At 65.4% G+C, this 107,884-nt stretch carries 97 protein-coding genes and 2 pseudogenes; 50 read left to right on the top strand and 49 right to left on the bottom strand.

Annotated elements, in window-relative coordinates; all coding sequences use genetic code 11:
• The 4 genes from AC1DDG_RS12750 to AC1DDG_RS12735 form a co-directional block, all read right to left on the bottom strand.
• On the bottom strand, positions 1-350 hold a 350-nt coding region (locus AC1DDG_RS12750; RefSeq protein WP_476876330.1), incomplete at its 3' end, for an amino acid permease.
• A 117-nt stretch (positions 351-467) separates the two neighbouring features.
• Complete coding sequence (locus AC1DDG_RS12745) at positions 468-1,412, bottom strand: glutaminase (RefSeq protein ID WP_476876329.1); 945 nt, start codon at positions 1,410-1,412, stop codon at positions 468-470.
• Positions 1,409-3,007 (bottom strand): PucR family transcriptional regulator, encoded by a 1,599-nt coding sequence (locus tag AC1DDG_RS12740; protein ID WP_476876328.1) that lies wholly within the window; start codon positions 3,005-3,007, stop codon positions 1,409-1,411. The genes AC1DDG_RS12745 and AC1DDG_RS12740 overlap by 4 nt, the downstream gene beginning before the upstream one ends.
• Before the next feature lie 198 nt (positions 3,008-3,205).
• Positions 3,206-4,018 carry a DeoR/GlpR family DNA-binding transcription regulator gene (locus AC1DDG_RS12735; protein WP_476876327.1) on the bottom strand — a complete coding sequence of 271 codons (813 nt, stop codon included), beginning with the start codon at positions 4,016-4,018 and terminating at the stop codon, positions 3,206-3,208.
• Positions 4,019-4,109: 91 nt separating this feature from the next.
• Between AC1DDG_RS12735 and AC1DDG_RS12730 the strand changes: the two genes are divergently transcribed.
• The 3 genes and pseudogenes from AC1DDG_RS12730 to AC1DDG_RS12720 all read left to right on the top strand — a co-directional run bounded on the left by AC1DDG_RS12730 (position 4,110) and on the right by AC1DDG_RS12720 (position 6,763).
• Complete coding sequence (locus AC1DDG_RS12730; protein WP_476876326.1) at positions 4,110-4,757, top strand: bifunctional 4-hydroxy-2-oxoglutarate aldolase/2-dehydro-3-deoxy-phosphogluconate aldolase; 648 nt, start codon at positions 4,110-4,112, stop codon at positions 4,755-4,757.
• Positions 4,758-4,835: 78 nt separating this feature from the next.
• A pseudogene (locus AC1DDG_RS12725) lies at positions 4,836-6,130 on the top strand (MFS transporter).
• Positions 6,131-6,175: 45 nt separating this feature from the next.
• A complete protein-coding gene (locus AC1DDG_RS12720) occupies positions 6,176-6,763 on the top strand; it encodes a P-loop nucleotide/nucleoside kinase family protein (RefSeq protein WP_476876325.1) in 588 nt (195 codons plus the stop codon).
• 171 nt (positions 6,764-6,934) lie between these two features.
• Here AC1DDG_RS12720 and AC1DDG_RS12715 read toward each other — a convergent pair whose 3' ends face one another.
• Entirely contained in the window at positions 6,935-7,693 is a 759-nt protein-coding gene (locus AC1DDG_RS12715; RefSeq protein WP_230118522.1) for a FadR/GntR family transcriptional regulator, read from the bottom strand.
• A 214-nt stretch (positions 7,694-7,907) separates the two neighbouring features.
• Here AC1DDG_RS12715 and AC1DDG_RS12710 point away from each other — a divergent pair, with 214 nt between their 5' ends.
• The 8 genes from AC1DDG_RS12710 (at position 7,908) to AC1DDG_RS12675 (ending at position 15,070) form a co-directional block, all read left to right on the top strand.
• On the top strand, positions 7,908-9,272 hold the full coding sequence (locus AC1DDG_RS12710; RefSeq protein WP_476876324.1) for an MFS transporter: 1,365 nt from the start codon (positions 7,908-7,910) through the stop codon (positions 9,270-9,272).
• Between the two features lie 105 nt (positions 9,273-9,377).
• Positions 9,378-11,147, top strand: coding sequence for a dihydroxyacetone kinase family protein (locus AC1DDG_RS12705; RefSeq protein ID WP_476876323.1), 1,770 nt, complete (start codon positions 9,378-9,380; stop codon positions 11,145-11,147).
• A complete protein-coding gene (locus tag AC1DDG_RS12700) occupies positions 11,144-11,614 on the top strand; it encodes a ribose-5-phosphate isomerase (protein ID WP_028270688.1) in 471 nt (156 codons plus the stop codon). Before AC1DDG_RS12705 ends, AC1DDG_RS12700 begins: the two co-directional genes overlap by 4 nt.
• Positions 11,598-12,431 (top strand): triose-phosphate isomerase family protein, encoded by an 834-nt coding sequence (locus tag AC1DDG_RS12695; RefSeq protein ID WP_476876322.1) that lies wholly within the window; start codon positions 11,598-11,600, stop codon positions 12,429-12,431. Before AC1DDG_RS12700 ends, AC1DDG_RS12695 begins: the two co-directional genes overlap by 17 nt.
• A complete protein-coding gene (locus tag AC1DDG_RS12690; protein WP_230118529.1) occupies positions 12,428-13,243 on the top strand; it encodes a sugar phosphate isomerase/epimerase family protein in 816 nt (271 codons plus the stop codon). The genes AC1DDG_RS12695 and AC1DDG_RS12690 overlap by 4 nt, the downstream gene beginning before the upstream one ends.
• Before the next feature lies 1 nt (position 13,244).
• Positions 13,245-14,105, top strand: a complete 861-nt coding sequence (locus AC1DDG_RS12685; protein ID WP_230118531.1) for a phosphogluconate dehydrogenase C-terminal domain-containing protein — start codon at positions 13,245-13,247, stop codon at positions 14,103-14,105.
• Positions 14,106-14,226: 121 nt separating this feature from the next.
• A complete protein-coding gene (locus AC1DDG_RS12680; RefSeq protein WP_476876321.1) occupies positions 14,227-14,559 on the top strand; it encodes an ArsR/SmtB family transcription factor in 333 nt (110 codons plus the stop codon).
• A 13-nt stretch (positions 14,560-14,572) separates the two neighbouring features.
• Positions 14,573-15,070, top strand: a complete 498-nt coding sequence (locus AC1DDG_RS12675; RefSeq protein WP_476876320.1) for an SRPBCC family protein — start codon at positions 14,573-14,575, stop codon at positions 15,068-15,070.
• A gap of 115 nt (positions 15,071-15,185) precedes the next feature.
• Here AC1DDG_RS12675 and AC1DDG_RS12670 read toward each other — a convergent pair whose 3' ends face one another.
• The 3 genes from AC1DDG_RS12670 to AC1DDG_RS12660 form a co-directional block, all read right to left on the bottom strand.
• Positions 15,186-15,383: a hypothetical protein gene (locus tag AC1DDG_RS12670; RefSeq protein WP_230118537.1), complete on the bottom strand. Its 198-nt coding sequence runs from the start codon at positions 15,381-15,383 to the stop codon at positions 15,186-15,188.
• A 470-nt stretch (positions 15,384-15,853) separates the two neighbouring features.
• Positions 15,854-16,165, bottom strand: a complete 312-nt coding sequence (locus AC1DDG_RS12665; protein ID WP_230118539.1) for a putative quinol monooxygenase — start codon at positions 16,163-16,165, stop codon at positions 15,854-15,856.
• 10 nt (positions 16,166-16,175) lie between these two features.
• The gene (locus tag AC1DDG_RS12660) at positions 16,176-17,210 is read right to left on the bottom strand and encodes a LacI family DNA-binding transcriptional regulator (protein WP_230118541.1); all 1,035 of its coding nucleotides are present in this window, start codon (positions 17,208-17,210) and stop codon (positions 16,176-16,178) included.
• A 246-nt stretch (positions 17,211-17,456) separates the two neighbouring features.
• On the opposite strand from AC1DDG_RS12660, the gene AC1DDG_RS12655 reads away from it, so the two are divergent.
• The 6 genes from AC1DDG_RS12655 to AC1DDG_RS12630 all read left to right on the top strand — a co-directional run bounded on the left by AC1DDG_RS12655 (position 17,457) and on the right by AC1DDG_RS12630 (position 25,230).
• Positions 17,457-18,809 (top strand): NAD(P)H-dependent oxidoreductase, encoded by a 1,353-nt coding sequence (locus AC1DDG_RS12655; RefSeq protein WP_476876319.1) that lies wholly within the window; start codon positions 17,457-17,459, stop codon positions 18,807-18,809.
• Between the two features lie 93 nt (positions 18,810-18,902).
• Positions 18,903-19,925, top strand: coding sequence for a DctP family TRAP transporter solute-binding subunit (locus AC1DDG_RS12650; protein WP_476876318.1), 1,023 nt, complete (start codon positions 18,903-18,905; stop codon positions 19,923-19,925).
• An 83-nt stretch (positions 19,926-20,008) separates the two neighbouring features.
• Positions 20,009-21,928, top strand: coding sequence for a TRAP transporter large permease (locus tag AC1DDG_RS12645; protein WP_476876317.1), 1,920 nt, complete (start codon positions 20,009-20,011; stop codon positions 21,926-21,928).
• Between the two features lie 5 nt (positions 21,929-21,933).
• Entirely contained in the window at positions 21,934-22,857 is a 924-nt protein-coding gene (locus tag AC1DDG_RS12640) for an NAD(P)-dependent oxidoreductase (protein WP_476876316.1), read from the top strand.
• A gap of 198 nt (positions 22,858-23,055) precedes the next feature.
• Positions 23,056-24,579 carry an acetaldehyde dehydrogenase ExaC gene (gene exaC / locus AC1DDG_RS12635; RefSeq protein ID WP_476876315.1) on the top strand — a complete coding sequence of 508 codons (1,524 nt, stop codon included), beginning with the start codon at positions 23,056-23,058 and terminating at the stop codon, positions 24,577-24,579.
• 63 nt (positions 24,580-24,642) lie between these two features.
• Entirely contained in the window at positions 24,643-25,230 is a 588-nt protein-coding gene (locus tag AC1DDG_RS12630; RefSeq protein ID WP_230118614.1) for an adenylate kinase, read from the top strand.
• 65 nt (positions 25,231-25,295) lie between these two features.
• On the opposite strand, the gene AC1DDG_RS12625 is transcribed toward AC1DDG_RS12630, so the two are convergent.
• Positions 25,296-25,979: an NADPH-dependent F420 reductase gene (locus tag AC1DDG_RS12625; RefSeq protein WP_290369750.1), complete on the bottom strand. Its 684-nt coding sequence runs from the start codon at positions 25,977-25,979 to the stop codon at positions 25,296-25,298.
• Positions 25,980-26,491: 512 nt separating this feature from the next.
• Here AC1DDG_RS12625 and AC1DDG_RS12620 point away from each other — a divergent pair.
• Positions 26,492-26,716 (top strand): hypothetical protein, encoded by a 225-nt coding sequence (locus AC1DDG_RS12620; RefSeq protein ID WP_230118555.1) that lies wholly within the window; start codon positions 26,492-26,494, stop codon positions 26,714-26,716.
• Positions 26,717-26,786: 70 nt separating this feature from the next.
• Here the strand turns inward: AC1DDG_RS12620 and AC1DDG_RS12615 are convergent, their stop codons facing one another.
• Both AC1DDG_RS12615 and AC1DDG_RS12610 read right to left on the bottom strand, forming a co-directional pair.
• Positions 26,787-32,324 carry a peroxidase family protein gene (locus AC1DDG_RS12615; RefSeq protein WP_476876314.1) on the bottom strand — a complete coding sequence of 1,846 codons (5,538 nt, stop codon included), beginning with the start codon at positions 32,322-32,324 and terminating at the stop codon, positions 26,787-26,789.
• A gap of 355 nt (positions 32,325-32,679) precedes the next feature.
• Complete coding sequence (locus tag AC1DDG_RS12610; RefSeq protein WP_476876313.1) at positions 32,680-33,699, bottom strand: matrixin family metalloprotease; 1,020 nt, start codon at positions 33,697-33,699, stop codon at positions 32,680-32,682.
• A 379-nt stretch (positions 33,700-34,078) separates the two neighbouring features.
• Between AC1DDG_RS12610 and AC1DDG_RS12605 the strand changes: the two genes are divergently transcribed.
• Positions 34,079-34,273, top strand: coding sequence for a hypothetical protein (locus AC1DDG_RS12605; RefSeq protein ID WP_230118561.1), 195 nt, complete (start codon positions 34,079-34,081; stop codon positions 34,271-34,273).
• A gap of 95 nt (positions 34,274-34,368) precedes the next feature.
• Here the strand turns inward: AC1DDG_RS12605 and AC1DDG_RS12600 are convergent, their stop codons facing one another.
• The gene (locus AC1DDG_RS12600; RefSeq protein WP_476876312.1) at positions 34,369-35,010 is read right to left on the bottom strand and encodes an NADPH-dependent F420 reductase; all 642 of its coding nucleotides are present in this window, start codon (positions 35,008-35,010) and stop codon (positions 34,369-34,371) included.
• Between the two features lie 195 nt (positions 35,011-35,205).
• Between AC1DDG_RS12600 and AC1DDG_RS12595 the strand changes: the two genes are divergently transcribed.
• Positions 35,206-35,808 (top strand): DnaJ family domain-containing protein, encoded by a 603-nt coding sequence (locus AC1DDG_RS12595; protein ID WP_476876311.1) that lies wholly within the window; start codon positions 35,206-35,208, stop codon positions 35,806-35,808.
• On the opposite strand, the gene AC1DDG_RS12590 is transcribed toward AC1DDG_RS12595, so the two are convergent.
• The 3 genes from AC1DDG_RS12590 to AC1DDG_RS12580 are packed head-to-tail and all read right to left on the bottom strand — an operon-like array spanning position 35,805 to position 38,915.
• Complete coding sequence (locus tag AC1DDG_RS12590) at positions 35,805-36,134, bottom strand: DUF6221 family protein (protein ID WP_230118567.1); 330 nt, start codon at positions 36,132-36,134, stop codon at positions 35,805-35,807. The genes AC1DDG_RS12595 and AC1DDG_RS12590 overlap by 4 nt on opposite strands.
• Positions 36,135-36,174: 40 nt before the next feature.
• Positions 36,175-37,098, bottom strand: coding sequence for an NUDIX hydrolase (locus AC1DDG_RS12585; protein WP_230118568.1), 924 nt, complete (start codon positions 37,096-37,098; stop codon positions 36,175-36,177).
• Positions 37,095-38,915: an ABC transporter ATP-binding protein gene (locus tag AC1DDG_RS12580; RefSeq protein ID WP_230118570.1), complete on the bottom strand. Its 1,821-nt coding sequence runs from the start codon at positions 38,913-38,915 to the stop codon at positions 37,095-37,097. The genes AC1DDG_RS12585 and AC1DDG_RS12580 overlap by 4 nt, the downstream gene beginning before the upstream one ends.
• A gap of 335 nt (positions 38,916-39,250) precedes the next feature.
• Here AC1DDG_RS12580 and AC1DDG_RS12575 point away from each other — a divergent pair, with 335 nt between their 5' ends.
• Both AC1DDG_RS12575 and AC1DDG_RS12570 read left to right on the top strand, forming a co-directional pair.
• Positions 39,251-39,607 carry a hypothetical protein gene (locus tag AC1DDG_RS12575; RefSeq protein WP_230118571.1) on the top strand — a complete coding sequence of 119 codons (357 nt, stop codon included), beginning with the start codon at positions 39,251-39,253 and terminating at the stop codon, positions 39,605-39,607.
• A 121-nt stretch (positions 39,608-39,728) separates the two neighbouring features.
• Complete coding sequence (locus tag AC1DDG_RS12570; RefSeq protein ID WP_230118573.1) at positions 39,729-40,655, top strand: cation diffusion facilitator family transporter; 927 nt, start codon at positions 39,729-39,731, stop codon at positions 40,653-40,655.
• A 64-nt stretch (positions 40,656-40,719) separates the two neighbouring features.
• Here AC1DDG_RS12570 and AC1DDG_RS12565 read toward each other — a convergent pair whose 3' ends face one another.
• The 3 genes from AC1DDG_RS12565 to AC1DDG_RS12555 all read right to left on the bottom strand — a co-directional run bounded on the left by AC1DDG_RS12565 (position 40,720) and on the right by AC1DDG_RS12555 (position 43,273).
• On the bottom strand, positions 40,720-40,944 hold the full coding sequence (locus tag AC1DDG_RS12565; protein WP_230118575.1) for a hypothetical protein: 225 nt from the start codon (positions 40,942-40,944) through the stop codon (positions 40,720-40,722).
• A 206-nt stretch (positions 40,945-41,150) separates the two neighbouring features.
• Positions 41,151-43,016, bottom strand: coding sequence for a Na+/H+ antiporter (locus AC1DDG_RS12560; protein ID WP_476876310.1), 1,866 nt, complete (start codon positions 43,014-43,016; stop codon positions 41,151-41,153).
• Between the two features lie 107 nt (positions 43,017-43,123).
• Complete coding sequence (locus AC1DDG_RS12555; protein WP_230118577.1) at positions 43,124-43,273, bottom strand: hypothetical protein; 150 nt, start codon at positions 43,271-43,273, stop codon at positions 43,124-43,126.
• 241 nt (positions 43,274-43,514) lie between these two features.
• Here AC1DDG_RS12555 and AC1DDG_RS12550 point away from each other — a divergent pair, with 241 nt between their 5' ends.
• Positions 43,515-44,126, top strand: coding sequence for an NADPH-dependent FMN reductase (locus AC1DDG_RS12550; protein WP_230118578.1), 612 nt, complete (start codon positions 43,515-43,517; stop codon positions 44,124-44,126).
• Here AC1DDG_RS12550 and AC1DDG_RS12545 read toward each other — a convergent pair.
• On the bottom strand, positions 44,118-44,912 hold the full coding sequence (locus AC1DDG_RS12545) for an IclR family transcriptional regulator domain-containing protein (RefSeq protein WP_230118579.1): 795 nt from the start codon (positions 44,910-44,912) through the stop codon (positions 44,118-44,120). The genes AC1DDG_RS12550 and AC1DDG_RS12545 overlap by 9 nt on opposite strands.
• 209 nt (positions 44,913-45,121) lie before the next feature.
• On the opposite strand from AC1DDG_RS12545, the gene AC1DDG_RS12540 reads away from it, so the two are divergent.
• Positions 45,122-46,450 (top strand): MFS transporter, encoded by a 1,329-nt coding sequence (locus AC1DDG_RS12540; protein ID WP_230118580.1) that lies wholly within the window; start codon positions 45,122-45,124, stop codon positions 46,448-46,450.
• A gap of 181 nt (positions 46,451-46,631) precedes the next feature.
• On the top strand, positions 46,632-47,564 hold the full coding sequence (locus AC1DDG_RS12535; protein ID WP_230118581.1) for a threonine/serine dehydratase: 933 nt from the start codon (positions 46,632-46,634) through the stop codon (positions 47,562-47,564).
• Positions 47,565-47,675: 111 nt separating this feature from the next.
• Here the strand turns inward: AC1DDG_RS12535 and AC1DDG_RS12530 are convergent, their stop codons facing one another.
• The 3 genes from AC1DDG_RS12530 to AC1DDG_RS12520 are packed head-to-tail and all read right to left on the bottom strand — an operon-like array spanning position 47,676 to position 51,918.
• Positions 47,676-49,208, bottom strand: a complete 1,533-nt coding sequence (locus AC1DDG_RS12530; protein WP_230118582.1) for an acetyl-CoA carboxylase carboxyltransferase subunit alpha/beta — start codon at positions 49,206-49,208, stop codon at positions 47,676-47,678.
• Positions 49,209-49,210: 2 nt separating this feature from the next.
• The gene (locus tag AC1DDG_RS12525) at positions 49,211-50,449 is read right to left on the bottom strand and encodes a CaiB/BaiF CoA transferase family protein (protein WP_230118583.1); all 1,239 of its coding nucleotides are present in this window, start codon (positions 50,447-50,449) and stop codon (positions 49,211-49,213) included.
• 59 nt (positions 50,450-50,508) lie between these two features.
• Complete coding sequence (locus AC1DDG_RS12520) at positions 50,509-51,918, bottom strand: SLC13 family permease (RefSeq protein ID WP_230118584.1); 1,410 nt, start codon at positions 51,916-51,918, stop codon at positions 50,509-50,511.
• A gap of 134 nt (positions 51,919-52,052) precedes the next feature.
• Here AC1DDG_RS12520 and AC1DDG_RS12515 point away from each other — a divergent pair, with 134 nt between their 5' ends.
• Both AC1DDG_RS12515 and AC1DDG_RS12510 read left to right on the top strand, forming a co-directional pair.
• A complete protein-coding gene (locus tag AC1DDG_RS12515; protein ID WP_230118585.1) occupies positions 52,053-52,754 on the top strand; it encodes a FadR/GntR family transcriptional regulator in 702 nt (233 codons plus the stop codon).
• A gap of 2 nt (positions 52,755-52,756) precedes the next feature.
• Positions 52,757-53,488, top strand: coding sequence for a glutamine amidotransferase (locus AC1DDG_RS12510; protein ID WP_476876309.1), 732 nt, complete (start codon positions 52,757-52,759; stop codon positions 53,486-53,488).
• A 202-nt stretch (positions 53,489-53,690) separates the two neighbouring features.
• Here AC1DDG_RS12510 and AC1DDG_RS12505 read toward each other — a convergent pair whose 3' ends face one another.
• The 3 genes from AC1DDG_RS12505 to AC1DDG_RS12495 all read right to left on the bottom strand — a co-directional run bounded on the left by AC1DDG_RS12505 (position 53,691) and on the right by AC1DDG_RS12495 (position 57,684).
• Entirely contained in the window at positions 53,691-54,770 is a 1,080-nt protein-coding gene (locus AC1DDG_RS12505; RefSeq protein WP_476876308.1) for a cyclase family protein, read from the bottom strand.
• A 5-nt stretch (positions 54,771-54,775) separates the two neighbouring features.
• A complete protein-coding gene (locus AC1DDG_RS12500) occupies positions 54,776-56,401 on the bottom strand; it encodes a purine-cytosine permease family protein (RefSeq protein ID WP_476876307.1) in 1,626 nt (541 codons plus the stop codon).
• Between the two features lie 263 nt (positions 56,402-56,664).
• Complete coding sequence (locus AC1DDG_RS12495) at positions 56,665-57,684, bottom strand: DUF6454 family protein (protein WP_476876306.1); 1,020 nt, start codon at positions 57,682-57,684, stop codon at positions 56,665-56,667.
• 326 nt (positions 57,685-58,010) lie between these two features.
• Between AC1DDG_RS12495 and AC1DDG_RS12490 the strand changes: the two genes are divergently transcribed.
• Positions 58,011-58,409 (top strand): cupin domain-containing protein, encoded by a 399-nt coding sequence (locus AC1DDG_RS12490; protein ID WP_230118590.1) that lies wholly within the window; start codon positions 58,011-58,013, stop codon positions 58,407-58,409.
• A gap of 24 nt (positions 58,410-58,433) precedes the next feature.
• Here AC1DDG_RS12490 and AC1DDG_RS12485 read toward each other — a convergent pair whose 3' ends face one another.
• Together AC1DDG_RS12485 and AC1DDG_RS12480 are read right to left on the bottom strand one after the other, a co-directional pair.
• Entirely contained in the window at positions 58,434-60,410 is a 1,977-nt protein-coding gene (locus AC1DDG_RS12485) for an APC family permease (RefSeq protein ID WP_230118591.1), read from the bottom strand.
• Positions 60,397-61,023, bottom strand: coding sequence for a hypothetical protein (locus AC1DDG_RS12480; RefSeq protein ID WP_476876305.1), 627 nt, complete (start codon positions 61,021-61,023; stop codon positions 60,397-60,399). Before AC1DDG_RS12480 ends, AC1DDG_RS12485 begins: the two co-directional genes overlap by 14 nt.
• Before the next feature lie 223 nt (positions 61,024-61,246).
• Between AC1DDG_RS12480 and AC1DDG_RS12475 the strand changes: the two genes are divergently transcribed.
• Positions 61,247-62,263 carry a magnesium and cobalt transport protein CorA gene (locus tag AC1DDG_RS12475; RefSeq protein WP_230118593.1) on the top strand — a complete coding sequence of 339 codons (1,017 nt, stop codon included), beginning with the start codon at positions 61,247-61,249 and terminating at the stop codon, positions 62,261-62,263.
• A gap of 298 nt (positions 62,264-62,561) precedes the next feature.
• On the opposite strand, the gene AC1DDG_RS12470 is transcribed toward AC1DDG_RS12475, so the two are convergent.
• From AC1DDG_RS12470 to AC1DDG_RS12460, 3 genes are all read right to left on the bottom strand, one after another.
• Positions 62,562-62,774, bottom strand: coding sequence for a hypothetical protein (locus AC1DDG_RS12470; RefSeq protein WP_230118594.1), 213 nt, complete (start codon positions 62,772-62,774; stop codon positions 62,562-62,564).
• Between the two features lie 18 nt (positions 62,775-62,792).
• Positions 62,793-64,784 carry a glycosyl hydrolase 53 family protein gene (locus AC1DDG_RS12465; RefSeq protein ID WP_476876304.1) on the bottom strand — a complete coding sequence of 664 codons (1,992 nt, stop codon included), beginning with the start codon at positions 64,782-64,784 and terminating at the stop codon, positions 62,793-62,795.
• A gap of 69 nt (positions 64,785-64,853) precedes the next feature.
• Positions 64,854-66,899, bottom strand: coding sequence for a beta-galactosidase (locus tag AC1DDG_RS12460; protein WP_476876303.1), 2,046 nt, complete (start codon positions 66,897-66,899; stop codon positions 64,854-64,856).
• 194 nt (positions 66,900-67,093) lie between these two features.
• Between AC1DDG_RS12460 and AC1DDG_RS12455 the strand changes: the two genes are divergently transcribed.
• From AC1DDG_RS12455 to AC1DDG_RS12435, 5 genes are all read left to right on the top strand, one after another.
• The gene (locus AC1DDG_RS12455; RefSeq protein WP_230118597.1) at positions 67,094-68,422 is read left to right on the top strand and encodes an ABC transporter substrate-binding protein; all 1,329 of its coding nucleotides are present in this window, start codon (positions 67,094-67,096) and stop codon (positions 68,420-68,422) included.
• An 82-nt stretch (positions 68,423-68,504) separates the two neighbouring features.
• Positions 68,505-69,473, top strand: a complete 969-nt coding sequence (locus AC1DDG_RS12450; RefSeq protein WP_230118615.1) for a carbohydrate ABC transporter permease — start codon at positions 68,505-68,507, stop codon at positions 69,471-69,473.
• Between the two features lie 26 nt (positions 69,474-69,499).
• Complete coding sequence (locus AC1DDG_RS12445; protein WP_230118616.1) at positions 69,500-70,369, top strand: carbohydrate ABC transporter permease; 870 nt, start codon at positions 69,500-69,502, stop codon at positions 70,367-70,369.
• 19 nt (positions 70,370-70,388) lie between these two features.
• Positions 70,389-71,405 (top strand): LacI family DNA-binding transcriptional regulator, encoded by a 1,017-nt coding sequence (locus AC1DDG_RS12440; protein WP_230118598.1) that lies wholly within the window; start codon positions 70,389-70,391, stop codon positions 71,403-71,405.
• 249 nt (positions 71,406-71,654) lie between these two features.
• The gene (locus AC1DDG_RS12435) at positions 71,655-73,424 is read left to right on the top strand and encodes a S8 family serine peptidase (RefSeq protein WP_476876302.1); all 1,770 of its coding nucleotides are present in this window, start codon (positions 71,655-71,657) and stop codon (positions 73,422-73,424) included.
• A gap of 116 nt (positions 73,425-73,540) precedes the next feature.
• Here the strand turns inward: AC1DDG_RS12435 and AC1DDG_RS12430 are convergent, their stop codons facing one another.
• Together AC1DDG_RS12430 and AC1DDG_RS12425 are read right to left on the bottom strand one after the other, a co-directional pair.
• Entirely contained in the window at positions 73,541-74,080 is a 540-nt protein-coding gene (locus AC1DDG_RS12430; protein ID WP_230118600.1) for a hypothetical protein, read from the bottom strand.
• A 324-nt stretch (positions 74,081-74,404) separates the two neighbouring features.
• On the bottom strand, positions 74,405-75,241 hold the full coding sequence (locus AC1DDG_RS12425; RefSeq protein WP_230118601.1) for an alpha/beta fold hydrolase: 837 nt from the start codon (positions 75,239-75,241) through the stop codon (positions 74,405-74,407).
• A 142-nt stretch (positions 75,242-75,383) separates the two neighbouring features.
• Between AC1DDG_RS12425 and AC1DDG_RS12420 the strand changes: the two genes are divergently transcribed.
• A complete protein-coding gene (locus AC1DDG_RS12420; RefSeq protein WP_230118602.1) occupies positions 75,384-76,457 on the top strand; it encodes an LLM class flavin-dependent oxidoreductase in 1,074 nt (357 codons plus the stop codon).
• Here the strand turns inward: AC1DDG_RS12420 and AC1DDG_RS12415 are convergent.
• A complete protein-coding gene (locus tag AC1DDG_RS12415) occupies positions 76,441-78,465 on the bottom strand; it encodes a DUF6541 family protein (RefSeq protein WP_476876301.1) in 2,025 nt (674 codons plus the stop codon). The two genes, AC1DDG_RS12420 and AC1DDG_RS12415, sit on opposite strands and share 17 nt — an antisense overlap.
• A 6-nt stretch (positions 78,466-78,471) precedes the next feature.
• Complete coding sequence (locus tag AC1DDG_RS12410) at positions 78,472-79,677, bottom strand: polysaccharide pyruvyl transferase family protein (RefSeq protein ID WP_476876300.1); 1,206 nt, start codon at positions 79,675-79,677, stop codon at positions 78,472-78,474.
• A gap of 164 nt (positions 79,678-79,841) precedes the next feature.
• On the opposite strand from AC1DDG_RS12410, the gene AC1DDG_RS12405 reads away from it, so the two are divergent.
• A complete protein-coding gene (locus AC1DDG_RS12405) occupies positions 79,842-80,621 on the top strand; it encodes a DUF4386 domain-containing protein (protein ID WP_230118605.1) in 780 nt (259 codons plus the stop codon).
• A 99-nt stretch (positions 80,622-80,720) separates the two neighbouring features.
• Entirely contained in the window at positions 80,721-80,966 is a 246-nt protein-coding gene (locus tag AC1DDG_RS12400) for a hypothetical protein (protein WP_230118606.1), read from the top strand.
• 24 nt (positions 80,967-80,990) lie between these two features.
• Here AC1DDG_RS12400 and AC1DDG_RS12395 read toward each other — a convergent pair whose 3' ends face one another.
• The 3 genes from AC1DDG_RS12395 to AC1DDG_RS12385 all read right to left on the bottom strand — a co-directional run bounded on the left by AC1DDG_RS12395 (position 80,991) and on the right by AC1DDG_RS12385 (position 82,596).
• A complete protein-coding gene (locus AC1DDG_RS12395; protein ID WP_230118607.1) occupies positions 80,991-81,656 on the bottom strand; it encodes a nucleoside/nucleotide kinase family protein in 666 nt (221 codons plus the stop codon).
• A 62-nt stretch (positions 81,657-81,718) separates the two neighbouring features.
• Positions 81,719-82,168, bottom strand: coding sequence for a sensor histidine kinase (locus AC1DDG_RS12390; RefSeq protein WP_476876299.1), 450 nt, complete (start codon positions 82,166-82,168; stop codon positions 81,719-81,721).
• 188 nt (positions 82,169-82,356) lie between these two features.
• On the bottom strand, positions 82,357-82,596 hold the full coding sequence (locus AC1DDG_RS12385) for a hypothetical protein (protein WP_230118609.1): 240 nt from the start codon (positions 82,594-82,596) through the stop codon (positions 82,357-82,359).
• A gap of 146 nt (positions 82,597-82,742) precedes the next feature.
• Between AC1DDG_RS12385 and AC1DDG_RS12380 the strand changes: the two genes are divergently transcribed.
• The gene (locus AC1DDG_RS12380; protein ID WP_230118610.1) at positions 82,743-83,357 is read left to right on the top strand and encodes a TetR/AcrR family transcriptional regulator; all 615 of its coding nucleotides are present in this window, start codon (positions 82,743-82,745) and stop codon (positions 83,355-83,357) included.
• 64 nt (positions 83,358-83,421) lie between these two features.
• Here the strand turns inward: AC1DDG_RS12380 and AC1DDG_RS12375 are convergent, their stop codons facing one another.
• From AC1DDG_RS12375 to AC1DDG_RS12365, 3 genes are all read right to left on the bottom strand, one after another.
• The gene (locus AC1DDG_RS12375; RefSeq protein WP_230118611.1) at positions 83,422-84,003 is read right to left on the bottom strand and encodes a mucin-associated surface protein; all 582 of its coding nucleotides are present in this window, start codon (positions 84,001-84,003) and stop codon (positions 83,422-83,424) included.
• 93 nt (positions 84,004-84,096) lie between these two features.
• A complete protein-coding gene (locus AC1DDG_RS12370; protein ID WP_476876298.1) occupies positions 84,097-84,420 on the bottom strand; it encodes a hypothetical protein in 324 nt (107 codons plus the stop codon).
• Positions 84,410-84,907, bottom strand: coding sequence for a hypothetical protein (locus AC1DDG_RS12365; protein ID WP_476876297.1), 498 nt, complete (start codon positions 84,905-84,907; stop codon positions 84,410-84,412). Before AC1DDG_RS12365 ends, AC1DDG_RS12370 begins: the two co-directional genes overlap by 11 nt.
• 460 nt (positions 84,908-85,367) lie before the next feature.
• On the opposite strand from AC1DDG_RS12365, the gene AC1DDG_RS12360 reads away from it, so the two are divergent.
• Positions 85,368-86,240 (top strand): NAD-dependent epimerase/dehydratase family protein, encoded by an 873-nt coding sequence (locus AC1DDG_RS12360; RefSeq protein WP_230121367.1) that lies wholly within the window; start codon positions 85,368-85,370, stop codon positions 86,238-86,240.
• Between the two features lie 36 nt (positions 86,241-86,276).
• Positions 86,277-87,308: an aldo/keto reductase gene (locus AC1DDG_RS12355; RefSeq protein WP_230121368.1), complete on the top strand. Its 1,032-nt coding sequence runs from the start codon at positions 86,277-86,279 to the stop codon at positions 87,306-87,308.
• A 70-nt stretch (positions 87,309-87,378) separates the two neighbouring features.
• Here the strand turns inward: AC1DDG_RS12355 and AC1DDG_RS12350 are convergent, their stop codons facing one another.
• Genes AC1DDG_RS12350 through AC1DDG_RS12325 form a run of 6 tightly spaced genes read right to left on the bottom strand, consistent with a single transcriptional unit; the run spans position 87,379 to position 93,607 of the window.
• Positions 87,379-88,569 (bottom strand): Gfo/Idh/MocA family protein, encoded by a 1,191-nt coding sequence (locus AC1DDG_RS12350; RefSeq protein ID WP_476876296.1) that lies wholly within the window; start codon positions 88,567-88,569, stop codon positions 87,379-87,381.
• A complete protein-coding gene (locus tag AC1DDG_RS12345; protein ID WP_476876295.1) occupies positions 88,554-89,252 on the bottom strand; it encodes a ThuA domain-containing protein in 699 nt (232 codons plus the stop codon). Before AC1DDG_RS12345 ends, AC1DDG_RS12350 begins: the two co-directional genes overlap by 16 nt.
• Positions 89,253-89,263: 11 nt before the next feature.
• On the bottom strand, positions 89,264-90,448 hold the full coding sequence (locus AC1DDG_RS12340) for a Gfo/Idh/MocA family protein (RefSeq protein WP_476876294.1): 1,185 nt from the start codon (positions 90,446-90,448) through the stop codon (positions 89,264-89,266).
• Positions 90,449-90,475: 27 nt separating this feature from the next.
• Positions 90,476-91,381, bottom strand: coding sequence for a carbohydrate ABC transporter permease (locus AC1DDG_RS12335; protein ID WP_476876293.1), 906 nt, complete (start codon positions 91,379-91,381; stop codon positions 90,476-90,478).
• Positions 91,381-92,283, bottom strand: coding sequence for a carbohydrate ABC transporter permease (locus AC1DDG_RS12330; protein WP_230121373.1), 903 nt, complete (start codon positions 92,281-92,283; stop codon positions 91,381-91,383). Before AC1DDG_RS12330 ends, AC1DDG_RS12335 begins: the two co-directional genes overlap by 1 nt.
• Before the next feature lie 4 nt (positions 92,284-92,287).
• Positions 92,288-93,607 (bottom strand): extracellular solute-binding protein, encoded by a 1,320-nt coding sequence (locus AC1DDG_RS12325; protein WP_476876292.1) that lies wholly within the window; start codon positions 93,605-93,607, stop codon positions 92,288-92,290.
• A 303-nt stretch (positions 93,608-93,910) separates the two neighbouring features.
• On the opposite strand from AC1DDG_RS12325, the gene AC1DDG_RS12320 reads away from it, so the two are divergent.
• The gene (locus AC1DDG_RS12320; RefSeq protein ID WP_476876291.1) at positions 93,911-94,948 is read left to right on the top strand and encodes a LacI family DNA-binding transcriptional regulator; all 1,038 of its coding nucleotides are present in this window, start codon (positions 93,911-93,913) and stop codon (positions 94,946-94,948) included.
• A gap of 45 nt (positions 94,949-94,993) precedes the next feature.
• On the opposite strand, the gene AC1DDG_RS12315 is transcribed toward AC1DDG_RS12320, so the two are convergent.
• Both AC1DDG_RS12315 and AC1DDG_RS12310 read right to left on the bottom strand, forming a co-directional pair.
• Entirely contained in the window at positions 94,994-96,295 is a 1,302-nt protein-coding gene (locus tag AC1DDG_RS12315) for an ROK family protein (protein ID WP_476876290.1), read from the bottom strand.
• Positions 96,296-96,305: 10 nt separating this feature from the next.
• Positions 96,306-97,574, bottom strand: a complete 1,269-nt coding sequence (locus AC1DDG_RS12310; protein ID WP_476876289.1) for an FAD-binding protein — start codon at positions 97,572-97,574, stop codon at positions 96,306-96,308.
• Between the two features lie 245 nt (positions 97,575-97,819).
• Between AC1DDG_RS12310 and xylA the strand changes: the two genes are divergently transcribed.
• On the top strand, positions 97,820-99,010 hold the full coding sequence (gene xylA, locus AC1DDG_RS12305) for a xylose isomerase (protein ID WP_476876288.1): 1,191 nt from the start codon (positions 97,820-97,822) through the stop codon (positions 99,008-99,010).
• A 4-nt stretch (positions 99,011-99,014) separates the two neighbouring features.
• On the top strand, positions 99,015-100,535 hold the full coding sequence (locus AC1DDG_RS12300; protein ID WP_476876287.1) for a xylulokinase: 1,521 nt from the start codon (positions 99,015-99,017) through the stop codon (positions 100,533-100,535).
• 60 nt (positions 100,536-100,595) lie between these two features.
• Here the strand turns inward: AC1DDG_RS12300 and AC1DDG_RS12295 are convergent, their stop codons facing one another.
• Entirely contained in the window at positions 100,596-101,426 is an 831-nt protein-coding gene (locus AC1DDG_RS12295) for a FadR/GntR family transcriptional regulator (RefSeq protein ID WP_476876286.1), read from the bottom strand.
• Positions 101,427-101,559: 133 nt separating this feature from the next.
• Between AC1DDG_RS12295 and AC1DDG_RS12290 the strand changes: the two genes are divergently transcribed.
• The 7 genes and pseudogenes from AC1DDG_RS12290 to AC1DDG_RS12260 form a co-directional block, all read left to right on the top strand.
• Positions 101,560-102,840 (top strand): ABC transporter substrate-binding protein, encoded by a 1,281-nt coding sequence (locus AC1DDG_RS12290; RefSeq protein WP_476876285.1) that lies wholly within the window; start codon positions 101,560-101,562, stop codon positions 102,838-102,840.
• Between the two features lie 90 nt (positions 102,841-102,930).
• Positions 102,931-103,869 (top strand): carbohydrate ABC transporter permease, encoded by a 939-nt coding sequence (locus tag AC1DDG_RS12285; RefSeq protein ID WP_476876284.1) that lies wholly within the window; start codon positions 102,931-102,933, stop codon positions 103,867-103,869.
• Positions 103,866-104,747, top strand: a complete 882-nt coding sequence (locus AC1DDG_RS12280) for a carbohydrate ABC transporter permease (RefSeq protein ID WP_476876283.1) — start codon at positions 103,866-103,868, stop codon at positions 104,745-104,747. Before AC1DDG_RS12285 ends, AC1DDG_RS12280 begins: the two co-directional genes overlap by 4 nt.
• A gap of 9 nt (positions 104,748-104,756) precedes the next feature.
• Positions 104,757-105,905: a galactonate dehydratase gene (gene dgoD / locus AC1DDG_RS12275; RefSeq protein ID WP_476876282.1), complete on the top strand. Its 1,149-nt coding sequence runs from the start codon at positions 104,757-104,759 to the stop codon at positions 105,903-105,905.
• 22 nt (positions 105,906-105,927) lie between these two features.
• Positions 105,928-106,629, top strand: coding sequence for a bifunctional 4-hydroxy-2-oxoglutarate aldolase/2-dehydro-3-deoxy-phosphogluconate aldolase (locus AC1DDG_RS12270; protein ID WP_476876281.1), 702 nt, complete (start codon positions 105,928-105,930; stop codon positions 106,627-106,629).
• Entirely contained in the window at positions 106,626-107,600 is a 975-nt protein-coding gene (locus AC1DDG_RS12265; protein WP_476876280.1) for a sugar kinase, read from the top strand. The genes AC1DDG_RS12270 and AC1DDG_RS12265 overlap by 4 nt, the downstream gene beginning before the upstream one ends.
• A 74-nt stretch (positions 107,601-107,674) precedes the next feature.
• A pseudogene (locus AC1DDG_RS12260) lies at positions 107,675-107,884 on the top strand (bifunctional D-altronate/D-mannonate dehydratase); the annotation flags it as partial.

Genomic DNA, 107,884 nt, shown 5'->3' with positions numbered 1-107,884 from the left:
GAGATGAACGCGGCTTTCTCGCCGAAGAATTCGCGGGCGTAGGAGACGAAGGAGCCCGAGGACGGGCGGTGCAGGACCAGTTCGCCGAGGGCGCGGAGGATCAGGAAGGCGAAGAAGCCGCAGACGGCGTAGGCGATGACGAGCGAGGGGCCGGCGGCGTTGAGCCGGCCGCCGGCGCCGAGGAACAGGCCGGTGCCGATCGCGCCGCCGATCGCGATCATCTGGATCTGCCGGGGCTTCAGGCTCTTGTGGTAGCCCTTGTCCTCCGCGTGGAGAAGCTTCTCGGTGGCGTGCGCGTGGCCGCCGTCGGCCTCGTGCAGACCAGCCGGGGCAGTGGGATTGTTGGACATTTGGTTCCTTTCGAGCTGTCGAGAATGGAAGGAAGGTTCCGGCGGGTAGGCGCGAAGAAGCCCACAGGCCTTAGCGGAAGAGATAAAATCAGGATCGAGACCGGAAATCAGGCCGGATCAGAAAACAGACCACCCGGTGCGGTCGGACAGGTCGGCGAGGGCAGCCGTTCCGGCCAGGGAATTGCCCTTGGAGTCCAGCCTGGGACTCCAGACGCAGATGCAGCACTCTCCGGGGACGATCGCCAGAATCCCGCCGCCCACGCCGCTTTTCCCCGGAAGGCCCACACGGTAGGCAAACTCGCCGGCGGCGTCATACATGCCGCAGGTCAGCATGACGGAGCCGATGCGCTTCGCCTCGCTCCGGGAGACCACAGCTCCAAACGCTCCGCGTCCGCCCTGTGCGAGGAAGAGGCCGGCCTTCGCCATCTCCACGCAGGTCATCATGATGGAGCACTGTCTGACGTAGTTCGCTACAACTGCCTCGGCGGGCCGGCGCAGGTTTCCGAAATCCTTCAGAAAATGGGCGAGGGCCAGGTTGCGGCTGCTGTTGGAGAGCTCACTCCTGGCGGCGACCTCGTCGATGAAAGGACCCTGTCTTCCGCTCTGGTGACCCACCTGATCGGTGAGGAAGCGGAGGACCTCGCCTGCGGCGTCGGGAAACCGCCCCATCAGGTGGTCGGTCACCACGAGCGCGCCGGAGTTGATGAACGGGTTCCGGGGTATCCCGTGCTCCACCTCAAGCTGGACCAGAGAGTTGAACGACGTCCCCGACGGCTCGCGGAGGACCCGGGACCATAGCGCCGCGGGGTCACCGGCGCTCAGCGCCATGGCCAGCGTGAAGACCTTCGAGATGCTCTGGATCGAGAAGGGAAGATCGGCGTCGCCGGCACTGAACACGTCCCCGGACACGGTGGCGACGGCAATCCCGAAACGGTCAAACGGCAGCGACGACAGGTGGGGGATATTTGCGGGAAGTGACCCTGCTTCACTGCGGGGCCGGTGGCGGCGGACAATGTCATCCAGTACCAGGCCAAGAGGCGGCGAATCGAGTGCTGTCATCATGGCTTGGCCACGTGCTCCTTATGTGTGCCGGCCCACTCCTGAATATGAAGGAGAGCGACCAATGAATGGCGGGGATCGCTGAAGTTCAGGCCGGTGACACGGCTGACTTTGCTGATTCTGTAATAGACGGTGTTCTTGTGGAGCTTCATCCGCTGTGCGCATTCGGCAACATCCAGCGACGCCTCGAAGTACGACCGAAGGGTTTCGGCGAGCTCGTGATCGCCGCGCAGGAGGGCCCAGAGACTGCGGTGGCGGAAGTCCGAGGCTGTGAAGTTTTCCACTGCTTCGCGGAAAAGGACCTCCACCTCATATTCATCCAGGGTGGCCACCGGGGCGTTCCCCGACCACCGCATGCAGCTGAGCAATGCCTCCGTTTTGCGGGTCACGGAGTGAATCGACAGAAGATCGGGCGCGATCGGTCCCACTGCCGCGTACGGACTGATGCCCAGGTGCTTCCCGGCGTCCCTGACGATGGCCTCGGCAAGGCTCCGGAGCCCGGCTTCGGCGTTGCCGGACTGAAGTGCCGGGATGATCACCGCGGTGTCGCCGTTGAACTGTCCCACGATCGCTGACGGTTTATAGGCAGCCGCATGGATGGACGCGAGGTTGGCCAGCTCCCCGTGCTTGAGCGCTGCATCGTCTGCCTGTGCTTCAGCGGCTGACATTCCTATCAGGATCAGGGCGGTTGGGTGGTCAGCGGGAATTTTCGCGCTGTGAGCGGTTGCCGCCGCTTCTGCGGGCCCCGAGAGGACGCGGGCAATCCGGTCCTCGCGCATGTGCACGGACTGCTGGTTGCGGTAGCGGATCAGCTCGGCTGACGCCCGGGCGGCTGATCCGGTCAGGACATAGTCAACGTCCGCTCCGAATCCTTCGCCGGTTTCCTGGAGCCAGATGTACCCCATAATGCGGTCGCCTGCGAACAGGCTGATGGCGACGCGCTCCCGCAGGCCGTCCTGGGGCCTGGCCGGGACCCTGACAGGAAGGCGAGTCCGATGCAGTTCCCGGTAGGCGCCAAGATCTTTGAGGAGGAGTTCGTATTTGCGCGGACCGCGGCGGGCCAGAATCGACGCCTTGCGCAGCTCGTCGATGTCGTTGGACACCGTCGAGTACGCCAGGACTTTGTTGGCGGCGTCCTCGATGACCACGTGGCTCGAGGTCAGGCGGGCCGTCGTCTGGGCGATGGCGAAGAGGTCTTCCTCCAGCAGGGTCAGCACTTCGCTCTGGTAGCTGGGTGGCTGGATCCGGTCCTTCGCGATGGACAGGAGCCGGTCCCAGTCCGCAGCCGGGTCCACCAGAAGGAGCCCTGTTCCTGCCGCCCGGAGCAGTTCTTCAGCTTCGCCCAGGTCCTCGGGGCTGCCCTTGACGGCCAGCACGAGCGGAGGATTTTTCAGCAGGCGCCGCAGCGCCGGCAAAGCAGAGCGCCCGCGAACCCCGATCAGCAGGACGAACGCGCCCCTGCCTTCGGCTTTTTCGTCGTCGGCGTCGACGATGAGAAAGCGTTCGATGGGTGAATCGGCGCGGGAGGGCCGAAGAATGAGGCTAGCGAAACCCAGAGGGAGATCCGACAGGATGTCGTCCACTGTAGCTGCGGCCATGTGCTTCTTTCTGACATTGGCGTCCGTCCGGACGGCTCTGTCCGGACACCCAATGCTATCCAGAGCAATCCCCGGATAATATGGAAGCCAGCCTAAATCCAGCAGCACCTTATTGGTCGGCGTACCAACCCGGGCCAGACGGCGGCAGTGCGCACCGCCGTCGTCCTCTCCTTTAGCGGGTCCGCCGTAGGCTCCGTTCTAGGCTGTCGCCTCCTGGCGCAGCGCCGCCACGTGCACGGAAACCCCCAGGTCGCGGATGTTCTCCTGCATCTCCCCTGGGAGCTGGTCGTCCGTGACCACGGCATCCAGCTTCTCAATGGGGGCCACGTTGAACTTAGACACGGTGCCGAACTTGGAGCTGTCGGCCAGCAGAAAGCACGACGACGACGCCTCCAGCGCGGCGAGCTTCACCTCCACCTTGTCCATGGACGGCGTGGTGACACCGCGGGACATGTTCCAGGTGCCGGTGCTGAGGAAGAACAGGTCAATGTTGATGGACTTGATGGCCTCAGCCGCGATGCGGCCACAGCTGGACGCGCTGGACGGATCCACCACGCCGCCGGTGTGGATCGTCTCGATGTTCGGATAGGCGAACAGGCTCGTCACCACGTAGAAGTCATTGGTGACCACCGTGACGTTCTTCCGCCCGCCAATGTACGGAACAACGGACTGGCATGTGGTGCCCGCATCCAGGAACACCACCATGTCGTCCTCCACGAACTGCGCGGCGAGTTCTGCGATTGCCTGCTTGCGCGGGAGTTCCAGCTGTGCCCTGAATTCGCGCTCCCGGGGCGGCTCCTGGCTGGTCCATTCCGCCAGGCGCACGCCGCCCTGAACGGAGACCACCTGCCCCAGATCCTCCAAGGCGGTGATGTCCCGCCGGACCGTCATGTGGGAGACGTTCATGTAGTCCGTGAGGCTGCGGATGCTCAGGACACCTTCGCGCCGGAGCAGACGGAGGATCTCCTGGTAGCGCTGCTCGGGGATCAGTGGCCGTGCTGTGGGACTCACGCGGAACTCCTTCGGGACGTCGTTGAAACTATCTTAACAAGTTTTCACATGCTGTTCCGATTTGTGAATATTTGGGGTAATCTCTTAATTGATGTTAAACAAATTTGAAGTCCTAGAGACCATTGTCCGAACCGGCGCCCTGTTGATCGCCAGGCTGGATTCGGCCGACGAGGCCTACCGGGTTGCCGAGGCCGCCATCGACGGCGGCATCCGCGCCGTCGAGATCCCGCTGACCGTTCCCGGTGCGCTTGGCGTCATAGAACGCCTCGCCGACAAGTACGGCCACCAGGGAATTGTTGTGGGAGCCGGCACCGTGCTCGACGCCGAAGCAGCCTATGCTTCGGTTTCGGCAGGGGCGCGGCTGCTCGTCAGCCCGCAGCTGAATCCCAACATGATCGCCACTGCCAACCGGTACCAGGCGGTCACCGCCAGCGGCGCGTTCACCCCCACCGAGGTGCTCAACACGCTCGAGGCCGGGGCCGACATCGTCAAGCTGTTCCCCGCCGAACTCGGCGGCCCGGCCTACGTGAAAACCATCCTGGCGCCCCTCCCGCAGGCTCCAATCATGCCGTCCGGAGGGGTGACGCCGGAGAATGTCGGCGCGTGGTTCGCGGCGGGCGTGACCGCTGTCGGCGTCGGAAGCTTTGTCACCAAAGCAGCCCAGAACGACGGCGACTACGGGCTTGTCGCCCGCGCTGCGCGGACGTTCCTCACAGCAATCAGTGACGCCCGGGGCTAACGCCGGGCAACCATCCCCAAAACCGACAGAAACTGCCGCCCGGCACCCTGTCAACCAGAACACAAAGGAGTGAGCTGCATGAGCCAAGCTTCAGCAGAAACCGAATCGCCCGAGGCGAAGCCGCTGAAGAGCGTGAAGATCAGGTGGTACCTGATCGCGCTGCTCGTCGTCGGCGGGATAATCAACTACCTGGACCGCAACAACCTCAGCATCGCCAACACCACCATCGCCAAGGAATTCGGGCTCAACACCCTGCAGATGGGTCTGTTGCTGTCCGCGTTCTCCTGGCCGTACGCCATCGCGAACCTTCCCGCCGGCTACCTGGTGGACAAGTTTGGGCCCAAGCGGATGTTCGCCTGGGCAGCAGGGCTTTGGTCCATTGTGTCCATGCTGTCGTCGCTGGCTAACTCCTTCGGCTTCCTCTACGCTGCACGCGTCGCACTGGGCATTTCCGAATCCCCGTTCTTCACCTCGGGCTCAAGGTGGCCGACAAATGGTTCAACAAGACCGAACGCGCGCTTCCCGTATCAATCGTTAACACCGGCTCACAGATTGCCAACGCGATTGCGCCGCCGCTGCTGACCTTCCTGATGCTCACCATGAGCTGGCGGGGCATGTTTGTTGTCATCGGGTCCCTCGGCGTCGTCATTGCGCTCGTCTGGCTCCGGATCTACCGCGACCCCACGATGAAGGAACAGTTCATCATCAAGGGTCAGGAGTTCGAGGATGAGCAGAAGCCCAAGGAGAAGCAGGCCGGCTGGGGTGAACTCCTCAAGCAGAAGAACACCTGGTTCATGGTCCTGGGCGCGTTCGGCATCTTCTACACGGTATGGGTCTACCTCACCTGGCTGCCGAGCTACCTCCAGACGGCTCGCGGCTTCAGTTTGAGCCAGATCGGGTGGCTTGCCGGTCTGCCCTTCCTCTGCGGCATCATCGGTGTCCTGGCCGGCGGCATTCTCTCCGGAAAGCTGATCAAACGCGGCATCCCCGCCATCACGGCCCGGAAGATTCCTATTGTGGGAGGCGCGCTGCTGGCGGCTGCGGCCGTCCTGCCGGTGGCCTATGTGGAGAACACGGCTCTGGCGATTGTGCTGCTCTCCGTGGGCTACTTCGCGGCCCAGGTTCCCATTGGCGTGCTGTGGACTCTGGCTGCGGACATCGCTGAATCCAACCAGGTGGCCTCGCTGGGCGCGATCCAAAACTTCGGTGGATTCCTCGGTGCAGCTGTGGCACCGATCGTCACGGGTTACATCCTGAACGAGACCGGCGGCAACTACACACTGGTGTTCCTCATCGGTGGCGCGCTGCTGATCGTCGGAGCACTGTCCTACGGCATATTCGTCAAAGACCGCCGCGCCGTCGCCCGGGTCTAGCCCCGGCAACGATCACGGTTCCCAGGTTCAAGGAAGAACAGGCAGTTGAAAACCACCACCCCCAAAGTGTTCTTTGTGATCGGCCCGGCTGGCTCCGGAAAGTCCAGTGTCAGCCGGCTCATTGCCCAGCGGTACGGGGCGGCGTACATAGACAAGGACACTGCCACCATCCGGTTCACCGAGTTGCTGCTGACACTCAACAACTCGGACCCCAACGAACGGGACAATAACGAGTTCTACCAGAACGTCATCATGCTCCTTGAGTATGAGTCCATCCTGGACCTTACGCGGGACAACCTCATGGCCGGCAACTCGGTGGTACTGGACGCGCCCTTTGGGAAGTTCTTTGCAGACAAGGACTACCTGTCCAAGGTCCGCGTACGCCACAACTGGCCCGCGGCGGACCTGGTGGTGGTAAATGTCAGGCTCGCCGGTGAAGCACTCCGCCAGCGGCTGATAAACCGGGGCTACCCGAGGGACGAATGGAAGCTGGCCAACTGGGAAACCTTCTGGGCCGGGGCGCAGGCCAACTCCTGCCAGTGGCAGGATGCCCGCCAGGTTGACTTCGACAACAGCGCCGCCGCTGCCGACATCACCGCCTTCGCTGCGGCAGTGTCTTCAGGCCAGAGCTAGGGGCGCTCGCGGCTTACCTCGCTGGCGGCGCCTTGCCGCGGATGGCGCACTACGGACGACGGCGGGACTTGCCCGCCGTCGTCTGTGTTGCTCGATCACTTGATGAGGCTCCTGCGAGCTCAGGCGTCAGTTGGACGCCCCGCCGTCGCCCGCTTTGCCTCTAGGGGTGAGCTACTCTCCGGTCTCAGCCCGGTCGGCGTCGTAGCCGGCCAAAAGACGTTTGGCCGCGGTATCCATGTGGGAGCGCATGGTTGCCGTGACGGCGGCCTCATCCCGGGACTGCAGCGCGCGGAAGATCGCGGTGTGCTCGGCCAAAGCTGCGGCCGCGTGCCCTTCGTCAGTCAGGGCGCGGTCCACCCAGATGCGCAGCAGCGAACGGATGCTTTGGAGCAGCTCCTCCAGGACCTGGTTGCCCGAGCTGGTCGCAATCTCGCGGTGGAAGGCGGCGTCCGCTTCAACAAAAGCCCGCAGGTCCTCCAGGTTGTGCTCCATAGTGTCCAGATTGGCCTGCATGCGGTCCAGTGCTTCATCGGTGATCCGCTGTGACGCGAGCTGAACGGCCTGAACTTCGAGTCCACTGCGAAGCTCCACCAGTTCGCGCGTCCGTGGAGCGCCCAGCATCAGACCCCAGCTGAGGGTGCGGGGGAGCAGCTCGGAGACGCCGTCGCGGAGGTAGGTTCCGGAACCTGGCCGGACAATGACGATTCCCAGGATCTCGAGAGCCGCAAGGGCCTCGCGGACTGCAGAGCGGCCCACGCCGAGAGAAGCTGCCAGGGTCCGTTCTGCCGGGAGCCGCGTACCGGGGGCGATCTCACCGCTGGTGAAATGTGCCAGCAGGCGTTCAGCGACCTCGGACACTACCGAGCCCTGCTCCATGGAACCTAGCGCGGCACTGATTTTTGCCGTCGAGGCGGCGGAGTTTGCGGACACAGTCAAAGCGTAGCAACCAGGCGCGGCCGCAATGGCCAGCAACAAGCGAAAATCGCAAACACGTCAACCGGTTGACCAATTCTCAAAATGGCTCTATGGTTTTAATCACTCGCCTAGTCGGATACCGGCCAGCTTCCCGCAACTAGGCATTGAGACACATCCCAACGGCATCCAGTGCAGGAAGCTGCCGGGAGACCAACATCTAGGAGTCAATGTGGACACCACCCAATCAGTGGTCGAAAGATCTGCAATCAGAAAAGTGGCGATCCGGCTGGTGCCGTTTGTCGCCCTCATGTTCTTCATCAACTATTTGGACCGCACGGCCATCTCCTTCGCCGGTCCCAACGGCATGAACACGGATCTGGCCCTTTCAGCCGCGCAGTTCGGTTTCGCCTCCGGCGTCTTCTTCATCGGCTACATCCTGCTGGAGATCCCCAGCAACCTGGCCCTTCACAAGTTCGGTGCCCGCCGCTGGCTCGCCCGCATCATGGTCAGCTGGGGCATCGTCTCCCTGCTCTTCACCTGGGTGGGCGGCGTGGAGCACCTCTACATCCTCCGCTTCATTCTTGGCGTTGCCGAGGCCGGGTTCTTCCCCGGCGCCATCCTCTTCCTCAGTCTCTGGGTTCCCTCCCGGCACCGCAGCAAGATTCTGGCCCTCTTCTACCTGGCCCAGCCGCTGACCACGGTCATCGGCGCCCCGCTTGCCGGCCTCCTTATCCAGCAGCACGGCCTCTTCGGCCTCGCCGGCTGGCGCGTCATGTTCTTTGGTGTCGCCATCCCCGCCATCATCATCGGCGTCATCGCCTGGTTCTACCTGGCCGATTCCCCGGCCAAGGCCAAGTGGCTGACCCAGGACGAGAAGACCTGGCTCACCGGCGCCCTGGAGAAGGAAAAGAAGGAAACCGCCGCCAGCAACAAGCACGTCAGCGTCCGCACTGTCTTCGGCAACGGCCGGGTCTGGATGCTCGCCGCCATCTACTTCGGCTTCATCTACGGCCTGTACGCCCTCGGTTTCTTCCTGCCCACCATCATCGCCGGCTTCGAAGGCCTCTACGGCACCAAGTTCGACGTGCTCCAGAAGGGCCTCATCACCGCGATCCCGTACCTGCCGGCCGCGGCTGCCCTCTACTTCTGGTCCAAGGACGCCACCAAGCGCGGCGTCAGGACCTGGCACATCGCGCTTCCCGCCCTTGTCGGCGGGCTGAGCATCCCGCTGGCGCTGTTCGCCGGTTCACCCGCCGCCACCATCGCCGTCATCACCATCACGGCGATGTCCATCTTCGCGGCACTGCCCAACTTCTGGACCGTGCCCACCCAGTTCCTGACCGGCGCCGCAGCCGCGGCAGGCATCGCCCTCATCAACACCGTGGGCAACCTGGCGGGCTTCAGTGCCGGCTACATCACGGGCTGGCTCAAGGACTGGACCGGCGGCTACACGGTACCGATGTTCGTGGTGGGCGGCTTTATGCTCCTCTCCGCGATCCTGATGTTGGTGCTGAGCCGCTCCGGCAAGGTCAGCGACGGAATCCCGGCCGAGGCCCTGGACCCTGCGGGAGCCGGACACCACGCCGAGCCGTAAGCACGCCGTAATCGCAATCATTCAACCAACCGGTGGTCGAGCCTGTCGAGACCGATTTTCGACAGGCTCAATCACCGGGGCGAGCAATCACTCCAGGAGCTTTCCATGACCCGCCTGTTCAATGAACCCGCAGCGTTCGCTGATGAGATGATCGAAGGCTTTGTCGCCTCCCACGGCCGCTGGGTGAAGCGCGTCTCCGGCGGCGTGGTCCGCAACACGAAGAGCACCCCGGACACCGTGGCGCTGGTGATCGGCGGCGGCTCCGGCCACTACCCGGCCTTCGCCGGGCTCGTCGGCCAAGGTCTGGCCCACGGCGCAGCCATGGGCAACCTGTTCGCTTCGCCCTCCGCGCAGCAGGTCTATAACGTGGCCAAGGCCGCGGACAACGGCGCAGGCGTGCTGCTGGGCTACGGCAACTACGCCGGCGACGTCCTCCATTTCACCCAGGCCCAGGCACGCCTCCGCAAGGAGGGCATCGACTGCCGCAGCATCGCGGTCACCGACGACATCTCCTCCGCCCCGCCGGCCGAACGCGCCAAGCGCCGCGGCATCGCCGGGGACCTGACCGTGTTCAAGGTGGCCGCCGCGGCCGCCGAGGCCGGCTACACCATGGACCGGATCATGGAAATCGCCGAGCGCGCCAACGACCACACCCGTTCCTTTGGGGTGGCCTTCACCGGCTGCACCCTGCCCGGCGCCGACCACCCGCTGTTCTCCGTCCCCGAGGGCCGCATGGCCGTCGGCATGGGCATCCACGGCGAGCCGGGCATCGGCGAAACGGACATCCCGACGGCGGATGACCTCGCCGAACTGCTGGTCGCCAAGCTCCTCACCGAAATCCCCGACGGCGCCACCGACGCAGCCACTGCAGACACCGCGTCCGGTAAGCGCCGCGTGGTCCCCATCCTCAACGGCCTGGGCAGCGTCAAGTACGAAGAGCTGTTCGTCGTCTACCGCCGCGTCGCCCAGCTTCTGGTCGAAGCGGGCCTGGAAGCCGTGGACCCGCAGGTGGGCGAACTGGTCACCAGCTTCGACATGGCCGGCACCTCCCTGACCCTGTTCTGGCTCGACGATGAACTCGAGTCACTCTGGAACGCCCCGGCCGACGCCCCGGCCTTCCGCCGCGGCGCGGTCACGGCCGAAGTCTTGGAGGCGTCCGACGGCGGCGAGCTGGCCGACGTCAAACTCTCCATCCCTGACGCAACCGCGGAGTCCCGCGCCGGCGCCGTGCGGATCCTCGCCGCGCTCGGCGCCGCGAAGGACGTGGTGGACGCCAACGCCGATGAACTGGGCCGGATCGACGCCATCGCCGGCGACGGCGACCACGGCATCGGCATGGAACGCGGCGTCCGCGCCGCTGTTGACGGAGCCCGCGACGCCGTCGCCCGCGGTGCCGGGGCAGCCACCACGCTGCACTTCGCGGCGGACGCCTGGGCCGACAAAGCCGGCGGCACCTCGGGAGCCCTCTGGGGCATGGCCCTGCAGGCCGTCGGTGACGCGATCGGAGACAGCAACGCGCCCGACGCCGGAGCTGTCGCCGCCGGAGTCGCCGGCGCCGCGGCCGCGATCATGGACTTCGGCAAGGCCAAGCCCGGGGACAAGACCCTGGTGGATGTCCTTGTCCCGTTCCGCGACGCACTGGCGGCCGGCGTAAATGCCGGGCAGTCACTGACCGACGCCTGGGGCGCCGCCGCCACCGTTGCGCAGCAGGCCGCAGAAGACACCGCCCGGCTGCTGCCCCTCATGGGCCGAGCCCGCCCGCACGCCGAGAAGAGCCTTGGCACGCCGGACGCCGGAGCGGTGTCCATGGCACTGATCGTCCGGGCAATACACAACACCCTCATCGAACAGACAACCATTAAGGAGAACGCATGAGCGCCAAACTGCGCCTGGTCATCGGAGCCGACGACGCTGGATTCGAATACAAGGAAGCCCTAAAGGCTGACCTGGAGGCCTCCGAGCTGGTCGAATCCGTGACCGACGTCGGGGTGGATGCCACCAGCCACACCCCCTACCCGTCCGTGGCCATCGCCGCCGCCGAACTCATCGCGGCCGGCAAGGCCGACCGTGCCCTGCTCGTCTGCGGCACGGGCCTTGGCGTGGCCATCGCGGCGAACAAGGTCCCCGGTGTCCGCGCCGTCACCGCGCACGACAGCTTCTCGGTGGAACGCTCCGTCCTGAGCAACAACGCCCAGGTCCTCACCTTCGGCCAGCGCGTCGTCGGACTGGAACTCGCCCGCCGGCTCGCCCGCGAATGGCTCACCTACACCTTTGACGAGACCTCCGCCTCGGCCGAAAAGGTCACCCTGATTAAGGACTACGAAGGTGTCACTTCCTGCTAAGAATCCTTCGGCCAGCGCCGTAGGAACAGCACCTCCCAAAGCCATCATCGGCGTCAGCCTGAAAATGTACTTCGGCTACGAACGCACCCTCGAATACTGCCGCGAGGTGGCCACCATCGCGTTCGCGCACCCGGCGGTCCAGAGCGGCGACATCGAGCTGTTCGTGCTGCCCACGCTGCCGGTACTGCCCGAAGCGGCCCGGATCCTCGGGACCGCCGGAGCAGCCGCAGGCGCCCAGGACATCTTCTGGGAAGATGAAGGGCCCTACACCGGCGAGGTCGGCGGCAAGACCGTTGCTGAACTCGGCGGCCGGTACGCAGAGGTGGGCCATGCCGAACGCCGCAGGATCTTCGGCGAGGACGACACGGTCATCGGGCTCAAGGCCGCGGCGGCCTACCGCAACCGCCTCACCCCCGTGCTGTGCGTCGGCGAGCTGCAGCAGGGCTCCGTGGAGGAAGCCGTCACCCGCTGCAGCGCAGAGATCGACGCCGCCCTGAACCGGGCGCAGTCCCTCGGTCCCGCCGGCCGGACCATCGTGGCGTACGAGCCGCAATGGGCCATCGGCGCCCCGGAACCTGCCACCCCGCAGTACATCAGCGCCGTAATAGGCGGGCTGGACGCCCACCTGCGTTCCCTGTCCGGACAGGCCGACAGCCGGGTCATCTACGGCGGCAGCGCCGGGCCCGGCCTGATCGGCCAGCTGGACTCCGCGGTCGCTGGCCTCTTCCTGGGCCGCTTCGCCCACGACCCGAAAGCGCTCAAGACCATCCTGGATGAGGCCGCGGCACGGCTCACCGCGAAGAAGGTGGCGGCATGAGCCGCATAGGCCCGGGCTCAACAATAGGCCTGAGCAGCTACGCCTTCTTCTGGCAGCTCTCGGACAAGGTCTCTGAGCCGCTCAGTATCCACCAGGCGCTCGAGCGGACCGCGGCCCTGGGCGTGGAACTGTTCCAGATCTGCGACTACGCCCCGCTGGAATCCATGACGGACCCGGAACTCAAGGACGTGCGTGCCACCGCGGACCGCCTTGGCGTCGCGCTGGAACTGGGCACCAAGGGCATCCGACCGGAGCACCTGCGCAAGTTCCTGCACATCGCCGGAATCCTCGGGTCGCCGCTGCTGCGGACCATGTTCAACGTCCCGGGCCACACCCCGACGGCGGACGAGGCGGCAGCAATCTTCACCGAGGTCCTGCCGGAATTCGAGGCAGCCGGGGTGAAGATCGCCGTGGAAACCTACGAGCAGGTACCCACCTCCCGCATCCTGGACGTGATCCGCCGCGTGGACAGTCCGTACCTGGGCATCTGCAGCGACCCGGCCAACACAGTCGCGGCGCTGGAGCTGCCGCGTGAGGTGATTGACGCCGTCGCGCCTTACGTCCTCAACATGCACATCAAAGACTTTGCGTTCAGCCGCAAGGAGGGCTGGGTCGGCTTCACGTACTCCGGCGCGGCCCTCGGCGAAGGCCTTCTCGACTATGACTACATGGCCGGGAAGTTTCAGCCCAAAGAAAGAAACATCAACCAGATCGTCGAACACTGGCTGCCGTGGCAGGACTCCGAGGCGGAAACCATCCGCCTCGAAAACCAGTGGACCCAGCAAAGCATCGATTTTCTAAGGAGCAAGTGAAATGTCAGCAGAACAATTGACCGTCGCCGTCATCGGAGCCGGTGGCAAAATGGGGATGCGCGTTTCCCGGAACCTCCAGAAGAGCGCCCACACCGTCTTCTACAGCGAGAACTCCCCTGCGGGCCAGGACCGCGTCCGCGCCGAAGGCCGTGACATCACCTCCACCGACGACGCCGTCCAGGGCGCCGACGTGGTCATCCTCGCCGTCCCGGACACCGTTCTGGGCATCGTGTCCGAAGGCGTGGTGCCCCAGATGAAGGCCGGCGCGATCCTGCTCACCCTGGACCCGGCCGCCGCCTACGCCGGGCTGCTGGCCAAGCGCGACGACGTGGTCCAGGCGGTCGCGCACCCGTGCCACCCGTCCGTGTTCCTGGAGCGCACCACCAAGGAAGAATGGGCCGACACCTTCGGCGGCGAGGGCGCCCCGCAGAACGTGGTTGCCGCGATCGACGAGGACACGCCGGCCGCGACCCGCGATTCGGCCGAGGCCGTCATCCGTACGATCTACGCCCCCGTCATCGACGTGCACTGGGTCACCGTGAAGCAGCTCGCCATCCTCGAGCCCACCCTCGTGGAGACCGTGGCCTGCATGATCGGCACGCTGCTCAACGAGGCGCTGCACGAGACCGTGCACACGGCCGGGGTTCCGGAGGAAGCCGCCAAGGCCATGCTGTTCGGCCACGTGCAGATCGCCCTGACCAACGCCCTCCGCGGCTCCAACCCGTTCTCCGAGGCGTGCGAAATCGCCATCCAGTACGGCAAGGACACCATCATCAAGGACGACTGGAAGAAGATCTTCGACGACTCCGAGCTGGACGGCGTCATCGCCAAGATGCTGAAGCTGGACGCCGTCAAGCGTTAAGGCGGCACGCCGGTCAAAGAAAACGCATGAGGACGACGGCGGGAATCTCCGCCGTCGCCCTCATACGTTAACAGGGCCTGCCCATTGACACCCCTCCACCGCGGGCATATTCTACAACCAAATGGTTGTAGATCAGATGAGTGAGGCCGGACTCGACCGCCTTTTCCAGGCGTTCGCGGATGGCACCCGCCGGGACATCATGCGCCGTGTAGCGGTGGGGGAGTATTCGGTGTCCGGCCTGGCGGGCCTCTACGCCATGAGTTTCGCCGCCGTTCAAAAGCATGTGGCCGTGTTGGAGCGCGCGTCCCTGGTCACCAAGGAGAAGCGCGGAAGGCAGCAGATCGTGCGGGGCAATCACGAAGGCCTGCAGAGAGCCCGGCGGCTGCTTGATGAGTACGAGGCGATCTGGCGGCAGCGCGCCGGGCGGATCGCGGACATTCTCGCTGAAGATTAGGAAGGGTTCCGCAATGACGGTTATCAGTTCCACCAAGAGTCCCGAGACGCTCAGCTTTATCCTCGTTGCCGAGTTCGACGCCGGCGTCGAACGCGTCTGGCAGATATGGGAAGACCCGCGGCAGCTCGAGCGCTGGTGGGGTCCGCCCACCTGGCCGGCCACATTCGAGAAGCACGAGTTCTCTCCCGGCGGAGAAGCGGCGTACTACATGACCGGGCTCGACGGCGAGAAGGCCCGCGGCTGGTGGCGCATCACCGCCATCGAGGCACCCCACCGCCTCGAATTCGACGACGGCTTTGCCGACGACAACGGCGCGCCCGTCGAAGCCATGGGGACCACCCATGCGGCCGTCACGCTCGAGGACATCGGCGGGCGTACCCGCATGACCGTGAAGTCCAGGTTCGAGTCCGAGGAGCAGATGGACAAGATGGTCGAGATGGGCATGGAAGAAGGCATGAAGGAGGCCGCCGGCCAGATCGACGGCATTCTCGCCGAGCAGTCCCACGCCTGACCGCCGCTGGGCTCAAACCGGTAAAGCAAACGCCAGCAACCGGAAGTAACGCAAACGCCAGAGGACGGCGGCGGGGGTCCCGCCGCCGTCCTCTGGCGTTTGGTCGCGGAGCTTCCTAGAGAGCGGCGCCCTGGGCCGCGTTGCGGTTCAGGCTGACCGTGAAGGTGTTGGGTCCGCTGCAGGTGACCGCGATGCTGTGCTTGGGGGCGTTGGCCCTTGCCGACAGGTCGTGCACGGCCTTTTCAAGGGTGTGGTCCAGTGCTGACCGGTCCCAGATCTTCAGAGTTACAGAGTCAGTGGTTTCGAACGTCATTATTCGGTGCCTTCATTCATAAATTCGGTCGGGCTTTCGCATCAGCGCGAAACCCGGAACGGGTCAATCCATGAACGCTCAGAGACCTTGTTCAGCTCGGCGAGCTCACTGGTTTGGCCTCGTTGCGTCCACCAGATTGGGTTTAATTTTGCTTCTAAGCCACTGCATCCTCTTCCCGTAGGAGCGAGGGTCAGGGCTATGCAGGCTGGGAAATCGTGCTCTCAGCCCTTCCTTTTCATCATGCACGGCGGAGCGCTGACGTCTCAAGCGGATCGCTGGTGAGGTTCACCACAGCAGCGGCTGGCACGGTGCAAGGGAGGGCATCACTTCCCTGCAGCGAAGCAAAAGGCCAGAGGACGACGGCGGGAATTCCCGCCGTCGTCCTCTGGCCATTTGTTTCCGGTGACTTTTTCTTACGGACAGTTCTTTCCTGCGCCCGAGACTCCCATGACAACGCTGACGGGGCTCACTTAGAGGGCCCCTTGGTGCTCGGTTCCGGCCGCGATCGGTGCCAGGCGCGTCACTTCGACCGGCTCCTTCAGGAGCCCCTCGAGCGAAGCGTTGAGGCGCTTGACGGCATCCCCTTCGCCGTGGGCGTCGAGCAGCTCCGCGGTTTCCCATTTTTCAATCATGAGGATCTGGCCGTTCGGGTCCTCATGGATGGCGTACAGCAGGCAGCCTGGTTCGTCGTGCACCTCGGCGATGGCGGGGGAGAGGGCCGCGACGACGTGGTCGAACGCGCCTTCGTTCGGCGTGAACACAGCAGTAACAATGACGGGCATGGGGGTTTCCTTAACTTGCGACGGACCGGATGAGTGGGGCACAGCTGTTGCGCGGCACGAAGTCCGCCTTGACCTCGATGGTTCGGGCGCCGGCCGGGAGCCGGCCCTGCATCCGTCCGAGGACGAGTTCGAGGGAATGCACCGCGAGCATGTCGATGGGCTGCCGGATCGCGCTCAGCGGTGGGTTCGTCAGTTCGGTCCACGGATTGTCGTCGAAGACGATGACCGACAGGTCATCGGGTATCCGCACGCCGACCTGAACGAGGCGCCGGACCGAGCTTTGCACCTGGGCGGTGTTCGCCACGATGAGTCCAGTGGGACTGTCCGGAAGCGCCAGGAGGGACCCTACGGCGTCGCCACCTCCGTCCCCGCGGAACGGCACGTCCCGGACCAGCATGGGATCGACCGTGATCGAGGCGTTTTCGTGGGCTGTCCGGTAGCCGTGGATCCGCGCGCGGCCGGTCGACGTGCTGGCGGGGCCGGTTATGAGGCCGATGCGCGTATGGCCGAGGGCGATGAGGTGCTCGGTGGCGCGGCGGGCTGAGTCGGAGTTCTCGATGCTGACGACGTCCACATCCTCAAGTTCCGCGATGGTGCGGTCGACGAAAACGACGTTTACGCCCAGGTCCCGCAGCCGTTCCCACTTCTCGATGTTCCCTCCAGTCGGGGTGGCGATGACGCCGCCCACGGAGCGGTCCAGCAGTGTGTCCAAGGATTCGGCCTCAAGGTGGGGGTCTTCCTGGGTGGTCATAACCACTACCTGCACCCCATGGCTGCGGGCTTCCCACACGACGCGGTCGGCAAGTTGAGCGAAGAAGGGGTTGGCGAGATCCGCAACCACAAGCCCAACGGTGAGGGCGTGGCCGGCACTGAGCTCACGTGCAGCGGCCCGCGGCCGATAGCCAAGATCCCCGATCACGCGCAACACTTGTTCGCGCTTCGCCGGCGCAACTGGCCCAGATTCGGGATTCAGCACCCGGGACACCACGGAGACCGATACTCCCGCCGCCGCCGCGACATCGCGAATAGTTGGGGCCTTCTTCACTTCTCCTCCTTGAGGTCCTCTAGCGGCTGTAGGTCACTAAGGGTTGTTCATCCGCCCCGTGATCCTTGCCGGAGGAACCTTCGACTGCGTTCCGTTGTGACTGTTGACACAGCCTAACACTGACTGGTACAAAAGTGGTACCGGTTCCACTCGGTCCCGAAAACAGCTCAATCTGCGACGAAGAAGTTGCTCCACCTGAGGTGGAGAGCTCCTCTCCGGCGCGAAACGTCAACCAGAGAGATCCCCATGAACCTCCACAAACTTCTTAGCGACCGTGAGCAGCAGGGCCGCCCGGTTCGAGTCGGACTCATCGGAGCTGGCCGCTACGGCACCATGTACCTGGCCCAGGCAAACAACATCCCGGGCATCCACGTCGTCGCGATCGCCGACATCAATGTGAAGCGCGCTGAAGGCGCATTTGAGCTGGTCGGGTGGCCCCAGGACCAGATCGCCCCTGACATCGCCACGGCACTGAAGAACCGCTCGACCACGATCGTTGCCAATGCGGATGAATTGTTTGAAGTCGACATCGACGTCATCGTCGAGGCAACGGGAAACCCCATCGTCGGGGTGAAGCACGCACTGCGCGCCATTGAAACGAAGAAGCACATCATCATGGTCACCGTTGAGGCAGACGCCCTGGCCGGTCCGGCCCTGGCCAAGCGCGCAGAAGAAGCCGGTGTGGTCTACTCGATGGCCTACGGTGACCAGCCGGCCCTCATCATGGAACTCGTCGACTGGGCACGGACCAGTGGCTTCGACGTCGTGTGTGCAGGCAAGGGAGCAAAGTACCTTGAGCACTATCACGAGATGAACCCGGACAACGTCTGGGAGAACTGGGAGTTCTCCAAGGAGCTCACCGACTCCGGGCAGCTGAATCCCTACATGCACACCTCGTTCCGCGACGGCACCAAGGCCTCCATCGAGATGGCTGCCGTCGCCAACGGCGCCGGCCTCACCCCGTCTGACAACGGGCTGTCGTTCACACCGGGTGACGTGGAGGAAATCGCCACGATCTGCCGCCCGGCCGACGTCGGCGGAGCCCTGGCCCACGAGGGAAGCGTTGACGTCATGTCCAGCGTCAACCGCGACGGCAGCTGGATCAGCCACAACACCCAGGAGGGCGTGTTCGTCGTCGTCAAGGCCACCAACGGGTACGTTTCCGGCTGCTTCAATGAATACCCGTGGCACCCGGACCCGACCGGCCAGTACGCAGCGCTGTACCGCCCGTACCACTACGTGGGCCTCGAACTGAATATGTCCATCGCCAACGCGGCCCTTCGCGGCATCGCGACGGGTTCCCCGGTCGGGTTCTTCGGCGACGTCGTTGCGACCGCCAAGAAGGATCTCAAGGCAGGCGAGTTCCTCGACGGCGAAGGCGGCTTCACGGTGTGGGGCAAGCTTGTCTCCGCTAAACACTCCGTAGCCATTGGCGCCCTGCCGGTGGCCCTCGCCCACCACGTGGAACTCCGTGCCGACATCGCCAAGGGCGCAACTGTCCGGTGGGAAGACGTCATCATGGACGAATCGCTGTCCCAGGCCCTTGAGCTGCGCCGCGAGACCGAAGCGCTCGTAGCGGACGCCGCCGTCAGCGTCTGACCCCTCTGCTCTACCATCCGGGCGCGGCCAGGAGATGACGATGTCGTTTCACGCGTCTGGAACCAGACTCCTTCCAATGAAGAAAGGCATCACATGAAATCCAAGACCCGCGCCCTCACCGGAGTACTGGCATGCACCCTTGCCGCCTCGCTCCTCGCCGGTTGCGCTTCCGGAGCGCCCGGCGGGGGCGGGCCCGTGGCGAAGATCCAGCTCTCCATCCCGGATCCGCTCACCTCCTCCGTCGGCGTTTCCGCCCAGCACTTCGCCGACCAGGTGAAGAAGACATCCAACGGCTCGGTCGTGGTCACGGTCGTTCCCAACGGAACGAGCTTCAGCGGAGACCAGAACGCGGCAGTCACCAGGCTGCAGGGCGGTTCACTGGACGCACTGATCCTCTCGACCTCCGTGTATGCGTCCGTGGTGCCGGAAATGAACGCGATCAGCATCCCCTACCTCTTCGACGACACGGCTGAGGAAGCGGCGTTCCTGACGGGGAAGCCCGGCGACGTCCTCAAGGAAAAGCTCAAAGAGAAGAACACGGTCGCGCTGTCCTTCCTCACCCGGACCGGCCGGCAGATCACCAACTCCGAGCGGCCCATTGAACAGCCGTCCGACCTCAAGGGCCTGAAAATCCGCGTCCCCGGCAACCCGCTGTGGACTGACTTCTTCGGGAAGCTGGGCGCGAGTCCCACGACGATGGCGTTCTCCGAGGTCTTCACGGGCCTGCAGACAGGAACGATCGACGGCCAGGAAAACCCGATCGAGGTGCCCTGGACCAACAAGTTCTCCGAGGTGCAGAAGTACGTTTCGCTGACGCACCACATCAACGATGCCTGGGTCCTCGCTCTTTCCTCCAAGAAATGGGACTCCCTGACCGAAGAGCAGAAGAAGGCCCTCTCCGATGCCTCGACTGAGACGGCGACGTTCAAGACCGGTTACGACAAGGAACAGTCCGAGAAGCAGCTGGCAGAACTCACAGCCAAGGGCATGAAGGCCAACGAGCCCTCCGCCGCGGGGCTGGAGCAGTTCAAGGAAGTCTCCAAGAGCCTCTACCCGGTGTTCTCCGAGCTCATCGGCAAGGAATTCTTCGATCAGGCGATTGCCGCCGCCAAGTAACAGCATTTGAGGGCCGGAGCGCTTCCCGCGCTCCGGTCCTCAGCCGAACACCCCCGCTCTCAACGTTGACAGTCTGGAAGAACATGGAACACACACTCGCCCCCAGGGAACTCGAAGAGGTCCTTCCGTCTGACGCGGAAGAAATCCTCCACCACGGGCACGTCGCACCGCGCTGGAGCGGGGCCGTCTGGCTCGACAAGACCCTGGAAGGGATTGTGGGCGCGGCGATCCTCGCCGAGCTCGTCGTCATCCTGCTGAACATCACGGTCCGGGTGGTCACCGGTGATTCGGTGCTCTGGACCCAGGAAGTATCTGAAATCGCCCTGCTGACCATCGCCTTCATCGGCGGTGCCATCGCGTATCCCAAGGGTGCGCACATGTCCGTCCAGGCGCTCATCATGCGCCTGCCGGCGAGCTGGAAGCCGTATCTGGCAGCCCTCGTCGACTGCCTCGTCTTCGTCATGAGCGCGGGAGCGTTTGCGCTGTTCGTGCCGACTCTCGTCCAGCAGGTCGAAGAGAAGACGCCGATCCTTCAGCTGCCGGTCTTCTGGGTCTCGCTGCCCTTCTCGATCGGCATGGTGCTCATCGCCTGGTTCGCTGTCCTGAAACTCTGGCGGCAGGAACGCCGCACCGTTCTCGTGGCCGCCGGCATTACAGCAATCCTGGCCGCAGCCGTGCTGGTGTCCCAGCCCCTTTTCTACTACGTTTCACCCAACGCCCTCCTCGCCGTCGTGCTCGTTGCGCTCTTTGTTCTGCTGTTTCTTGGCCTGCCGATTGCGTTCGTCCTGGCGCTGGCGTCCGGCATCTACCTCTACCTTGGCGGCATCTCCGAGGTCAGTGCCATCCCGATCGGGATGGCGTCAGGGGCCAAGGGCTTCGTTCTCCTGGCAATCCCGTTCTTCATCCTCGCCGGCACAGTCATGAACTCCGCCGGCCTTACGCTTCCGCTGGCCAAACTCGTCGACGCGCTCATCGGGCACCTGCGCGGCGGCCTGCTTCAGGTGGTCGTCGTGACCATGTACATCTTCTCCGGCATCTCCGGCTCCAAGGTGGCGGACGTTGCCGCCGTGGGCACCACGATGCGCGGCATGCTCGAGGAACGCAAGTACCCCCGCGGCGAGGTCGTCGCTGTGCTCTCCGCCTCGGCCATCATGGGCGAAACCATTCCGCCGAGCATTGTGCTCCTCATCCTTGGATCCATCACCACCATCTCCACCACCACCCTGTTCCTGGCCGGATTCGTTCCCGCAGCCTTCCTGGCCCTCGTGGTCATGGGTCTCGTATTCTTCCGGGCCCGCAAGCAGGGCGGCGTCGCCAGCCCCAAGGCCACCTGGCGCGCACGGGGATCGGCGACGTTCTTCGCCATTCCCACCCTCCTGCTCCCTGTCGGCATGGTGGTCGGAATCCTGAGTGGCTTCGCGACACCCACCGAGGTGTCCTCTGTGGCCGTCGCCTACGCCTTCATCCTCGCCGCCGCCTACCGGCGCGGCAGCAAGAAACTCCTCGGCGACACCCTGCGGGAAACGACAACGACGGCGGGCATGGTCCTGTTCATCATCGCCGCCGCGTCCCCGCTCGCCCAGACGCTTGCCCTCGCCGGCGTCTCCCAGCAGATCCATGACCTCATGTCCGGCCTTGGTGACTCACCCGTGCTGTTCATGCTGTTCACCGTTGTGCTGCTGATCATCATGGGCCAGCTGCTCGAGGGCCTTCCGGCGGTCCTGATCTTCGCGCCGCTGCTCCTGCCGATCGCTACCGACTTCGGCGTCAACCCGGTGCAGTACGCCATGGTGCTGATCATTTCCATGGGCATCGGCTCATTCGCCCCACCGGCGGGAGTCGGCTTCTACGTCGCCTGTGCAACCGCACACGAAACCGTGGAAAAGAGCCTCAAACACTTCTGGCCCTACCTCATCGCGGTCTTCCTGGGGCTGCTTGTGCTTGCCGCCGTCCCGTGGTTCAGCACCTTCCTGCCCGCCCTCGCCGGACTCATCCCCTTCTAAGCCACATGACGACACCGACCAACACCCAGAAGCAGTTGCCCGGCTTCCCGTTTTCCGTCTCGCTGTGCGGCACCGGGCCGATGGGGGCACCGATCGCCCGGAACATCCTCAGCGGCGGCGTTCCGCTGACGCTCTGGAACCGCACGGCAGCCAAGGCCAGAGTCATTTCCGGCGGGAGGGTCGCGGATTCCCCGGCGGAGGCCGCCGCCGAGGTGGTCCTCACAGTGTTGCCTGACCTGCCCCAGGTGGCGGCCCTCCTCCCTGGGGAGAACGGCCTGCTGGCTGGATGGCAGGCTGCCGGAATAGGGAGCCCGGTCCTGGTGGTTCACGGGACCGTGTCGCCGGTGGCAGTCGCAGAGTTTGCCGAGGATTGCCGGCGCGATTACGGACTGACCGTCCTCGACGCACCCCTCAGCGGCGGAACCATCGGGGCGGAGGAGGGGCGTCTGAGCACGATGGTCGGAGGCCCACCGGACGTCGTGGGCCGCCTTACGCCGCTCTTCGAGCTCTACAGTTCCACGGTGGTCCTGTTCGGCAAGACCGGCGCGGGGTCAACAGTGAAGGCGTGCAACCAGATCGTTGTCGCCGCCACTGTCACGGCCCTGGCCGAAGCGATGGCCCTGGCCGCCACCACCGGCCTTGACCTCCAGAAGGTGCAATCCATCCTGGCGGGCGGATTGGCCAACTCAGAGGTGCTCCGGCAAAAGGGAGGACGCTGGATCCACGCGGACTTTGAAGGCGGAGGATCCGCGAAAAACCAGCTCAAGGACCTCAGCTTCATTGCGGAGATTGCGAAGGACGCCGGCCTGGAGCTGCCGCTCTCCACAAGCGTCCGGGATGCGTTCGAAGTCATGATCGCGGCAGGTGACGGCGACCTGGACCATACTGGAATTTACCGGTCCATCCTCACCGAAAAGTCCCAAGCCTGACCCCGGTTCATCACGGACGGTCAGTAACGCAAAACGCAAGCGAACGACGGCGGGACTTCCCGCCGTCGTTCGCTTGCGTTTTGCCCCTTTATGGCGGTCTGAATAGCAGCCGTCAGGCGCCCTTGCAGCCTGGTCGCAACCTCTGGTCCCCTAGCGTGGGGGCAGGACGAAGACGTCTGATTTTCCAGAGGAGTAACCATGACTGTTTATGTACAGCCCGGCCAAGAAGGATCCAAGGTCCAGTTCAAGGACCGCTACGAGAACTGGATCGGCGGCGAATGGGTGGCTCCCACTACCGGCCAATACATCGAGAACGTCTCACCCGTGAACGGCAAGCAATTCACGGAGGTGGCCCGCGGCGCAGCAGCGGACGTAGAGCTGGCACTGGACGCAGCCCACAAGGCCGCCCCGGCGTGGGGCAAGGCTTCGGCCGCCGAACGCGCCGCTGTCCTGAACAAAATTGCCGACCGGATCGACGCGAACCTGGAGTTGCTGGCCGTTGCCGAAACCTGGGATAACGGCAAGCCGATCCGCGAAACCCTGAATGCGGACATCCCCCTCGCCGCCGACCACTTCCGCTACTTCGCCTCCGCCGTCCGCGCCCAGGAAGGCGGGCTGTCACAGCTCGACGAGGACACCACCGCATACCACTTCCACGAGCCCCTCGGGGTGGTGGGCCAGATCATCCCTTGGAACTTCCCCATCCTCATGGCCGTCTGGAAAATGGCGCCGGCCCTCGCTGCCGGCAACGCGGTTGTCCTCAAGCCCGCTTCGAATACGCCGGCTTCCATCCTGGTCCTCGCCGAACTCATCGCCGACCTGCTTCCCGCGGGACTTCTGAACATCGTCAACGGATTCGGTGCGGAGGTGGGTAAACCGCTGGCGTCCAGCCCGCGGATCCGCAAGATCGCCTTCACCGGGGAGACCACCACCGGCCGGCTGATCAGCCAGTACGCCAGCGCCAACCTGATCCCGGTCACGCTGGAGCTGGGCGGCAAGAGCCCCAACATCTTCTTCAACGACGTCGCCGAGTCCAATGACGCTTTCTACGACAAGGCGCTCGAGGGGTTCACCCTGTACGCGTTCAACCAGGGTGAAGTCTGCAGCAGTCCCTCCCGCGCGCTGGTTCAGGAAGGCATCTACGACTCCTTCATGGCCGACGCCGTGGCCCGGACCCAGAAGATCATCCAGGGCAACCCGCTGGACACCGAAACCCAGATCGGCGCCCAGGCCTCGACAGGCCAGATGGAGAAAATCCTTTCCTACATCGACATCGGAAAGCAGGAGGGCGCCAAGGTCCTCGCCGGCGGGAACCAGACGGAACTCGACGGTGACCTGGCCGGCGGCTTCTACGTCCAGCCCACCATCTTCGAAGGCCACAACAAAATGCGGATCTTCCAGGAGGAAATCTTCGGCCCCGTCGTTTCCGTGACACGCTTCAGCGACTACAACGACGCCATGGGCATCGCCAACGACACCCTCTACGGGCTCGGCGCCGGCGTCTGGTCCCGCAACGGCAACGTCGCCTACCGCGCTGGCCGCGAGATCCAGGCCGGCCGCGTGTGGGTCAACAACTACCACGCCTACCCGGCCGGCGCCGCGTTCGGCGGCTACAAGTCCTCCGGCATCGGACGTGAAAACCACGCCATGATGCTGGACCACTACCAGCAGACCAAGAACCTCCTGGTCAGCCACTCCGAGAACAAACTCGGGTTCTTCTAGACCTGCTTCAGGACCAAACACAAGTTTTCACCGGCACCACGAAGGGTTACTTGAATGACGAGAATGCTGATTATTGGCCCGCCCGGCTCGGGCAAAGGAACGCAGGCGGAACGGATCTCGGAACGCCTCGGCGTTGTTGCGATCTCAACCGGCGACATCTTCCGCGCCAACGTCAAAGGGGAGACGCCCCTCGGCGTTGAGGCCAGGAAGTACATGGACAACGGGGATTTCGTTCCGGACAGCGTCACCAACGAGATGGTGCGCAGCCGTCTCAGCCAGGATGACGTCGGCCACGGCTTCCTCCTTGACGGCTACCCCCGCACGACAGCGCAGGTGGGCTACCTTGACTCGATCCTCGCCATCAGCGGGCACAAACTGGACGTCGTCCTGCAGCTGACGGCTGACGACGGGGAACTGGTCACCCGCCTGCTGGGCCGTGCCAAGGAAACCGGCCGCAGCGACGACACCGAAGCCGTGATCCGGCACCGGCTGGACCTGTACCACGGGCAGACCGAAGCGGTGGTGGCGAAGTATGTGGAGCGCGGCATCCTGACACAGGTTGACGGCCTCGGCCGGATCGACGAAGTAACCGACAGGGTCATGAGCACTATTGATAATCCTTTGAGGATTTCCGTCGTCAGTGGATCTTAGTCCCGCGTCGCCGTCGCCCGCCGGACGTGTTACGGCCCAGCGGGGCGATCTTGCGCCGGCTGCTTCTACTTGGTGACCTGCAGCCCAGTGTCCCAGTTGAAGTCGGCGAACTCGGGGTTGGCCTGCATGGTCATGAGGACGAACTGGAATCCTTCGAGTTCGCGGGCGCGCTTGAGCGGGCCGACAACCAGGGGGCGCATGCCGCCGGCGCTGACGAAGCTGCTGACAGCAGCGTTGGCGTCGGCGTTGTCTCCGGAGACGAAGACATCCAGGGGCCGGCCGCCCGATACCCCGGCGACCAGGGTGCCGGCGAAGGTGGTGTTGAAGGCCTTGACCACGTTCGAGCTTGCCGGGACGAGCTTGGCAATTTCCTCGGCCGCGGACGTGCCGGGCTCGACCACCAGGGAGTCAAAGGTTTCGAAGTTCACCGGGTTGGTGATGTCCACGATGGTCTTGCCGGCCAGGGTGTGGCCTAAGGCGGTGACCACGGATTTTGCGGCCTCGAACGGGACGGCCAGGACCACGATGCTTCCCTGCGGAGCGTCCGCGGTGGTGCCGAAGGTGACGCCGGCGCCGAGTTCGCGGGCCAGTTCCTGCGCTTTGGCGGCGTCCTGCCCGAGGATCTCTACGCTCTGGCCTCCGGCCAGGGCGCGAGTGGCGATGCCTCGGGCCATGTTGCCGTTGCCGATGATGGTGATGTTCGTCATGGTGGTCTTCTTTCCGAATATGCGGGCCAGGAGGGTTTTCATCAGATTCTGTTCTGCTGGAGGATCAATACTTGAAGCTACAACTAAATCTACATCCAGAAAGTTGAAGCGTCAAGTGCCTTTGGAGCGGAGCCACATGCCGTCGTCTTGCGGTGGCATGTGAGCTTCTGGATACAAAGCTGAAACGTTCAGTCGACGCCATGAAACAAGCTCTGGCTACGCTAATTCCTACTTGTAAAACGTGATCCGCGTGACGCATCGAAAGGAATAACAATGCTTCGGAGTAGCTTGAGCCTGTTTCTCAGTTCCCGCCAGAAAGATGGAAGCCGTCAATCCGGCGAAACCAGTGCTGTCGCTGAGTTCCCCCAGGGTCAGCTGACGTCCACCGCTTGGGAAGGCTGGTGGCACAACCCGGCACAAGCCTGACGAGGCCGTTAGGGCCATCCGCGCCTGGTCTGAGCCCGGCGGCTTACCCTTCCATCCCGGTTATTATTTGGATATTTTCAGCGGCCCAGTAGGCTGACCGAAAACAGCCAGAGTCAAGGAAGGTGGAAATGACCAGATTAAGCAGAGGTGTGGACGGTGTCCAGGTCCGGGAGGCCTTGAGCCGCGCGGAGCGGAAACTCCGATCCACCCGCCAGGCCTCCAGGACCGCATGGCTGATCGCCGGTATCGTGGCCGCCGCCGTCACCGGATCGGTGATCGTGTGGCAGGTCCTGGACCGCAGCGGGGAACCTGAGGCGACTCCGGATCGAAAAGCCCCGACAGAGCACATGTGACCAGACGCAAGAGAACGACGGCGGGAGGTTCCCGCCGTCGTTCTCTTGTGATGAGGCCCCTCGCTGGTGCCTAGAGGGCGGATCCCGTGGTGAACACCCACGTGCGGGTGACGAACGGGTTGCCCGCGAGGTCGCGGACGGCTCCTGTGCCGCCGGTTATCGTGACCCGGTACTGCGTGTTGGCCAGGAGGGTGGCGCCTGGGTTGATGGTCAGGGTTTGGTTCGCGGTGCTGAAGCCGAGAGCCGCCGTGACCCCTGCGCCGTTGGATACCCGGGTGACCGTCACTGTCGCCGCCGAGATGCCGGTGACGTTCTCACTGAACCGTGCCGTGATGTTGGCATTGCGGCGGGCCCCCGTGGCGTTGATGCCCGGAGTTACCGAAACCATTGTGGGTGCCGGTCCCGTAGTGAACTGCCACGACGTGAACGCGATCGTATTGCCGGCCGTGTCACGGATCGAGGACATCGATGCCGTGTAGGTACGGTCCGGCAGGAGGTTCCCGTTCGGATTCAGCGTCGCCGTCCGGGTGGCGTTGTTGTACGTCACTGCGGCGGGGATCGGGGTCGCCGAACCGTTGAGCCGCAGGACGACAGTGCCGGTGCTGACATTTGCGACTGGTTCACTGAATGTCGCTGTCACGTTTCCGGACTGGCTGACCGAGCGGGCACCTGAGGCAGGTGTCCTGGCCGTCACCGTCGGGGCCACAAACTCCGTGCGCGGCGTTGCCAGTGCGGACCGGGCGGAGGCCGGGCCGGTGCCCACGGAGTTGATCGCCGCAACATCAAAGGTGTAGCCGGTTGCATTGATCAGGGTTCCCATCACCGTGCTGGTGACGTTGGCAACCGTCGTCGTGCGCGTCGGCGTGGTGCTCGTGCCGACGTAGGTGCGTACAACGTATCCGGTGACCGCAGAGGCATTGGCGACCGGCCCTGGCGCGGACCAGTTGACAGTGACCTGGGCGTTGCCCGGAGTGACGGCCCCCATGACCGGTGCTGCGGCGACTACCGCTGCACTGGGAGTCACGGCATTGGACAGAGCGGAGAAGGCACTCGTGCCGAGGTCGTTCGTTGCCGACACCTGGAACCGGAACGCGGCTCCGTTGGTCAGCCCGGTGACAACCAGGCTCGTTGCGCCGGCCGGTGCAGTGCGAAGGGCACCGACCTGGGCGCCGGCTGCGTCCACGACCTTCACTGAGAAGCTGGTGGCAACGCCGCCAGCCCCGGGGGTGAAGTTGACCGTAGCCTGGCCCGCTCCTGCTGCTGCTGCCAGGCCGATGATCGGGGCCGCGGGGGCAACGGTGTCGGAGAAGACAAGCCGTTCGATGTTCCGCAGCGTATCCGTTCCATCGGCGCCGACGTTGTCGGTGACCGTGGTGGTTGACCCCGCCGAGCCAACGGTGCCGTCGCCGCCGGTGGTGGTAACGGTGTAGTTGGCCTGCGGTCCGGAGAAGACCGCGGAGTCGATGTTGCCTGCGGTGTCCGCCGCGGTTGGTGTGATGACCTCCCGGACGGCGACCAGGTTGCCCGGGTCGATGACACCGGCAGCGACGTCCGCTTCCAGGGTGTGGGTGTTGCCCGCCTGGTAGGTGTGCTCCATGAGGTCGGTGCTGCCGATTTCAGTGGCCGGGTCGGCCGGGTTGGTCCGCACGCTGATGCGTACCTGGACATACCGGTCACCGTCGATCACGTCGTTGGCACCGCGGCCTTCGATGCTGTCGCTGCCGAGGCCGCCGAGGAGGATGTTGCCGTCTCCCCAGACTGGTCCGTCGAGGGGGCAGGCCCCCATGGCGGATGCCGCTTCCACCGGGGCGAGCGGGGTGCTCGGAGCGGGGAGGAGGTTACCGAGGCCGGCGATGCGGTCGATGCCCGTCTGGTCGAGGACGTCGCAGCCGCTAAAGCCTGCGCCGCCCACGGCACTGGGCACTACGTCGTCGCCCTTGATGACATCGTTGAACGCCGAACCGGAGTTTGCTTCCGTTTCCTGCCAGCGGTCGCGGTTGACCACCAGCTGGAGGGGGACGCCCGCCAGGTTCTGGTTGATCTTCATGTCATCGTTGGCCCCGACGGTGTCGTACTGGTGAATCGCCCAGTCGAATCCCGCGGCGCCGGCGAACCGGTCAATAGCGGCGTTGGCGGCCATGACGTCGTCGCCGCCTTCAGCGTCGTAGTCGTTTTCGCCCACCTGGCCCACCATGATGTCATTGCCCGGTTTGGTCTGGGCAGGGTCGTCGAAGAACGGTGCGCCGTGGTCGCCCTGGAGCAGGTCCTGGCCTGAGCCGCCCTGGACCCAGTCGTCCCCGCCGTCGCCGAACACGGCGTCTGCACCGTCACCGGCCCGCACGAAGTCGTTGCCGGGTCCGGCGAACGTCTCATTGTCGTTGGCTCCGCCATTCATGAAGTCCTGGCCGTCGCCGCCCATCATGATGTCGTCGCCGATGCCGGCGTTCGTGTAGTCGTTGCCGGGACCGCCCTTGAGGACGTCGGCGCCGGACAGGTCCGTGATGCGGTCATTGCCGTCGCCGCCCAAGGCAACGTCATCACCGCCCTGGCCCTCAATGACGTCATTGCCTGCGTTGCCCCAGATCGTGTCGTTGTCGTTGCCGCCTGCTACCCGGTCCGCCGCGGCGGTGCCGTTGTAGACCGACTGGCCGTTGATGCCGGACGGATCGACGGTGTTCTTTTCCTGGTACTGGATGGTGCCGTCCGGCTTGCGCAGGAGCAGCAGGTTTTCATTGCAGTCAGGGGTGGAAGGATCGTCAGCGACAGAGGGTCCGGAAGCGAGGTAGCCCTCCGGAGTGCCGGCGAGGTTGCTCAGCTGGAACTTGCAGTCGGCCGTCGCGAAGACGTCGGCTTTCAGCGTGTTCGTGCCGTCGGTGTTGCGCATGATCATCTCGGCGAAGCTGTTTCCTTCGAGCTGGGTGCGCAGGTTCATGCCGGGCGTGCGGGCCAGGTAGTACAGCCGGTCGCCGTTCTGGAGATCGGTGAGCTGGTTCTCAAACACGTAGTTGAAGGTGCTGCCGAGCAGGCCGCCGAAGAGGTTGGTCTTCTCCGCGAGGCCGCCTACCCACAGGTCCACCTTGTTCAGGCCGGCCTCCTGGTTGGCCCACGCTCCGGTGCTGTTCATGAAGTCCATCATGTCGGCGGTGGGAGGCGTGGCGCCGGGGCCCGGGTCCACGATGGCCTTGGCAGCTGCCCGCTTGTCAGCCAGTGTTGCTGCACCGGTGATGCTCGGGTAGGTGCCGTAGGCCGCAACGAAGTTGATCAGCGACTCGGGGTGCTTGATGTTCTGGCCGAAGTCAGCCCAGCTGGTGTAGGGGGTGAGCTGGCCGTCCCCGGTGGAGTCGTGGATCTGGCGGCGCACCTCGTTGAGGGGAGGAACGCCGGCTTCCCGGGCGCGGGTCATGTTGATCGTTGCCAGGTCCAGGGGCAGGCCGAGCAGGTTATTGCGAAGCGTGTCGGTCACGAATTCGTCGAGTTCGTTGCCCGTTTGGTCGCTCATGCCCATAACGACTGCGCCTGCGGCCTGCTCCGAGGTGAGCTCGCCGGCGGTGCCGCCGTCCCTGTACGAGGGCGGGTTGAGGAAACCGTTCAGCAGCGGGATCGAGTTGTCGGTTCCGTCCGGGTTGGTTCGGGCGATGGTCTCGGTCAGCATCGAGTGGCCGAACCGGTAGACCGCGTGCGCGAACTCAGCGTGGATCGCCGGGTTGATGTCCGTGTGGTAGACGTGGAAAGGCTGGATCGCGGGCTGGACCTTGCGGGCGAATTCTTCGAACACCAGGTGCTGGTACTCCATCTCGGTGACGAAGCGGGCGGCCTGGAACAGGCGCTCGCCGTTCCAGCCGTCAGGGGTGCCCAGGGCCGATTTCCACTCGGCCAGTGCCGCGACGCCCTTGACCGAGGTGTCGTTGGTCAGGGTGTTCTTGAAGTCCTCCACCAAACGGTCATGCTCGGAGTGGAAAACCTGGTGGATGGTGCTCAGGCCGATGTTTTCGTTGACGCGGCCGTCGCCGGCGGTGAAGTGCGCGTTCAGCATCTCGTCGTCATAGGTGCCCGGAGGCTGGCTGGCGAAATCGGCCGAGGCGACGTTGTCCGCGTCAGGCACCGGAGCTACCGGCGGGGTGGATGGGTTGTGGTCAGTGTCCTGCGGGGACGGGTCCGCGTTGTGGGCGATGTCCGTCAGGAACGGAGTGTCGAAGTAGAGCACGTTCGACGGGACCAGAGTGCCCAGGTTGCCATTGTCGGCGCGGTTGGCCTCAACCAGTCCCGTTGCCGTCACGAACTGCGGAAGCCCGCGTGCGGGACCGGGGACGAACTTGCCGTACGGGTCGACTTCGATCTGGGGGACGTTCAGCACGTCCTTGTCGAGCAGCTGGATACCAAGAAGCTTCGAAGCCTGCTCCTTGGTAGTGGCCCAGGTGGCCATGCCGTTAACGGCCTTGGTGCCGGCTTCCCCGCCGAGGAGCTTGCCCGTCGAGACCGGCTTGCCGTCTGCGTTGTCCACGTATTCCCGCAGGAACACCTGGTGGGAGGGGTGGGAGGTGTAGGTCTGGGACTGGTCCACGTACGGGGAGTCCGTGTTGGTCGCATTCTGTTCATCATCGGCGGTGCCCATGACCCCATCGGGGCCCGGCTGGTTCTGCGCCCGGGTCAGCACCATGAAGCGCTGATTGGCGGGCAGGTCATCCGCGTTGCCGAAGACGTGGTCCGGTCCGGCGACCAGCGGGTCGTCGTCCCGGAGCGGCACGAAGACGTTGCCGCCGCTCTTGACGGTCTGGTCCACGCCGTGGTCAAAGAACTGGCCGAACAGGGTGAACATCGAGTTGTACGGTGGCGACAGCCCGACGTCGGTGGTGACGTTCGGGATGAAGAGCGTGTTGTGCGACGGCACGCATCCGGCGGGAACGCCGTCCACGGGCGGCGTTGCCAGGGGATCGGGGTCGGTGGTGCACGGGTGGACGCCAACATTGCCCTGGGTCCGGACGGGGAAGCCTGCTGCGGCAACGGCGGCGGGGTTAGTTGAGGTCTGGTCCACGATCAGGTTGGAGATGTCACGCGGCTTGCTGTCGAAGACGTTGCCTGTCTTCTGCTTGTAGGAGGTGGGGCCGGCCGGACCGAAACCTGGCGGAACGGGGTCTGCATCATTGAAGACCGGCGTGGTGTAGCGGGGGAACTTCTGGTCAGCGGCGCCGAAGGTCTCGCGGCTGTTGATCAGGTTGTTGCATGAACCGTCGACTGTCCGCAGGCCATAGGAGGTCAGCGCGTCTGGGATCTGGTTGGGGCCCGGCCCGACGAGGGCCCCGCAGGGGCCGGTCTCGGAGGTGGTGTTGGCCACGTGGGCTTCCGCGATCTTGATTTGCTTGAGGATGTAGGCCAGGTCTGAGGCTGTAACGGTGAAGCCCTGGCCCACCGGCGCCACCACCGCGTTTGCGTTGACCACGGGGAGGCCCACGGCAATCGGCAAAGCGAGGGCTGTGGCGGCGCTGATGAGCCGGAAGGTTCCGGACCGCGTGCCGCTGCGACTGCGCCGCTGGCTGTGGTTCGGTTGGGGGGCAGGGCCTGCGTGCTTTGCAGTTGCTGCAGGGCCGGATCTTGTGTCTGAGGTTTTCATGGCACACCTGCTGTTTCAAAGGGGATAGGACGCGCTCATCGTGAGGCGGCTCGCTCCGGAAAACCTTGAACAGGAGAGGGGACCCGAACAGGCCCCCTCGGGGGCTGACGGCGCCAAGGTATTCCTAGGTTGGCTCCGTGCTGGCTCTGGAAGCGTGTTGACAGGGTGTGCGCAGGCGCGGAAAGACCCCCGCTCCTGCGAATACGCGGATCTCGGGGGCTTTCCTAGCGGCAGGATCAGACAGCCGCGCGGTTGACTGAGCCTGTAATAAAAGCTAAGAACCGTTCCTGAAGATTCGCTGGAAAAAGGGAATTAACAGCCTGTCACTATGGACAGCGGCCAATGACGGCGTCCGTCATAGCTCCGGAACGCACGCTCCAGCGCCGAGGAGAGCCAAACCGGCGCGGTCACCGTCTGCGAATCCCGTGATGTCCGAACCCTCCGGGTACATCAGCTGCTTCGGGTCGTCAACGTGGTCGAGTCCCACAACGTGGCCGAGCTCGTGCATGATGACGGCACGCACATGGGCGGAACCATCGGGCCACTGCAGCATCTCGGTGAGGTCAGGGGCGTCAAGTTCCACCTGGCCCGCGACCAGGACGTAGGGTCGGCCAGGAGTGTAGGCATAGCCGCTTCCACCCAGCCCGTCCACGTCCCCGGCCAGGTCGGGGCTTTCCTCCGGAGTGGACCATCCAATCAGGACCGGGGCCCACCTCTTGCCGTACAGATCGGGCTGGTAGGACTCGCGTTCCTCGCTGGGCGCCTCGGTGGTGCTGCCGTCGTAGACGAACCGCAGCCCGGTTGCGGCTGACACCTCCATGACGGCCTGCTGGATCAGCCGGTCTGCCCCGGGCGGCGCGTTATCCGGCCGGACCACGTAGTGGACGGGGCGGCATGGATCGTAGGCCGCGAAGGGCTGGCCGGGGTCGGGGGACTCCTGCAGCTTGTAGGCGCGAGACCCGCTGCCCGCCGGCGCCTGGCCCAGCGGAACGTCGGAGGCTTCAACGCCTGGGGGTGGCAGCGGAGCGCCGGGCAGATAGGGGAGGACGGCCGGCAGCACATAGCGTTCGAACAACGCCGGAGTGAAGTACAGGCCCGCCAGCAGGACGAGGCTGGATCCAATGGCCAGCCATCGGCGCCATGGGCGGATTCCGCCAGGCCGCTTGCCCGGGTGGTATGGATATATGTTGTGTCCGGGCATCGGGCCCGCACGCCACGGCAGGGGTTCCTCCAGATTTCCCAGGGCCTCATCGATGGCCCATTGCGGGATCCGACCGCTGGCCGACCGCCGGACCTGCACGGGCCTGCCGTCGGCCGACACGATTACACGGTCCGGGGACGGATCTTCCCACCTGCCGGGGTTCGAACGCTGCATTCGTTCCTCAGTTGAGCCCGGTGGGCCGCCGGCCGGCTTTTGAACGCGCTGGACTAGCGGAGTTATCAAGCATGTTCTTCCCCCATGGAAACGTGGTTGCGGCACCGTGTGATGAGTCACACTAGCAACCGCGTCGCAGGAAAGCCGCAGGGAAGCCGCAGGTTTTGCGTAGATCCGCGCGGTCTGTTCGGCGCCGCGAACCCAAGGGAGCAAGTATCGGCGGCATCGAAAAGTCGGGTACCGCTTACGGGTTCATCCAGATGCGGGTTCGCCGTAGTGTTATTGCATCGGGTGGCCGGGTGTGTGCACGCAGCTTGAGTTGTCTGCACCCGCTGGGCTGGGCGGCCGCCACCTACGTGCCGGAGGGACCGATCCAGTCATGAAAAATATGAGGTCCGAGCTTCCCGCCACCTCTGACTCTGCCACCGCCAGCCAGGAGGTGCCGGATACCACCGGGCAGGCGCCGCGTGCCGACGGCGCTGCCGCTAAAGGCGCGCAGGCAGCCGGCGACCCCCCGGGCGGCGTTACCGTCCCCGCGCGCGAGGCAATCGGAAACTGGCCTGATCCCATGTAGGGGGATCTCAGCCCCCATCAAACGTTTGGACGACGACGGCGGGAGGTCCCGCCGTCGTCTGCCCCGTGGGTGCCGCACGGCAACGCGGCCTTTGGTCAGATGGTGCGCGGTGCGCGTGCCAGGTTCGCGGTGAGCTCGGCGGCGGTCTGACGCGCGACGTAGGCCGGGCGGTCCCGTTCCACTCGCCAGCTCTCGGACAGCGGGCCGACGTTCACGGTATCGAAGCCGAATTCGTCGTAGAGCTTTGTCACCAGCTCGCTGGCCTCCGGGAAGTCGCTGGCGGTGGCAAGCGCGCGGCGGTTGGCGGTGCCGGCCGGCGTCCCGTCGGTGGTGATGTCCTTGGCCAGGATGTGGTTGAATCCCTTGGCTACCTTTGACTGGGAGAGGTGCTCCTGAACCAGCCCCGAGGTGGTGGCTTCGCCGTTGTCCAGGGCCGGCATGCGGCCGTCGCGCTCCCAATAGTAGTTGTTCGTGTCGATCACGATCTTGCCCGCAAGTGGCTCCACGGGGATGTCCCGGAGGCTCTTCAGCGGCACTGTGACGACGGCGACATCTCCAGCCGCCGCCGCTTCGGCGGGCGTCGCGGCCCGCGCGCGGGGACCCAGCTCAGCCGCCAGGTCCGCCAGGGTTTCCGGTCCGCGGGAGTTGCTGATCACCACGTCGTAGCCGACCTGCACCGCCTTGCGGGCAACCTGGCTTCCAATGTGTCCTGCTCCGATGATTCCTATTGTTGTCATGTCCGGGCCAACACCGGTTCGCGCGCAGATATTTCACCGTTACGCAAGTGCCGCGCCACGCAAGAGGACGACGGCGGATGCCTCCCGCCGTCGTCTCCTGGCCGTCCGCTCCTGCCAGTGCCATTGAAAGGCACGAAGCACGCCGGAATACTGGAAGGCAGGGCTACAACTCGCGGACGAGAACGGTGGTGAACGATGAGCGGCGGGGCAGCCGGCGAGTTCAAGCGCAGGATGGAGCGGCTGTCTGAGATGCGCGCCGTTCGGGGTGCCGGCATCACGGCCGAGGAGGAAGCGGCGCTTGACGCCGCGGAGGAGCAAGAGCGACAGAAACGCAAGAAGGTCTCTGACGCCGCCAGGGTTGAATACCTGATCCGGGACGCCATGGCCCAGGGCAAGTTCGACAACCTGAAATACGCCGGCAAGCCGATCCCCGGCCTGGGGGAGGGATACGACCCCGACTGGTGGGTCAAGGGCCTGATCCAGCGCGAGAACATCACCGGCATGGGACCGAAGGCCATCCTCCTCCGGACCGAGGACGCAGAGCTGGACGCCCGGCTGGATTCCCAGTACTCGGAGAAGCAGGTGCGGGACATCGTGGAGGACTTCAACGCCCGCGTCATCGATGCCCGGCGCCAGCTCCAGGGCGGCCCGCCCGTGATCACCAGGACCCGCGACGCCGACGCCGAGGTGCAGCGCTGGCAGGAGCGGCGGTCCGCCGTCGCCGCTGCCGATGCCGACCTGTCCGAGCCGGAACCCCGGCGGCCATGGTGGCGGCGTCTCTGGAGTGGCTCCGGCTAAGCCCGGCCGGTGGTCAGCCAGTCCTGCTCGAAGTCAGGATGGTCGGCGTAGGGGAGAGCCAGGGCGTTCAGGGACAGAGTGGTCCATTCAAGGGCCTCCGGAATCCACTGGGAGCCATCCCCGTACGGGTTGCTGACCAGCGTTGCCAAGGCCGTCTGCCGGGCGGCCTCGATGATGCCGATAATTCTTCGCTTTGCCGCACACTCCAGCAGCAGGCGGTTTTCGTACCACTGGCCCGATTTGGAAAGGGTCCTGTCACTGAGAAGTTTCCGGGCCGCGGCCTCATCCTCGGTGATGCGCTCGGACAGGAATTCGACAATGTCCACAAACCGAGCGTACGCCCCGCCGCAATGGCGGGACACGGGGCTATGATCCGCTGCCGAAGTCCGATGCAGACAGCGGGAGGTAGTAGGCGGAGTGGTAGCGGCTGTCGTCGCCGGTCACCACCCAGGCCGATCCCTTGCGGACGCGGAAGCGTTTACTCAGCACCGTGCGGTCGTTGCGGATGAGGTGCTCCACAACGCCCGCCATCACGCCCTCATGCGTGCACAGCACGGTTCCCGTCCCGCGGGCCTCTGCCACCAGGTCGAGGGTCGCTGCGATGCTGCCCCCGGTCAGGTGGTCTGAGCGCTCCACTTCGAGGGACTCCTGCCGGGCAAGCTCGGCGACGGTTTCGACACACCGGGCAGAAGGGGCGGACACAACCCGATCTATTTTGAACATCGACCCCAAAGCAGCCAGTGTTCGGGCGGCGTATTCACCATTCTCAGCCAGCATCCGGCCGTCATCTGAACTGCCCTCTTCGTTTCGTTTGGTGACTTGCGCGCCGCGGACGAGGAGCAGCATTTTCTCCAGGTCGGGCACCGGGCGCACGCCCAGCTGCATCTGGAGCTGGGTGCCCAGGGAGATGATGGCAGGACGGTCCCGAGGCTCCGTTAAGGTGCGCAGGGCTGCCGGAAGAGACAGCCACCGGACCGCGTCTACCTCGTCGTTGGCAGTAAAGCTGCCTGACTCCATCGCCGCTGCCCAGTAACGGATGGTTTTGATCCTGTTCTTGCTGTCTTCATACCGGATGCTGGGCAGTTCCGCGCCAAGACGGCACTCAAAGCCGGTTTCCTCCAGCACTTCCCGTGCCGCACATTCCCTGCCGGATTCTCCCGGCTCGGCTTTGCCCTTGGGGATGGACCAGTCGTCATGGGCAGGCCGGTGGATCAGGAGGACTTCGAGGGCGCCCTTGCGACCGATCCGCCAGGGCAATGCACCGTAGGTGGGGGGCTTGAGCGTGCTCATGCGCTGGCCTCCGTTTGTACCAGGGCCAGGGCCGGGGTTTCCCGTGAATGCTGAAGTTCATCCAGCCGGCTGTAGAGACCGCCGGATGCCACAAGATCCCCGTGGCGGCCGCTTTCCACAATCCGGCCGTGGTCGAGGACGTAAATGTGGTCGGCTCGCTTAAGCGTGGACAGCCTGTGGGCAATGACGATCACTGTGCGTCCGGCCATGAGCCGGTCGAGCCCACGCATGACGTACTGCTCGGAAATCGCATCCAGGCCCGACGTCGGTTCATCGAGGATGACGATGGGGGTGTTCCGCACGAGGGCGCGGGCGATCGCGATGCGCTGACGCTGTCCGCCGGAGAGCGAAACGCCGCGCTCGGCCACCGGCGTGTCGTATCCCTGCGGGAGGTTCCGGACGAACTCGTCCACATGGGCCGCCTCGGCCGCCGCAAACACCTGCTCGCGGGTGACTCCCTCGGATCCGTAGGCGATGTTGTCGTAGATCGTCCCGCGAAACAGGATGGATTCCTGCAGCACCATGGAAATCTGCCTGCGGACGGTGGCGAGCTGCAGGTCCCGCACGTCCAGCCCGTCGAGAAGCACAGACCCCTGTGTGGCGTCGTAGAGACGGGGAATCAGGCTGACCAGCGACGATTTTCCGGCACCCGTGGGGCCCGTGATGGCCACCAGGCTGCCCGGCTCGGCCGTGAGGTCAATACTGTGCAGGACATCGTGCTGCCCCTGATAGCCGAAGCTGACCCCACGCAGCTCCACGCCGCCGCTCAGCCGCGGGGCAGGGCGGGCGTCCGGCTTGTCGAAGACGGCCGGCGCCGTGTCAAGGATTTCCTGGATGCGCTCGGCACTGGCCTGGCCGCGGCTGATCACGGTTGTCAGTTTCGCCAGGGACTTCATCGGCGAATACAGTGCCTTGAGGTATGCGATGAACACCAGCAACAGGCCGAGTGTCATGGTTCCATCCAGCACCCGCTGGGCGCCGATCCAGAGCACCAGTACTGTTCCCAACGTCGCGATGACATCGACCAGCGGCGAGAACAATGACTGAAGCCGTATGACCCTCAGTCCTGCGTTCATCCGTCCGTCATTCCGTGACCGGAAGTCCTCCTCATGGCGTGCTTCGCTGGTGTAGGTCTGCATTACCCGCACGGACGCGAACGTCTCCGACATCGCCGCCGCTATGTCGCTGTCCTTGCTGCGTGCCTCCCGGGAGGCCTTCTTGATGCGGCGCCGGTAGAAGAGCACCGTCACGAACAGCAACGGTGCCACTGCCATCCCGATCAACGCGAACGCCGGGTCGACGAGTACGCAGATGGTGGTGACAAACCCCAGAATGAACACGTTGGGAAGCAGCACGGAAAGCATGGACACCATGAGCGAGCGGACGTAATCAACGTCCGTGGTGGTTCGTGTGACCAGGTCCCCCAGCCGTTGCTTGTCGTGGAATGACAGGGACAACCGCTGCAGGTGGGTAAAGACGTCGGCGCGGATGGCCGCCATGGTCTTTTCGCCGACGCCGTTGAGGATCCGGGTCCCCAGATAATCCGCCGCGGCATTCATCACTGTCATGGTGAGAAGCGCCGATGCGGCGAGAAGGAGCAACTGGAGCGGGCCGAGCCCGGCGAGCCCCAGGTACGCCGCCGTCGGATCCGGCTTGGAATTGCCCCGGGGCTGCAACACGTCGTCAACGATGATCTTCATTGGCCAGGGCAACGCCACTTCCATTGCGGCGACGAAAATAACCAGCAGTGCGCCGCCGCCCATTGCCCAGGCGTGGGGCGTGATAGCCCGCCGAAAACGCCAAAACGTGAGAAACATGTGTCCCCCTAAAGTAGACCTGCGGCATCCAAGGAGAGCCGTGCCGCCTAGCTGCAGAGCGGAAGCCGGAGCATTTTCACCCGGCCTTGCCGCAAGCCGGCCCGTATGTGGGCCGGCACCGCTCCATCCCGAGTGGAGCTTCTTTGGTGCGCTCCAATATCCACGAGGGAGCTTGGGGAAAACGCTGTCAGAGCTTGGGGAAATCCTGTTTGGGTCTGAAGGGTCCCCCAAATTAGGCAGTATCGGCTAATTGGGGGCTTACAAGCGGACCTGCAAGGACTAGCGTTTCTTTCGTAGGACACTGCCTCCCGTTCCTCACGACCAAAGGAGCTTCCATGGGTGACGTGTGGATCCGCACGATCAGCCAGAGCCTGGTTCGTGCCGATAAGGTCACGGAAATTGCCTCGACCCGCGGATCCGTCCATGAGGAACAGGGATATTCGCTGAAGGTCATCGTGGAAGGCAAAGCACACTTCCTGATCGACAACAGCGACCTCCTGGGCAGCCTGGCCGAACGGCTGGAGCACGCACGCCACATGGAGGACGCACTGTTGCTTGCCATGGATGCCGCGCGGGACGCGGAGGCGTCTGTGGTGGTCTGCTACGAACAGGACGGCGAACGCTGGGTCCTCTCGACGGCTTCGGAACTTGCCGGCGGACTGACCTCAGAGGGCCTCGGATTCGGCAGATGACCGGGCCGAACGGACTGCACAGACACCTGAGAATGGCCCGGCCCTAGGTGGCGGGAGCCGTGTTGGGTACGGTGGGCTTCATGGCCCACACCATCGGATCCGGGAAGCCGGTTCAGGGCGCATGACCGTGATCATCGCCTTCGTGGCGAATCTTCTCGTTGCCGTCGCCAAGACCATTGCCGCGCTCCTGACCGGCTCAGCGTCAATGATCGCCGAGTCCGCCCACTCGTGGGCGGACACCGGAAACCAGATTTTCCTGCTGCTCGCCGAGAAAAAGTCGAAGAAAAAGCGCGACAAGGCCCACCCGATGGGCTACGGCCGGGAGGCCTATGTCTGGTCCATGTTCGCGGCTTTCGGCCTGTTCACGGCCGGGGCGGTGGTGTCGATCATGCACGGCGTGCAGCAGATTTTCGCGCCAGAGCCGGCCGGTGACTTTGGCATCGCCTACGCCGTCCTTGCGGCCGCGTTCGTGCTGGAGGGTGTGTCCTTCATCCAGGCGTTCCGGCAGGCGCGGAAGGCCGCAAGGGATCTCGACCGGAACACTCTGGAGCAGGTGCTCAAGAGCTCCGATCCCACCCTGCGTGCCGTCTTCGCGGAGGATTCGGCAGCGCTCATTGGCCTGGTCATTGCGTTCGGCGGGATCTTCCTCCACCAGGTCACTGGATCGCCGCTTCCGGACGCCGCAGGATCCATCCTCGTGGGACTCCTCCTCGGTGTCGTTGCCGTGGTCCTGATCGACAGGAACCGCCGTTTCCTCGTGGGACAGGGCGTGAGCCCCGACATCGAGGAGTCCATGGGGCGCCGGATCCTGGAACACGCGGAGATCGAGCGGATCACGTACCTGCATGTCGAATTCGTGGGGCCGCGCAAGCTATACGTGGTGGCGGCCGTGGACATGACGGGTGACCGTCCCGAGCGCGAAGTGGCCGTGGCGCTGCGCCGGATAGAGCGCGACCTTGAGGACCACGACACGGTGGAGGAGGCCGTGCTGACCCTCGCCACACTGGATGAGCCCAGCCTGACTTTCGGCGCCGGTTCTTCCCGCTAGGGAACGGACGACGGCGGGACCGCCCGCCGTCGTTCTCTTGCGTAGAACGCGGATGCCATACCCTCTAGTGACCTGCGATGCCCTCGGCCTCGTGGGGCCCCACGAATTCGCAGGAACCATGATGGCGCTCCGGCAGGATGCAGGTCCGGCCGGTGGCCATATGGACGTTGCCGCACCGTCCCGAACGGGCCACGTCCTCGCGGACGTGGACGCTTCTCAGGTCGGGGCGCTCGCGGCTTTGGTCGAGCGGACGGACGTATTGGGAATTGCGGTGCTCATGACTGTTCATGCCTGCGTGACTCCTCGTTGAGTAGCTGCCCCCAGTAGCGAAAGGCCAGTCGTGTGGACTCTCTGTCGCGTGGACTCTATGTATCAAGTCTCACGCCGCTATGTTAACGCCGGATTACGGGAGTGTTAGTACCTGTTTTTTAAGAAGCCCACGCCCAGCGGGCCGTCCGGCGCTCCGGAAAGGAGTATGAGTACCTGTTTCAGGGGTCACCCCAGGAGGTCGTCCACATAGCACCAGCGCCAGCCCTCGCCAGGTTCGATGCTGCGCATGGCCGGGTGGCCCGTCTCCTCAAAGTGCCTGGAGGCATGGGTGCCGGGCGAGGAATCGCAGCAGCCCACGTTCCCGCACTCCAGGCACATCCGCAGGTGCACGGTTGGGGTGCCTTCGCGGACGCACGCCTCGCAGTAAGGGTTCCGCGGGACTGCGGGGTCGGGCGCCGATTCCAGGTGATCGCAGCCGCCGCCGGGCCGGGCAGTGCGCGCTGAGCCGGTGACGTCCTGCTCGTCGAGGGTGGCGTCGAGCATGGACTCTTCAACGTCCAGCCGTTCCAGGACTTCGCTGAGGACCTCGTGGGCGTACTCGCCGCCTCGCCGCAGGTCCAGCACTTTGGCACGTTCCGCCTCCAGCATGGCTAGCCGCAGCTGGGCGTACCGCTGGCTGGGGGTGGCCGTTTCCGACGTAGGCCGGCCCAGCCGTTCCCACGCCGCCAGCCCCCGCTCCTGCGTCCGCCGCTTGAGCATCGCCACCACCTCAGGCGGATCCTCCTCCGTCCGCAGTTCGTGCAGCTTCTCCACGCCCGCGGCCGTGGCCTGCTGCATCAGCGAGGCTTGGCTGAGGGCATCCTCTCGCTGGTCCGGGCCCTGGACCCGGAGGAACCTGACCAGGGCGGGCAGGCTGAATCCCTGCGCGGCCAGGGTACCGGCCACCACCACGAGGGCAGCCAAGATCAGCACGGAGCGGTGTTCCAGGGCCTCCGGCAGCGTGAGGACCGCCGCGAGCGTCACCACGCCGCGCATCCCGGCCCAGGAAATGATGGCGGGGAACTGCCACGGCGGTGCAGGATCCGTGCGGGCCACCGCGGGAATGAGCCGGGGCAGATAGGTTGCGGGAAACACCCACACCGGCCGGAGCACCAGCACAGCCAGCAGGATTACCGCGCAGCCTGCCCAGATGCGGGCAGAGCCCAAGGAATCGTCCTGGACGCCGTCGATGATGGTCCGGACCTGCAGGCCGATGAGGAGGAACACAGAGTTCTCCAGCAGGAACTGCACAGTGTCCCAGTTGCTCCGCTGGCTCACCCGGGCTGCGCCGTTCGGCATGGAAGGCGCCTTGGTGCCCATAATCAGGCCGGTGACCACGACCGCCAGCACACCGGAGGCGTGGATCGCCTCCGCCGGAAGGTAGGCAACGAAAGGTGCCATCAACGACGTCGAGGTGTTGATGGCGACGTTGCGGATCCGGAGCCGGAGCTGGGTGAGCACATAGGCCGCCGCGAGGCCCACCACCAGTCCTCCGCCTGCCGCCAGGATGAAGTCTCCGGCGATTTCCGCCGCGGACACAGTTCCGGAGAGTGCCGCGACGGCGGCGCGGAGGCACACCAGCGCGGTGGCATCATTAACCAGCGATTCGCCTTCCAGGATGCTGACGATCCTGCGCGGCATCCCCACTTTGCGGGCGATGGCGGTGGCCGCCACGGCGTCCGGCGGCGCCACCACGGCGCCCAGGGCGATGGCGGCAGCCAGCGGGATCTCGGGAAACAGCCAATGGACAACCAATCCCACGGCGATGGTGCCGAAGATGACGTACCCCACGGACAGCAGCGCGATGGCGCGGCGGTTGGAGCCGAAGTCAAAGAGGGATGTCCGCAGGGCGGCCGCATAGAGCAGCGGCGGGAGTAGCCCCACCAGGACCAGCTCCGGGTTCAGCTCGATTCTCGGAACGAAGGGCAGGAAAGAACCAACCACTCCGGCCAGGACCAGCAGCAACGGAACAGAAACGTTGATTTTCCTGCCCAGCGCACTGCCGGCGCACACCACCGCCACCAGCACGAGCAGTCCCAGAGCGACGTCCATGCGGCTATTCTCTCAGCTCAGGTTTTGGCACGGGTGCCAGTTCCCGCTGCCGTTTCGCCCCGGGGGAACGGCCCGACGGCGGCGGTCCGCTTTGTTGGCAATGCCCCCTAAGTTTTCTTGAGGGGCGCGTCCGCGATGTCCGCGCCTTCGGCGGGGTCCTGCGAGTGCATGCGGATGTCAGTAGGGTCGGCCGTTTCATCCCCTTCGGCAGGGGCCTCGCTGTGGATGCGCTGCATCCCTTCCAGGTTCTCAGTCATGACTGCCGCTCCTCTGCTGGCGTTGTGTGCTGTAGGTCATCACCTAATGTTCATCTAGCTCCTGCATTCGCGGACTGTCAAGAACCTTCCCTCCGCTCTGGCCGCGGATATTCTTCTGTGCTGAACTGTGTGTTGAGTCGTGCCCGCACCATCCACTCACCGCCCACAGCAGCGCCCGAAGCAATGTCCAAAGCACCGTCGGCCAGCCGGTTCCTGCCGGCTGTTGGGAAGGATCATCACCATGGCAACGTACAAGATCGGCTACTTCGTCGGAAGCCTTGCAAGCGGTTCGATCAACCGCACGCTGTCCAAGGCGCTCATCAGTCTCGCCCCGGAGGAGCTTGAGTTCACGGAGATTCCCATCAGGGACCTGCCGCTCTACAGCTACGACTACGACGCCGACTTCCCGCCGGAAGCGCGGGCGCTGAAGGAAGCCATTGACGGATCGGACGGCATCCTCTTCGTGTCCCCTGAATACAACCGTTCCATTCCGGGAGCACTCAAGAACGCCATCGACTGGGGCTCACGCCCTTGGGGGACCAACTCCTTCGCGCGGAAGCCCACCGGGATCATCGGCGCCTCACCCGGCAGCATCGGCACCGCGGTGATGCAGTCCTCCATGCGCGCCGTGCTGAGCTTCCTCGACGCTCCCCAGCTCAACGCCCCCGAGGCCTATGTGAAGTTCAATCCCGAGGTCTTCGGAGCCGACGGGGAGGTCAAGGACGAGTCCACCGCCGCGTTCCTCCGGCACTACATGGAGGAGTACTGCGCGTTCGTCCAGCGGGTCCTAGCGGCCAATGCGCCCGGGCACATCGGCGACCTGGAGCCCGACGCCGAAAAACTGTCACGCTGAGGCGGTGGTGCGCCTGCCTGCAGTCCGGCCGTCGTAATCCAGGCCGATCTGGCGGGCAGCCTCCTGCAGGAGGGGCACAACTGTCTGTTCGATGGTGTCCGGGGGCGCGCGGTGGGTTTGCAAAGAGACATTCACCGCTGCAACAACGCCGCTCCCGCACCAGACGGGCACGGCGACGCCACGCAGGCCTTCTTCCAGTTCCTGCGAAACCATGGACCACCCTTTCGCCCTGGCCAGGTCTACTTCGGACCGTAACTGGTCGAGGCTTCCGATCGACCGCTCGGTGAAGCGCTGCAGCTGAACCGAGTCGAAGTAGGCATTCAGCTCCGGGTCCGACAGTGCCGCCAGAAGCACGCGCCCCATGCTGGTGGCCCAGGCGGGAAATCTGGTTCCCACGCTAATAGAGACATTGAGAAGCCTGGGTGACGCTATGCAGGCGACATAGACCACCTCCGTGCCGTCAAGAATGCACAAAGAGGTAGTTTCATTGAGTTCTGCGGCCAGGGACCGCAGGTGCCGCTCGGCAATGTCCGGGATAGACAGGTTCGCAAGAAATGAGGAGCCGACCTCCAGTGAGCGGGCCGTCAAGGTGAAGTGGGGGCCGTCGGCACGCAGGTAGCCGAGATCGGTCAAGGTCAGCAGGAAACGCCTGGCCGAGGCGCGGGTCATGTCCGCCTTCGCGGCGATCTGAGTCACGGTCAGGCGTGGCGTATCCGGGGCGAAGGCCCGCAGCACGTCAAAGGCCTTCTCGACCGACTTCACGAAGTACGTCGGATGCTCCTCCATGAACTCCTGCAATCCCTAGAAAACACACGGGCACCCTGCGGGTGCTGAAGCAAACAGGGTTGCACCGAGCATATCGGAGTCATTGTGATGTCCCTCACCGTGCGGTAATCTATTTCTAGTCGCATAACGCACAGAAGTTCGCTAGTCGAACAAAACTGCATTTCCCACCCATCTAAACCACCGTCTTTCAGTGTGGAAGGACCATCAGAATGACCAACCTCGTAAACGGCTCCACAGCCACGGCAGACCCGGTGCAGCTCAAGCGGGCCAGGAAGGCGGCCCTGGCTGCGTTCCTGGGCGGCGCGCTGGAGTACTACGACTTCTTCATCTACGCCACCGCGGCCTCGCTGGTCTTCTCCAAGATCTTCTTCCCGGCCGGCAACCCCACCGTGGCCCTGATTGCCTCGTTCGCCACTTTCGGCGTGGCCTATGTCGCGCGGCCGTTCGGCGCGGTGGTCTTCGGCCATTTGGGCGACAAGATCGGCCGCAAGAACACCCTCGTGCTGACGCTGGTACTGATGGGATCGGCAACGTTCCTCATCGGCGCGCTGCCTGACTTCGCCACCGCCGGCTACTGGGCGCCTGCCCTGCTGGTGCTGCTGCGCCTCATGCAGGGACTCTCCGCGGGCGCGGAAACGGCGGGCGCCTCGGCCCTGTCTACCGAAGAAGCCCCGGAAGGGCGCCGCGGCTTCTTCGCCAGCTTCGCCATGAGCGGCATTTCCGCCGGCATCGTCCTGGCTTCCCTGGCGTTCCTGCCCGTGGCCGCGATGAGCGAAGTGGACCGCCTCGCCTGGGGCTGGCGCATTCCGTTCTGGCTGTCCATCATCGTGCTTATCGTCGCTTACCTGGTCCGCCGTTCCCTCGACGAGCCCGAGGTCTTTGAGGAAAAGCACGACCACGGCGAACTCGTGAAACTCCCGTTCGCGAAGATGTTCAAGACCCACCCGGCACAGTTCTTCCAGGTGGCCCTGATGTCCTTCGAAACCGTCACCAACACCTTCATGCAGTCCTTCGGCCTCGCCTACGCCGTGTCCGTCGGGGTCCCTGCCTCCACCATGCTTTGGGTCAGCATCGCCGGCAATGTCCTGGCCATGTTCACCCAGCCGCTCATGGCGCACCTCTCCGACCGGTTCGGCCGCCGACCCATCTTCATCGCCGGCGTCCTCGGCTCCGGTGCGATGATCTTCGTGTACTTCTCGGTCATCTCCACCGGCAACATTCCGATGATCTTCCTCACCAGCACCCTGATCACCGCCGGGACCTACGCGATGTCCAACGCCATCTACCCGGCCTGGTTCTCCGAGCTGTTCAACGTCAAGGTCCGCTACTCCGGCATGGCCATCGGCCTGCAGGTGGGCATCCTCTGCGCCGGCTTCACCCCGCTGCTCGGCACCGCCCTCGTCGGCGCCGAAAAGGCGAACTGGGGCCCCGCCGCCTGGATCGTTGCAGCGTCCTCACTGCTCGCCGTCGCCGGCGCCTTCTGGGCCCGCGAAACCAACAAAATCCCGCTCCGCGAACTCGGCAACCCCGTCCGCTAGCGGCAACCCCGGGATGGATCGGGTTGCGGAATGCCGCGGCCCGATCCACCGCCACGTGAAGGCCGCTTCATCCACCACGAAAACCCGCCCTCGGGGCCACGGGGTAGCGTAGCGTCGGCAGGCGCATTCAGCTGGCGCCTGCTCCTGCCAGTCCGGCCCGAGCGAACGAGGTACAGCACTGATGATCACCCGAGCCGACGTTGATGAAGCCACAGCACGGATTGCCGGGCTGGTGCGTCGCACGCCGGTCATGGCGGCCGACGCCGGAAGCCTTCCCGGTGCGGTCTGGCTGAAGTGCGAGTTCATGCAGCACACTGGCACGTTCAAGGCCCGGGGGGCCTTTAACCGCGTGCTGGCCTGCAGGGAGCGCGGCGAGTTGAAGGACGACGTCGGCATAGTCGTGGCGTCCGGTGGCAATGCCGGCCTCGCCAACGCCTATGCCGCCGCCAGGGCGGGAGTGCCGGCTGCGGTCTTCGTTCCGGAGTCCGCCCCTGCGGTGAAGGTCAGGAAGCTCAGGGAGACGGGGGCTTCAGTCATCCAGCGCGGCGCGGAATACGCGGAGGCCTATGATGCCGCGATGGCCTATGCGGGTGAGACGGGTGCCGTCTACTGCCACGCCTACGACCAGCCGGAGATAGTGGCCGGTGCAGGCACTGTCGGCTCGGAACTCCTCGAACAGGTGCCGGACGTGGACACGGTGCTGGTCGCCGTCGGCGGCGGTGGACTCATGGGCGGCATCGCCGCCGCGGTAGAAGGCCGGGCGAGGGTGGTGGGCGTGGAGCCCGCCAGCGCACCGACACTTCATGCCGCCCTGGCGGCCGGGAAGCCGGTGGATGTGGCTGTTTCGGGAATCGCCGCAGACTCGCTCGGCGCACGCAGGATTGGAACGATCGGCTTTGAGGTGGCCGTGCGGACGGGCGTCCGGAGCGTTTTGGTGTCCGACGACGAGATCGTCGCCGCGCGCTCCCAGCTGTGGGCGGAGTACCGCATGGTGGTGGAGCACGGTGCAGCCACCGCCTATGCCGCCCTCAGCTCGGGTGCCTACGTCCCGGCTGCGGGCGAGCGGGTTGCCGTGATCCTGTGCGGCGCCAACACCGATCCCGCCACGCTCTGATCCCGCCACGCTCTGACGTCCGGCCAGGAAGCGCCGGCGAGCACCTGCCGGCCCGGCCAGCAGGTGCAGGCCGGGCCGGTCCGGGCGGGACGGTCCGGTCGGCACCTTTGGTCAGGCCGGGTTGGCGGCCTCGGCCACGAGGCCACCCAGATTGCGGTACTTATCCAGCCGCCGGGGCAGCAGTTCGCTGATCCCTGCGGACGCCAGGGTGGACAGTTCGTACTCGATGGCCTGCCCGAGGCGCTGGCAGAAGGCCTTGCCTTCGAGCGCGGCGTCGCTGCGTTCGTCCACAATGTGGTCCACGAGGCCGTTGGCGTACAGGGATGCCACGCTGACGCCCTGGGCCTCGGACATGGCCGGCGCAAAGTCGGTGCTCCGGTGGACGATGGCACTCGCGCCTTCGGGCGGGAGCGGGGACAGCCAGGCGTGCTGGGCCGCGATGGTCCGGTCTGCCGGCAGCAGGGCCAGCGCCCCGCCACCGGCCCCCTGGCCGAGCAGCACGGATACCGTGGGGGAGTTCAGGCCGATGAGGTCGTGCAAGGACCTGGCAATTTCGCCGGCCAGGCCGCCTTCTTCGGCCTCCTTGGACAGTGCGGCGCCGCCGGTGTCGATGACCGTCAGGAGCGGTAGCCCCAGCTCCTCGGCCAGCCGCATGCCCCGGCGCGCTTCACGCAGGGATGCCGGTCCCATGGCCGTCTGCTGTGAGGGCCGCGGCCGGGTGTGGCCGATCACCACACAGGACTTTTGGCCGAAGCGGGCCAGCGCCAGCAGCAGTCCCGGATCCTTTTCGCCCTGGCCGGTGCCGTTGAGCGGCAGCACGTCCCTGGCCCCGTACGCGAGCAGCTGCCGCAGGTCCGGTCGCCGCGGGTTGCGCGAGATTTCGATCGATTCCCAGGCGCCGGCGCCGGAGGGTTTTACGGACAGGGTCCGCGGCGGACTGACGCGCGGATGCGGGCCGGTGACAAGTATGCCCAAGGCGCGGTCAACGACGTCGGACAGCTGCCAGGGCGGGACCACCGCGTCCACCAGGCCCTTGTCGAAGAGGTTTTCGGCGACCTGGACGTTTTCCGGGAACGGTGTGCCATAGAGCGCCTCGTAAACCCGTGGTCCCAGGAAGCCGAGCAGGGCGCCCGGCTCGGCCACCGTGATGTGGCCCAGCGAGCCCCAGGAGGCCATGACTCCGCCGGTGGTGGGATGGCGCAGATAGACGAGGTAGGGCAGTCCGGCCTGCCGGTGCGCCCGGACCGCCGCGCTGATTTTCACCATGGACAGGAAGGCGATGGTCCCTTCCTGCATGCGCGTGCCCCCGGAGGCGGGTCCGGCCAGCAGTGGAAGTCCTTCCCGGGTTGCCCGCTCGACGGCGTTCACGATCCGCTCCGCCGCGGCAAGCCCGATGGAGCCTGCCAGGAATCGGAACTCGCTGACGATAACCGCCACCCGGCGGCCGCGGATGAGGCCTTCCCCGGTCAGGACGGACTCATCCACCCCCGTCTTCTCGCGGGCCGCCGCCAGTTCCAGCCGGTACTCGGGACCCGGGTCAGGGTCCGAGACCGGGGTGTCCCAGCTCCGGTAGGAGCCGGGATCGATCACGGCGGCAATGAGCTCCGTGGCGCCCAGGTGCCGCACCTTCTGTTGTGTCAGCATTCTCAGCGGCCTTCCTGCCCGGAACCTGAGCTGCCGAGGGTTGCCGGAGCCAGGCCCAGCCACTGCCGGATCTGGTCCCCGTCCTGATCCAGCAGCGGCGGGGCTGTGTGCGCCTTCAGCGTTGTTTCGGCGGTGTCGGCCGCGCTGAAGAACCGCAGCGGCGGCCCCGGCAGGCTTACGTTCCCGAGGATCTTGTGCTCGACGTCGATCACGAGCCCCTGCGAGTGGACCTGTTCCCACTCATAGACTTCGTCCAGCGTCCGGACCTTGCCCGCCGGGATTCCGGCCTCGTTGAGCTTGCCGAGCAGCGGTTCGGCCTCGAAGTCGGAGAATACCCGTTCGACCTCTTCGATGACTTTTTCGCGGTTGCGCACCCGGTCCGCGTTGGTGGCGAACTCCGGCCGCGTGGCGTCGATCCCGAAGGTCGAGGCAAACGTGGCCCACAGCTTTTCGCTTCCCACGCTGATCTGGACCCTGCCCTGCCGGCAGTGGAACAGGCCGTACGGCGCGATGGACGGATGGTGGTTGCCCTGCGCCTTGGGGACCTCACCCGCGACCGTGGCCCTGGTGCCCTGGAAGGCATGGACCCCGATCAGTGCCGCAAGAAGGGACGTGCGGACTATCTGCCCCTGGCCGGTGCGTTCGCGTTGAAGGAGTGCCGCGAGGGTGCCGAACGCGCCGTACATGCCGGACAGCAGGTCCGCGATGGGCACGCCCACCCGCTGGGGATCGTCCGGGCCGGAGCCAGTCAGGGACATCAGCCCGGCTTCGCCCTGCAGGATCTGGTCGTAGCCGCTTCGCCGGGACTCCGGACCGTCGTGCCCGAAACCGGTGATGGACAGGACCACCAGCGCCGGATTCAGCGCGTGCATCTCGGCGGCCGAGAATCCCAGCCGGTCCAGTACGCCGGGACGGAAGTTCTCGATCACGACGTCCGCCCGTTCCAGCAGTTCGCGCAGGACCGTCCGCCCGTCGTCGCTCTTCAGGTCGAGGGCAATGGATTCCTTGTTGCGGTTGCACGATAGGAAATACGTGGCCTGGGGATCGTCCTCGGGGCCGACGAACGGCGGCCCCCAGCCGCGCGTGTCGTCTCCGGTGCCCGGGTTCTCGACCTTGATGACGCGCGCGCCGAGGTCGGCCAGCATCATTCCGGCGTGGGGCCCGGCGAGGGCGCGGCTCAGGTCCACCACGAGGTAGCCCGAGAGGGGGCCCTCTGCCTGGGGCGTGAAATCAGTGCTCATGCGGGGTTTCCTTACTTGCTGTACGGGCTTTGCTGCAGGGGTGGCGTTCCGGTTCCGGGCTACATCCAGCCCGGGACCACCATGACCAGCCAAGCGACGGCGGGTCCGGCGGCAACCACGATGCCGCTGTAGGCGAGGATCTGCTTGTAGAACTTGTCCTTGTCCACGTCTTCCGGTGCGTTGGCCAGAACCAGGGCGCCGTTGGTGGAGAAGGGAGAGACGTCCACGATCGTGGAAGCGACTGCCAGCGCTGCGATGACGCCCACGGCGCCCACCTCGCCGCTGGCCAGGAAGGGAACTGCCAGCGGGATGAGAGCGGCGAGGATGGCCGTAGAGGAGGCGAAGGCCGAGACGATGCCGCCGATGTAGCAGATCAGCAGGGCTGCCAGCAGCGGCATGCCCATGTTCGACACGCTGTCGGAAACGAACTTGATGGTGCCGGCTTCCTCGAGGACGCCCACGAAGGTCAACATGCCGCAGATGAGCAGGACGGTTGACCAGCTGATTTTGTTCACGGCGCCCTTCTGGGCGGCCGGGGACACGAGGGCCAGGATGATGGCGATGGTGATGGAGACGAAGCCGACGTCCACCTTGAAGCCGAGGGAAATGACGGCGAGGGCCACCAGACCGAGGATGGTGACAAGCTGGGGAACGTTGGCACGGGCACCGTTCCCGGCAGCCGGTGCGGCGGAAGCGGCGGCGCCGGAAGCGGCGGAACCCGGGGTGCTGGTGCCCTTCGCGGAGACGCCGGCGGGGGAGATGTCCGAGCCGGAGCCCTGCAGCGTGACGCCGGCCGCACGGGCACCGACGCTGACGGACATGCGGGTTTCAGCGGCCTGTTCCACCAGGCGGCCGGCCTTCGTGGAGCGGAACCTGTTGCCGCCAAGGACGATGGACAGCACCACGGCAATGGCGAGGTTGAAGACGAAGCTGGCCAGGAAGATCGCCATGGGGTTCGTTTGCAGGTCCGTCTTGGCGATGATGCCGTTGACAGTGACACCGTAGACGGCGATGGGGGAGAAGCCGCCGGCCTGGGCACCGTGGATGACCATCATGCCCATCATGAGCGGGTTGATCTTGTGCTTGGCGGCGAAGCTCAGGGCGATCGGCGCAATGATGGCGACGGCGGCGGGCGACAGGGCGCCCACGGCGGTGATCAGGGCGGTGATGGCGAACATGACCCAGGGGATGAGGGCCACTTTGCTGCCGACGAGCCGGACGGCGCCCCTGACCAGCAGATCTATGGTGCCGTTGTTTTGGGCGATGGCGAACAGGTAGGTGACCCCGACGATCGTCAGGAACAGGCCGCCGGGGAAGTTGGCAAGGATGTCGTTGGTGGACATCCCCAGCACGACTGATCCCAGGACGAACGCCCCTACGAAAGCCAGGGCACCCATGTTGAGGGGCAGCACCGTGGCCAGCAGGAACATCACCGCCAGGATGATGATGGACAGTACGGGAGCGGACATCGTTGTTCCTCCGGATCAAGAGATTGGATGTGACGTGGCTTACTGGCTCACTGGCCTAGCCTCCTAGACACTAGGTGACTTTGTCAATAGTTCTCCGCTAGGCTGGGGTTGACGACGACGCCGGAAGGACGCGCATGCCCAGGAAAGCAGCAACGCAACAGATCTCCCGTCTCTCGCGGCCGCGGCTCTACGAGCAACTGGTGGAGCAACTCATGGACTTCATCGAGTCCGCCCAGCTGGGACCGGGCGACACCCTGCCGGCAGAGCGCGACCTGGCTGAGCGGCTGGGTGTCTCGCGGGCAACGCTTGCCCAGGCGCTGGTGGCCCTCGAGGTGCTCGGTGTGATCGACGTCCAGCACGGCACCGGCGCGGTGCTGGTCTACCGGCCCAACGTCCCGTCCGTGATCAAAGGCCTCCGCGAGCACCGCAGCAGGCTCCCCGAGATCGTGGAGGCGCGCAGCACGCTTGAGGTCAAACTGGCGGAACTGGCGGCCACCCGGCGGACCGACTCTGACATGAAGGCCATCGAGAACGCGCTGGACGCGATGGCAGAAGAAGTGGCCTCGGGTGCCAAGGGCGCACGCGGCGACGAGCTTTTCCACCAGGCGGTCACTGCCGCCGCGCATTCCGCGGTTCTTGCCCAGCTCATGACGTTCATTGCCGGGATGATCCTGGAAACCCGGCTCGAATCGCTCGGGCAGCCTGGCAGGCCGGAGCAGTCACTCGCCTCCCACCGCAAGATCGCCGACGCCATCAGGGCCCAGGACTCCGCGGCCGCAGCAGCGGCGATGTTGGAGCATATCGATCTTGTCTCCGACGTGGCGCTGCTGAAGTGAGCATGAAGCCGTTTCTGTTGCTCGCCTCGCGGGCCGAAGACGCCGCCGCCGAGGATGAGTACGAGGCCTACCTCCGCTACGGCGGGCTGGAGCCGGACCAGCTGAGACGGATCCGGATGGAGCAGGCTCCGCTCCCGCATCTCGACCTGGACGATTATTCCGGTGTAATCGTGGGCGGCAGCCCGTTCACGTCCAGCGACCCCGCAGACCATAAATCAGAGTCCCAGCGCCGGGTGGAGCGTGAATTGTCGGCGCTGCTGGACCGGATTGTGGCCGAGGACTTCCCGTTCCTGGGCGCCTGCTACGGAGTCGGAACCCTCGGCCTGCACCAGGGCGCGGTGATTGACCGGACCTACGGGGAGCAGTTGGGCGGCGTGACCATCAGCCTGAGCCCGGAGGGCCTGGAGGACCCGCTGCTGGCCGGAATGCCGGCACAGTTCACCGCCTTCACCGGCCACAAGGAAGGCTGCACGGTCCTTCCCTCCCATGCGGTGCTGCTGGCAAGCTCGGCGGCTTGCCCGGTGCACATGTTCCGGATCAAGAAGAACTTGTACGCCACGCAGTTCCATCCCGAGCTTGATGCCGAAGGCCTCGTGACCAGGATCGACATCTACCGCCACGCCGGGTACTTCCCGCCCGAATCTGCTGAGGAACTGATGGAGGCTGCCCGGACCTTCACGGCAACAGAGCCCATGAAGATCCTGCGGAATTTCGTCAAGATCTACGGCCGGTAGCTGGTAGCCGACAGCCAGTGCCGGGTAACGCAAGAGGACGACGGCGGGTGGATCCCGCCGTCGTGTCCGCTTTTGCCGGACCCGACAAGCCCTGTTTTCATCGCCCGGGTGACCGCCGACCTCCAGGAATTGCCTAAAAAGACATCCAGTACGAGGTTTTCGGCCCGGACCTGTGGCTGGCTGACTTCCAGTAACTGCGCGGTCAGCTGTCCTCGGCCGCCGCTGGAACGGCCGAGAGGTGCTCATGCACGGCAAGTACGTCGCCGGTTTCGGTCCGGGTGAATATGATGGTCTCCCGTTCATCGCTGGCCAGGGTTCTGCGGCCGGGTCCGGTCCGGACGAGTGTGGCCACGCGGTGCGTAAAGATCGCCGTAGTGCCGAGCATCTGGATGTTCTGCTCGCTGCTGCGGCAATCGAGGACTTTCCAGCCCGAACCCACCCAGGTATCCCACACCTCCCGATACTCGCTTCGGGAACCCAGCGACTCAGGCTCCGGATGGAAAATGAACGTGGCCGATGGGCTGAACGCGGCGAAGTAGCGCTCGGTATCCGTCGATGCGAAGGCAGCGACCAGTCGGTCGGCGGCATCCTGGACGTCCGCCCGGCTCAGCGGCGCAGTCCCGGCGAGACGTGCCATGGCCCGGATCGGTGCCCCGTCGGCGTCGGGAATGCTGAGCGGAAAGAGGAAAACCTCGACGCCGGCGCCCCCAGCCGCTGCCCGTTCAATCTGTTCCAGCCCGGTGAGGTTTTCGACGATAACGCACCCGTTCGCGGCCAGGATGTGGTGTGCCGGGAAGTCTTGGCCCGCTGTCCTGTCAACGCTCAGCGCATCCAGCCCGACGGTACGGTAGCCGCGGTCCACGATCAGCTGCGCGGCGTCGGCGTGGAGCCACGGATGGTCCAGGTACTCTGGCGAGCCCCAGTGGCTGGCGAAGCCCGTGTGGAGCAACAGGATCCGGTCCGGATGCCCTGCCCGTCCGTCGCCGGGAGCCGGCCGGATGCCGGCGAGGTGTTCCGCAGTGATAACGCCGCCCGGCCCGGCGGAGCGGACGTCGACCAGTTCCACGGGTCCGTTGAACTGGGCCGGCGGCAGCGCATCGAGTGCCGGGAAGGCATCGTGGACGTGGAACGGTGCGTCAAGGTGCGTTCCCGAGTGGGAGCCGAGGGCGAGGGCAAGCACGTTGGCGCCGTCGCCGTCGGCCGTCAGCGCCGGGGTGATCCGCACTTCGGGATCTCCGGGATAGACGGGCATCCCCGTCCGGAGCGGGACGCTCAGATCCATCCAGGTCACGGTCGGACCGCCAGTTCGTCCAGATCCAGGTTCAGATCCAGATCCTGGTGCCCCGGCGCAACGACGTGTCCGGCGCTGTCCGTCACCGGAGGCACGGCAACGTTCCGGCTGGGAATCCAGCGCGGACCGGCCTCGGGAAACACGGCGCGGGGTTCGGGGAAGATCCAGAGCAGCCCCAGATAGAGCACCGCGGCAAGGACCAAGGAGGCTGGGAGGCTGATGTCCACGCCGCCAGCGAGGTTGCCCAGCGGGCCCTGGAATTGGCCGGGCATGTTGACCAGGCACAGTCCCGCCGCGGCGCTCAGCAGCCACGCCAGCATTCCGCGCAGGTTCCAGCCATGGTTGAACCAGTAGCGGCCGCCTGTCTGGCGGCGGTTGAAGACCTGCAGGGCCTCCGCGTCGTACCAGCCGCGGCGGGTGATGAAGCCGATGATCATCACCACCATCCAGGGGGCAGTGCACGTGACAATCAGCGTGGCGAAGGTGGAGATGCTCTGGACGAGGTTGAAGGCGAAACGGCCCACGAAGATGAACGCAATGGCCAGCACGCCGATGAACACCGTGGCCTGCACGCGGTTGAAGCGCGGGAAGACACTGCTGAAATCCAGTCCGGTTCCGTACAGCGAGGACGCACCCGTGGACATGCCGCCGATCAGGGCGATCGCGCACAGCGGGACGAAGTACCAGGCGGGGGAGACTGCCAGGAGCCCGCCCACATAGTTGGGGGCCGCCGGATCCATGAACTCCGGTGCCTTGGTGGCGATGATGGAGGCGGTGGCGAGCCCGAAGACAAACGGTACAAGGGTGGCGAGCTGTGCCAGGAGGGCGGCCCCCATGACCTTGCGCTTGGGGGTGTTCGTGGGAATGTACCGCGCCCAGTCGCCGAGGAAGGCGCCAAAGGAAATTGGGTTGGACATCACGATGAGGGCGGCGCCGATGAACGCCGGGATGAAACCGGCTACGCCCAGGCCGTCCAGGCCCACGCCGAAGGCGCCGGCAAAGTTCAGATCCAGGTCTCCGGCGAACGCGATGTATCCGACCACGAACAGGAGGGTGGCCGCCGTGACGGCGATCTTGTTCACGAGCAGCATGAACCGGAACCCGTAGATGCAGACAGCCAGCACCAGAACCCCGAAGAGCCCGTAGGCCACGGCAAAGGAACCCATGTCCTGGGGCAGGCCAACCAGGCGGTTGAGGCCTCCCACCAGAGCGTCGCCGGAACTCCACACCGAGATGGAGAAGAACGCGGTGGCGGTCAGGAGCGAGAGGAACGACCCCACGACCCGGCCGTGGACGCCAAGGTGGGCGGACGACGAGACCGCGTTGTTGGTACCGTTTGTCGGCCCGAAAACGGCCATCGGCGCCAGCAGGAGCGCCCCGACAGCCAGGCCGAGGACCGTGGCTGCGAGACCCTGCCAGAAGGAGAGGCCGAAGAGGATGGGAAACGCTCCAAGGAACGCCGTGGAAAACGTGTTGGCGCCGCCGAACGAGACCCTGAACAGATCAAAAGCGGTGGCATTCCGGTGCTTCTCCGGGATCTGTTCGATGCCGAAGGCTTCTACCTCGGTTACTTTGCCGCGGCCGCTTTGGCCGCCTTTGGCCTTATGCTGCCTATTTTCCACGCTGATCTCCATCCGACGGCAACGCCTCATGTTGCTTAGCGAGCATCACAAGTTGTTAGTGAGGCTACATTTTTAATGAGGCTACCGTGTGAAGAGGCTCACATCAAAGATTTCTTTCTCATGACGCGGGAAGGGTTCAGCCCCTCCCTTCCACTGACTCAGAAGGGATCGGCTAAAAGACAGCGGACGACGGCGGGTGCGCCCCGCCGTCGTCCGCTTGCCCTTTGGAAAAGGGTCTCGAGTGTTCGTTCGCGCTGTGATGCTTAGTGCGGGGGCGTCACCATCGCCTCGTAGGTCAGGATTTCGGTCCCATTGCCCTCTTCGCCATTGTCCGGGGCCACCCGCATGGTGAGGTGGTTCCCCTCGGCCGTCATCTTGAACGGGTTGCGGGTCGCGACGTGGCCGCCCGCGCTCCACCGCTGGAACGGTGCATCGTGCAGTGTGTTGTGGGTGTTGATGTCGATCAGTGCCATGCCGCCCAGCTCGTACGTCGCGGAAGGACCTCCTGCGGCAGGTGTCTGGGGCAGGTTGGCTATCCCGGCGCACAACATCGTGGAACTCGCCGCGTATTGGCAGTCCTGGTAGTCGATGAAGTTGTCCGGGTTCTGCCAGGAGGTTAGCTCCTTGCCCTTCAGGTTCCACTCGGCGAAGCGGCGCGAACCCCAGGTATTGCCTACGAGGTGGCCGGTCTGCTTGTCCATGACAATGCCGCCGAAGTGGTCCTTGACCTCAAACTGCCTGTGGACGTCCAGCGTGCGGGCGTCAACGCGGTACACGATCGAGCTGCTGTCGGGGCGGTACTCCGCGACCGGAACCCAGACGTTGGTGCCGTCGAAATCGATGCCGCCCGGGTGGTACATGGCGCCCTCGCCCAGGACGATGTCCTTCTGGAGGTTCCCCGCCTTGTCCATGACAAACAGGTGTCCTGTTCCCTTGCCGGGCGTACGGTCGTAGCCGCCCTGCGGGCTCGGGAACTTCACGGTGGGCTCGATAATCTCCACCGAGGACAGGAAAATGTGGTCCTTCGTGAACGCTATCCCCTCGGTGTGGAACGTCGGGAAGTCCAGTTCCAGCCTGCTGGTCAGCTGCCAGGCGGTGTTGCGGTCGACGGCGGTGAAGGCGTCTGCGACGGCGGTGTCCGCCCCGTGGTGGCCGGCATTGCCGGGATTCTGGTCTCCAGGGTTTTGGGAGGCCTGGGCGACAGCCGTGCCGCCGATGGCCGACGCTGCGAAGGCGGCCGCGATCACGGCCGCGACGATGGTGCGGGTGCGGGTGGTGCTCATTGGGGAGGGGCCTCTCGTTGGTTCGGACCGGGGCGACGCTACCGACTGGTAGTGAACTGACGGCAACCGCTGCCTTAACACTGCTGGGACAGCCCCGCCCTTCGGGATGCCTGACCGATTTTTCCCCATTGACTTAGGCCCCGGGAGGGCTAACGTTGAACTACGGCAACAAGGATCTGTTGCACGCGCGTGCGCTGGAGGGGGCAGCAGCACTTGCGGGCTGTTCGCACATTCAGGCCTCGGTCTGCAGTCCGCAAACCTTCAGCTTTGCTCCGCTCCGGAGCACCACAACATCAGGTCTCAACTTAGTCCCCAGGTAGCGTCCCATGACCGCTAATTTCGTTACTGCTTTTGCCGTTAAATCCTTCGACGTCCCGGATAAGAAAAGGTATCCGGACAAAGCCGAGGTGGATCTCGTGAGTGTGAACGACTACTCGGTCGCCCGGCTGATTCTCGCCCCGGGCTGGCAGTGGTCGGTGTGCTCCAAACACACGGAGAAGACAGATTTCTGCGAACACAACCACCTCGGATTCTGCCTGTCGGGCACGCTGGAAATCGCCACACCCGACGGCCAGAAGTCCATCATCCACGCCAATGACACCTACGCCATTCCGCCAGGCCACGACGAATGGGTGGTGGGTGCCGAGCCGTTCGTGGCCGTTGAATTTCTCGGTGCGGCGTCGTTCGGCCGGCCTTTCAGCCGCGGCCAGCACGCCCGAATCTGACACGTCTCTGACCCCGTCCCCTGCTCAGCCGACGTGGACCCACGGGCGCCTCGACACGTCCGGCTCCGCTTCGCGCAGGACCTCGCGGGTGACAGGTGCGATCTCGCCCTCTCCGAGAAACAGGAACCGGAGCAGATTGACCACAGGATTGCCTTCAGTCCAGCGGAAGTAGATGTGCGGCATCAGTCCGGTCACGTCCCGGATATGCAGGAGCACCGAGGCGATGGAGTTTGGCACCACCGGCCCGTGCACCTCAAGAACCGGGTAGCCGTGCCGGACGATTCCGCGGACCTCCAGGGCCGTTTCGAAGTCCGAGGAATCGTCCACGATCACCTCCAGGAACAACGCCTGGTAGTCCAGCGGCAGGTGGCTGACCTCGATCGCAGAGGTCAGCTTGTCCCGGTAGGCTTCCGCGGTCAGGCGCAGCGGCTCGTGCGCGATGATGCCGATCGGCCCGTCCAGGTTGGAGGACATGAATTCCAGCGCCTGGCGGTCGAGGTGGACGTGGGTGGCGTGCAGTTCAAAGGAACGCCGGATCCGGGACAGGAGCGAGATCACGATGATGCCGAGGATGAAGAACGAGGCGATCCGGAGGCCTTCGGGCCGTTCGAAGATATTGGCCACCGTGGTGTAAATGAACACTATTGCGATGGCTCCGAACCCGATCGTGCGCTTGCGCTGTTGGCGGCGGCGGGCCGAAAGCGTGACCGCCACCGCTGCCGAGGTCATCAGCACCAGCACGCCGGTGGCGTAGGCGCCGCCCTGTGCATCGACGTCGGCCTTGAAGAGGATGGTGACCAGGAACCCGATCAGCGTGAAGACCAGCACCAGCGGCCGAACCGCCCTGGCCCACCCCGGGGCCATACCGTAGCGGGGAAGGTACCGCGGCACGAGGTTCAGCAGCCCTGCCATGGCGGAGGCGCCGGCGAACCAGAGGATGGCGATGGTGCTCAGGTCATAAAGGGTGCCAAATCCGTTCCCCAGATATTCATGGGCCAGGAACGCCAGGGCCCGGCCGTTGGCCTGTCCGCCGGGCTCGAACTCCTGGGCAGGGATCAGAACCACCGTGGTGAAGCTCGTGGTGACCAGGAACGAACTCATGATGACGGCGGCAGTGGTCAGCAGCTTCCTGGCGCCATCGATCCTGCCCGCCGGATGCTCTTCGGTGTCGCCTGGCCGCCCCTGGATCTGGGGCATCACCGCCACGCCCGTTTCGAAGCCGGACAGGCCCAGGGCCAGTTTCGGGAAAACCAGCAGGGCAATGCCGACCACCATGACGGGGCTTCCGTGCGATGTGGTCAGGGCGTGCCACCAGTCGCCCACGGCCACCGGATGGGTCAACGCTTCGAAGACGGTCGAGGCGACCACCACCACGTTCAGGCCCAGATAGATGGCGACCAGGGCCACCGCGACGCCGATGGCCTCCTTAAAGCCGCGGAGGAATACCGCGGCAAGCAGCGCCAGCAGGACCAACGTGACAGCGACACTGTTGCCCTGCAGCCAGCCGGGGGCATAAGGGTTCTGGATCGCGTGCGCTGTCGCATCGGCAGCCGACAAGGTCATGGTGATCATGAAGTCAGTGGCCGCAAAGCCCAGCAGCACCAGGACGAGGAGTTTGCCGCCCCAGCGCGGCAGCAGGCGCTCCAGCATCGCGATGGACCCTTCGCCCCTCGGGCTTTCACCGGCTACCCTGCGGTATACGGGCAGGGCGCCCAGCAGGGTCACGGCCACCAGCACGAGGGTGGCCAGCGGGGAAATCACGCCGGCCGCAAGCGCGGCGATGGCCGGCTGGTAACCCAGCGTGGAGAAATAGTCCACACCGGTCAGGCACATCACCTGCCACCAGGAATGCTTCTTCAGATGGGAATCGCCCACAGCGCCTGGGCCTTGGTGTGAACCCTTGGCGTCCTGCAGGCCGAACAGCAGCCAGTTCCTGAATTTTTCCCTGGCCCCCGGGCTGGGCGCCGAAGGATCCAACGGCGGTCTGCTAAGCGTGGTCATGTGAGCCTCTCCGGGCGTTGCGCACTTCGACATAACAAATGAATCCGGCGGTGGCCGGCAGATACCAGTGCCTGCGTCGCCGGACGGGCCGGTAGGTGTGGCCGAAGGGATCCTGGACATGAACGTCGTCCAGCTCGTCCCCGTGGGAAAGTCTGCGATCGATCTCCTGCAGGTCGGGCGTGTGCGATGCGACCCCTTCGATGACCACGGTCCAGGAACCCACGGCCGGGCCCGCTTCCAGGGCGAGCGTTTCGAACAGGTCCTGCAGCAGATCAGTCAGGGTTTCGGGGTAAAAACGCCGAAGCCGAAGCGCGTCCGGATGCACGTCCTGCGCCGCCAGCCAAGCCTGGCGGAGCCAGTGGAACTCCACCGGACCGGTTGCCGGCCCCAGCACGAGGCGGCGGTCCGGGGCGAGGGCCAGGCGCCGCTCGTCGCCACTGCGGTCGATGATGCACGCCGCTTCGCCCACGTACTCAAATGCCGGCAGGAGTTCCTCTTCAGACCGGTGATAGGAAAACTCTCCGCTGTCATCCACGGCGACGAAATCCTGCGCGTGGCCGGCATTGCCCGGGATGGCCGGCGAGCCCGGTTCCGGGCGAGGGGTGGTGTTCATCCAAATCGGCTCCTGCCGAGGATCGGCCTGCGGCCACGGCGGCCGGGGCGTCCTCTTGCTTCATGACAGCACGGGCCAGGCCCGGCGGGGGCGGGTCTTAACGGTTTCCATACGCTTCTTAACGCTTTCCATACGCGCCCGGTGTGCCAGGAGTGTTGGCACCGCCCCGGGGAAGGGATAACGTCACAGCCAAGGGTGCCGGTCCAACGAAGGAGTCGCTGCCGTGACCATTGTCGACAACGCTGTGTACGTCGAAGGCCGCCGGACGGCGGACCCTGAGGGGCTGGAGGAGACGTATTTCCTGCTGCGCCAGCGCGAGGGAATGGCATGGATCGGTCTCTACCGGCCGGATGCGCCGGAGTTACGTTCGGTGGCCGACGAATTTGATCTCAGCCCGCTGGCAGTCGAGGACGCGCTGACCGGCCACCAGCGGGCGAAGCTGGAGCACTACGGCGAGACCCTGTTCATGGTGCTGCGCCCGGCCCGCTATCTCGATGACGTGGAAAAGGTGGAGTTCGGCGAGATCCACATCTTCATTGGGCCCGACTTCGTGGTGACCGTCCGCCATGCCGAATCGCCGGACCTGGCCAAGGTTCGCCGGCGCATGGAATCCCAGCCCGGGTTCCTCGCCCTCGGGCCGGATGCGGTGCTGTACGCCATCCTGGACCAGGTGGTGGACGAATATGAGCCCGTGGCCGCCGGCCTCGAGAACGACATCGATGAAATAGAGGACGAACTCTTCGGCGCGGACCCGGAGGTCTCCCGGCGGATTTATGAGCTCTCCCGCCAGGTCATCACGGTCCAGCGCGCCACCGGGCCGCTGGCCGGCATCCTGCAGGCGCTCATGACGGGTACGCCCGACCACCACCCCGGCCCGGAACTGCAGGACCACCTCCGGGATGTCCTGGATCATGTCCTGCGGTTGAACGACCGGATCGCGTCCTTTCGCGCCCTGCTCCAGAATGCGCTCGCGGTCAATGCTGCCCTCGTGGCGCAGCGGCAGAATGATGAAATGCGCCGACTCACTGAGTCCAGCTTCGCCCAGAGCGAGCAAGTCAAGAGGATTTCCTCGTGGGCGGCCATCCTCTTCGCGCCCACGCTGATCGGCACCATCTACGGCATGAACTTCCACTCCATGCCTGAACTCGACTGGGTTTTCGGCTACCCGATGGCCATCGGCCTGATGGTCGGCATGGGCATAATCCTGTACGTCGCGTTCAAGCGCAACAACTGGATCTAGGGTAGCGGCGGAGGCCTACCCATCCCGCCGCCCGGGCCGAAAGAGACTGATCTGTCCGATACCCAATTTGGGTGGGGTCAGGCGCCAGGCAGCGAAATCCTCAAGTTTTCCAGAACCTGCCCCGTCCACACTGGCCGTGTTCCATCCTCATTGCGGCGGTGGCGCAGACATCCGAAGCCCGGGAAATGCCCAAGGGCCATCCCGTGAATCCTCGGGGATCTGCACTACAGGGGAACGGCAGGCCTGCGGCTCTTTGGGTCGCAGGCCTGCCCTCTTCTTTAGTGGACCAGCTCGTTCTTTAGTGGACCAGCTCGCGGGTCAGGCCGTAGGGGACGTCGTCGCTGAGTGAAACGGTGTAATGCCCGGGGCTGAGCCACGTGACCAGAATGCCCTTGTCGTGGGTGCGGGAAGCGACCATCTGGAGGTCCCGGACCACGGAATTTAGCCGCTCTTCGACGTGGCGGGCGCTGTCCACCTTCACTTCGACGGGTTGGGCGGTGGTGGTGTTCATGGTGGGATACCTTTCTGCTTAGTCCTGGGTGCGCTTCACGGTTGTCCCGGTAAGGGGGACCGTGACGTCGCCGCCGAACGGGGCCACGCCTGCTGCTTGCCCGGCCGATCCCGACGAGTCAGGAGTTGCCGTCAGCGTGAGCCCGGCGGTCGTGGCACCGAACTTCGTGGCGTGCCACGTGAGGTTGCCAACGGTCCGTGTTTCTCCGGGCGGTATGGCGATGGCCTCCGGGGAGGACGGCCTGAAGTCGAAGCCCTTCGGCGCAGCAGCACTGATGGTGCCGGTGAACGTGGCGCTTCCGCTGTTGTGCAAAGTTACGGGGCGGGTGGCACGCGAGCCGATCTTCACATTGCCGAAGTCAGCCGGCTCCGGTAAGGCGGTCAGCTCTGCGCGGGCCACGGGATCTGCCGCGTAGGCGGCCATGGCCGGCAGGGCCTTGTTGCTGTAGTCAAACAGGGCCTGGTTCTCCCAGGCGTTGCCCGACGCAGGATCCTCGGGATCCCAGCCGCTTCCGTCCACGGACGTCCAGGCCGGCTCCCAGTAGACAGTTCCGATGCCCCTGCCGCCGGGCGCGGAGGCCACGACGTCCTGGACTGCGCGGAAGTTGGCCGCCTGGCCGGCTGGCGTGGCCGGGTAGCCCTTGACCAGCGAGGTTGCGCTCTTGATGACGTTGTCATAGGGCGAGTTCGGGTTGTCGGCCAGGGTGAAGGGGTAGGCGGTTTCGACCACCAGGACGTCCTTGCTGTACCGCGCAGAGAGGGTGCTGACGGCGTTCTGCAGGTCAGCGAGCGTGCCGTGCCAGTAACCGTAGTAGGACAAGCCGATGACGTCGAAGGGCACCGCGCGGGCGGTGACTTCATCAAACCACCACGTCAGTCCGCCGATGCCGTTGTTGATGTTGGTCAGGTGCAGGATTTTCTTGGTGTCCGGGCTGACTTCGGCAACGGCGCGGGATCCGGCTGTGAGGAAGGCTGCGAGGTTGTCCCACTGTGCGCCGCTTACGGAGTCGTTGGGGTTGAGGTCCCAGGTCTGGCCGTACGGCCACATCATCCCGGGGTTGATTTCATTGCCGATCTGCGCGGCGTAGGGAGTGATTCCGGCAGCCTTGAGCGCCGACATGACGTCTCGTGTGTGCTCGTAGACGGCATCTGCGAGAGCCGCCGGGGTGAACCCTTTCCACGCTGCGGGCATTCCCTGCGCGCCCGGGTCCGTCCAGCGGTCGGAGTAGTGGAAATCGACGAGGACCTTCATGCCAGCGTCCTTGGCGCGCCGGGCCATTGCGACCATGTGGGCGCTGTCGTTGTAGCCGTCTGCCGGGTTTACCCAGACCTTGAGGCGGACGACGTTGGCGCCGGCGTCGGCGAAGGCCGTGACGGGATCCACGGCCGTGCCGTCTGCCGTGGAATAGGCTGCCCCGTTGTCCTCGTTTTTGGGGACGCCTGAAAGGTCTGCGCCACGGATGGCGCGCTCGACGCGCCCGCCGGTGAAGGTGACGTTGTCCATGCTGGCCCAGGCGCCGGCACCCGTGGTGCTCAGCCGCAGGGTGCAGTCGCCGCCGCTGACGTAGGCGCTCACGGCCAGAGACAGCCACTTGTCGTCGGTTTCGGTGGAGGGCAGCACCGTGGAGCCATCGGTGCCGCAGCCGGTGAGGACCAGCTTCGAAGAGCCCGCCGGTCCGCCGGATTTGATGTTTGCGCGGAAGGTCCGCCAGCCTTCAGTCAGGCCGGTGAGGGTCTGGGAGGTGGTGGCGGTGCCCGCGGAACCGAGCCAGTGGGTGAGGCGGCTCGCGGACTGGTTGCCGCCGCCTTCCGTTTTCGCCGATCCTGCGGGACCGGCCACGGTCCAGCCGCTGAACCCCGATTCGAAGCCGGCGTTGGCGACTGTACCGGCGGCGAACGCCGGAACGGGGGCCAGCAGCGTGCCGGCGGCCAGTGCCATGGCGGCGGCCGCGGGTATGACGCGCCGTGCCTGTTTGTTTCTGATGGTGCTGTGCGGGGTGGTGCTCTTCATTGCTCGTCCTCCTCGACGTGTGGAAGCCGGCCCGGATCGTGCTGGATCCGGGCCGGCGGTCTGTGGTGCCTAGCTGTTTCCTTCCGGGGCGTGGATGACGCTGACAGTGCCGCCGGGGACGACCGCCGTGTGCTCGAACGCTGCTCCGGTGAGCAGGTCCGTGCCGGAGGCCGGGTACTCGGCGTCGGCGTCGGAGTGGTTGATCAGGAACGTGAAGTGGTCTGTCGGGGTGCTGCGCGTGATGACCTCCAGCCCCTGCGGGGGCTGGAGCGCCGTTGCGATGCCGGCGGCGCCGGCGGCGTCAAGAACGACGGCGGCGAGGTCACCGTCGTCGAGCCTGGTGGACACGTACCACGCGGTGCCGCGGCCGAAGGCATTGCGGGTAATTGCCGGCCCCGAGGCCGCAGGTCCGTCTACGTAGCGCGAAACCACCGTTGCCGAGCCGACGTGGATGTCCTCGGCCCAGACCGTGCCGGAGCCCGAGCCGCCGCTGAGGCTGACCGTCTCCTGCTCACGGAGCGGCAGGAACTCATGGATTTCCAGTCCGAGAATGTCGCGCAGGGCACCCGGGGATGCGCCCGCCGGGACGGTGTCGTTGCCGTCGACTATTCCGGAGAAGTAGGAGACGAGGAAGTGCCCGCCGCCGTCGACGTATTCCCGCAGGTTCGCGGCCGCCTTCTCACCGATCAGATAGAGGGCAGGTGCGAGGACCAGGTCGTAGGCGGACAGGTCAGCTTCCGGATGGGCGAAATCGACGGTGATCCCTTGGTTCCACAGCACGGAGTAGTAGGCCTCGATGCGTTCGCGGTGGTCCAGGTCGCTGCTGGGGCGCCATTCCAGGTCCTGGGCCCAGAAGGACTCCACGTCCCAGAGGATCGCAACCCGTGCCCGGACTGTTGAGCCCTTGACGGACGACAGCTTGTTCAGGTCGTCGCCCAGGTCCAGGACTTCGCGCCAGATTCGGGTGCCGGTTCCGGCGTGGGGGAGCATGGCCGAGTGGAACTTTTCGGCACCGTACCGGGAGGCGCGGAACTGGAAGAACATGACGGCGTCCGCGCCCCGGGCCACGTGGGAGAGGCTGTTGCGCGCCAGCTCGCCGGGGCGTTTGGCAATGTTCCGGCCCTGCCAGTTCACCGCGCCGGTGGAGTGCTCCATCAGCATCCACGGGCGGTTACCGGCGAGGGAGCGGGTGAGGTCGGCGTCCATCGAAAGCAGGACATGGTTATCGGTGCGTTCAGCCACGAGGTAGTGGTCGTTGGCGACGATGTCTACCTCCCGACTCCACGCCCAGTAGTCCGGCGAAAGGCAGTTGGTTGCCATGAAGTTGGTGGTGACCGGCACTCCGGGGGCGTGCCGGCGGATCACATCGCGCTCGGCAATGAAGCACTTGAGCAGTGCATTGGAGGTGAAGCGTTTGAAGTCCAGCCGCTGCGCCTGGTTGCTGACGCTGGCCGCCACCCTGGGAGCGTCGACCTCGTCCCATTCACCGTATTTCTGGCCCCAGAAGAGGGTGCCCCAGGCCTCATTCAGTTTTTCCAGAGTGCCGTAGCGGGCGCGCAGCCAGTCCCGGAAGGCCGCAACTGAAGAGTCGTCGTAGGACTCGCTGACCGGTGCGCCGTATTCATTGTGGACGTGCCACAGCACCACTCCGGGGTGGGATCCATAGCGGCGGGCGAGCTGTTCGGTGATGCTGGTGGCGGCCCGCAGGTACTCCGGTGAGCTGGGGCTTGCCATGCCACGGGACCCGCTGCCCAAAGCCATTCCTTCCCGGGTGACCGGGCGGGCCTGCGGATACTTCTTCCAGAACCACGCCGGCGGAGCCGCGGTGGGGGTGCCGAGGTCCACGCTGATTCCGGCGTCCGTGAGCAGGCCCATCAGGTGATCCAGCCATTCGAAGTCGTACTCGCACTCGCGGGGTTCCAGCAGGACCCAGGAGAAGATGCCGATGCTGACCAGGTTGATCCCGGCTTCCCGCATGAGTGCGATGTCTTCGGCCCAGACCTCCCGCGGCCACTGCTCGGGGTTGTAGTCCCCGCCGTAGCAGAGCCCGGCCGGACGCTCCAGCCAGGGTGCCGGCACGCTCCGGGGGGCGGTGCGCTGTAGGACGTCTGTCATCTCTTGATCTCCTTAGAACTGTGTGCGCTCCCAGTTGTATCACGGCCGAAAGTTACGTGGCTAGGACAGCTTGGCTGTTGACATGGATCACACTTCTATGGATTACTGGAACCGCTCACAGTCATGCGGCCCTCGATCGAATGAGCGGCAATAATGCAGACGGATAATTCAAGCTTTTCGACAAGGAGGACGAAATGCGTACGTCATTTCGTGCAGGCGCAGCAGTAGTGCTCGCCGCAGCCGCAATGCTCACCGCCGGGTGCTCCGGCGGAGCTCCGGCCAGTTCGCCCACGGCATCAGCCGCGGCAAACCCTGACCAGAAGGTGGAACTGACCTACTGGGCCTGGGCGCCGAACCTGGACAAGGTGGTCAACATCTGGAACAAGAAGAACCCCAACATCCACGTCACCGTCAACAAGCAGGACGGCGGCGACCCGGCCGTAACGAAGCTGCTCACCGCGGTCAAGGCTGGCAGCGGCGCACCGGACCTGATCCAGGCCGAGTATCAGAAGATCCCGACCCTGGTGGCCGCCGACGCTCTGGCGGACCTGTCCAAGACGCCCGCAAATGAAACCAAGAGCCACTTCCCGGAGGGGGTCTGGAATTCGGTGACCCTGGGCAGCGACGCCCTGTACTCGGTACCGCAGGACACCGGCCCCATGGTCTTCTACTACCGTGCGGACGTTTTCGAGAAGCTCGGCCTCGCCGTTCCCAAGACGTGGGACGAGTATGCTGCAGCGGCCAAGGCCGTCCACGCCGCTGACCCCAAGGCTTACCTTGGCACGTTCTCCTCGAACGATGCCGGCTGGTTCACCGGCATGGCCCAGCAGGCCGGAGCCTCGTGGTGGGGCATCGACGGAGACGCCTGGAGCGTCAAGGTGAATGAAGAGCCCACCCAGAAAGTGGCAGGCTACTGGGGCGGCCTTGTCCAAGACGGCGTCATCGACAACAAGCCGATGTACACCCCCGAATGGAACACCGCACTGAACACCGGCAAGCAGGTCGGCTGGCTCAGTGCCGCCTGGGGCCCGGGCGTGCTCGCGGGCAACGCCGGTGCAACGGCCGGCAAGTGGAAAGCTGCGCCCATGCCGCAGTGGGACGCCGCCAACCCTGCCACCGGCAACTGGGGCGGGTCCTCCACCGCGGTGACCGCGCAGTCCAAGAATCTCGACGCCGCAGCGAAATTCGCCACCTGGCTGAACACGGACGCTGAGGCCGTCAAGGCCCTGGTCACCGAAACCGGAATCTACCCGGCGGACTCTGCCGGGGCAGAATCGGCCCTGACGGAGGCGCCCAAGTTCTTCAGCAACCAGCCCGACTTCTACAAGGTTGTCGGTGACGCCGCCCAGAACGTCGGCTCCTTTACCTATGGCCCGAATGTCAACGTGGCCTTCAACGCCTACAACGACCAGTTCGCCAAGGCTGCACAGTCCAAGCAGAAGAGTGCCTTCCTTGATGCCGTGAGCAACATGCAGCAGGTCACCGTGGACGACCTGAAGAAGACAGGCTTCACCGTCAAGTAATGACCTTCCGGGAGGGCGCGCCGCGTCCTCCCGGAAGCCTTTCACCACCGACTACCGATACCAAGGAAGTGCACCCGTGGCAATGACCGTAACCAGGCCCGGCCCGGCGGCGAAGACCGCACCCGCCGGAGAACCCAGGCGGGCAAGGAACTTCAGATCACGGGTGCTCGTCCCGTACTCGATGCTCGCCCCCGGCATCGTCCTTTTCCTCGTCTTCATGGCGGCACCGATCGTCTACACCCTGGTGCTGAGTTTCCAGAAGAAGAAAGTCAGCGGGCTGGGGCTGGGCAAGGGCTCCCAGAGCCAGGTCTTCGCCGGCCTCGACAACTACATCAGCTCGCTCACCGACCCCGAATTCACCGCCAGCGTGTTGCGCGTGCTGCTGTACGGTGTCATCCTCATCCCGCTGATGCTCGGATTCGCGCTGCTGTTCGCCCTGTTGCTTGACTCCCGCCGCACCCGGGCCGGCAACTTCTCCCGCACCGCGATCTTCCTGCCCTACGCCGTGCCGGCCGTCATCAGCTCCCTGCTCTGGGGCTTCCTGTACCTGCCCGGCGTCAGCCCTTTCCACTTCCTGGCCCGCCAGATGGGCCTGGAGCTCCCGTCCCTGCTGGACCCCAATCTTGTAACATTCGCCATCTGCAACATCGCCCTGTGGGGCGGGGTGGGGTTCAACATGATCGTCATGTACACCTCCCTGAAGGCGGTACCGAGCGAAATCTATGAGGCCGCCAAGCTCGACGGCTGCTCGGAAATCCAGACGGCGCTGCGGATCAAGATTCCCATCATCGCCCCCTCGCTGGTGATGACCGCCCTGTTCTCGATGATCGCCACCCTTCAGGTCTTCGCCGAACCGACCACGCTGCGCCCGCTGGCCAACAGCCTGTCCACCAGCTGGTCGCCGCTCATGCTCGTCTACCGGGACGCCTTCACCCGCAACGACGTCTTCTCTGCCGCCGCGACCAGCATCGTCATCGCCGCGGCCACCTTCCTTATTTCCTTCCTGTTCCTGCGCATCGTGCAGAAGCGGGCCTTCGGACAGGAGAACTGACCGTGAGCACCACCGCCACCCGCCCCATGGCCGTCCGCGCCCAGGCCAGCCGCGATACCGGGACCCGGGAGAAGCCCAGCTTCCTCTCCACCGGAATCCTGATCCTGGGCGCGCTGTACTGCCTCTTCCCCGTCTTCTGGGTCCTGGCCGCCGCGAGCAAGGACGGCACGGAGCTGTTCTCCACCTTCACCCTCGCCCCCAGCACCCACCTCTGGGACAACATCGTCGAACTCACGGCATACCGCGACGGCCTGTTCTGGCGCTGGATGCTCAACACCGCCCTCTACGCAGGCATCGGCGCCGTCGTTTCCACCTGGGTCTCCGCACTCTCGGGCTACGTCCTGGCCAAGTTCGACTTCCCGGGCAAGAACGGCATCTTCAAGGTCCTGCTCATGGGAGTCCTGGTTCCAGGCGTCATCCTGGCCATCCCGCAATACCTGATGCTCGCCCAGGCCGGGCTGACCAATACCTACTGGTCCGTGCTGCTGCCCCAGATCATCAGCCCCTACGGCATCTACCTTGCCCGGATCTACGCCGCAGCGTCGGTCCCCGGCGACGTCATCGAGGCCGCCCGCACCGAGGGCGCCCGGGAAATGTACATCTTCAACCGGATCGCCACACCCATGATGCTGCCGGGCCTGGTCACCATTTTCCTGTTCCAGTTCGTCGCCATCTGGAACAACTTCATGCTGCCCTACATCATGCTCGGCGATGACCACCTGTTCCCGATCACCGTAGGCCTCAACGGCCTGCTCAACCAGGGCGCGTCGGCGCCTGCCCTCTACACGCTGGTCCTGGCCGGCGCTCTGCTCTCAATCATTCCGCTGGTCATCATGTTCCTCTTCCTGCAGCGGTACTGGCGGGTCGACCTCGCAGCCGGCGCCGTGAAGGCCTAGTCCTAGTTAGGCTTGAACCATGACTCACCCCCCGATGAAGCAGCGGCCCAAGATCGACGACGTCGCGGCCGAAGCCGGCGTGTCACGCGGCACGGTCTCGCGGGTGCTCAACGGGGGACACTGGGTCAGCCCCGCGGCCCTGGCCGCCGTCAACGCCGCCATCAAGAAGACCGGGTACCGGGTCAACCCGCACGCCAGGAACCTGGCGACGAACCGTGCCAATTCCGTGGCGTTCCTGCTCACCGAGTCCCACGACCGACTGTTCGAAGATCCGAACTTCGCCGTGCTCATGCGGGGCGCAGCCGACGCCCTCGCCGTGCACGACATCCCGCTGGTCCTCATCATGGCCGGCACGGACGATGAACAGCGCCGAGCCACCGAATTCCTCACCGCCGGGCACGTCGACGGCGTCCTCCTGGTTTCCTCGCACGGCAGCCGGAAAGGCATCATCTCCGAAATCATCGCCGCCGGCGTTCCTGCCATCGCCTGCGGGGTTCCGCTCGGATTCGAAAAGAAGATGGGCTACGTTGCCGCGGATGACTACGAAGGTGCACTGGACGTCCTGAAGCACCTGCGCTCGCGGGGGCGCAAGCGGATCGCCACGATCACAGGGCCGCAGGACACCTCGGGAGGCATCCGGCGGCTGGAGGCCTACCGGGCAGACCAGGGCGCTGACTTCGACGAAAGCCTGGTTGTCCACGGGGACTACAGCCGGGAAAGCGGGGCGAAGGGAATGCGGGATCTGCTGAACCGCGTCCCGGATCTGGACGCGGTTTTCGCGGGGAACGACCTCATGGCGCTCGGGGCCCTGGACGTGCTCAAGGAAGCCGGACTCCGGACGCCCGAAGACGTTGCAGTCGCGGGGTTCGACGACATTAATGTGTCGTCGGAAGCGGCCCCGGCGCTGACCACCGTGAGGCAACCGTTCGAACGGATCAGCGACGAGATGGTCCGGCTCCTGCTGGCCGTCATTGAGGGTCAGCGCCCGGCGGCCATCACCATCCCCACCGAACTGGTCATCCGCGAATCGACCTAGGACCGGCGGATAAGAGGCAGGGTGGCTGCCGCCCTGCCCAGGCCGACGCGCAGGATTACGCCGGTTTTTCCCCAGCACTCCAAGTTTCGCCGAAGGTTAGAGGCAGCTCCGGCGCTTCCAGCGGCACCGGAAAATACACTGGATTTAGCCAGATTCCGTCGCCCCACCCCGCGTCCCTAGGAACCCAAAATTCGTTCTGATTCTTTCCTCCGCTCTGCCCTCGCCACGCTACTGCTGACAGCACTGTCGGTGACCACCGCAGGAGTGTCCGCGGGAACCGCGGGCACTGTGCCCGCTTCCCGGTCAGGCGGGGGAGCCGCCCGCTACCTGGTGCGCTACGCCCCCGGGACGGACGTCGCGGGGGCAGCCAAGACCCTGCGCTCGCGGAACATCGCCGTCGGACGCACATTCTCGAAGGCGCTTCGCGGCGCCGTCGTGACAGCGACGCCCGCCCAGGCCGCAGAGCTGAAGAGCTCCGCGCAGGTGGCCGCCGTCGAAATTGATGCCCCCGTGACGGCCGCCGAAACCCAGCAGCCAGCCCCGTGGGGACTGGACCGCATCGACCAGCACGCCCTGCCCCTGTCCGGTTCCTACACGTCGGCTGGTTCGGGCTCCGGCGTGAGTGCCTACGTGATCGACTCCGGCGTTCTCGCCTCCCACAGCGAGTTCGGCGGCCGCGTCGCTGCGGGATGGACGGCCGTGGCCGACGGACGCGGAACAGGTGACTGCAACGGCCACGGAACGCACGTCGCCGGCACCATCGCCGGTAAGACCTATGGTGTTGCGAAGGCCGCCACCATCATTCCCGTGCGTGTCCTGGACTGCAGCGGATCCGGTTTCAACTCCGACGTGATCGCAGGCCTCGAGTGGGTGGCCTCCCACCACCAAGCCGGGACGCCCGCCGTTGCCAATATGAGCCTCGGCAGCACCGCCAGCGCCATGGTGGACGCGGCAGTACAGGGCGTACTCAACGACGGCGTCACAGCGGTGGTTGCAGCCGGCAATTCCGCCACCGATGCCTGCAACAGCTCCCCGGCCCGGGTGCCCGACGCACTGACCGTCGCCGCAAGTGACTCGTCGGACCGGCAGGCTTCGTTTTCCAACTTCGGCAGCTGCGTTGACCTGTACGCGCCGGGCGTGGGAATCACGTCGGCAGGGATCGCCTCGGCGACGGCGACTGCCTCGATGAGCGGAACCTCCATGGCGTCGCCGCATGTGGCCGGCGCGGCCGCTGCAGTGCTGTCGCGCTCGCCGGATCTGGCTCCCGCGGCGGTGGCGGCCCGGCTGATCTCCGGCTCCACTCCCGCGGCGATCACGGGCAGCGGGGCCGGAACACCGAACCGCCTGCTGTACTCGGACCCCTCCGCCCGCATCCTCACGGTCCCAACCGTTACCGCCCGCACGCCGGGCGCCAACGGCACCGGCGTGGCCGTCAGCGGCAACGTGACGGCCACCTTCAGCACAGCCGTCCAGGGAATCGGCGGCAGTTCCTTCATGCTGAAAAGCCCCGGCGGCGCCGTCATCCCGGCGGCGGTCACCTACAGTGCCAGCACGCGCACGGCCACGCTGAACCCGGCGTCCGGCCTTGCCAATGACACGAAGTACACCGCCACTTTGCTCGGCGGAACCGCAGCCGTCCGGGACGCCGCGGGTACTCCGCTGGCCACGACCAGCTGGACCTTCACCACGGGGCCGGCGCCTGTGATCACCGGGATGAGCCCCCGTCCCGGCGCCTCCCTGGTCCGGCGGTCGAGCAATATCGCTGTGACTTTCGGCGAAGCCATCCAGGGTGCAGGCACCGGCACCATCTACGTCAAGAACTCGGTCACCGGCGCGAAGATGGCCGCGACGGTCTCCCGCTACGGAACCACCAACCAATGGATCCTGAACCCGTCCGCCACGCTGGCCGCCAGGACCAGCTACACCGTTACCGTCACGGGTGGACCGGAGGCCGTCCGCGACCTCGCCGGCAACAGCCTGACGACGTACAGCTGGAACTTCACCACCGGTTCGCTGTGAAGTAGCAGGTTCGCTTTTAGCTTGCAGGCACAAAGACAGAGGACGACGGCGGCACTTGCGTGCCGCCGTCGTCCTCCCAGTCGCTAAACAGTCAGTGGGAAAGCCCTCGCGGACTGTTACCTACGCCCGTTGTCGACACGGATGTAAGCCGTGGGGCTCGTGTCACGGTCGGACCCCCAAGAATCGCGCTTCTTGTCGTTGTTCTTGAACTGGATCTTCACTTCATGGAACACCTTGACGAACTTGTCGCCGCGGTCAGCACGAACCTTCTCCACGTTGTAGACATGTTCGTCGCTGTCTTTGCCGACCCAGACCCAGCCCTTGTCGGACCCGATGCGATGGTCTCGCCCGTTTTCCTTGAACATTTTTTGCTCGAAGTAAACCCGGGTTCCCTTGTCGCAGTGGATCTTGAACGCGAACTTGACATCAACGGACTTGCTGTCCTTCTTGTCCCTGTTGTTGTTCCTTCCGTGGTCCGCAGTCGGCCTGTAGGCCGTGACGCTACAGTTGTCCCCGTTCGAATGGCGGGGCGCTGCTGCCGTCGCCGTGCTGGCAAAGGCAACGGGGCCGGCAAGCAGTCCCAAGGAAACTGTCGTAATCATTGCGAACCGGGCCGAGAAGGAATGGCGGCTTCGGATCGTCGGAGTTGTAGTCATTTCTACTCCTGCATTGATATGCAAAATTTTTTTGTGGACGGGCAGCACCGGCAGATCCCGTTGCGTTGGCAGGCTGAGTCAGCCGTTTGTGTCCCGTTATTAAAAAGGGCTCCCGTAAGCTACGGGAGACCAGGGGCCGGATTCATTTTCAAGGCTTTGTCCTTGGATCCGGTACTTCATTATCTTACGCCCGACTCTCGGTTTGAGCGCTTCTTTCCACCGATTTTGGTTGCGGGCGATCCTGGAGGCAAATGCGAACGGCCGACGACGGCCTAGGCGTCGTCGGCCGTTATGCGCTCTTATCTGCCTGCCGGCCTTATAGAGCTACCTGCCAAGGAAGCCGAGCAGGGCTTCGTTGACCTCGGCTGCGTGCGTCCAGAGCAGGCCGTGCGGGGCGCCGTCGATCTCCACGTATTCCGCGTCCGGCAGGGCCTTCCTGAACTCCCGGCCGGTGGCGTCGATCGGCAGGATGTTGTCCGCTGTGCCGTGAACGATCAGCGAGGGGACATCGATTTTGGGGATGTCGGCGCGGAAGTCGGTGATCCACGTGGGCACGGCCGCCAGGGAGGCAAAGGCTCCCGCACTTGAGGCCGTGTTCCAGCTGGCATTCACGGACTCCTGGCTAAGGCGGGGTGTTCCCAGGAAGGTCCCGCTGTTGTAGAAGTTCTTGAAGAATTCCGTGAAGAAGGCGTAACGGTCCGCCTTGACCGCCTCGGCGAGGCCGTCAAACACGGACTGCGGGACGCCGGTGGGGTTGTCGTCGGACTGGAGGAGGTACGGCTCCAGGGAACCGAAGAAGGCGGCCTTCGCTACCCGTGCCGAACCGAACATTGACAGGTAGCGGGCCACTTCGCCGGTGCCCATAGAGAATCCGACCAGCACGGCGTCGTTGAGGTCCAGGGTGTTGAGGAGGGTATCCAGGTCGGCAGCGAAGGTGTCGTAGTCGTAGCCGGTCGTGGGCTTGCTTGACTTGCCGAAGCCGCGCCGGTCGTAGGTGATGACCCGGTATCCCGCATCAAGCAGGGCCGCCGTCTGCTTCTCCCAGGACGAGCCGTCCAGAGGGTAGCCGTGGATGAGAACCACCGCCTGGCCGGTGCCGTGGTCCTCGTAGTAGAGCTCGACGTCGGTGCTGTTTTCCTGTCCAACGGTGATGTAAGCCATGTCAGCAGTCCTCTCGGTCTGGTGAGAACGGTCGTCCTCTACCGGTGGTACCAACCTATCCGGATCGAACGCCCGGCGGGAAAGCCGTCCAAGGGCGCCTTCCGGCAGGAATGGCAGCGGACGCGAAAGCGTTGCAGAGGTCATGAAACGTATCGGCTTCCTGTCCTTCGGCCACTGGGGCCCGGTCCAGGGTTCGCACACGCGGACAGCGCGTGATGCCCTGCTGCAGGGGATCGACCTGGCTGTCGCGGCCGAGGAACTCGGCATCGACGGCGCCTTCTTTAGAGTGCATCATTTCGCCCGCCAGCAGGCCTCCCCGTTCCCACTGCTCGCGGCCATTGCGGCCAGGACCAGCCGGATCGAACTGGGCACCGCAGTGGTGGACATGCGCTACGAGAACCCTTTGTACATGGCAGAGGAAGCGGCCGCCACGGACCTCATCAGCGGCGGCCGGCTGCAGCTGGGCATCAGCAGGGGTTCACCCGAGCCGGCGAAGAACGGTGCTGCGGCGTTCGGCTATCTCCCGCGCGACGGGGAGACCGATGCGGACATGGCCCGCCGGCACGCGGAGGAATTCCGCAGGGCTGTGGCCGGTGCCGGTGTGGTGGAAGCGGATCCCCGGTACGCCGGAGGGGCCACCGGCCTGCTGCCTATCCAGCCGCGCTCGGAGGGGCTGGGAGAGCGGATCTGGTGGGGTGCCGGAACCCGCAAGACCGCCGTCTGGGCCGCTCAACTCGGCATGAACCTGATGAGCTCCACCCTGCTCACGGAGGACACCGGCGTGCCCTTTGACGAACTCCAGGCCGAACAGATTGCATTATTCCGGGAGGCGTGGGCGGCAGCCGGTCACAGCCGCGAACCGCGAGTTTCTGTGAGCCGGAGCGTGCTGCCCCTCGCCGATGACGAGGATCGTCAATACTTCGGGCTCAGTGCCCTGCGCGAGAGCCGGGACCAGGTGGGCGCCCTCGACGGCGCCCTGGCCCGCTTCGGCAAGAGCTATATCGGCGAGCCTGACGTCATTGCCGGGCAGTTGGCCGCGGACGCCGCCGTGCAGGCGGCCGACACCCTCCTGCTCACTGTTCCGAACCAGCTGGGCGTCGAGTACAACGCCAAGATGCTGGGGACGATCGCCAGGCACGTCGCGCCGGCGCTTGGCTGGCAGCCGAAATCCTCAGGCGGGGTATCTGCCGGAAACCTGCCTACCGGCAGGCCGTGATCCGGTACAGCGCCCGGCCGCCGTCCGCAGCGACCTGCTCGAAGCCCTGATCCGTGGAGACGTTGTAGAAGCCGGGCCAACTTTTCAGGCTGGCGCTCCCGTGCGAGCCGCCCGCAATGTCCTGGTAGAAGTGCGTCGCCCCCACCTTGAGCAGGGCGGCGCAGACTGACTTGTCCGTGTGCAGGCGGTTGAAGCCGGTGCGAAGCAGCTCTTTGGCTGCGCTCGAAGCCGTCGCAGCGCCCAGCTGGGTGTAGACGACGTGCCTTCCCGTGAGCGCATAGAAATACGTTTCGCCGTTGAAGGGATCCCCGATCACCACGGCATCCGCGGGAAGCAGGGCTCCGGCACGCTGGATGAACGCCTGTTCGCCGCTGGACAGGACGCCATTGCCTGGCTTGGCGGAGACGGCGTAGTTCTGCGCAGCCACAGCGACCCGGTCAACCGACCGGTAAGCCGCCGAACTGAAATAGATCGCGCCGGTGATGACCATGACACAGCCGGTGAAAAGAGCCGCCGGCACCTTCCACCGCCCGGATACGGCGGCGTCGGGCCACCTGGCGGACACGGCCCGGATGACGGTCCCGGTGATGACGACGATGGTCAGCGCGGCCAGAATGCTCCCGGCCATGGCGATGAACGGAGCGATCCTTTGCGTGTCCTTATACCAAAAGCCGGTCAGCCACCTGAGGCCGTTCTCGGGTCCGGCCGCCAGCACGTAAAGCACCACGAACGCCAACCACGAGACGGCAAGCGGACGCGCTTCCCGAACGAAGACGGCAATGATCGCGCCGACGATGGCCAGCAGGCCCACCACGAGGTTGAAGTCATCCGGGGACGGGGTACGGAGGGCGGGAAACTGCGGAAGATCGAACAGCGCAAGATTAACGGAATCAGGAATCACTGCCCGGACCGCCCGGCGATACGCCATGACGCCCGCCAGCAGTTTGAAGCCGGCCAAGGCCGAATATAACAGCACCGCAGCGAGGACCGCCCCGGCAGTGGCGGCCCCGGTGATCCAGGGCCGGCGGCGGAGTCCCCGCAGGAAAAGCGGGAGGAGGCCAGCCGCCACAAACGGAAGAACAGCAACTGCCAGGGCAAAGATGGTGCTCGGATGGGCGGCAACGCAACCGCCCAGGGCCGCCGCGCAGACGACGCCCAGAAGTATATTTTGTCCGCGCGTGGTCACGCCGCGCTCTCCGGAGGTCAGCCGCCGCAGCAGCAGTATGGCCACCGCCGCGGTGGCAGGAACCAGGGCAGTGGCGAGGCCGTTGGGCCACTGCCCGCTGCGCAGCAGCTGGGCGAACGGGAAGCTGATGAAGGAGGCACCCAGCAGCGGCGTCAGCGCCCAGACTGCAGGATGCCGCGGCACGACCGCCGATGCCAGAAAAGCCAGGCCGATCGGCCAGATGATGCCGCCGATGACGACGGAGGACAGATTTGCCGCTGCGGTCACGTCAGGGAAAAGGGCCACCGCGCTGTGCCAGCCGGAGGGGTAATAGGTCGGCCTGCCGGCTCCGAAGATGGGGGCAATGCCCCACGGCGTTGCATTGCCCGATTCCTGGATCCATCGAAGGGCATTCAGGTGGAAGATCGGGTCCCACCCCTGCGACGCTGTCCCCGGGTTTCCGATGCCGCGCAGCAGCGCCCGGCAGGTCAGGACCGAGCCGACGGCCAGGCCGGCACCCACGCCGACCTTCGTGGATGCAGGGAGGGCGGGCGGCACCAGCGGTGTGCGGAATGCATAGCGCCTGCCGATGAGCCAGGGGAGCAGGACCAGCGGAACAGCCAGTCCGACGGCGGTTGCCGGGTTCCACGGGAGGTGCAAGGCCGCCGCCGCGAAGGTTCCCGCCATGTAGAGCAGCAAGGTGACGGCCGGGCCCAGCGCGACGGCGGCAGGCCATCCCGTCCTTAGCGGGAGGAGCGCAAGGGTTCCCGGGAGGAAAAACGCGGCCAGGAGGAGCAGGGTAGTCAGGGCCGGGCGTGCCAGCTCGGGTAGCCAGTCGAGCATGTCCGGTCAGTTTGCTCCGTGCCGGATCTTGTTCCTCCGGGACGTGCCCAGAGTGATTCCAAAGAGCTTGGCGGCATTGGCGGAACGTGAGCCTGGCTGGTCTTCCGCCCGGGGGTAGACCTTCGCGGCTTCTGCGTGCTTCTGCGACACGAGCGCCGCCACGCCGGCCTGCAGGGATCCGCGGTGCGGCGGCATCCCGGGCTCGTCAGCACCCATCGCGAGGGACCACCCGCTTCCCAGCGCGGCCACCGACTCGTGTTTGACGTCGTAGTAGCCCTCTTTCATGCCGACGGCGATGCCGCGCGCGCCGGCGGCGGCAGCGAGGAGATGGAAATGGAAGCGGCTCGTGATCCAGGTCTGGCTGTCCGAGAGCGGAAGGCCGTGAGTCCAGATGTGTGAGAACGGCAGGAACCGCTCCTCGGGGATGAGATCGGCCATAAGCTCGTAGGCCGCGCGGTCGCCACCGGGAATGGCTTCGATGTAGAAGGCCTTGCGGCCCTCGCCGGCGGCCTCTTCCACGGCAGTGCGCGCCAACGCGACGGCTGTCTCGAACCGCTCCGGATCGGCGGTGTCGCTTTGAATACACACGTAGAGCGCAGCCTCTCCCCGGGCGCGGGCGACTTCCCCGGCCACCCCGAGGAACGCGTCATCCAACCCGCGGTCGACTCCGTAGGCCGCTGCCCCGGCTTCATCCCTCGCCGTGACATGGCTGAATCCTTGGAACAGGGGCATCTCGGCAGGCGCGGAGGTCACCAGCGGCATGAGTCCCTGGCCGGTCGCGACGAGTCGTGCACCCGTCAGGTCGCGGACGGCGCGCATGGCGACGACGAGTCCCGCATGGTGCGACCAGTTCTCGTTGATGTAGCCCCCGCCCATGAGGTGGAGCGATTCGGCTTCCCGCAACTTGAGGAGGCCAAGATCGTAGGACGGGGAGCCGAGCCCGGTGACACGGGCTCTGATGGTGTCCGCCGAGGTCTCGATGGGAACGTCGGCGTTTTCGTGAACCAGCCGCCAGAGCGTGTTCGTTACGCGCAGCCGCGGATGCAGCCCGTCGAAGAGGACCTGCGCGAGGCCTGGCTGTGGGCAATCCAGCCAAACCTCGGCGTCGGGCCGCTCGACCGCCAAATACCTGAGCCAGGCGGCGGCAATGAATTCGTCGCCAAAGTTGGGATTGCCCGAGGGGCCGATCAGATAAATGAGACCCGACTGCATGGTGAAGACTATAGCGTTCCTGACCGGCCAAGGCCTGACTCCTTACGGACAGAGTACGAGGATGACGCCGGCGGACGGCGCCGGATCTACAGGGCATGGTCTGTTGAGACCGACAGGCGTAACCTACTGGCAAAGCAGGGATCCTCCGGTTGGGGGTGAGTTCCATGGAAAAGAATGACGACGACGGCGCCGCCCCCCGCGGGCGCGCTCTTCCGGCGGAAGGTCCGGGAGCAGCCGGTCGGACTGAACCTGCAGCATCCTTCCGGCTGGCCGCAAGCCTGCTGTTTGCCGGCGTCGTGCTCTCCCTGGCGGCCGGCATCCTTCATCCGGAGGGTGCCAGCGCGAATGACCACGTAGCCGCCTTCACGGAGTATGCGGCCAGCGACCTGTGGATCGGCGTCCATCTGGGCCAGTTCGCGGGCATGGCGGTCCTCATAGCCGGGCTGTTTGTCCTGGGAACCACACTCGACGACGTGCCGGGCCATGCGCCCTGGACGGCGCGCCTCGGAACACTGGCGGCGGCTGCAGCGCTTGCCCTCTACGGCGGGCTCCAGGCGGTGGACGGCGTGGCGCTCAAGCATTCGGTGGATGCCTGGATCGCGGCGGAGGGGCCGGAGAAGGCCCTGCGGTTCGCCGCGGCTGAGGACATTCGGTGGCTCGAGTGGGGAATGCGAAGCTACCAGAGCTTTGTGCTGGGCGCCGCCCTCGTGCTCCTCGGCTTCGCAGTGCGGACGGCGCGGCGGATTCCCAGGGCGGTGGGCTACCTCATGGCCTTGTCCGGCGTGGCCTACGTTGTCCAGGGCGGGGTCATTGGCGCAGAAGGATTTTCCAGCAGCAACACCGTGCCGACTTTGGCGGGGATCGTGCTGATCGTGGTCTGGACTGCCTGGCTTCTCGTCAGCTCCCTCCGAAGAACCCAGGGCACCGGACCTGGGCGCACATAGACTGGTTCCGCTGCACTGCCGCCAAGGGCACGCGGCGTTTCTTGAAGCGCGGGCCTTGAGGCGGCGCATGATCGGCAGTTCCGAGTGAAAGGCAGTTCCATGAGCGACCCCAACAACCCGACGCACGAATCCGCGGGCCTTGAAGGCCCCGGCGACCCGGACGCCGTCGATCCCCGGCAGCCCCACCCTGAGGCGGGCAAAGCGGGGAACATCCGTGAAGAGCAGCTGACCCAGGCGGCCGGTACCGTGCCGGCGAGCTACGTGGGAAGCGGCGCCCCGGACGCTGAGCACAAACCGGAAGAAGCTGCGGACGAGTCGGGCATGTGGGACTCGGAGGAAAAGTAGGCCGGGACTGTCCCGCCCACGCGGTCAGAACCAGGGAATAACGCGGTCGGCGCGGTGCCGGGTGGCTTCAATGAGCCGAGCGTTGGCTTCGTCGGATCCGCCGGCCCAGGCCTCAGCCGCGGCGCGGTCCATGCCGAAGAGGATGTGCCGCTCCACGAGCCGCGAAAGGCGCAGATCCGGGGGAGTGTCGATGAACCACACCTCGTCCAGCTGGGACCGGACGTGGCGCCACTGCGGCTCGTCGGACAGCAGGTAGTTGCCCTCGGTGATGATGAGCGGCACGCGCGCGGGAACCGCGATGGACGCGGCGACGGGTTCATCGATCGAGCGCCGGAAGTCCGGTGCGTAGACAACGTCTTCGTCCCGCCGCGCCAGCCGCTGCAGCAGCGAGAAGTAGCCGCCGACGTCGAAGGTGTCCGGAGCGCCCTTGCGCTCCTTCAAGGGCGTACCGTCGATGACGGCGTTCCCCAGGTGGAACCCGTCCATGGGAACCACGAGCGCCAATCCGGGCCCCATGGTTTCCGCGAGGCGGGCGGAGAACGTGGATTTTCCGGAGCCGGGGGCACCGGCCACCCCGAGCAGGGTCCGCGTTCCATTGGACAGCCGGAGGCGCAGTTCGGCCACGGCCTGCCGGATTTCCGGGGAGTCGAAGGCCCGGAGCGCGGGCGGCTGGGCGTTGCGCGTTGTCATGGAAAGAATCCTAGGCGAGGTCCGGCGCGGACGTGAGCGGGTCCGGCGCTTCAGCCGGCGGATCAGTCCAGGGGAATCGTCACGGTCACTGCCGTGCCCGATCCTGGTTCCGAGTCGACGGCTACTGTCCCGCCGGCTTCCTGCACCGCCGCGTGCACGGTCCGGTGCCCCGCCGACCGGGGACCCGATCCGCAGCCGTTGTCCGCAACAGTAAGCCGGATACCGTGGAACACGGCGGCGAGCCTTACCGTCACGTCGGTGGCATGCGAGTGCCGGAACGTGTGGCTCAGGGCTTCCTGCGCAGACTGGTACAGCAGGATGGCGCAGCTTGCCGAGATCTCCACGCCGTGATGGGGCGTCTCCCAGTGGACGCAGGTGCCTTGGCGGCGCAGCGGTGCCGTTAGCCGGTCGATGCAGCCGGCGAGCCCGAGCCTGTGGAAGTCCACGGGTTCAGGATCCGTGATAACTCCCCCGACCTCGGTGACTTCTTCGAGAGTTGCTGCGTTGTTCATGGTGCCCGCGCTTCCTTGCGGCTCTTAATGCGTTCCCCGAGGGAGCCGTTCCCAACAGGCTGATGGATCAAGGGTGGCGCGGGCGGATCAGGCTTAGCGCGGGATTTCCTCAGGATCGGATCAGCTTTTCACCGGGTCAATATTTACCGGGCAAATGTCGGCTGGTCCAATGTTCGCCGGGAGGCTTACTACTGGGCCAGGGTCCAGGGCTGGAGCGCCTGCCGCGGGTACGTGACAGCGTCAGCGGCGTCAAGGACTTCCAGTGCTGTCATGTGGGCCGCGGCCGCGACGTCCCGGATGGGCTTGCCGTGCGTCACCGCTGCCGCCACGGCTGTTTGCAGGGTCACCGCTGCAGGCTCGTGCTCTGCACTCTCGGATTCCAGCGTGGCAGCGGCTTCTTCCACGGCCCGGATGTCGTCATCGTCCATCAGTGCGCTCCTCTTCTCTGCTTCATTGCAGTACCGCCGGCGGCGCCCTCAGGGGTACGTTGCCCCGAAGACGTCACTTCATCCTGATAGAAACAATAGGACAGACAAGTCTGTCTCGGCCAGTCCCAAGGTAGAGTATTTCTCTAATGAACACACCTGATACCACGGAGGGCACCTTGCTGCCCCAAGGTGTTCGTGCTGCGCAGAACGAACCCCTGCACCGGATACTCTCCACTGCCTACGAGCTGTTTTCCCGCCGTGGCATCCGCGACGTCGGCATCAACGAGCTGATTGAGCGTTCCGGCGTGGCCAAATCCACGTTTTACCGGCATTTCCCGTCCAAAGATGCACTGGTTCTTGCCTTCCTGGCCCTCCGAGATCAGGTATGGACCGTGGATCTCATTGTCGCCGAAGCCCGGAGCCGCGGGAACAGCCCCGAGGAACGGCTGCTCGCCATCTTTGACGTGTTCGGCGACTGGTTCCAGCGCGATGATTTCGAGGCCTGCACTTTCATCAACGTCCTCCTTGAGATGGGCCCCGAGCATCCGCTGGGGGAAGCCAGCATCGGCTACCTCGCCCGGATCCGCGGCCACCTCCAGGCGCTTGCGGAGGAAGCGGGCCTGCGCGACACCGAGGAGTTCGCCCGCTCCTGGCACATTCTGATGAAGGGCTCCATCATTTCGGCCACCGAGGGTGACTTCCTGGCGTCCAAACGCGCCCAGCAGATGGCTGGCTGGCTGATCGCCCACCACCGGAGCTGACGCCAGGGCAAGGCTGGCGCCGGCAGGCAGCGCCTCGGCCCACGGGTATCGTACGCCGGGAGAGTCAGCCACCCTTCTTGCCTTTGCCCTTGTTGGAGCCCTTGGCCCGGTTGTCGGTGGCGGGCTGCGTGGTCACGGCCGGTTGGGGAGTCAGGGCGGCGGGAGCCTGGTGGGCGGCGGCGTTTTGGGCGGTGGCGTTTTGGGCCGCGGCCGCCTCTGCGGCGGCTTCCGCTGCCGCTTTGGCGGCGGCGGCCTTATCTGCGGCCGCTTTGGACGCAGCCGCTTTCTTTGCTGCAGCCGTGCTGGCGGCGGCTTTGGCCGTAACCGCCGCCCGGAGGTCAGCCCGGACGGCGTCGATGGCTTTCATGATGCTTTGGTGCCGCTTGAAGGACACGTCACCATTTGCCGCAGCCCGGGTCAGGTGCTCGGCCAGCTCATCGAGGATCCGGAGCCCGGTGGAAGGATCCTCGTTCGCAGCCGCCGTGCTGACGGCCAGGACCTGGGCCTGCAGTTCCGTGCCGGTCTTGGAGTCCAGGTCCGGGGCGGCTGGAGCGCAGCCGGCCAGGGCGGCAACCGCGAGACCGGCGGCAAGAAGTCGCGTGCCAACGCGCAGCCGACCAACCTTGCTGCCCAGCGAATCCATCATGGTTTCCCTACGTTGCCAACCGGTACCCGCCGCTGGGGCGTTCTGCCCCAGCCCGCGGCGCCGCCTGAAACGGCAGCCGAATAAATCATAAGCCTACTTAGCTTCAATAGCGGACGGGGTGGTCGGCCATGAGTGCCGCGAACTCTCGAGGAGGTGGCACAGAAGGGCCTGTTCCGGACAGCCAGGGTGTGCAGCCAGATGGCGCACCAGCCGGAGCCTGACGGCGGACTGGGGATCCGTGGCCGAAATGATGTCCAGGATGAGATCGATGACCTGCTGGCGCATCTCCGTCCGATCCCGACGGCCGTGCGGGCTGCCCCACGGTGCACGGGGGCGCGCAGGTGCTTCGAGTTGGAGGAGTCGGGGTCCCGAGGCTTGCGATTCGCGCTCCAGCGGATCCGGGAGATTAGCCGTCATCACGGCCTCCGTGGTGATCGCCGCCGCGCCGGGCAGGCCTGTCATCTCTTCCGCCGCCGCGCCGGGCAGCCCCGTCATCGCCGCCGCCGCGCCTGAGCCCGCCCTTGTCGTCTGGGATGCTGGTCCCGCTGGCCGGGGGGACCGCCGACCCGACTACAGCAGCCAGGGCGGGCTCGGCTGGCACGACCACAGCGGCAGTGACGGGCTCGGACGGCACGACGAAAGCGACCAAAGCGGCATTGCTGCCGGCGGTACCCGGTTTACGGCCGGGGGGCGACGCTGCGCGGGTGGGCTTGGGTACAGCCGCAACCGGCATCGCCGTGGAGCCAGCGGGTATGTCCGCGCTTGCCGCCGGGCCCATGGCGGTCACGTTGGGCACCACAATGCCGGGCCTTTGGATCTGGGCCGGTTCGGCCAGGGCTTCGCTCCAGACATTGAATCCGGCAATGGCCATCAGGGGAAGGCTTAGGAGTAACAGCTTCTTCATCGGGGCGCCCCTTTCAGCGGCTTCACTGCCTGACTCCCGCCACTATCCGCGGGTTCTCCTGTGAAAATCTCGGCACGCCATCCCCCCTATGGGGTCGTGAAGGGGGGAACTGGGGGGTCAGGGGTATTGGTGGACCCCCGCATGGAGGAGTTTCTGGGTTTCCATCAAGAAATTCCCGGTTTTCATAAGGAAGGCCATCAGGAAAACACACACCTGCCGGGGCCTGGGGGTCCCAAGGTTTTAGCCCTCGTAGTGTGTCTTAGCGGACCTGCCCGAGCTGCAGATCCCGGGTGGCTCCGGTTTTCCTAGGACTCACAGGGCCTGCCAGAAGGGCTGCGCGGGGGCACCCGCGCACCTAGGCTGGGTAGGAACGTGACCGGCGGGACTCCGCCATGACAGTCCACACCCGGGCCGGCCGTCAGACCGGGCCGGCCTGCACACCAAGCCAGAGGAGACCACCATGAGAATTGCTGTAACAGGGGGAAGCGGAAAGCTGGGGCGCAGCGTGGTCCGCCGGCTCACAGAGGACGGGCACTCCGTCCTGAACCTGGACCGGGCGGGAGAGAGGAGCGCCGCGCATGCGGTCGTGGACCTGCGCAACTATGGCCAGGTACTGGACGTGGTCCTGGGCCTGGACGACCGCCACCGGGGGTTTGACGCAATCGTCCACCTCGGGGCGATCCCGGCGCCCGGGCTCGTGCCGGACGCCGCCACCTTCGAGAACAACATGCTGTCCACCTACAACGTGTTCCAGGCGGCCCGCAGGGCCGGCATCAAGAAGGTCGTGTACGCCTCCAGCGAGACGGTGCTGGGACTGCCGTTCGACGTCGACCCTCCCTACATCCCGGTGGATGAGGAATACCCGGCGAGGCCGGAAAGTACCTACTCGCTGGTGAAGCACCTGGAGGAGCAGATGGCGATCGAGATGACGCGGTGGGACCCGGAGCTCAGCATCACCGGGCTGCGGTTCTCCAACGTCATGGACCCCGAGGACTACGAGGAGTTCCCGTCCTTTGACGCTGACGCGACGCTGCGCAAATGGAACCTCTGGGGCTACATTGACGGACGCGACGGCGCCCAGGCGGTGGCGCGCGCCCTCGAGAGCGGGAAGCCCGGCTTTGAGGCGTTCATCATCGCCAACGAGGACACCGTCATGAGCCGCTCCAGCGCGAGCCTGGCCGCCGAGGTGTTCCCCAACGTCAAGGTAACCAGGGAGCTGGGCGAGCACGAGACCATGCTCTCCATCGACAAGGCCAGACGGCTCCTGGGTTTCGCCCCCGAGCACACGTGGCGGACCTACCACTCCAACCGCACCACCCCCACCGAAGACTGACCACCGAGAACTGACCACCGAGGACTGAGGAGAACCATGCAATACCGCACCCTGGGCAACAGCGGGGCCGTCGTGTCCAACTACGCGCTGGGCACCATGACCTTCGGCGCCGAGGCCACGGAGGAAGCGTCCCACGCCATCCTGGATGACTACGCGGCAGCCGGCGGCAACTTCATCGATACGGCGGACGTGTACAGCTCCGGCGTGTCTGAGGAGATCATCGGACGCTGGCTCGCGAAACGGCCGGAAGCCAAGGACCAGGTTGTCCTTGCCACGAAGGGCCGGTTCCCCATGGGGAAGGGCCCCAACGACCTGGGCACCTCCCGGCGCCATCTCACCAAGTCCCTGGATGATTCGCTCCGGCGCCTCGGCGTGGAGCAGATCGATCTCTACCAGATGCACGCCTGGGACCCCATCACGCCGCTGGAGGAGACACTGCGGTTCCTCAACGATGCCGTCAGCAGCGGGAAGATCGCGTACTACGGGTTTTCCAACTTTCTGGGATGGCAGCTGACCAAGGCCGTCCACCTTGCGAAGGCGCACGGCTGGAGCGCTCCCGTGACTCTCCAGCCGCAGTACAGCCTGCTCGTGCGGGAGATCGAGTCGGAGATTGTGCCCGCCTCGCTGGACGCGGGCATCGGGCTCCTGCCCTGGTCACCCCTTGGCGGCGGCTGGCTGTCCGGCAAGTACAAGCGGGACCAGCCGCCGGCCGGAGCCACCCGTCTGGGCGAGAACCCCACGCGCGGCATGGAAGCCTGGCAGGCCAGGAACGACGACGAACGCACCTGGGAGGTCATCGGAACCGTCGAGAAGATCGCCGCGGACCACGGCGTCAGTGCCTCCCAGGTGGCCCTCGCGTGGCTCGCGGACCGTCCTGCGGTCACGTCCGTGATCCTCGGGGCCCGCACTACCGAACAACTGGCGGACAACCTGGCGGCGGCAGATCTTGAGCTGACCTCTGCGGAAACCGAGAGGCTGACGGAAGCCAGCCAGCCGCGCGTCGGGGTTTATCCGTACGGGCTGATGGCGCAGGAGCAGCGCAGCAGGAAGATTGCCGGCGGCCGCTAGGCAAATCCACAATCGCCCCGGTGGCTGGATGCCACCGGGGCGTTGTTGCGCGACCTCTGAACTGACGATCCTATGAACTGACAGGTTGCACGTCGTCCTGCCGGATCTCCTCGCCGGGCAGTGATTCCTCGGCCGGTTCCTCAGCCTCGGCCGGTTCCTCAGCCTCGGCCGGCCGGTTGAGGTCGGTCAAGGGCACCGGATCCGGCCTCACCGCCGTGCTCTGAATGGGGACGGCGGCTCCGCTGTGCGCTGATACGAGCATGGCTTCCATGATCTCGAGCGCGTGGAAGGCCAAGACCCCGCCGGCGCGCGGCTCGCGTCCCGCAGGCGTGCCGGCGAGGTCCGCTATGCCGAAGCCGCGGCCCGCATCGAGGTAGCCGGCGGACACCGGCAGCGTCTCCCAGGCGTCAGAGCCGAGCAGGAACAGCTGCACGTCGCCATCGAAATGGTTCGGATCCGGAACCACCAATGATCCTTGCTCGCCGTGGACCTCGATGTTGGGGGACTTGGACTGCACAGCGTCAAAGCTCATCACCAGCGTGGACAGCGCGCCCGAGGCATGAACCAGAATTCCGGTGACGTGGGAATCGGTGTTCACGGGGACCGTTTCGCCCATCCGCGGTCCCGACCCGATGGTGCGCGCGGGCCGGGTGTGGCTTGCGGCGCCAATCACGGACACCACCGGTCCCAGCAAGGTGACGAGGGCACTGACGTAGTACGGACCCATGTCCAGCAGGGGTCCGCCGCCGGGCTGGTAGTAGAAGTCGGGGTTGGGGTGCCAGCGCTCATGGCCCGGAGTCACCATGGTGGCGGTGGCCGAGACCGGTGCCCCGATGAGGCCGTCGTCGATGGCTTTTCTGGCGGTCTGGATGCCGGTGCCCAGGACCGTGTCGGGTGCACACCCGATGCTCACTCCCGCCTTGACGGCCGCCTCAAGCACCTGCCGGGCTTCCGCCACGTTCGCTGCCAGCGGCTTTTCTCCGTAGACGCTCTTGCCTGCTGCGATGGCCCTCAGCGCGATGTCCGCATGGGCTGCCGGAATGGTCAGGTTCAGGACAAGGTCAACGTCCTGGGCAGCCAGCAGTTCGTCGACGCTGACCGCCCGTACGCCGCCGTAGCTGTCCGCCACGGCCCGGGCCCTCGCGGGATCGAGGTCCGCCACCGCCACCAAGTCGACGCCGTCCAGCCCGCGGAAACTGGCGAGATACTGGGCGATGATTGCCCCACAGCCGATGATTCCTACTTTTAGCGACTTGCCCACAGCAGGCCCCTTTCAATGATCGTGCGGACGTTGGTGTCCTGAAGGATTTCCACCCGGTGCCCCGGTGTGGCGACGAAGATGCGGCCTTCTCCCCACTGCCGGGTCCAGATCGCAGGGGAGGTCACTTCGCGGTGCCAGGGGTCCCATTCGCGGACCTTCTGGGTGGTGGTGGCGAGGACGTCGATGTAGTCGTCCGAGAGCACCCAGTACTGCTCGGTGACGAGGTCGAAGTCACTCAGGCCCTGGGTGATGGGGTGCTGGGCAGCGGCGGGAAGCATCCGGACGGTGTAGGGCACATAGTTGTCCGACTGTTCCCCGGTGAGTTGGTCCGGGTGCTTTCCCGGATGGCAGGCGAACTGGCCGCCGATCAGGTGCAGGTAGTCGGAGTTGTTGCGGTAAGAATCCGCGATGCCGCCATGCCAGCCGGCCAGGCCGGTGCCGTTTTCGACTGCGGCGCGCAGGCCGGCGAATTCTTCCTTTTCGATGGTGGTCATCGTCATGCACTGCATGATCAGGTCGACTCCGGACATGTACGCGCTGTCCGCATAGATTTTCGGGGACTCCTCCACGCGGACGTCGTACCCGTTGCCTTTGAGGAACGGGATGAAGAGTTCCGTGGCTTCGAACGGCTGGTGGCCGTCCCAGCCGCCGCGGACCACCAGGGCTGTCTTGGTTTCTGTCATGGGATGCTTCCTTAGTTTTTAACGTTGTGCCAGCGGCTGGAGTCGGCGGCGCTTGCCTCGACGGCTGCCAGGACCTGCTGCACCTGCAGTGCATCGGCGAAGGACGGTTCCGGCTGTCGGCCGGTTGCTATCGCGGTCACGAGATCCACCACCTGGTGCGTAAACCCGTGCTCGTAGCCCAGCCCGTGGCCGGTGGGCCACCAGTTGGCCGCGTACGGATGCTCCGGCTCGGTGACGAAGATCCGCCGGAAGCCGGCGTCGGGCGATTCGGTGGCGTCGTAGTACGAGAGCACATTCATCTCCTCGAAATCGAAGGCCAGTGATCCCCGGCTTCCGTTGACTTCCAGACGCATGGCGTTCTTCCGCCCCAAGGCGTAACGGGTGGCTTCGAAGCTCCCCAGCGGACCGCCGTCGAACCGTGCAGTGAACAGTGCGGCGTCATCCACGGTGACGGTTCCGCGGGGCGTGTCCGCGCCGGCGTCGCCGTGTCCGCCGAGTCCCACGAGATTGCCGGCGAGTGGCCTCTCCGGAACGAAGGTCTCCGTCAGGGCCGACACGCCGCTGATTCGTTGGCCCGTGATCCATTGCGCGGCGTCGATGCTGTGCGCACCGATGTCACCCAGCGAGCCGGACCCGGACTTGGACTTGTCCAGCCGCCAGGTCATGGGGGCGTTTTCATCGCTGAGCCAGTCCTGCAGATACTGCGCCCGGACGTGCCTGAGGGTGCCGAGCCGCCCTTCGTCCACGAACCTCCTGGCGAGGGCAAGGGCGGGCGTCCTGCGGTAGCTGAAGCCGCACATCGATAAGACGCCGCGGTCGGCCGCGGCTTGCGCCGCCTCCGTCATCCTTTCCGCGTCGGCCACGGAGTTGGCCAAAGGCTTCTCACACAACACGTGCTTGCCTGCTTCGAGGGCGGCGAGCGCTATCTCCGTATGAGTGTCCCCGGGCGTGCAGATGTCGATCAGGTCGATGTCGTCGCGTTCTATCAGGCGGCGCCAATCCGGTTCGGTCGAGGCCCAGCCGAGCTTGGCGGCGGCTGCGTTCAGCGCTTCCGGGTTACGGCCGGCGACGGCGGTCAGTTCGGGTTGAAGCGGCAGGTCGAAAAACCTGGGCGCGGTCCGCCAGGCGTGGGAGTGGGCTGCACCCATGAAGGCGTAACCCACCATGCCGACGCGCAGCGTCTGTGCGGCTGTCATTGAGGTCCTTTCGTAAGGCCCGGCATGCTATTTGCTGAATCCGGCGGTCAGTCCGCTGAGCAGCTGCCGGCGGGCGACGACGTAAATCACCAGGAGGGGCAGGGTCGCCAGGACCACTGAGGCGAGAATGGCGGGGATGTTCACGCTGAACTCACCCTGGAAGGCCCACAGCGAGAGTGGCAGCACCCTCGTGGACGGGCTTTGCGTCAGGATCAGCGGAAAGAGGAAGCCGTTCCAGACGTGCAGGGCGTTGTAGATGCCGACGGTGATGACGGCGGGCTTGGTCATGGGAAGTGCCAGCCGCCACAGCATGGCCCAGTCGGAGCAGCCGTCCAGGCGCATGGACTCGAACAGCTCGTTGGGCACATCCCGCATGAAGTTGGACAGGATGAGGACGGAGACCGGAATGGCAAAAGCCACGGACGGCAGGATCAGCGCCAGCAGGGTGTCGTACAGGTGCGCCCTAGTGATCATCCAGTAGATGGGGATGATGGTGGCATGGAGCGGGATGGCGAGACCCAGGAGGAACAGGTTGTTCGTCCAGTTAAGGAACCGGCTCTTGCCCCGGACGATTGCGTAGGCGGCCATGAAGGACACCACCAGGGCGGGGAGCACCGTTCCAAGGGTGACAATGACGCTGTTGGTGAAGTACTTGACGAAGTTGTTGTCCAGCACCAGCTTGTAATTGTCCAGAGTGGGCTCCGCCGCCGGGAGCATCGGATTGGACGTGAAGAATCCCGCCTGGTTCTTGAGGCTGGTAATCACCACGTAGTAGATCGGGACGATGATAATCGCCAGCCAGAGCCAGCCGCCCGCGCCGCCCAGGAGGTTTGGACGCCGGCGTCCCAGCCCCTTCGTGCGGGAAGCCGGCGTTGCGGCGGGCGGGCCGGTGACGGTCGCCGGAGGGACAGGGAGCTGAGTCGTGGAGGCCATCAGGCACCTTCCAGTTGGCTTGCGTTGCGGTTCTTGCCGCCGAGGCGCTGCAGGAGGAGGGCAAGTCCAAGACCTATGACGATGAGGATGACGCCGAGGGCACTGGCGGCTCCCATGTCATTGGCCTTGAATCCGGTCAGGTACATGTGCAGCGGCAGCAGCCGCGTACTGTAGCCGGGTCCGCCGCCGGTGAGCACAAAGATGAGGTCGAAGTAGGCCAGGCTGCCCACCACCATGAGCGTGGAGGACGTGATCATGGTGTACTTCAGCTGCGGCAGGGTGATGTTCCAGAACTGCCGGAACCGGCCTGCCCCGTCAATCTCCGCCGCTTCGTAGAGTGAAGCCGGGATCTGGCGCACGCCGCCCTGGTAGATCAGGGTGTGGAACGGGACGAATTGCCAGGCGATCACGAAGACCACCACGAACAGCACCAGATCGGAATTGCCCAGCCAGTCCTGGGTCAGCAGGGGCAAATGGAAACCGGGCCCCAGGCCAAAGTTGGGGTCGAGCAGCGCTTTGAAGGCAATCGCAACGGCAGCCGAGGAGAGCAGCAATGGCAAGAAGTAGAGGACGGCCAGGGCCGCCCGGTATTTCTGCCCGCCGGCGGTGAAGACGCCGAGCAGCAGGCTCACGGGCGCCTGGACAATGAATGAGAAGAACATGATCTTTGCTGTTACGAGAAGGGCGTTGCCGGTCACCGGATCCGTGAGGACGGTGGCCCAGCTGGACAGCCCGTCCAGCTTGATCTCCCGGAGACCGTCCCAGCTCGTGAAGCTGAGGAACACCACACCGAGGAGCGGAATCACGGCGAACAGCAGGAAGAAGACGAGGGCCGGCGCCGCCAGCCACCCCGAAGGGCCCGCGTCGCGGACCCTCCGGGCAGGAGAACTGAGGGAAGTCATGGTGCTATTTACCGATCGTGGCGTTCATTGTGGCGACGAACTGCTCGGGGCTGATTTTCTTCAGGAAGATCTGGTCCAGGTTGGACAGCATTGCGTCGCCCTGGGCAGGGCTGAGGGCCTGGTCCCAGGAGAGGGTGAAGCTCGGCGCGTTCTTGGCCATGCCGTAGACGAAGGTCAGGAAGTCCTTGTCGGGAGAGGCAGCGAGTTTGCTGTCGATTCCGTTGATCACGGGCACCGCTCCTGAGTCGATCAGGGCCTGGGTGTCGCCATCGGTGAACATTCCGTCCTTGACGTAGTCCAGGGCGGCTTTCTTCTGGGCATCAGTGGCCTTGGCCGAGATGGACCAGAAGTTGGACGGGTTGCCGACGACGTTGGCGGGATCGCCCTTGCCACCGGAAACGGTGGGGAAGGTCGCGTAACCGAGCTTGCCGCCCTTGACGAAGTCGGCAGCGTCCTTCTTCATGCCCTGGTAGATCCAGCCGCCCTGCAGGACCATGGCGGCCTTGCCGGTGTAGAGCAGTGCCTGGTCGGCGTTGCTGTCGGCGGCGACGGAGGAGAAGCCGTTGATGAAGCCACCCGCGTCCACCAGCTCCTGGATCTTGGTCAGGGCCTGGGCCACGGCGGGGTCAGACCAGGCACCGGGCTTGTTGGCGGCGATGTTCGCGAAGACCTCCGGGCCGCCGATGCGTTCTACGAGGTACTCGAGCCACATCAGGTCCGGCCACTTCGACTGCCCGCCGAGTGAGAACGGAGCGATGCCGGCTTCCTTGAATTTCGGCACGAGCGCCATGAGCTCATCCCAGGTCTTGGGTGCCTGTGCGCCGACCTTGTCGAAAACCTCCTTGTTGTAATACAGGACCACGGGCTGGACGTTGTTGTTCGGAAGGGCGTAAGTCTTTCCGTCCACTACGCCGTTCTTCAGCACCGAGGGGAGGTAGCGGTCCTTGACGTTAGGATTCTGTGCAACGAAGTCAGACAGGTCGGCCACCTGGCCGGCATCAACGTATGATTTCAGCACTCCGCCGCCCCAGCCGTAGATGAAGGTGGGCCCTTCTCCAGCGCCCACAGCCGTCCGGACCTTGGTCTTGTAGGCATCATTGGCGAAGAAGTCGAGCTTGATGGACTTGTCAGCGTTGGCCTGGTTCCAGGACTCCACTGATTTTTGCAGGACAGGCTGGTTGCCGCCGGTCAGACCCCACATGGTTGCCGAGTCGCTGCTGACATTGGAACCGGCAGGACCGGCAGAGCCGCAGGCGGCCAGACTCAGCGCCACTCCAGCGGCGGAAAATGCCAATGCAGCCGAGCGCAACTTTCGAATGTTCATTTCGCTTCCGTTCATCCTCCGGGCGCAACGCTGGTACCCGGTAACGTGTGAAGTGGGCCGCCGGCGTCGACTCCGAGGCGGGCGGTCCATTCGTGTGTGGTGGCGCAGCCGCAGAGTAAGGATTTCGAAACATTTCGAAACTATTGCGGCCGGTGAGGTAAATCTAGCCGTGAGCGCAGTCACAGTCAAGCGATTTCCGGCAAAACAACTCGGGATGCGTGTTCGGTTATTGACCGGCAAGGCCCATCCGAGGCAAGATGATGGCAGCGAAATATTTCGAAAGAACTCGAGGATCCCTTGTCTATGACCGTTCGGCCGGAGAAACCGACCCTTGCAGCCGTTGCCTTGCGTGCCGGCGTGTCAGCTCCCACCGTGTCCAAGGTTGTCAACGGCCGGGAGGACGTCTCGCCCGATACTCGGGCCCGGGTACTTGCCGCGCTGGAGGCGCTGGGATATCAGTCCCCTGTGCAGCGGCGCACGACCGCCCCGGGGCAGACCGTCGTCGAGGTGGTTTTCGACGCACTGAACTCCGCTTATGCGGTGGAAATCCTCAACGGGGTGCTGGAGTATGCCGGGACCACGGACGTCGAAGTAGTCCTGAGCGTAACCAGCCAGGTGACGGGTGCGGCGCTGAGCCCCGAACGCCGCGCCCAGAGGATGGTGGATGCCGGCCGCAGCGGAATGATCGTGGTGACGTCCGCCTTCAGCGCCGCGCAGCTTCATGCCTTTCGGCGCCGGAAGATCCCGGTGGCGGTGATTGACCCCCTGAACCCGCCACCGGCTGATGTTGTGAGCGTCGGTGCCACCAATTGGGCGGGCGGCAAGGCCGCGACGGAACACCTGCTCCAGCTCGGTCATTCGCGCATTGGTTTCCTTGGCGGCCCGGAAGCTGCCGAGTGCAACCAGGCGAGGCTGCACGGCTACATGGCGGCCCTCATGGCAAAAGATGTGACGGTGGATCCTTCGTACGTCCTGTCAGGAAGCTTCCGCTCGGATCACGGAGCCCGGGGCCTGAAGGCACTGCTGTCCCTCGCCGAGCCGCCCACTGCCATTTTCGCAGCGAGCGACAGCATCGCACTCGGCGTCCTCGGCGAAGCCCGGCGGAACGGTTTGCGGATTCCGGAGGATCTGAGCCTTGTGGGATTCGACGGGACCTACCAGGCGGAGGAATCCATTCCGCCGCTCACGTCCGTGGCGCAGCCCCTGCAGGAGATGGGCCGTGCGGCACTGCGCGCGGTGCTGCGGCAGCTCCACGGCGAAGCTCTCGATTCCCAGCGGGTGGAGCTGGCCACGCATCTTGTTGTGCGTGAATCAACCGCTGCGCCGGGTGAAGCTCATTGACTCTATAAAGGTCGATGAACGGTCTCCGGACCGGACGCCACGCGATCACGTCGAGGCCGGGGCGCCACTGCGGGCAGCTGCCGAGACCGGGGCCGCGGGCAATGGGCCCGCGCTGGCGGGATCCGCCAGGAACTGGGCGAAGGCAAGTTCTGCCGCCCCGATCATCATGAGGTCAGCGCCCAGTGCCGCCCGGTAGATCCTGGCTTCTGCCGCCGGCCCAGCCATTGCCCCGGACCGGACCATATTTTCCAGCGTCCCGGGCGACAGGCTGTGCAGGATCCCCAGAAATCCGTCCAAAATGATGACCTCCGGATTGAAGATGTTGACAGCGTTCCGCAATGCCGTGCCCAGATACTCCAGCTGGCGTTCCACTTCCCTGGCTACTTCGGGGCTGCCGGCATGCCGCAGCGCGTGCTCCAGCTCTGCGGCGTCCCCGCCGGCGAGCCCGGCCAGTTCGAAGAGCCGGGATTGCGAGACCTCCGTTTCCAGGCAGCCGGTGGCTCCGCAATGGCAGGATTTGCCCGCCGTCCGGACGAACGTGTGGCCGAGTTCGCCCGCGTAGCCGCTGGCCCCTCGAAGCAGCGTGCCGCCGGCGATCACGCCGCCGCCGATGCCGCTGGCCCCGCCGTTGAGGTAGATGAGGTTTTCCCGGCCGGCTCCGGCACCAAAGAGGAGCTCGGCTTCGGCCGCGAGGGAGGCATCATTGGCGGCGTGGCAGGCATACCCCGTCGCGTCGGCCAGCATCCGGGCCACCGGCTCGTTCCGCCAGCCAAGGTGCGGCGCGTGCCTGACGATTCCATCGGCTTGGTTGACCAGGCCGGGCACGGCCATGCCTGCGCCGGTGATCCGGTAGGACGTGTCCAGTTCAGAACGCATGCCCTCGATGACGGCGGCCGCGATGTTCACGGCTTCCGTGGCTGAAGGTATCCGCTCCGTGGGGAAGCGAATCTTTTTTTGGATCCGGCCCCCGAGGCTGACCAGCCCGATGGTTACCGCATCGATTTCCGGGTAGACGGCCAGTGCTGCAGTGGAGGGGCTCGGGCGGACTTCGGGGCTGGGCCTGCCCACTTGCGCTTCACCTGACGGTGCGGACTCATACGCCAGCCCGAGCGCAACAAGCTGTCCGATCAGGGTTCCCACTGTGGACCTGTTGAGTCCCGTCCGCCTGGTGATCTGAGCACGGCTGAGGACCCGGTGGTGGTGCAGCATGGCGGTGATGAGGGCCAGATTGTTCCGCCGGGACGGATCGGCCTCGCTTCGGGCAGTTACGGGTTCGGGTGGCGGGAAGGAGAGGGGAGGCGGCGCAGCCTGCGCCGGTCCGGATCCGCGGGCTGGGGAGGGCATCATCGTGACAATATCAGCTTCCGAATACCTTGCGGTCGAGGAAGCTGTTGCGGAACTTTCCGGCGGGATCCAGCCTTTCGGCCAGTGCCTTAAAGTCACCAAAGCGCGGGTACAGCGGCCCGACGGCGGCGGCGTCGCCGTCGAACAGCTTGCCCCAATGGGGCCGCGCCGCGAAGGGCGCCAGTTCTGCTTCCAGTACCGGCAGGACCGCCTCAACAGCCGGCTGGTCCTGCCGCCACGTGAAGTGCAGCCCGATGCCGTCACGGCCGTAGTTTGGGCTCAGCCAAAGGTTGTCCGCGGCGACGGTGCGGATTTCACCGACGAGCAGCAGCGGTGTCACCACACCTGAGAGCCGGCGCATGGTGCGGAGGGCATCCGCCGCGTGCTCGCGGGGAATGAGGTACTCGCTCTGCAGCTCCTCGCCCTTGCTCGGGTTGAATTCCATCCGGAAATGGGCCAGCAGGTCAGACCAGGGGCCGGCGACGCCCAACTGCTGGGTGCAGCTGGTGCCGGGTACGCCCGGCAACGGATGCCTTGCCACGGCAGCAGCCTTCCCGCCGAAGAATCCGGACTCCACGCCCGGCTGTCCGGCATCGACTGTCCGGCGCTTCAGCCAGGCCTGGCCGATGGTCGGCCCGCTCCAGTCGGTGAACAGGCTCACGCTGTACGCGACGGAGGTGACGTCGTCGAAGTTTTCCAGGACCAGGTTCCAGTCAAGGTTCTCGAAAACGCTCTGGCTGACCTCGTAGCTTGGCTCGATGTCCAGGGTCAGCCTGGTGACAATGCCCAGGGCTCCCAGCCCCACCACCATGCCCGCAAAGTCGGCATCACCGCGGTGCACCGTCAGCAGCGAGCCGTCTGCGGTGACCAGTTCGAGGCCGGCCACAGCAGTGGCCAGGTTGCCGTTCCGGTCCCCGGACCCGTGGGTGGCAGTGGCGACGGCGCCCGCCACGGATATGTGGGGAAGCGAGGCGAGATTGTGCAGGGCGAAACCGCGGCGGTGGAGTTCGGAGGCGAGGGTTCCGTAGCGGATGCCTCCGCTCACCGTCACCGTCATGTCCTGCTCGTTAATGCTGATTGCGGGGTCAAGGCCCTCCAGCGACGCCAGAATGCCCGGCGTGTCGGCGATGTCGTTGAAGGAATGCCTGGAGCCGAGCGCGCGGATTTTTCCTGCGTCGGCCACCGCCGCGCGGAGCTCCTGCACGCTGTGCGGAAAGACTGTCGCCGGCGCCTTGTAGCTGTAGTTTCCGGCCCAGTTGCGTTCCGTGGTGAGTTGCTCCATTGCGATTACCGTTCTGATCGGGATGCCGTACGTCTGTTTGATGCCTAGCACAACTTACCAAGCCGCCTGCCAAAACAATAGAGGTTTCCAGCACGCGGACCAGTACAGATCCGCGCGACTATTCTCGCGAAAGTGGTTGACATCCTTGGAAATACGAATATGTTTGTCTACAGAACAATTTCTCGGGTCGCATCGATGACCCCGTTCGGACAGCAACTTTCTCCCTACTTCTTTCGGAGCTCTCAATGGCGATTCAGCCCACCCGTGAAGACAAGTTTTCCTTCGGCCTTTGGACAGTTGGCTGGGAGGCGCAGGACCAGTTTGGATCTGCCACGCGCCCGCCGCTGGACACCGTGGAGGCCGTCAACAGGCTCAGTGACCTCGGCGCCTACGGCATCACCTTCCACGACAACGATCTGTTTCCCTTTGGCTGCTCGGCAGCGGACCGCCAGCGGGAGATTGACCGGCTTACCGGTGCGCTCAAAGCGACGGGCATGGTGGTTCCCATGATCACCACCAACCTGTTCAGCCATCCCGTCTTCAAGGACGGGGGCTTCACCAGCAACGACCGCGGCGTGCGCCGCTTCGCCCTCCGCAAGGTACTGGAGAACATCGACCTCGCCGCCGAACTCGGCGCGGAGACGTTCGTCATGTGGGGTGGCCGTGAAGGCAGCGAGTACGACGCCGCCAAGGACATCCGCGGCGCGCTCGAGCGCTACCGCGAGGCCGTGAATCTGCTGGGCGACTACGTCACCGACAAGGGCTACAACATCCGCTTCGCCATCGAGCCGAAGCCGAACGAACCCCGCGGCGACATCCTGCTGCCAACGCTCGGCCACGCCCTCGCCTTCATCGAAACGCTGGAGCGTCCGGAACTCGTGGGCATCAACCCCGAAACAGGCCACGAGCAGATGGCCGGGCTCAACTTCACACACGGCATCGCCCAGGCCCTGTACCAGGGCAAACTGTTCCACATCGACCTCAACGGCCAGCGCAGCATCAAGTTCGATCAGGACCTGGTGTTCGGCCATGGTGACCTCCAGAACGCGTTCTCGCTCGTGGACCTGCTGGAAAACGGGGGACCCAACGGCGGCCCGGCCTATGACGGCCCGCGCCACTTTGACTACAAGCCCAGCCGCACCGAGGACATCGACGGTGTGTGGGATTCGGCGGCCGCCAACATGCAGACCTACCTGCTGCTGAAGGAGCGCGCCCAAGCCTTCCGTGCAGACCCCGAGGTCCAGGCCGCTCTGCAGGCGTCGCGCGTCGCCGAGATCAACGAGCCCACCCTTAACCCTGGTGAGGGATACCAGCAGCTGCTCGCCGACAAGTCCGCTTATGAGGAGTTCGACGCCGATGCCTACTTCGGCGGCAAGGGCTTCGGTTTCGTGACGCTCCAGCAGCTCTTCATCGAGCACCTGCTCGGCGCACGCTGATCCCATGACGCTGGTTGCCGGGGTGGATTCCTCAACCCAAAGCTGCAAGGTCCTCATTCTGGACGCCGACACCGGCGCCCCGGTGCGCGAAGGCCGTGCCGGCCACCCGGACGGTACCGAGGTCCACCCGGACCACTGGTGGCGGGCGTTGTCTGAGGCAATTGACGACGCCGGTGGGCTGGGTGACGTCAGCGCCGTCTCCATCGCGGGCCAGCAGCACGGCATGGTGCTGCTGGATCGGGAGGGCAGTGTTCTGCGCCCGGCACTGCTGTGGAACGACACCAGGTCTGCCGGGGCTGCCGCCGCCCTCATCGAAGAAGTGGGCGCGGCGGACTACGCCAAACGGACCGGCCTGGTGCCCGTGGCGTCCTTCACTGCCACCAAGGTCAGGTGGGTCAGGGACCATGAGCCGGAAATCGCGGCCCGGGTGGCCGCCGTCGCGTTGCCCCATGACTGGCTGACGTGGCGGCTGCGCGGCTTCGGCCCGCCAGGGTCCAGCCCCCTGGGTCCGGACCTTGAGCAGCTGACCACAGACCGTTCCGATGCCAGCGGCACCGGCTACTGGAGTCCGGAGACCGGAGCCTACGACCTGGAGCTCTTTCATCTGGCCCTTAGCCGTCCAGCCCGTGAAGCCGGGGGCTCCGCGGGGCTGGAGGACGCCGTCGTTTTGCCCCGGGTCCTTGACCCCGGCGCTTCGGCGGGGCACGCTCACCCGGCATGCCTCCCTACGGTTGGAAACGGCGCGGCGGGTGCCGCCTTGGGTGCCGCATCCGCAAGCGGTGGCATCGCCGTCGGGGTCGGAGCCGGCGACAATGCAGGGGCCGCGCTGGGACTGGGCATCAGCTCCGGCGATGTGGTGGTTTCCGTGGGGACCAGCGGCACGGTGTTTGCCGTCGCGGCCGATCCCTGCACGGACGTGACCGGAACCGTGGCCGGGTTCGCCGACGCGGGCGGGGGCTACCTTCCCATCGCCGTGACCCTGAACGCGGCCCGCGTTCTTGGTTCCATCGCCGACGTGCTGGACGTCGATTTCGACGGATTGGCCCGGCTGGCCCTGGAAGCGGACCCTGGCGCCGGGGGAGTGGTCCTGGTGCCCTATTTCGAGGGTGAACGCACGCCCGACCTTCCGGATGCGAAGGCGAGCCTGCACGGCCTCAGCATTGCGTCCACAACGCGCGGCAACATCGCCCGGGCGGCGTTCGAAGGCATGCTGTGTGGGTTGTCCGGGGGAATGGATGCGCTGCGGGAACTGGGCGTGCCGGCCCGGCGGCTCCTGCTGATCGGCGGCGCGGTGCGGAACCCTGCGCTCCAGAAGATAGCTGCCCAGGTCTTCGATCTCCCCGTTGTCATTCCCGAGCCCGGCGAGTACGTGGCACGCGGCGCGGCCGCGCAGGCCGCGTGGGCCTTGACCGGGGACCGTCCGCGGTGGAAGACCGCACTGGAGGCGACCCCCGCGGCGGACTTCCGTCCGGTCATCGGACAGCAATACCGGCGCGCCTGTTTCGAATTGCGCGGCGGCCGCTAGCCTCGGGATTGTCTTGGGCGGCGGCTCTGTGTCAGGATCACACCTGCCGCAGGGCCGCCGTCAGGCGTTAACTGTCTTTTCGTTCGCCCCCGCGTGGGCCGAGGCAGCCGCGACTGCGCCTTCCCCGACTGCGCCTTCCCCTGCGGCGCATTCCTGGATTCCGCCGTCTCCATGGTGCCGGGACCAGATGTCACCCATTTCCTCGGTCGACTGCTCCACGATCCTGCTCATCGCGGCGTGGGCAGCCTCAGCCTCGCCGCGCTGGATGGCGCTCGCCACGTCAACGTGCAACTGGAGCGCCTCGTGGTGCGGAAGGTGGGGCACCAGCCCGTGTTCGGTGCGGCCGGTCAGGACTTCCCGCACCAGGTTGTGCAGCTGGGAAAACATCGCATTGCCGGACGCCTTGAGCACAGCAGCATGAAAATCGATGTCCAAGAGCAGGAACTGTTCCTGGTTGTCGCCCTGCCCCGCCGCCCATAGGCGGGCCGCAATGGACACGAGCTCACTTCCGTCCTCAAGCGAAATCCGGCCAGCGGCGAGCCGGGCCGCCTGCGGCTCAATCGCCCCGCGAAGTTCGTTAAGTGCGCGGAGCTGGTCCAGGCGTGCGGAGGAGGCGAGCCGCCATCGGATTACCTGCGGGTCATAGAGATTCCAGCACTCCACGGCCTGGACTACCGTTCCCAGGCGCCGCCGCGATTCGAGCATGCCCATCGAACAGAGCACCTTCGTCGCTTCCCGGACCACTGACCGGGAGACCTTGTGCTCGGCTTCCAGCTCGTCGATCCGTAGCACGGCGTGCGGCGCAAGCGTGCCGTCGGCAATAGCCAGGCCCAGCCGTTCCAGAAGCGACACCGGCAAGGCTTGGGAGGGCTCCGCCTTTGGAGATTTCATAAATAAATCATACGGGTGAGCCACAAGGGGTTGTTTAAGTCTGCTTTATTTCCCTATGATCGCTTCCGGAGCAGATGCAAAGATGCGTATGCGGGCGGCCGGAGCAGCTCCGGCCAAGATCTTAGGAGTCGTAATGAAGCGACGTTCAGTAGTGAAGTATGCGGCCGTCGCCGCGGCCCTTTCGCTGGGGTTGACTGCCTGCGGAGGCGGAAGCGGCGAGTCGAAGGGCTCGGACACGGTACGGGTCACCCTCGCCAACCATGTGTGGACCGAAGGGATCAAGGCAGCAATTCCGGAGTTCGAAAAGTCCACCGGGCTGAAGGTGGAGCTCACCCAGCTCGGCGAAGACCAGCTCTCGGACCAGTACAACGTCAAGCTCAACGCGGGCAGCGACGAAATCGATGTCATGATGTACCGCCCGCTGCAGGAGGGCAAGGCGTTTGCCCGCAACGGCTACCTCGCGGACCTGACCAGCAAGGTGGCAGAGGACGCCGGGTGGAACTGGAAGGACTACCAGGACGGTCCCGTCAAGGCCACCACCTATGAGGACAAGGTGACGGGCGTTCCCATCATCACCGAACGGGAGGTGCTCTACTACCGCAAGGACCTGCTGAAGGCCGCCGGCATCGAAGTTCCCAAGACCATGGAGGAGCTCGAGGCGGCCGCAAAGAAGCTTTCTTCCGCGGACACCGCAGGGTTCGTTGCCCGCACCGGCAAGTCGGCAGCCGTCACCCAGTTCTCCAGCTTCCTGTACAGCTTCGGCGGCGACTTCACCGATGAAAGCGGCAAGTCCGCCGTCGGGAGCGAGGAAGCCAAGAAGGCGTACGCCTTCTACGGCGGCCTGATCAAGAACTACGGCCCTAAGAACGTCAGCACGGACATGAGCTGGCCCGAGGCAATGGCCATCTTCACCCAGGGCAAGGCCGCGTTCTACACCGAGGCGGATTCCCTCTACAAGAACGCCACGGACCCCGCCAAGTCCAAGGTGGCCGACACCGTTGGCTTCGCGCCGCTGCCCGCCGGTCCCGCCGGCTCCAAGCCGTACAACATCCCGTCCTGGGGTCTGGGCATCAACCAGGCCTCGGCCAATCAGGACAACGCCTGGAAGTTCATCAAGTGGGCCACCAGCAAGGAACGTACCCTTGAGGCACAGAAGGCCGGCGTCCCCGGGCCGCGCGCCTCGGTCTGGTCCGATCCCGCCGGAACCTCCACCTACCCGAAGGACCTCGCCGCCGCCATCGCGGTGAGCGCTGAAAACGGCGTGGGCCACGACCGCCCGCAGGTCCTCACTGTGGGCAAGGCCCGCGAAATCGTCGGCGGCCCGATCGTCGCCTCCATCACCGGTGCCGACGCTTCAGCAGCAGCTGACACGGCCAACACCGCGTTCCAGAAGTTCCTGGACGACGAAAAGTAAGTAACTAAAGCGCGACGGCGGGGCACCCGCCAGGCTGTTGTCCCGCCGTCGTCCGCTGAAGATTTTCACCCCCAACTTTTTAGGTGAACCATGTCTGTACTGACCCCTGCCCGGACCTCCGGACGAACGGCTAGCGCCCAGGAGAATTTCTCCGCCTGGGCCAACCGCCACCGGAAGTGGCTGTTCGCGGCGCCCGCCATGATCTTCGTGGGCGTCCTCATCATCTTTCCGCTCGCCTGGACCCTGTACCTGAGCCTGACCGACTCCCAGGGGTCGGTGCGTGCGGCGTCGGACTTCGTGGGCCTCGAGAACTACCTCACGGTCCTTACCGATACCGAGCGTTTCTGGCCGGCCGTGGGCCGCACGCTGTCCTTCACCCTCGTGGCGCTCGCCTGCGAAATCATTCTCGGCATGGGCATCGCCCTGCTCCTGTGGCGTCCGTTCCGCGGCGAAAAGTGGGTCCGGGTGGCCATCCTGCTGCCGCTCGTGGCCACTCCCGTGGCAGTGGGCATGATGTGGCGCCTGATCTTCGATCCGAACATCGGCTTCGCAAACCAGCTACTGGGCCTCGTGGGCATTCCGCCGCAGCCGTGGCTCTCCGGACAGGATTCCGCCCTGCCCACCACCATCTTCATGGACGTCTGGCAGTGGACCCCCATGGTGGTCCTCATCCTCCTGGCCGGCCTGACCTCCCTCTCCGATGAGCCGGATGAAGCCGCACGGATGGACGGTGCCAGCGCGGTCCAGCGCTTCTTCTACGTCACCCTGCCGCTGATGATGCCCACGGTCATCGTGGCCATCCTGCTTCGCGGGATTGATGCCCTGAAGACGTTCGACATCCTCTACGCCACCAAGGGCAAGGGCGGCGGTTCCTTCCATGAGGTGGAGACTCTCAACGTCTACGCCTACGGGCTGAGCTTCGACTACAACCAGTACGGGCTCTCCTCGGCCGTACTGATCCTGTTCTTCATGATCATCATTGGCTCCATGTGGCTGCTGACCATGCGCAAGAAAGCGGTAAGCAAATGACCCTCCTGACTGAACCCCAGGCACCGGCACGGCGCCGGCCACAGGTGGCGCGCCGCAAGAAGCCGCTGCGCAGCCGCGCCTACAAGACCTTCCGCGTGGTTGCTTTGATCGCGGTGGTGCTGTTCCTGATCGCGCCGCTGTTCTGGATGCTGCTGGCATCCTTCAAGACCAACGTGGACATCTACGACGCCGGCAAGTCCTTCCTGTTCACGCCCACCGGCGAGAACTACGCCAACGTGCTGCAGCGCAACAACTACTTCGTCTTTATCTTCAACAGCTTCTGGGTGGCCTTCGTTTCGACGGCCCTGTCGCTGGTCCTGGGCGTCCCGGCTGCCTACGCCATGAGCCGCTTCACCATGCACCGCTCGGCGCTGGTGGTCCTGATGGCCCGCGTCATCCCGGGCGTCTCCCTGCTGGTGCCCTGGTACTACGTCTTCTCCAACCTGAAGATGGTGGGCGGCTTCGAGGTGATGATCCTCAGCCACATGTTCGTTGCCCTGCCGCTGATCGTGTACATCATGATGAGCTACTTCGACTCCCTGCCGCTGGAGCTTGAGGAGTCGGCCCAGGTGGACGGGCTCACGCCGATCGGCGCGTTCCGCCGCATCACGCTGCCCCTTTCGGTGGCCGGCATGGCCACCGCCGGGATCCTGTCCTTCATCTTCTCGTGGAACAACTTCATGTTCGCCCTGGTGCTGTCCGGGTCGAAGACCAAGACGCTGCCCGTTGCCATCTTCGACTTCGTCTCCTACGCCAGCATCGACTGGGGCGGACTGATGGCCGCGGCCACCGTGGTGACCATCCCGATCATGATCATTGCGCTCTTCACGCAGAAATACATCGTGTCCGGCATGACCGCCGGCGCCACCAAGGGCTAGGGGTACGCCATGACGCGAATCAGCAGAATAGAAACCTTCCTGGTTCCGCCGCGCTGGCTGTTCGTCCGCATCGAGACGGACAGCGGGATTGTCGGCTGGGGAGAGGCAAGCTGCGAGGGCCGCAGCGAAACCGTCCGGACCGCCGTCGACCAGCTCTCCGAGCTGCTGATCGGCCAGGACGCCCTGCGGATAGAGGACCACTGGCAGGTCATGACCAAAGGTTCTTTCTACCGCGGCGGCCCCATCCTTGCCAGCGCCGTGTCCGGGCTGGACCAGGCCCTGTGGGACATCGCCGGCAAACACTTCGGCGCCCCGGTCCACCAGCTGCTGGGCGGACCGGTCCGCGACCGCATCCGGATGTACGGCTGGGTGGGCGGCGACGAGCCCAACGAGGTGGCCGACCAGATCAGCGCCCAGCTGGAAGTCGGACTCACGGCGGTCAAGATGAACGCCAGCGGCCGGATGAGCCCTGTCGCGTCGGTGGCGGAGCTCGACGGCGTGGTCCGCAGGGTGGCCGCCGCCCGGGAGGTTTTGGGGGACCACCGTGACGTGGCCGTCGACTTCCATGGCCGCTTCAGCCTCGCCAACGCCCGGCGGGTGGCGCCGCTCCTTGAGCCGTACCGGCCGTTCTTCCTCGAGGAACCGGTGGTACCCGAGAACACCCATCTGCTGCGTGAATTCACCTCATCCACCACCGCGCCGGTGTCCACCGGGGAGCGGCTGTACAGCAGGCAGGAATTCCTCCCCGCCCTGCAGGCCGGCATCGCCGTGGCGCAGCCCGACCTCTCGCATGCCGGCGGCATCACCGAAGTCCGCAAGATCGCCTCACTGGCCGAAATCTACGAGGTGCAGCTCGCACCGCACTGCCCGCTCGGCCCGCTGGCCCTGGCCGCGTGCCTGCAGGTTGGCTTCGCGACGCCCAACTTCCTGATCCAGGAACAGAGCATCGGCATCCACTACAACCAGGGCGCCGAAGTCCTCGACTACGTCGTGGACAAGACGCCCCTCAAGTTCGTGGACGGGCACATCGAGCGGCTAACCGGGCCCGGCCTCGGCATCGAAATCGACGAAGCGGTGGTCCGGGCGGCAGACAAGCAGGGGCACGCGTGGCGCGGCCCCGTGTGGCGTCACCCCGACGGCTCGTTCGCCGAGTGGTGAGCGCAGAGTGGTGAAGGCCAGCATGACCAAGCAGGAAGTGGAGAGCCCCGCAATGGAAAGCACCTTGACGCCCGAGATTCTCTTGGCCGGAATCAGGGAAACCCGGCTGGTCGCGATCGTGCGCGGGACCGACGGTCCGGCTGCCGCGAAAGCCGCCCTCGCCGCGATGGAGGAGGGATTCCGTTTCGTCGAGATAGCACTGACCACGCCGGACGCGCTGGCGGCGATCCGCGACGTTCGCTCGTCGGCACCCGAAGGCTGTTTCGTCGGGGCGGGGACCGTGCTGACGGTGCAGGACGTTGACGACATCGCCGACGCCGGAGCCCAGTTCACGGTGACGCCGGCGCTGGCGGAGTCGATCGGCGAATCTTCACGGCGCGGCATTCCCGTCCTGGCCGGGGCGCTGACCCCCAGCGAGGCCTACGAAGCGATGAACCGCGGCGCCACCGCAGTCAAGCTCTTCCCGGCATCCATCGGGGGGCCCCGTTATCTCAAAGCATTGCGCGACCCCTTCCCGGAGATCCCCTTCATCGCTGTGGGCGGCGTGGGGCTCGAGGAAGCGGCCGGCTACTGGGAGGCCGGCGCCATCGCCGTGGGGCTGGGCGGTCCGCTTTTCGGCGACGCCGGCTCCGGCGGCGATCTGGCTCCGCTCCGGGGTCGCGCCCGCAGCTTCGTCCGCCTGTCCGCCGAGTTCGGCGGCCGGACGGCCGGGAGCCTCCAGTGAGGGCCGACGTCGACCTCCTGACACTGGGTGAGTCCATGGTGTCGCTGCGCTCGGGCGGTCCGCTGTCCGCTGGCGGCAGCCTGTCCATGCATGTGGCAGGGGCCGAATCGAACGTGGCCGTCGGTGTGGCCAGGCTGGGGCACAGAGTGCGCTGGGCCGGCGTGGTGGGTGCCGATCCGCATGGCCAGTTCATCCAGCGCCAACTGCGTTCCGAGGGCATCGAGCTCCACCACCGGGAAGATTCCGTCCGCAGCACAGGCGTGATGTTCCTGGAGCAGCGGACTGCCGATGTCAGCCGCGCCTTCTACTACCGCGCCGGATCAGCCGGTTCCACTCTTTGTAGGGAGGACGTCGACGCTGCGCTCCAAGGCGGGGCCCGCATCCTTCACCTGACCGGCATTACCGCGGCACTGAGCGCGGAAGCGCGGGACGCCGTGGAATACGCGGCGCGCCGGGCAACGGGCGCCGGCGTCCTGGTTTCCTTGGACGTCAACTACCGCAGCAAGCTCTGGTCGCGCGACGAAGCGCGGGCCGTCCTATCCCCGCTCGTCCGGCACGCCAGCATTGTCATTGCCTCCGACGACGAACTCGACCTGGTCGCCGCCGACTCCGGCGTGCCCTCAGACTCCGCAGAGGCCGAGGCCCTGATGGCCAAGCACCTCCTGGGGCTTGGCGTGCAGGACGTGGTGGTCAAGCGCGGGGCAGCCGGCGCCGGAGCACACACTCGTGCCGGGCACTGGGAGGTCCCGGCTGTGCCGGTGACGAGCATCGACACGGTTGGCGCCGGGGACGCCTTCACCGCCGGTTACCTCTCGGCACTGCTCGACGGCGAGGACGTTCCCGGCCGCCTTCGGCGCGGCGCCCTGGCCGGTGCCTTCGCGGTGAGCACCGCGGGGGACTGGGAAGGCCTGCCGCGCACCGGCGAACTCGCGCTGCTCGGCGGCCACGTTGCCGGCACCACCCAGCGCTAGGCGGACGGCGCCCCGTCCCGGCCGAAGGGCCGGAAACGTTCATTGTTAGACCTAAAAGAAAGCCAGGACCTGTTGTGAAAATCATTGCCGCGGAAGTCTTCGTGACAAGCCCCTCCCGTAACTTCGTGACCCTGCGGATCACCACCGAGGACGGTGTGACCGGCATCGGTGATGCCACCCTGAACGGCCGCGAACTGGCCGTGGCCGCGTACCTGAAGGAACATGTTGCGCAGCTGCTGATCGGCAAGGATCCGCACCGGATCGAGGACACCTGGCAGTTCCTG

This window comes from Arthrobacter sp. 10L430, assembly GCF_056395245.1.
Note: the sequence above shows the minus strand (reverse complement) of the source record. Positions and strands in the feature narration are given on the sequence as shown.

Coding starts and splice junctions, on each gene's coding strand:
- AC1DDG_RS12430 (WP_230118600.1), bottom strand. CDS start 74,080: ATGACTACAACTCCGACGATCCGAAGCCGCCATTCCTTCTCGGCCCGG.
- exaC (WP_476876315.1), top strand. CDS start 23,056: ATGACTGTTTATGTACAGCCCGGCCAAGAAGGATCCAAGGTCCAGTTC.
- AC1DDG_RS12530 (WP_230118582.1), bottom strand. CDS start 49,208: ATGCTGACACAACAGAAGGTGCGGCACCTGGGCGCCACGGAGCTCATT.
- AC1DDG_RS12330 (WP_230121373.1), bottom strand. CDS start 92,283: ATGACTTCCCTCAGTTCTCCTGCCCGGAGGGTCCGCGACGCGGGCCCT.
- AC1DDG_RS12380 (WP_230118610.1), top strand. CDS start 82,743: ATGAACACACCTGATACCACGGAGGGCACCTTGCTGCCCCAAGGTGTT.
- AC1DDG_RS12645 (WP_476876317.1), top strand. CDS start 20,009: ATGGAACACACACTCGCCCCCAGGGAACTCGAAGAGGTCCTTCCGTCT.
- AC1DDG_RS12565 (WP_230118575.1), bottom strand. CDS start 40,944: ATGAACAGTCATGAGCACCGCAATTCCCAATACGTCCGTCCGCTCGAC.
- AC1DDG_RS12580 (WP_230118570.1), bottom strand. CDS start 38,915: ATGTTTCTCACGTTTTGGCGTTTTCGGCGGGCTATCACGCCCCACGCC.
- AC1DDG_RS12680 (WP_476876321.1), top strand. CDS start 14,227: ATGGTTGTAGATCAGATGAGTGAGGCCGGACTCGACCGCCTTTTCCAG.
- AC1DDG_RS12370 (WP_476876298.1), bottom strand. CDS start 84,420: ATGACGGCTAATCTCCCGGATCCGCTGGAGCGCGAATCGCAAGCCTCG.
- AC1DDG_RS12440 (WP_230118598.1), top strand. CDS start 70,389: ATGACTCACCCCCCGATGAAGCAGCGGCCCAAGATCGACGACGTCGCG.
- AC1DDG_RS12525 (WP_230118583.1), bottom strand. CDS start 50,449: ATGAGCACTGATTTCACGCCCCAGGCAGAGGGCCCCCTCTCGGGCTAC.
- AC1DDG_RS12415 (WP_476876301.1), bottom strand. CDS start 78,465: ATGCTCGACTGGCTACCCGAGCTGGCACGCCCGGCCCTGACTACCCTG.
- AC1DDG_RS12450 (WP_230118615.1), top strand. CDS start 68,505: ATGACCGTAACCAGGCCCGGCCCGGCGGCGAAGACCGCACCCGCCGGA.
- xylA (WP_476876288.1), top strand. CDS start 97,820: ATGGCGATTCAGCCCACCCGTGAAGACAAGTTTTCCTTCGGCCTTTGG.
- AC1DDG_RS12445 (WP_230118616.1), top strand. CDS start 69,500: ATGGCCGTCCGCGCCCAGGCCAGCCGCGATACCGGGACCCGGGAGAAG.
- AC1DDG_RS12505 (WP_476876308.1), bottom strand. CDS start 54,770: ATGGATCTGAGCGTCCCGCTCCGGACGGGGATGCCCGTCTATCCCGGA.
- AC1DDG_RS12355 (WP_230121368.1), top strand. CDS start 86,277: ATGCAATACCGCACCCTGGGCAACAGCGGGGCCGTCGTGTCCAACTAC.
- AC1DDG_RS12425 (WP_230118601.1), bottom strand. CDS start 75,241: ATGGCTTACATCACCGTTGGACAGGAAAACAGCACCGACGTCGAGCTC.
- AC1DDG_RS12395 (WP_230118607.1), bottom strand. CDS start 81,656: ATGACAACGCGCAACGCCCAGCCGCCCGCGCTCCGGGCCTTCGACTCC.
- AC1DDG_RS12615 (WP_476876314.1), bottom strand. CDS start 32,324: ATGAAAACCTCAGACACAAGATCCGGCCCTGCAGCAACTGCAAAGCAC.
- AC1DDG_RS12320 (WP_476876291.1), top strand. CDS start 93,911: ATGACCGTTCGGCCGGAGAAACCGACCCTTGCAGCCGTTGCCTTGCGT.
- AC1DDG_RS12465 (WP_476876304.1), bottom strand. CDS start 64,784: ATGAAGAGCACCACCCCGCACAGCACCATCAGAAACAAACAGGCACGG.
- AC1DDG_RS12420 (WP_230118602.1), top strand. CDS start 75,384: ATGAAACGTATCGGCTTCCTGTCCTTCGGCCACTGGGGCCCGGTCCAG.
- AC1DDG_RS12575 (WP_230118571.1), top strand. CDS start 39,251: ATGGGTGACGTGTGGATCCGCACGATCAGCCAGAGCCTGGTTCGTGCC.
- AC1DDG_RS12740 (WP_476876328.1), bottom strand. CDS start 3,007: ATGGCCGCAGCTACAGTGGACGACATCCTGTCGGATCTCCCTCTGGGT.
- AC1DDG_RS12670 (WP_230118537.1), bottom strand. CDS start 15,383: ATGACGTTCGAAACCACTGACTCTGTAACTCTGAAGATCTGGGACCGG.
- AC1DDG_RS12620 (WP_230118555.1), top strand. CDS start 26,492: ATGACCAGATTAAGCAGAGGTGTGGACGGTGTCCAGGTCCGGGAGGCC.
- AC1DDG_RS12610 (WP_476876313.1), bottom strand. CDS start 33,699: ATGCAGCGTTCGAACCCCGGCAGGTGGGAAGATCCGTCCCCGGACCGT.
- AC1DDG_RS12470 (WP_230118594.1), bottom strand. CDS start 62,774: ATGAACACCACCACCGCCCAACCCGTCGAAGTGAAGGTGGACAGCGCC.
- AC1DDG_RS12545 (WP_230118579.1), bottom strand. CDS start 44,912: ATGGAGGAGCATCCGACGTACTTCGTGAAGTCGGTCGAGAAGGCCTTT.
- AC1DDG_RS12335 (WP_476876293.1), bottom strand. CDS start 91,381: ATGGCCTCCACGACTCAGCTCCCTGTCCCTCCGGCGACCGTCACCGGC.
- AC1DDG_RS12650 (WP_476876318.1), top strand. CDS start 18,903: ATGAAATCCAAGACCCGCGCCCTCACCGGAGTACTGGCATGCACCCTT.
- AC1DDG_RS12705 (WP_476876323.1), top strand. CDS start 9,378: ATGACCCGCCTGTTCAATGAACCCGCAGCGTTCGCTGATGAGATGATC.
- AC1DDG_RS12325 (WP_476876292.1), bottom strand. CDS start 93,607: ATGAACATTCGAAAGTTGCGCTCGGCTGCATTGGCATTTTCCGCCGCT.
- AC1DDG_RS12390 (WP_476876299.1), bottom strand. CDS start 82,168: ATGAACAACGCAGCAACTCTCGAAGAAGTCACCGAGGTCGGGGGAGTT.
- AC1DDG_RS12540 (WP_230118580.1), top strand. CDS start 45,122: ATGACCAACCTCGTAAACGGCTCCACAGCCACGGCAGACCCGGTGCAG.
- AC1DDG_RS12640 (WP_476876316.1), top strand. CDS start 21,934: ATGACGACACCGACCAACACCCAGAAGCAGTTGCCCGGCTTCCCGTTT.
- AC1DDG_RS12510 (WP_476876309.1), top strand. CDS start 52,757: ATGAAGCCGTTTCTGTTGCTCGCCTCGCGGGCCGAAGACGCCGCCGCC.
- AC1DDG_RS12745 (WP_476876329.1), bottom strand. CDS start 1,412: ATGATGACAGCACTCGATTCGCCGCCTCTTGGCCTGGTACTGGATGAC.
- AC1DDG_RS12340 (WP_476876294.1), bottom strand. CDS start 90,448: ATGACAGCCGCACAGACGCTGCGCGTCGGCATGGTGGGTTACGCCTTC.
- AC1DDG_RS12595 (WP_476876311.1), top strand. CDS start 35,206: ATGAGCGGCGGGGCAGCCGGCGAGTTCAAGCGCAGGATGGAGCGGCTG.
- AC1DDG_RS12280 (WP_476876283.1), top strand. CDS start 103,866: ATGACCCTCCTGACTGAACCCCAGGCACCGGCACGGCGCCGGCCACAG.
- AC1DDG_RS12315 (WP_476876290.1), bottom strand. CDS start 96,295: ATGATGCCCTCCCCAGCCCGCGGATCCGGACCGGCGCAGGCTGCGCCG.
- AC1DDG_RS12555 (WP_230118577.1), bottom strand. CDS start 43,273: ATGACTGAGAACCTGGAAGGGATGCAGCGCATCCACAGCGAGGCCCCT.
- AC1DDG_RS12455 (WP_230118597.1), top strand. CDS start 67,094: ATGCGTACGTCATTTCGTGCAGGCGCAGCAGTAGTGCTCGCCGCAGCC.
- AC1DDG_RS12585 (WP_230118568.1), bottom strand. CDS start 37,098: ATGAGCACGCTCAAGCCCCCCACCTACGGTGCATTGCCCTGGCGGATC.
- AC1DDG_RS12400 (WP_230118606.1), top strand. CDS start 80,721: ATGAGCGACCCCAACAACCCGACGCACGAATCCGCGGGCCTTGAAGGC.
- AC1DDG_RS12290 (WP_476876285.1), top strand. CDS start 101,560: ATGAAGCGACGTTCAGTAGTGAAGTATGCGGCCGTCGCCGCGGCCCTT.
- AC1DDG_RS12360 (WP_230121367.1), top strand. CDS start 85,368: ATGAGAATTGCTGTAACAGGGGGAAGCGGAAAGCTGGGGCGCAGCGTG.
- AC1DDG_RS12630 (WP_230118614.1), top strand. CDS start 24,643: ATGCTGATTATTGGCCCGCCCGGCTCGGGCAAAGGAACGCAGGCGGAA.
- AC1DDG_RS12675 (WP_476876320.1), top strand. CDS start 14,573: ATGACGGTTATCAGTTCCACCAAGAGTCCCGAGACGCTCAGCTTTATC.
- AC1DDG_RS12410 (WP_476876300.1), bottom strand. CDS start 79,677: ATGCAGTCGGGTCTCATTTATCTGATCGGCCCCTCGGGCAATCCCAAC.
- AC1DDG_RS12685 (WP_230118531.1), top strand. CDS start 13,245: ATGTCAGCAGAACAATTGACCGTCGCCGTCATCGGAGCCGGTGGCAAA.
- AC1DDG_RS12515 (WP_230118585.1), top strand. CDS start 52,053: ATGCCCAGGAAAGCAGCAACGCAACAGATCTCCCGTCTCTCGCGGCCG.
- AC1DDG_RS12490 (WP_230118590.1), top strand. CDS start 58,011: ATGACCGCTAATTTCGTTACTGCTTTTGCCGTTAAATCCTTCGACGTC.
- AC1DDG_RS12485 (WP_230118591.1), bottom strand. CDS start 60,410: ATGACCACGCTTAGCAGACCGCCGTTGGATCCTTCGGCGCCCAGCCCG.
- AC1DDG_RS12535 (WP_230118581.1), top strand. CDS start 46,632: ATGATCACCCGAGCCGACGTTGATGAAGCCACAGCACGGATTGCCGGG.
- AC1DDG_RS12310 (WP_476876289.1), bottom strand. CDS start 97,574: ATGGAGCAACTCACCACGGAACGCAACTGGGCCGGAAACTACAGCTAC.
- AC1DDG_RS12700 (WP_028270688.1), top strand. CDS start 11,144: ATGAGCGCCAAACTGCGCCTGGTCATCGGAGCCGACGACGCTGGATTC.
- AC1DDG_RS12730 (WP_476876326.1), top strand. CDS start 4,110: ATGTTAAACAAATTTGAAGTCCTAGAGACCATTGTCCGAACCGGCGCC.
- AC1DDG_RS12385 (WP_230118609.1), bottom strand. CDS start 82,596: ATGGACGATGACGACATCCGGGCCGTGGAAGAAGCCGCTGCCACGCTG.
- dgoD (WP_476876282.1), top strand. CDS start 104,757: ATGACGCGAATCAGCAGAATAGAAACCTTCCTGGTTCCGCCGCGCTGG.
- AC1DDG_RS12625 (WP_290369750.1), bottom strand. CDS start 25,979: ATGAAAACCCTCCTGGCCCGCATATTCGGAAAGAAGACCACCATGACG.
- AC1DDG_RS12520 (WP_230118584.1), bottom strand. CDS start 51,918: ATGTCCGCTCCCGTACTGTCCATCATCATCCTGGCGGTGATGTTCCTG.
- AC1DDG_RS12605 (WP_230118561.1), top strand. CDS start 34,079: ATGAAAAATATGAGGTCCGAGCTTCCCGCCACCTCTGACTCTGCCACC.
- AC1DDG_RS12690 (WP_230118529.1), top strand. CDS start 12,428: ATGAGCCGCATAGGCCCGGGCTCAACAATAGGCCTGAGCAGCTACGCC.
- AC1DDG_RS12655 (WP_476876319.1), top strand. CDS start 17,457: ATGAACCTCCACAAACTTCTTAGCGACCGTGAGCAGCAGGGCCGCCCG.
- AC1DDG_RS12365 (WP_476876297.1), bottom strand. CDS start 84,907: ATGAAGAAGCTGTTACTCCTAAGCCTTCCCCTGATGGCCATTGCCGGA.
- AC1DDG_RS12600 (WP_476876312.1), bottom strand. CDS start 35,010: ATGACAACAATAGGAATCATCGGAGCAGGACACATTGGAAGCCAGGTT.
- AC1DDG_RS12270 (WP_476876281.1), top strand. CDS start 105,928: ATGACCAAGCAGGAAGTGGAGAGCCCCGCAATGGAAAGCACCTTGACG.
- AC1DDG_RS12300 (WP_476876287.1), top strand. CDS start 99,015: ATGACGCTGGTTGCCGGGGTGGATTCCTCAACCCAAAGCTGCAAGGTC.
- AC1DDG_RS12460 (WP_476876303.1), bottom strand. CDS start 66,899: ATGACAGACGTCCTACAGCGCACCGCCCCCCGGAGCGTGCCGGCACCC.
- AC1DDG_RS12560 (WP_476876310.1), bottom strand. CDS start 43,016: ATGGACGTCGCTCTGGGACTGCTCGTGCTGGTGGCGGTGGTGTGCGCC.
- AC1DDG_RS12285 (WP_476876284.1), top strand. CDS start 102,931: ATGTCTGTACTGACCCCTGCCCGGACCTCCGGACGAACGGCTAGCGCC.
- AC1DDG_RS12550 (WP_230118578.1), top strand. CDS start 43,515: ATGGCAACGTACAAGATCGGCTACTTCGTCGGAAGCCTTGCAAGCGGT.
- AC1DDG_RS12570 (WP_230118573.1), top strand. CDS start 39,729: ATGACCGTGATCATCGCCTTCGTGGCGAATCTTCTCGTTGCCGTCGCC.
- AC1DDG_RS12480 (WP_476876305.1), bottom strand. CDS start 61,023: ATGAACACCACCCCTCGCCCGGAACCGGGCTCGCCGGCCATCCCGGGC.
- AC1DDG_RS12665 (WP_230118539.1), bottom strand. CDS start 16,165: ATGCCCGTCATTGTTACTGCTGTGTTCACGCCGAACGAAGGCGCGTTC.
- AC1DDG_RS12295 (WP_476876286.1), bottom strand. CDS start 101,426: ATGAAATCTCCAAAGGCGGAGCCCTCCCAAGCCTTGCCGGTGTCGCTT.
- AC1DDG_RS12495 (WP_476876306.1), bottom strand. CDS start 57,684: ATGAGCACCACCCGCACCCGCACCATCGTCGCGGCCGTGATCGCGGCC.
- AC1DDG_RS12345 (WP_476876295.1), bottom strand. CDS start 89,252: ATGACAGAAACCAAGACAGCCCTGGTGGTCCGCGGCGGCTGGGACGGC.
- AC1DDG_RS12405 (WP_230118605.1), top strand. CDS start 79,842: ATGGAAAAGAATGACGACGACGGCGCCGCCCCCCGCGGGCGCGCTCTT.
- AC1DDG_RS12375 (WP_230118611.1), bottom strand. CDS start 84,003: ATGATGGATTCGCTGGGCAGCAAGGTTGGTCGGCTGCGCGTTGGCACG.